Annotated in this window: 99 protein-coding genes and 1 other RNA gene (2 of these 100 running past the window's edge); 49 read left to right on the top strand and 51 right to left on the bottom strand. The window is 67.2% G+C overall.

Annotated features, from left to right (window positions below; genetic code table 11):
• From LF63_RS12715 to LF63_RS15910, 4 genes are all read left to right on the top strand, one after another.
• Positions 1–730, top strand: partial view of a glutaminyl-peptide cyclotransferase gene (locus tag LF63_RS12715; RefSeq protein WP_043103879.1) — the 3' portion only. Its footprint begins 20 nt before the window's first position; only the last 730 of its 750 coding nucleotides appear in the window; its start codon lies beyond the left edge, outside the window; it ends in the stop codon at positions 728–730.
• Positions 731–809: 79 nt separating this feature from the next.
• Positions 810–1,940, top strand: coding sequence for an oxidoreductase (locus LF63_RS12710; protein WP_052395078.1), 1,131 nt, complete (start codon positions 810–812; stop codon positions 1,938–1,940).
• A 97-nt stretch (positions 1,941–2,037) separates the two neighbouring features.
• Positions 2,038–2,925 carry an alpha/beta hydrolase gene (locus LF63_RS12705; protein ID WP_043102345.1) on the top strand — a complete coding sequence of 296 codons (888 nt, stop codon included), beginning with the start codon at positions 2,038–2,040 and terminating at the stop codon, positions 2,923–2,925.
• A gap of 42 nt (positions 2,926–2,967) precedes the next feature.
• On the top strand, positions 2,968–3,447 hold the full coding sequence (locus LF63_RS15910) for a hypothetical protein (RefSeq protein ID WP_152569329.1): 480 nt from the start codon (positions 2,968–2,970) through the stop codon (positions 3,445–3,447).
• Between the two features lie 53 nt (positions 3,448–3,500).
• Here LF63_RS15910 and LF63_RS12695 read toward each other — a convergent pair whose 3' ends face one another.
• The 10 genes from LF63_RS12695 to LF63_RS12650 form a co-directional block, all read right to left on the bottom strand.
• Positions 3,501–4,436 (bottom strand): SPFH domain-containing protein, encoded by a 936-nt coding sequence (locus LF63_RS12695; RefSeq protein ID WP_043102341.1) that lies wholly within the window; start codon positions 4,434–4,436, stop codon positions 3,501–3,503.
• 45 nt (positions 4,437–4,481) lie between these two features.
• A complete protein-coding gene (locus LF63_RS12690) occupies positions 4,482–4,922 on the bottom strand; it encodes an NfeD family protein (protein WP_043102339.1) in 441 nt (146 codons plus the stop codon).
• Between the two features lie 269 nt (positions 4,923–5,191).
• Positions 5,192–6,076 (bottom strand): aldo/keto reductase, encoded by an 885-nt coding sequence (locus tag LF63_RS12685; protein ID WP_043102338.1) that lies wholly within the window; start codon positions 6,074–6,076, stop codon positions 5,192–5,194.
• A 49-nt stretch (positions 6,077–6,125) separates the two neighbouring features.
• Positions 6,126–6,482 carry a DUF1304 domain-containing protein gene (locus LF63_RS12680; RefSeq protein WP_043102336.1) on the bottom strand — a complete coding sequence of 119 codons (357 nt, stop codon included), beginning with the start codon at positions 6,480–6,482 and terminating at the stop codon, positions 6,126–6,128.
• A 40-nt stretch (positions 6,483–6,522) separates the two neighbouring features.
• On the bottom strand, positions 6,523–7,035 hold the full coding sequence (locus LF63_RS12675) for an MAPEG family protein (RefSeq protein WP_235205325.1): 513 nt from the start codon (positions 7,033–7,035) through the stop codon (positions 6,523–6,525).
• 97 nt (positions 7,036–7,132) lie between these two features.
• Entirely contained in the window at positions 7,133–7,894 is a 762-nt protein-coding gene (locus tag LF63_RS12670; RefSeq protein WP_043102333.1) for a siderophore-interacting protein, read from the bottom strand.
• Positions 7,891–8,331: a MarR family winged helix-turn-helix transcriptional regulator gene (locus tag LF63_RS12665; RefSeq protein WP_043102332.1), complete on the bottom strand. Its 441-nt coding sequence runs from the start codon at positions 8,329–8,331 to the stop codon at positions 7,891–7,893. Before LF63_RS12665 ends, LF63_RS12670 begins: the two co-directional genes overlap by 4 nt.
• Positions 8,332–8,425: 94 nt before the next feature.
• Positions 8,426–9,064 (bottom strand): transglycosylase SLT domain-containing protein, encoded by a 639-nt coding sequence (locus LF63_RS12660; RefSeq protein WP_052395077.1) that lies wholly within the window; start codon positions 9,062–9,064, stop codon positions 8,426–8,428.
• A 375-nt stretch (positions 9,065–9,439) separates the two neighbouring features.
• Positions 9,440–9,817, bottom strand: coding sequence for a hypothetical protein (locus LF63_RS12655; RefSeq protein WP_043102328.1), 378 nt, complete (start codon positions 9,815–9,817; stop codon positions 9,440–9,442).
• Positions 9,818–10,118: 301 nt separating this feature from the next.
• Positions 10,119–10,415 (bottom strand): hypothetical protein, encoded by a 297-nt coding sequence (locus LF63_RS12650; protein WP_043102324.1) that lies wholly within the window; start codon positions 10,413–10,415, stop codon positions 10,119–10,121.
• A 169-nt stretch (positions 10,416–10,584) separates the two neighbouring features.
• Between LF63_RS12650 and LF63_RS12645 the strand changes: the two genes are divergently transcribed.
• Complete coding sequence (locus tag LF63_RS12645; RefSeq protein WP_043102318.1) at positions 10,585–11,085, top strand: hypothetical protein; 501 nt, start codon at positions 10,585–10,587, stop codon at positions 11,083–11,085.
• Between the two features lie 86 nt (positions 11,086–11,171).
• Positions 11,172–11,369, top strand: a complete 198-nt coding sequence (locus tag LF63_RS12640; RefSeq protein ID WP_043103873.1) for a hypothetical protein — start codon at positions 11,172–11,174, stop codon at positions 11,367–11,369.
• 252 nt (positions 11,370–11,621) lie between these two features.
• Here the strand turns inward: LF63_RS12640 and LF63_RS15905 are convergent, their stop codons facing one another.
• Entirely contained in the window at positions 11,622–12,044 is a 423-nt protein-coding gene (locus tag LF63_RS15905) for a hypothetical protein (protein WP_043102316.1), read from the bottom strand.
• Between the two features lie 192 nt (positions 12,045–12,236).
• Between LF63_RS15905 and LF63_RS12630 the strand changes: the two genes are divergently transcribed.
• A complete protein-coding gene (locus tag LF63_RS12630; RefSeq protein ID WP_043102314.1) occupies positions 12,237–13,580 on the top strand; it encodes a CotH kinase family protein in 1,344 nt (447 codons plus the stop codon).
• 144 nt (positions 13,581–13,724) lie between these two features.
• Here the strand turns inward: LF63_RS12630 and LF63_RS12625 are convergent, their stop codons facing one another.
• A complete protein-coding gene (locus LF63_RS12625) occupies positions 13,725–14,261 on the bottom strand; it encodes a DUF924 family protein (protein WP_043102312.1) in 537 nt (178 codons plus the stop codon).
• A gap of 315 nt (positions 14,262–14,576) precedes the next feature.
• Between LF63_RS12625 and LF63_RS12620 the strand changes: the two genes are divergently transcribed.
• Positions 14,577–16,244 carry a hypothetical protein gene (locus LF63_RS12620; RefSeq protein ID WP_043102311.1) on the top strand — a complete coding sequence of 556 codons (1,668 nt, stop codon included), beginning with the start codon at positions 14,577–14,579 and terminating at the stop codon, positions 16,242–16,244.
• Positions 16,245–16,305: 61 nt separating this feature from the next.
• On the opposite strand, the gene LF63_RS12615 is transcribed toward LF63_RS12620, so the two are convergent.
• The 3 genes from LF63_RS12615 to LF63_RS16360 all read right to left on the bottom strand — a co-directional run bounded on the left by LF63_RS12615 (position 16,306) and on the right by LF63_RS16360 (position 18,145).
• A complete protein-coding gene (locus LF63_RS12615; protein WP_043102309.1) occupies positions 16,306–17,313 on the bottom strand; it encodes a phytanoyl-CoA dioxygenase family protein in 1,008 nt (335 codons plus the stop codon).
• A gap of 132 nt (positions 17,314–17,445) precedes the next feature.
• Entirely contained in the window at positions 17,446–17,946 is a 501-nt protein-coding gene (locus tag LF63_RS12610; RefSeq protein WP_043102308.1) for a hypothetical protein, read from the bottom strand.
• 73 nt (positions 17,947–18,019) lie between these two features.
• Positions 18,020–18,145, bottom strand: a complete 126-nt coding sequence (locus LF63_RS16360) for a hypothetical protein (protein ID WP_268746047.1) — start codon at positions 18,143–18,145, stop codon at positions 18,020–18,022.
• Positions 18,146–18,417: 272 nt separating this feature from the next.
• Between LF63_RS16360 and LF63_RS12605 the strand changes: the two genes are divergently transcribed.
• Together LF63_RS12605 and LF63_RS15325 are read left to right on the top strand one after the other, a co-directional pair.
• On the top strand, positions 18,418–18,771 hold the full coding sequence (locus LF63_RS12605) for a hypothetical protein (protein WP_043102305.1): 354 nt from the start codon (positions 18,418–18,420) through the stop codon (positions 18,769–18,771).
• Between the two features lie 145 nt (positions 18,772–18,916).
• Positions 18,917–20,002 carry an ATP-grasp domain-containing protein gene (locus tag LF63_RS15325; protein WP_152569327.1) on the top strand — a complete coding sequence of 362 codons (1,086 nt, stop codon included), beginning with the start codon at positions 18,917–18,919 and terminating at the stop codon, positions 20,000–20,002.
• A 130-nt stretch (positions 20,003–20,132) separates the two neighbouring features.
• Here LF63_RS15325 and metK read toward each other — a convergent pair whose 3' ends face one another.
• Positions 20,133–21,380: a methionine adenosyltransferase gene (gene metK / locus LF63_RS12590; protein ID WP_043102299.1), complete on the bottom strand. Its 1,248-nt coding sequence runs from the start codon at positions 21,378–21,380 to the stop codon at positions 20,133–20,135.
• A 358-nt stretch (positions 21,381–21,738) separates the two neighbouring features.
• Between metK and LF63_RS12580 the strand changes: the two genes are divergently transcribed.
• Positions 21,739–22,947, top strand: a complete 1,209-nt coding sequence (locus LF63_RS12580) for a hypothetical protein (protein WP_152569326.1) — start codon at positions 21,739–21,741, stop codon at positions 22,945–22,947.
• 12 nt (positions 22,948–22,959) lie between these two features.
• Here LF63_RS12580 and LF63_RS12575 read toward each other — a convergent pair whose 3' ends face one another.
• The 7 genes from LF63_RS12575 to LF63_RS12545 all read right to left on the bottom strand — a co-directional run bounded on the left by LF63_RS12575 (position 22,960) and on the right by LF63_RS12545 (position 30,728).
• Complete coding sequence (locus tag LF63_RS12575; RefSeq protein ID WP_043102290.1) at positions 22,960–24,081, bottom strand: transporter substrate-binding domain-containing protein; 1,122 nt, start codon at positions 24,079–24,081, stop codon at positions 22,960–22,962.
• 591 nt (positions 24,082–24,672) lie between these two features.
• Positions 24,673–25,659 (bottom strand): tRNA dihydrouridine synthase DusB, encoded by a 987-nt coding sequence (dusB, locus tag LF63_RS12570; RefSeq protein WP_043103871.1) that lies wholly within the window; start codon positions 25,657–25,659, stop codon positions 24,673–24,675.
• A 159-nt stretch (positions 25,660–25,818) separates the two neighbouring features.
• On the bottom strand, positions 25,819–26,880 hold the full coding sequence (locus tag LF63_RS12565; protein ID WP_052395071.1) for a PepSY-associated TM helix domain-containing protein: 1,062 nt from the start codon (positions 26,878–26,880) through the stop codon (positions 25,819–25,821).
• A gap of 185 nt (positions 26,881–27,065) precedes the next feature.
• On the bottom strand, positions 27,066–27,644 hold the full coding sequence (locus LF63_RS12560; RefSeq protein ID WP_200877551.1) for an NUDIX hydrolase: 579 nt from the start codon (positions 27,642–27,644) through the stop codon (positions 27,066–27,068).
• A 45-nt stretch (positions 27,645–27,689) separates the two neighbouring features.
• Positions 27,690–28,655, bottom strand: coding sequence for a ribokinase (locus LF63_RS12555; protein WP_043102287.1), 966 nt, complete (start codon positions 28,653–28,655; stop codon positions 27,690–27,692).
• Positions 28,656–28,661: 6 nt separating this feature from the next.
• A complete protein-coding gene (locus LF63_RS12550; protein WP_081945210.1) occupies positions 28,662–30,017 on the bottom strand; it encodes a nucleoside permease in 1,356 nt (451 codons plus the stop codon).
• A 102-nt stretch (positions 30,018–30,119) separates the two neighbouring features.
• Entirely contained in the window at positions 30,120–30,728 is a 609-nt protein-coding gene (locus tag LF63_RS12545; RefSeq protein ID WP_425477051.1) for a uracil-DNA glycosylase family protein, read from the bottom strand.
• Between the two features lie 361 nt (positions 30,729–31,089).
• Between LF63_RS12545 and LF63_RS12535 the strand changes: the two genes are divergently transcribed.
• On the top strand, positions 31,090–32,373 hold the full coding sequence (locus LF63_RS12535; RefSeq protein WP_235205324.1) for an FAD-dependent oxidoreductase: 1,284 nt from the start codon (positions 31,090–31,092) through the stop codon (positions 32,371–32,373).
• 142 nt (positions 32,374–32,515) lie between these two features.
• On the opposite strand, the gene LF63_RS12530 is transcribed toward LF63_RS12535, so the two are convergent.
• From LF63_RS12530 to LF63_RS12520, 3 genes are read right to left on the bottom strand one after another with little or no spacing between them, the layout of a single operon-like run.
• Positions 32,516–33,886 carry an FAD-binding oxidoreductase gene (locus LF63_RS12530; RefSeq protein WP_043102281.1) on the bottom strand — a complete coding sequence of 457 codons (1,371 nt, stop codon included), beginning with the start codon at positions 33,884–33,886 and terminating at the stop codon, positions 32,516–32,518.
• 1 nt (position 33,887) lies between these two features.
• On the bottom strand, positions 33,888–34,247 hold the full coding sequence (locus tag LF63_RS12525; RefSeq protein WP_043102280.1) for a YraN family protein: 360 nt from the start codon (positions 34,245–34,247) through the stop codon (positions 33,888–33,890).
• On the bottom strand, positions 34,247–36,112 hold the full coding sequence (locus tag LF63_RS12520) for a penicillin-binding protein activator (RefSeq protein ID WP_043102278.1): 1,866 nt from the start codon (positions 36,110–36,112) through the stop codon (positions 34,247–34,249). The genes LF63_RS12525 and LF63_RS12520 overlap by 1 nt, the downstream gene beginning before the upstream one ends.
• 73 nt (positions 36,113–36,185) lie before the next feature.
• On the opposite strand from LF63_RS12520, the gene rsmI reads away from it, so the two are divergent.
• The 18 genes from rsmI to lpxC all read left to right on the top strand — a co-directional run bounded on the left by rsmI (position 36,186) and on the right by lpxC (position 55,766).
• Complete coding sequence (gene rsmI / locus LF63_RS12515) at positions 36,186–37,013, top strand: 16S rRNA (cytidine(1402)-2'-O)-methyltransferase (protein ID WP_043102277.1); 828 nt, start codon at positions 36,186–36,188, stop codon at positions 37,011–37,013.
• Positions 37,014–37,209: 196 nt separating this feature from the next.
• A complete protein-coding gene (locus LF63_RS15320) occupies positions 37,210–38,385 on the top strand; it encodes a GGDEF domain-containing protein (RefSeq protein WP_052395069.1) in 1,176 nt (391 codons plus the stop codon).
• 14 nt (positions 38,386–38,399) lie between these two features.
• Positions 38,400–38,765, top strand: an RNA gene (gene rnpB, locus LF63_RS15355) — RNase P RNA component class A.
• A gap of 299 nt (positions 38,766–39,064) precedes the next feature.
• Positions 39,065–39,511, top strand: a complete 447-nt coding sequence (gene mraZ / locus LF63_RS12505; protein WP_043102274.1) for a division/cell wall cluster transcriptional repressor MraZ — start codon at positions 39,065–39,067, stop codon at positions 39,509–39,511.
• A gap of 42 nt (positions 39,512–39,553) precedes the next feature.
• Entirely contained in the window at positions 39,554–40,480 is a 927-nt protein-coding gene (gene rsmH, locus LF63_RS12500; protein ID WP_043103859.1) for a 16S rRNA (cytosine(1402)-N(4))-methyltransferase RsmH, read from the top strand.
• Entirely contained in the window at positions 40,477–40,749 is a 273-nt protein-coding gene (gene ftsL / locus LF63_RS12495; protein WP_043102271.1) for a cell division protein FtsL, read from the top strand. The genes rsmH and ftsL overlap by 4 nt, the downstream gene beginning before the upstream one ends.
• Entirely contained in the window at positions 40,746–42,518 is a 1,773-nt protein-coding gene (locus LF63_RS12490) for a peptidoglycan D,D-transpeptidase FtsI family protein (protein WP_052395065.1), read from the top strand. Before ftsL ends, LF63_RS12490 begins: the two co-directional genes overlap by 4 nt.
• A complete protein-coding gene (locus LF63_RS12485; protein WP_043102268.1) occupies positions 42,515–43,993 on the top strand; it encodes a UDP-N-acetylmuramoyl-L-alanyl-D-glutamate--2,6-diaminopimelate ligase in 1,479 nt (492 codons plus the stop codon). Before LF63_RS12490 ends, LF63_RS12485 begins: the two co-directional genes overlap by 4 nt.
• Complete coding sequence (locus LF63_RS12480; protein ID WP_043102265.1) at positions 43,987–45,357, top strand: UDP-N-acetylmuramoyl-tripeptide--D-alanyl-D-alanine ligase; 1,371 nt, start codon at positions 43,987–43,989, stop codon at positions 45,355–45,357. Before LF63_RS12485 ends, LF63_RS12480 begins: the two co-directional genes overlap by 7 nt.
• Positions 45,347–46,429 (top strand): phospho-N-acetylmuramoyl-pentapeptide-transferase, encoded by a 1,083-nt coding sequence (mraY, locus tag LF63_RS12475; RefSeq protein WP_043102262.1) that lies wholly within the window; start codon positions 45,347–45,349, stop codon positions 46,427–46,429. Before LF63_RS12480 ends, mraY begins: the two co-directional genes overlap by 11 nt.
• A 13-nt stretch (positions 46,430–46,442) precedes the next feature.
• On the top strand, positions 46,443–47,663 hold the full coding sequence (gene ftsW / locus LF63_RS12470; protein ID WP_184655097.1) for a putative lipid II flippase FtsW: 1,221 nt from the start codon (positions 46,443–46,445) through the stop codon (positions 47,661–47,663).
• Complete coding sequence (murG, locus tag LF63_RS12465) at positions 47,660–48,742, top strand: undecaprenyldiphospho-muramoylpentapeptide beta-N-acetylglucosaminyltransferase (protein ID WP_043102260.1); 1,083 nt, start codon at positions 47,660–47,662, stop codon at positions 48,740–48,742. Before ftsW ends, murG begins: the two co-directional genes overlap by 4 nt.
• Positions 48,739–50,184: a UDP-N-acetylmuramate--L-alanine ligase gene (gene murC / locus LF63_RS12460; RefSeq protein WP_043102258.1), complete on the top strand. Its 1,446-nt coding sequence runs from the start codon at positions 48,739–48,741 to the stop codon at positions 50,182–50,184. Before murG ends, murC begins: the two co-directional genes overlap by 4 nt.
• Positions 50,181–51,161, top strand: a complete 981-nt coding sequence (locus LF63_RS12455; protein WP_081945208.1) for a D-alanine--D-alanine ligase — start codon at positions 50,181–50,183, stop codon at positions 51,159–51,161. The genes murC and LF63_RS12455 overlap by 4 nt, the downstream gene beginning before the upstream one ends.
• Positions 51,158–51,910 (top strand): cell division protein FtsQ/DivIB, encoded by a 753-nt coding sequence (locus LF63_RS12450; RefSeq protein ID WP_043102255.1) that lies wholly within the window; start codon positions 51,158–51,160, stop codon positions 51,908–51,910. The genes LF63_RS12455 and LF63_RS12450 overlap by 4 nt, the downstream gene beginning before the upstream one ends.
• Positions 51,907–53,142, top strand: a complete 1,236-nt coding sequence (gene ftsA, locus LF63_RS12445; RefSeq protein WP_043102253.1) for a cell division protein FtsA — start codon at positions 51,907–51,909, stop codon at positions 53,140–53,142. Before LF63_RS12450 ends, ftsA begins: the two co-directional genes overlap by 4 nt.
• 143 nt (positions 53,143–53,285) lie before the next feature.
• Positions 53,286–54,485 carry a cell division protein FtsZ gene (gene ftsZ, locus LF63_RS12440; RefSeq protein ID WP_043102250.1) on the top strand — a complete coding sequence of 400 codons (1,200 nt, stop codon included), beginning with the start codon at positions 53,286–53,288 and terminating at the stop codon, positions 54,483–54,485.
• Between the two features lie 369 nt (positions 54,486–54,854).
• Positions 54,855–55,766, top strand: a complete 912-nt coding sequence (lpxC, locus tag LF63_RS12435) for a UDP-3-O-acyl-N-acetylglucosamine deacetylase (protein WP_043102245.1) — start codon at positions 54,855–54,857, stop codon at positions 55,764–55,766.
• Positions 55,767–56,012: 246 nt separating this feature from the next.
• Here the strand turns inward: lpxC and LF63_RS12430 are convergent, their stop codons facing one another.
• Positions 56,013–56,435 (bottom strand): DciA family protein, encoded by a 423-nt coding sequence (locus LF63_RS12430; RefSeq protein ID WP_152569325.1) that lies wholly within the window; start codon positions 56,433–56,435, stop codon positions 56,013–56,015.
• A gap of 86 nt (positions 56,436–56,521) precedes the next feature.
• Between LF63_RS12430 and LF63_RS12425 the strand changes: the two genes are divergently transcribed.
• Entirely contained in the window at positions 56,522–57,454 is a 933-nt protein-coding gene (locus tag LF63_RS12425) for a M23 family metallopeptidase (RefSeq protein WP_043102243.1), read from the top strand.
• A gap of 177 nt (positions 57,455–57,631) precedes the next feature.
• Complete coding sequence (gene secA / locus LF63_RS12420) at positions 57,632–60,349, top strand: preprotein translocase subunit SecA (RefSeq protein ID WP_043102240.1); 2,718 nt, start codon at positions 57,632–57,634, stop codon at positions 60,347–60,349.
• An 87-nt stretch (positions 60,350–60,436) separates the two neighbouring features.
• On the opposite strand, the gene LF63_RS12415 is transcribed toward secA, so the two are convergent.
• The 9 genes from LF63_RS12415 to LF63_RS12375 form a co-directional block, all read right to left on the bottom strand.
• Positions 60,437–61,360, bottom strand: coding sequence for a symmetrical bis(5'-nucleosyl)-tetraphosphatase (locus LF63_RS12415; RefSeq protein ID WP_052395061.1), 924 nt, complete (start codon positions 61,358–61,360; stop codon positions 60,437–60,439).
• Positions 61,361–61,388: 28 nt separating this feature from the next.
• The gene (apaG, locus tag LF63_RS12410) at positions 61,389–61,772 is read right to left on the bottom strand and encodes a Co2+/Mg2+ efflux protein ApaG (RefSeq protein ID WP_043103848.1); all 384 of its coding nucleotides are present in this window, start codon (positions 61,770–61,772) and stop codon (positions 61,389–61,391) included.
• 50 nt (positions 61,773–61,822) lie between these two features.
• Positions 61,823–62,602, bottom strand: a complete 780-nt coding sequence (rsmA, locus tag LF63_RS12405; RefSeq protein ID WP_043102239.1) for a 16S rRNA (adenine(1518)-N(6)/adenine(1519)-N(6))-dimethyltransferase RsmA — start codon at positions 62,600–62,602, stop codon at positions 61,823–61,825.
• Complete coding sequence (gene pdxA / locus LF63_RS12400) at positions 62,599–63,624, bottom strand: 4-hydroxythreonine-4-phosphate dehydrogenase PdxA (protein WP_043102237.1); 1,026 nt, start codon at positions 63,622–63,624, stop codon at positions 62,599–62,601. Before pdxA ends, rsmA begins: the two co-directional genes overlap by 4 nt.
• Positions 63,624–64,973, bottom strand: a complete 1,350-nt coding sequence (locus LF63_RS12395; protein WP_043102234.1) for a peptidylprolyl isomerase — start codon at positions 64,971–64,973, stop codon at positions 63,624–63,626. Before LF63_RS12395 ends, pdxA begins: the two co-directional genes overlap by 1 nt.
• A gap of 134 nt (positions 64,974–65,107) precedes the next feature.
• Positions 65,108–67,528 carry an LPS assembly protein LptD gene (lptD, locus tag LF63_RS12390; RefSeq protein WP_043102232.1) on the bottom strand — a complete coding sequence of 807 codons (2,421 nt, stop codon included), beginning with the start codon at positions 67,526–67,528 and terminating at the stop codon, positions 65,108–65,110.
• 169 nt (positions 67,529–67,697) lie between these two features.
• Positions 67,698–68,615: a histone deacetylase family protein gene (locus tag LF63_RS12385; protein WP_200877579.1), complete on the bottom strand. Its 918-nt coding sequence runs from the start codon at positions 68,613–68,615 to the stop codon at positions 67,698–67,700.
• A 7-nt stretch (positions 68,616–68,622) separates the two neighbouring features.
• A complete protein-coding gene (locus tag LF63_RS12380) occupies positions 68,623–69,189 on the bottom strand; it encodes a cob(I)yrinic acid a,c-diamide adenosyltransferase (protein ID WP_043102229.1) in 567 nt (188 codons plus the stop codon).
• Positions 69,190–69,199: 10 nt separating this feature from the next.
• Positions 69,200–69,772 carry a DUF6580 family putative transport protein gene (locus tag LF63_RS12375; RefSeq protein WP_043103846.1) on the bottom strand — a complete coding sequence of 191 codons (573 nt, stop codon included), beginning with the start codon at positions 69,770–69,772 and terminating at the stop codon, positions 69,200–69,202.
• Between the two features lie 97 nt (positions 69,773–69,869).
• Here LF63_RS12375 and ubiH point away from each other — a divergent pair, with 97 nt between their 5' ends.
• From ubiH to LF63_RS12355, 4 genes are read left to right on the top strand one after another with little or no spacing between them, the layout of a single operon-like run.
• Positions 69,870–71,078, top strand: a complete 1,209-nt coding sequence (gene ubiH / locus LF63_RS12370; RefSeq protein WP_043102227.1) for a 2-octaprenyl-6-methoxyphenyl hydroxylase — start codon at positions 69,870–69,872, stop codon at positions 71,076–71,078.
• Entirely contained in the window at positions 71,075–72,301 is a 1,227-nt protein-coding gene (locus LF63_RS12365; RefSeq protein ID WP_043102223.1) for a UbiH/UbiF/VisC/COQ6 family ubiquinone biosynthesis hydroxylase, read from the top strand. Before ubiH ends, LF63_RS12365 begins: the two co-directional genes overlap by 4 nt.
• 43 nt (positions 72,302–72,344) lie before the next feature.
• The gene (locus LF63_RS12360; protein ID WP_043103844.1) at positions 72,345–73,118 is read left to right on the top strand and encodes a dienelactone hydrolase family protein; all 774 of its coding nucleotides are present in this window, start codon (positions 72,345–72,347) and stop codon (positions 73,116–73,118) included.
• Positions 73,119–73,174: 56 nt separating this feature from the next.
• Positions 73,175–74,860 (top strand): tetratricopeptide repeat-containing sulfotransferase family protein, encoded by a 1,686-nt coding sequence (locus LF63_RS12355; protein WP_235205322.1) that lies wholly within the window; start codon positions 73,175–73,177, stop codon positions 74,858–74,860.
• 82 nt (positions 74,861–74,942) lie between these two features.
• Here LF63_RS12355 and LF63_RS12350 read toward each other — a convergent pair whose 3' ends face one another.
• Complete coding sequence (locus LF63_RS12350; RefSeq protein ID WP_043102221.1) at positions 74,943–75,944, bottom strand: polyprenyl synthetase family protein; 1,002 nt, start codon at positions 75,942–75,944, stop codon at positions 74,943–74,945.
• A gap of 124 nt (positions 75,945–76,068) precedes the next feature.
• Here LF63_RS12350 and LF63_RS12345 point away from each other — a divergent pair, with 124 nt between their 5' ends.
• From LF63_RS12345 to LF63_RS12335, 3 genes are all read left to right on the top strand, one after another.
• The gene (locus tag LF63_RS12345; RefSeq protein WP_043102218.1) at positions 76,069–77,274 is read left to right on the top strand and encodes an MFS transporter; all 1,206 of its coding nucleotides are present in this window, start codon (positions 76,069–76,071) and stop codon (positions 77,272–77,274) included.
• A 457-nt stretch (positions 77,275–77,731) separates the two neighbouring features.
• Entirely contained in the window at positions 77,732–78,250 is a 519-nt protein-coding gene (gene ssb / locus LF63_RS12340) for a single-stranded DNA-binding protein (protein WP_043102217.1), read from the top strand.
• Between the two features lie 191 nt (positions 78,251–78,441).
• On the top strand, positions 78,442–78,852 hold the full coding sequence (locus tag LF63_RS12335; protein ID WP_043102213.1) for a VOC family protein: 411 nt from the start codon (positions 78,442–78,444) through the stop codon (positions 78,850–78,852).
• Between the two features lie 15 nt (positions 78,853–78,867).
• Here LF63_RS12335 and LF63_RS12330 read toward each other — a convergent pair whose 3' ends face one another.
• The 6 genes from LF63_RS12330 to pgmB form a co-directional block, all read right to left on the bottom strand.
• Positions 78,868–80,262, bottom strand: a complete 1,395-nt coding sequence (locus tag LF63_RS12330) for a sigma-54-dependent transcriptional regulator (protein WP_043102211.1) — start codon at positions 80,260–80,262, stop codon at positions 78,868–78,870.
• Positions 80,263–80,349: 87 nt separating this feature from the next.
• Entirely contained in the window at positions 80,350–81,408 is a 1,059-nt protein-coding gene (locus tag LF63_RS12325; protein WP_043102208.1) for an alpha/beta hydrolase, read from the bottom strand.
• A 14-nt stretch (positions 81,409–81,422) separates the two neighbouring features.
• Positions 81,423–82,679 carry an MFS transporter gene (locus tag LF63_RS12320; protein WP_052395056.1) on the bottom strand — a complete coding sequence of 419 codons (1,257 nt, stop codon included), beginning with the start codon at positions 82,677–82,679 and terminating at the stop codon, positions 81,423–81,425.
• A 79-nt stretch (positions 82,680–82,758) separates the two neighbouring features.
• A complete protein-coding gene (locus LF63_RS12315) occupies positions 82,759–85,041 on the bottom strand; it encodes a glycosyl hydrolase family 95 catalytic domain-containing protein (RefSeq protein WP_052395054.1) in 2,283 nt (760 codons plus the stop codon).
• Between the two features lie 131 nt (positions 85,042–85,172).
• Positions 85,173–87,698: a TonB-dependent receptor gene (locus tag LF63_RS12310; protein WP_043102206.1), complete on the bottom strand. Its 2,526-nt coding sequence runs from the start codon at positions 87,696–87,698 to the stop codon at positions 85,173–85,175.
• Between the two features lie 75 nt (positions 87,699–87,773).
• The gene (gene pgmB / locus LF63_RS12305; protein ID WP_043102204.1) at positions 87,774–90,794 is read right to left on the bottom strand and encodes a beta-phosphoglucomutase; all 3,021 of its coding nucleotides are present in this window, start codon (positions 90,792–90,794) and stop codon (positions 87,774–87,776) included.
• A gap of 255 nt (positions 90,795–91,049) precedes the next feature.
• Here pgmB and LF63_RS12300 point away from each other — a divergent pair, with 255 nt between their 5' ends.
• Positions 91,050–92,060, top strand: coding sequence for a LacI family DNA-binding transcriptional regulator (locus LF63_RS12300; RefSeq protein ID WP_425477050.1), 1,011 nt, complete (start codon positions 91,050–91,052; stop codon positions 92,058–92,060).
• Positions 92,061–92,069: 9 nt separating this feature from the next.
• On the opposite strand, the gene LF63_RS16415 is transcribed toward LF63_RS12300, so the two are convergent.
• Both LF63_RS16415 and LF63_RS12295 read right to left on the bottom strand, forming a co-directional pair.
• The gene (locus LF63_RS16415) at positions 92,070–92,459 is read right to left on the bottom strand and encodes a sensor histidine kinase (RefSeq protein WP_338047262.1); all 390 of its coding nucleotides are present in this window, start codon (positions 92,457–92,459) and stop codon (positions 92,070–92,072) included.
• Positions 92,432–93,664, bottom strand: coding sequence for a histidine kinase dimerization/phospho-acceptor domain-containing protein (locus tag LF63_RS12295; RefSeq protein ID WP_338047261.1), 1,233 nt, complete (start codon positions 93,662–93,664; stop codon positions 92,432–92,434). Before LF63_RS12295 ends, LF63_RS16415 begins: the two co-directional genes overlap by 28 nt.
• A 238-nt stretch (positions 93,665–93,902) precedes the next feature.
• Between LF63_RS12295 and sucC the strand changes: the two genes are divergently transcribed.
• The 3 genes from sucC to LF63_RS12280 all read left to right on the top strand — a co-directional run bounded on the left by sucC (position 93,903) and on the right by LF63_RS12280 (position 97,727).
• A complete protein-coding gene (gene sucC / locus LF63_RS12290; RefSeq protein WP_268746056.1) occupies positions 93,903–95,111 on the top strand; it encodes an ADP-forming succinate--CoA ligase subunit beta in 1,209 nt (402 codons plus the stop codon).
• A 13-nt stretch (positions 95,112–95,124) separates the two neighbouring features.
• Positions 95,125–95,997 (top strand): succinate--CoA ligase subunit alpha, encoded by an 873-nt coding sequence (sucD, locus tag LF63_RS12285; protein ID WP_043102199.1) that lies wholly within the window; start codon positions 95,125–95,127, stop codon positions 95,995–95,997.
• Between the two features lie 80 nt (positions 95,998–96,077).
• Positions 96,078–97,727 carry an NAD+ synthase gene (locus LF63_RS12280; RefSeq protein ID WP_043102198.1) on the top strand — a complete coding sequence of 550 codons (1,650 nt, stop codon included), beginning with the start codon at positions 96,078–96,080 and terminating at the stop codon, positions 97,725–97,727.
• A gap of 10 nt (positions 97,728–97,737) precedes the next feature.
• Here LF63_RS12280 and LF63_RS12275 read toward each other — a convergent pair whose 3' ends face one another.
• On the bottom strand, positions 97,738–98,553 hold the full coding sequence (locus LF63_RS12275; RefSeq protein WP_052395050.1) for an outer membrane protein assembly factor BamD: 816 nt from the start codon (positions 98,551–98,553) through the stop codon (positions 97,738–97,740).
• Positions 98,554–98,622: 69 nt separating this feature from the next.
• Between LF63_RS12275 and rluD the strand changes: the two genes are divergently transcribed.
• From rluD to clpB, 3 genes are all read left to right on the top strand, one after another.
• Positions 98,623–99,582, top strand: coding sequence for a 23S rRNA pseudouridine(1911/1915/1917) synthase RluD (gene rluD / locus LF63_RS12270; RefSeq protein WP_043102193.1), 960 nt, complete (start codon positions 98,623–98,625; stop codon positions 99,580–99,582).
• 71 nt (positions 99,583–99,653) lie between these two features.
• Positions 99,654–100,412 carry a peptidoglycan editing factor PgeF gene (gene pgeF, locus LF63_RS12265; protein WP_043102191.1) on the top strand — a complete coding sequence of 253 codons (759 nt, stop codon included), beginning with the start codon at positions 99,654–99,656 and terminating at the stop codon, positions 100,410–100,412.
• 76 nt (positions 100,413–100,488) lie between these two features.
• The gene (gene clpB, locus LF63_RS12260; RefSeq protein WP_052395048.1) at positions 100,489–103,092 is read left to right on the top strand and encodes an ATP-dependent chaperone ClpB; all 2,604 of its coding nucleotides are present in this window, start codon (positions 100,489–100,491) and stop codon (positions 103,090–103,092) included.
• A gap of 70 nt (positions 103,093–103,162) precedes the next feature.
• Here clpB and LF63_RS12255 read toward each other — a convergent pair whose 3' ends face one another.
• From LF63_RS12255 to LF63_RS12240, 4 genes are all read right to left on the bottom strand, one after another.
• On the bottom strand, positions 103,163–104,257 hold the full coding sequence (locus LF63_RS12255; RefSeq protein WP_043102189.1) for an NADH:flavin oxidoreductase/NADH oxidase: 1,095 nt from the start codon (positions 104,255–104,257) through the stop codon (positions 103,163–103,165).
• Between the two features lie 99 nt (positions 104,258–104,356).
• The gene (locus LF63_RS12250) at positions 104,357–105,613 is read right to left on the bottom strand and encodes an MFS transporter (RefSeq protein WP_043102187.1); all 1,257 of its coding nucleotides are present in this window, start codon (positions 105,611–105,613) and stop codon (positions 104,357–104,359) included.
• 36 nt (positions 105,614–105,649) lie between these two features.
• Positions 105,650–107,980, bottom strand: a complete 2,331-nt coding sequence (ggpS, locus tag LF63_RS12245; RefSeq protein ID WP_235205321.1) for a glucosylglycerol-phosphate synthase — start codon at positions 107,978–107,980, stop codon at positions 105,650–105,652.
• Positions 107,981–108,333: 353 nt separating this feature from the next.
• The gene (locus tag LF63_RS12240) at positions 108,334–110,766 is read right to left on the bottom strand and encodes a TonB-dependent receptor plug domain-containing protein (protein ID WP_043102183.1); all 2,433 of its coding nucleotides are present in this window, start codon (positions 110,764–110,766) and stop codon (positions 108,334–108,336) included.
• A gap of 279 nt (positions 110,767–111,045) precedes the next feature.
• On the opposite strand from LF63_RS12240, the gene LF63_RS12235 reads away from it, so the two are divergent.
• Positions 111,046–111,330 (top strand): FmdB family zinc ribbon protein, encoded by a 285-nt coding sequence (locus LF63_RS12235; protein ID WP_043103831.1) that lies wholly within the window; start codon positions 111,046–111,048, stop codon positions 111,328–111,330.
• Between the two features lie 6 nt (positions 111,331–111,336).
• Here LF63_RS12235 and LF63_RS12230 read toward each other — a convergent pair whose 3' ends face one another.
• Positions 111,337–112,896: a sodium:solute symporter family transporter gene (locus tag LF63_RS12230; RefSeq protein WP_043102181.1), complete on the bottom strand. Its 1,560-nt coding sequence runs from the start codon at positions 112,894–112,896 to the stop codon at positions 111,337–111,339.
• A 235-nt stretch (positions 112,897–113,131) separates the two neighbouring features.
• Here LF63_RS12230 and LF63_RS12225 point away from each other — a divergent pair, with 235 nt between their 5' ends.
• Both LF63_RS12225 and aspS read left to right on the top strand, forming a co-directional pair.
• Positions 113,132–113,692, top strand: a complete 561-nt coding sequence (locus LF63_RS12225; protein ID WP_235205320.1) for a DUF3011 domain-containing protein — start codon at positions 113,132–113,134, stop codon at positions 113,690–113,692.
• 126 nt (positions 113,693–113,818) lie between these two features.
• Positions 113,819–114,948, top strand: partial view of an aspartate--tRNA ligase gene (aspS, locus tag LF63_RS12220; protein WP_043102180.1) — the 5' portion only. The gene runs 640 nt beyond the window's last position; the window shows 1,130 of its 1,770 coding nt (coding positions 1–1,130); its start codon is at positions 113,819–113,821; its stop codon lies off the right edge, out of view.

The raw sequence follows: 114,948 nt of genomic DNA, 5'->3' as shown, positions 1-114,948 counted from the left end.
TCCACTGCACGCGGCGATTCCGGTCTACGGCTACACCATCGTGCACCGCTATCCGCACGACACCAACGCCTTCACCGAAGGCCTGTTCTACCGGGACGGCTTTCTGTACGAGAGCACCGGCATGGAGGGCGCTTCGTCGGTGCGCAAGGTCGAATTGCGCAGCGGCAAGGTGGTGCAGCAGACGTTGTTGCCGCCGAAGATTTTCGGTGAGGGCATCGTGGCGTGGAAGGATCGCCTGATCCAGCTGACCTGGCGTCAGCACATCGGGTTGGTCTATGACCTCGCCAGTCTGAAACCCATCCGCCTGTTTCGTTATCCGGGCGAGGGCTGGGCGCTGACGAGCCACGAAGACCGGCTGTACATGAGCGACGGCACGCCCGATCTGCGCGTGCTGGACGCCAACACGCTGCAGCAGGTCGGCACGATCCACGTCACCGCCGACGGCAAGCCGGTGCATAACCTCAACGAGTTGGAGTGGGTCGACGGCCAGTTGTTCGCCAACATCTGGCAGGCCAGCCGCATCGCGCGCATCGATCCGGCCACCGGGCATGTGGTGGGCTGGATCGAGTTGAAGGGTCTGCTGGACGTGAGCAAGCTGCCCAATCCCGAGGACGATGTACTCAACGGCATCGCCTGGGATGCCGAGCATCGCCGATTGTTCGTCACCGGCAAGTGCTGGCCGACGCTGTTCGAGATTCGGCTGGTTGCGCCGCGGAAGCAATCGCGATGACCGCTTTCTTGGTGGCCGCGCATGCGACGATGTGCGCCATGCACTCGCCTCGGTGTGCGGAAGCGGGCACGATCAGGCCATGAGTATGGATCGCTCGCATCGCCCGCTGCGCGTGGGCCTGATCGGTTACGGCTACGCCGGCCGCACCTTCCATGCGCCATTGATCGAGGCGGTGGACGGCCTGGAACTTGCCGTGGTGGCGTCCAGTCAGCCGGCGCAGGTGCGGGCCGATCTGCCACAGGCCGATGTCGTGCCCGATGCCGCGAGCCTGATCGCGCGCGCGGATGTCGATCTGGTCGTGATCGCCGCGCCGAACGCGCTGCACGCATCGCTGGCCGAGGCCGCGCTGCGTGCCGGCAAGCATGTGGTCGTGGACAAGCCGTTCGTGCTGGATCTGGCCCAGGCTCGTCACGTCACGCGTTTGGCGCAGGACGCCGGGCGCGTGCTGTCCGTGTTCCAGAACCGTCGCTGGGACAGCGATTTCCTGGCCGTTCGCGCAGCCGTGGCGGCCGGTCGCGTCGGTCGTGTAGTGCATGTCGAGTCGCGCATCGATCGCTTCCGCCCGGAAGTGCGCGTGCGTTGGCGCGAACAGGCGGTGCCGGGCGCGGGTCTGTGGTTCGATCTCGGCCCGCACCTGGCCGATCAGGCGCTGGTGCTGTTCGGTCTGCCCGAGCGGATCACGCTGCATCGGCTGGCGCAGCGCAATGGCAGCGTGGTCGACGACTGGTTCCACGCCGTGCTCGATTACGGTGCGCTGCAGGTCGTGCTGCAGGCCGGCATGCTGGTCGCGGGCGGCACGCCGCGCTATCTCGTGCACGGCGAGCGCGGTGGCCTGCGCAAGCACGGCGCCGACCGGCAGGAGGGCCAACTGCGCGAAGGCATGCGGCCGGGCGCGGCGGGCTGGGGCGACGATCCCGATCCGCTGCGCGTGATCGACGGCAACGGCGAGGAGACGACGCTGCCCGCGCCGGCCGGCGATTACCGCAGCTTTTACGCCGGCGTGCGTGACGCGATACGCGGCCAGGCGCCCAACCCGGTGCCGCCGGCCCAGGCGCTGGCGCTGATGGCCGTGCTCGAAGCCGGCGTCCGCTCCGCGCGTGCCGGGACCAGCGAAGCGCTGGAGTTGCGTTCGGACGAATGGGCGCAGGCCGCGGCGGCCTTCCCGCCGGTGCAGTCGGGGGGCGTGGCCTTGCACAGCGTGCCGAACTGAGCATTGCCGTCCGCGGTGCCCGCTTCGCTTGGATGGAAACGGTTGGCGTGGCCGGTGCGGCATAGCATGATCGAGTCGAGCCACAGAGGGCGATCCGATGACCAACGCACTTCGCGCCGATCCGCTGCCGGGGCCGGAGGGGCAGTTCGATCACGTAAGCATGGCCGACGGCCAGTCGCTGTTCCGGCGTCGCTGGGCGGACCCGTCCGCGCGGCGCGGCGTGCTGCTGGTGCATGGGCTGGGCGAACACAGCGGTCGCTACCGGCACATCGCCGCCTGGTTCGCGGGACGGGGCTGGGACGTGTGCAGCTACGACCAGCGGGGTCACGGTCGCTCGCCAGGGCCGCGCGGGGCGCTGCGTCGCGGCGACGATCTGCTCGACGACCTGACGGCCATGTACGCCGCCTACGCTGCCGAGTTCGACACGCCGTCGCTGCTGTTCGGCCACAGCATGGGGGGACTGATCGTCGCGCGCGCGGTGCTCGAGGGACGATTCAAACCCACCGCGATGGTGCTGTCCTCGCCGGCGTTCCGCAGTCACGAGTCGGTCTTCATGCAGCGTCTGGCGAGCGTGCTCACCGGCATGACGCCGAATTTGCCGCTGCGCAACGGTCTCAAGCGCGCGTATCTGTCGCACGATCCGTCGGTCGCCGCGTTCTACGGTGAGGACCCGAACTGCGACAACCGCATCACGCCGCGTCTGGCCGATTTCATCTTCCGCGCCGGTGCGTACTGTCTTGCCGAAGCGGACGATCTAAGCGTACCGACGCTGCTGATGGCGGCCGGCGACGATCATCTGGTCGACGCCTCCGGCAGCCGCGACTTCATCGCCGCCGCGCCGCCATCGAAGCTGGACGGTCGCATCCTCGGCGGGCTCTATCACGAGATTTTCAACGAGGCCGAGCCGGCGCGCAGCCGCGTGTTCGCACAGCTGGGCGAATGGCTGGACGAACAGTTCGCGGAGGACGCTACGGCGTCCGAGTGAGTCGATGGGCTGCCGCTGCTGGCGTGGTGGAGTTGCAGGTATGTGCACGAAGTGGTGGATGGCGCGCGGTACCATCGCGGTGGCTGCGGTGTTTGGGTCTTTCCCGAGTCGCGTGCGAGCGCACAGGAAAGCCCGAAGCACGCGGCTTCGAGCAACGCAGCCATCGGGGCCGGGTCCATTGAGGACGATGTGGTGGTGTCACCCGCTGCCCAAGGATGCGCAGCCCATCCGGGCATACAAAGACAAAACATGGTCGATTTGCACGAACGTGAACTGCGATCTGTCGCCGGCGCTGATGCGAGGCCTGCGCCAGGCAGCCCGCCTGTATGCGCAGGACATGCCGAAGGTTGCCGAATTCGGAACCGTGACGGGAAATTCCCGCACGGGGAGGCCGAGGTCACGTTGCTTCCGGTCCGCCACGATAAGGTGCTGCTGTTTCCGGTGCGCAGCGATCACATGGGGGTCACCTATATCTTCGATGCCTCCGGTCGAACCTTGAAAAAGCGCATCTACAACCGCTGACGAAAAAGGCGCCCAGTTCGGGCGCCTTTTTCGTGGTGTGCGGGGGAAGGGAATCAGCTCGCCGCACCCTTCGGTTTCACGCCGTCGACGATCTTGAACGCGGTGCCGACGATCTTGGACAGATCGCCCATGTCCGACGGCACGATCATCACGTTGGATTCCTTGGCGATGCCGCCCCACTGGGCGATGAAGTCCTGCGCGACCTGCATCTTCATGGCGTCCTGCGCGCCGGACTGCTGCAGTGCGGCGCCGACCGTCGCCAGCGCGCGGGCGGTGGCGTCGGCGACCGTGGTCACCGCCTGGGCATCGCCCTCGGCCTGCAGGATCTTCGAGCGCTTGGTGCCCTCGGCGCGGTTGATCTGCTGCTGGCGCTCGCCTTCGGATACGTTGATGGCCTGCTGCTTCTCGCCCTCGGACTTGGCGATCAGCGCGCGCTTCTGGCGCTCGGCGGTGATCTGCAGTTCCATCGCGCGGATCACTTCCTGCGGCGGATTGATGTCGCGGATTTCATAGCGCAGCACCTTGACGCCCCAGTTCAGCGCGGCGCGATCGAGTTCGCTGACGATGGACTCGTTCAGTTCGGTGCGCGAGGACAGCACTTCATCCAGCTGTTTCTTGCCGACGTCCGAACGCATGATGGTCTGCGCCAGCTGCTCGACCGAGGCCAGCGGGTCGGAGGTGCCGTAGGCGGCCGCCTTGGGATCGGTGATCTGCAGGTACAGCACGCCGTCGATGGAAATCTGCGTGTTGTCCTTGGTGATGCAGACCTGCTTTTCGACGTCCATCGGCGTTTCGCGAAGATCGAACTTGTAGGCGACGTTGTCGACGATCGGGATCAGCAGGTTGAGGCCGGGTTCCAGCACGCGATGGAAGCGGCCGAGACGTTCGACCACCCAAGCATGTTGCTGCGGCACGATGCGCAGGCCGCGGCTGATGAGGGTAAGCGCGATCACCACCAGAGCGATGGCGAATACAAGACTCACGGACATGGAGCTCTCCTTGTCGAAGATAGATAGTGGAAGGCCGCGCCGCGCTCAGGCGGCGACGGCGGCCAGCACCAGCACGTTGCCCTCGCGGGCGACGATGCGCAGGGTCTGGCCAGGATGCGGCGTGGTGGCGGATGCATCCTGCATGCGCGCATTCCAGGCGGTGCCGCGGTAGGACACGCGCAGGTGGTCTTGATCGAACGCGACGACCTGCACGGTGCGGCCGACATCGTCGTGGGTGACGTGCTCGGACGCGTGATTGCGCAGGCGGCCGCGCATCCAGTGCGCCACCGGCATGCCCAGCACGGCGACCACGGCCGCGACGCCGAGCGTCAACGGCAGACTCGCGCCGGCAAAGGCCACGCCGGCGCCGACGAAACAGGCGACCGCGACGGCAATCAGGTAGATGGTGAGCGTGTGCATCTCGGACACGGCGACGATCGCGCCGACCGCCAGAAGGACGGTGCCGAGGATCTGCGAAGCGTTCATGGAATCCCCTCCTTCGCTCCGATTCTGCGGGCGCGTTCAGAGGGTGCGCTGCTAGGGAATCAGGCAGACCTGCATTTTACCGCAAACCGTGCGCGCATGCTGGATATTCGGAGCGACATCGACGCTGCCCGGGTAGGCGCATGCCGCGTGTTTGCGTGCGTTTTCGACAACGTGTTCTGGCCACGCTGCATGTGCACGGATGACGCTGTTCGCGCAGCGCTCGGGCATCGCATGTGCGTCCATGGCGGGCGCATGTCCCAGCCCTCGGATCAGGGGACCGGGTGTCCGGTGCTGGCCGTCCAGATCGTGTACCAGTCTTCGGCCGACAACGTGACGTCGAGCGCGGCGACGGCCTCGCGCAAACCTTCGATGCGCCCGCTTCCGGTGATCGGATGCGGGCGCGACGGATGGCGCAAGATCCAGGCGTAGGCCAGCGTCGCCAGCGACACGCCGAGACGTTCGGCCATCGGCTGCATCACGCCGCGCACGCGCACGGCTTGTGCATCCTCGCCGGTGAACAGGCGACCGCCCCCGAGCGGCGACCAGATCATCGGCCGGCGGCCGAGTCGCTGGGCCTGGTCCAGGGTGCCGTCGTCGAGCGCGGCAAGGTGCAGCGGCGACAGTTCGACCTGGTTGGTGCGCAGCGCGTGACGCGCATCGAGCAAGGCGAATTGGTCGACGGTGTGGTTGGAAACGCCCCAGTGCGCGACCTTGCCCTCGTCGGTCAGCGCCGCAAAGGTCTCGGCCAGTGCGGTGGCGTCCATCAGATAGTCCGGGCGATGGATCAGCACCAGGTCCAGGCGCTCGACGTGCAGCTTGCGCAGCGAGGCCTCGACCTGGGCACGCACGTGCGCCGGCGAGGTGTCGTAATGCTGCACGGCCACGCCGCGTTGCGCCGACGTCAGCCGGATGCCGCACTTGGTGACGATGCGCATGCGCTCGCGCAGCGAGGGCGCTGCTTTCAGCGCGGCGCCGAATAGGCTTTCGACTTCGTGATTGCCGTAGATGTCGGCGTGATCGAAGGTATGAATCCCCAGCTCCAGCGCCTGCTCGATCCAGCGCACGCGCGCGGCGACGTCGAGGTTCCACTCGGCCATGCGCCACATGCCGGCGACGATGGGGGAAAGCAGCGGTAAAGCGTGTTCTGTATGCATGTGTATTTCTGGGTACGGCGGATGCGATGGAAAGGCGGACTGACGAGGTTCAACCCAGCCAGAGCAGCAGCAGCGCGATCAGGGCCGGCAACGCCTGGACCACGAGAATGCGGCGGCTGACCGTGGCTGCGCCGAAGATGCCCGCGATCATCACGCAGGCAAGAAAGAAAGTCTTGATCGCCAGCCCGTTGGTCGTATCGAGCAGACCCCAGATCAGACCCGCGACGAGGAAGCCGTTGTACAGGCCCTGGTTGGCGGCCAGCGTCTTCGTGGTCTGCGCGCGTTCGGTGCTGAGGCCGAAGACGCGTCGCCCGAGCGGCTCGTCCCAGAGGAACATCTCCAGCACCAGAAACCCGGCGTGCAACAGGGCCACCAGGCCGACCATGAGGTTGGCGACAAGGATCATGCGGCTCTCCTGCGCGGCGCCCGTGAACGTAGGGTCTGCATCATGCCACGAGGTTCCAGATCATGGTCAGCAGGCTGGTCAGCAGCATCAGGGCGGTGGGATAGAACGTCAACGCGAAGCCGAATGCCCGCGCTCCCGCGCCGTGGCGATAGCGCGCGAAGAACAGCAGTCGACCGCCTACGAACGTGAGGGCGGCGAGGGGCACGACCGACAGCCACGAGGCCGGCGCGGCGACGGCCCAGGCGACATAGGCCGCGCTGGCGAGCACGGTTTGTTCGAGCGTGTTTTGCAGCAGGGCCTGCAGCAGGTTTGCGCGTTCGCTGCCTTGGGTCAGGCCGCTGCCGTCGATGTCCCCGGGCGTGCGAAAGCGATGCGCGGCAAGGCGGCCGATGGCGAGCATCAGACACGCGGCGGGCAGCGCGATGGCGCGGGCGGCGACGCCGAGCCGTGTCGGCAGCGACAGCGTGTGCGCATAGCCGAATGGATTCAGCCAGACGCCGAGCCCCACGACCGCCAGTGCGCCGGTCATGCCCAGCGCCATGCCGTGCAGCACGCCGCGTTGCTTTTCGCTGAGGCTCGTCATGCGCAGGTCCGGTGATCGCGAATGCGGTCCATGATGCAGGACATCCGGTTCGCGCGGAAACGCCGGCTCAGGCCGCGCGCGCCTCGTTTGCCTCGGCATCCGCACGCTTCAGCGTCTTGTGCGATTCCTCGTCGCTGCCTTGCTTCCAGTAGCTGGAGATGTACATCTGCTGACGCGTCACGCCGCGCGCGTCGCGGAAATGCTCGCGCAGGGCGCGCATGCTGCTGAACTCGCACGCGGCCCATACCGAGAGCGTGCCGCCCTCGGGCCATGCCAGCGCCTGCACCGCGTCCAGCAGCGGCGTCGACTGGCCGGGGTGCGGCTGGACGATCCATTGCAGCGTGAAGCCTTCGGGCGTCGGCAAGGTCTGGATATCGGCCGCATCCGGCACTTCGACGATCGCGTGACCGCGGGCATGGGCGGGAAGCTGCTCGAGGTTGACGCTGAGCGCGGGCAGGGCGGTCATGTCGCCGACCATCAGAATCCAGTCCGCAGCGGGATCGACCTGCTTTTTGGGGCCGGGGCCGGCCATCTCGATGATGTCGCCCGGCACGCACGTCAGCGCCCAGCCGGAAGCCGGACCGCCGCCGTCGTCGCCGTGCAATGCGAAGTCGATGTCGATGGCATCGGCGCGCTGCGCGCGCACGGTGTAGGTACGCAGCAAGGGGCGCTCGCGCCCGGGCAAGGGCAGCAGCAGTTTCACGTAGGCGCTGGCTTGCTGGGCGGGGAAGCGCTGCATGCCTTCGCCGCCGAGCGTGACGCGCAGCATGTGCGGGGTGATGTGGCGTTTGCCGAGGACGGTGAAGCGGTAGGGGTCGGGACGGTTCATCGGGGAGGCTCCGTGGTATCCAGGTTGGCCGCCATGGTTTCGGCAAGGCGCACGAAAGCCTCGATGGACGTCCGAGGCAGTCCGCGCACCATGCGCGCGCCGGCTTCGCGCTCGGCTTCGGCGATGCGCTCGCGCAGACGCTTTCCCGAGGCGGTCGGGGTCAGAATCTGGCGACGGCCGTCCAGCGGGTCGGGCGTGCGCTTGACCAGTTTCTCGGCGCACAACTCCTGCACCATGCGGGTGATCTGCGATTTGTCGCGCTGCATGCGTTCGGCGATGGCCTGCGCCGTGCATTGCGGCAGGTGACAGATCGCCTTCATGGCGCGCAGATGCGAGGACGGCAGTTCGATGCCGGCCGCGCGGTAGGCCTCGCGCATCGCGCGCTTGTAGGCGTGCAGAAGTCGGTGCAGGGCGTCGCCGGGATGGGGCGCGGTCATGGCGGATATCGTTGATAGTGTCAACGATATGATGTCGACATTGGTTGATGATGTCAACTAGTTGGTCGCGTGCCGTGCAGGCGACGCCGCAGCGTCAATGGCACAGCAGCTGATACCAGTGGCGGCAACGGAATCGCGCGGCGCACTGCCTGAGCTGGGCGCCGTATTCGCGGGCGCGGTAGGCCACGCCGTCGGCCGTGCGCAACAGGGCGCGATTGCGTTTCCAGTGTCCGCTTCGATAACCGCCGATGCCTTCGTGATAGGCGAGGTACAGATGCTTGGGGTCCCACTTGGAGATGCCCAGCGTGCGATGGATGCGGTCGGTGTACCAGCCGATGAAGTCGAGCGCGTCGTCCATGTCGGTGCGGCTCTTGAAGAGACCGCCGTTGGCTTTCTTGTAGTCCTCCCACGCCGGGTCCTGGATCTGCGCATAGCCGTAGGCGCTGGATTTGCGCGGCAGCGGAATGAACAGGAACCACGGTCGGTCGGGGCGGGCGCGCTTGCGGTAGCCGGACTCGCGGTTGATGAAGGCCATCAGCACGTTGATCGGCGTGCCCCAGCGCTTCTGCGCATCGTGCGCGGCGTCGTACCAGTCCGGGTGCTGGTCGAAGACCTTGCACAGGTTGTCGGTATGGCGCGGGGGATTGGAGGCGCAACCGGCGAGGGTGGCCAGCAGGACGGCCGCCGCCAGCATGCCGATCCGGCGGCACGTGGGAATCCAGATTCCAGTCATGAGCCAAGGGTAGCAGTCGACTGCATAGCTCGGGTCCCGGCGGTTCGTTCATCCGCGCCGCATGGTCCAGCGAAGGCGTACACGATGCCACCGCGACAGCAGTGTCTCCGGTGGTGTGAGCCGGAGATTGCTGGCGATGCGGACAGACAAAAAGCAGGAAGCCGACGCGTCCACGCCGGCTTCCTGTGGGTCGGGCTTTGTCCTCCACGGAGCAGGCCCCCCAGCCCGGTCCGTGTCGTCCGCTCCATTCGTCGCAGGCCATCCGTCCTAGGTGCGGCATGCGGCGAGACCTGGAGCGGGTCAAGCATCTCCGATGCGATGGGCGATGTCTGTAGGGGAATGCTGATTGTGGTTGTCGTTGCGCGCCCGCAGCGGCTACGGGTGGCGCGCTGCGGGCGATCGGTTTGCGGTGTGCTGCATGCGACCGGCGACGATCCAGAACACCAGCAGGACCGGCAAGGCATAGACGCCGACGAACAGCAGGCCGATGGCGCTCTGCGGATCGGCATGCCAGTGGAAGATGTCCACATAGACGTAGCCGAACCAAGCGGCATACAACGCCGTCGACATCAGCAGCACACGTTCGGCGCGGCGGTCCGTGAACAGGATTGCCAGAAACAGGGTGATGCACAGCGGGCCCAGCGCGAAGGGCACGAAGAACAGTCCGGCCATCGCCGGCTTGGCCTGTATGCAGATCAGGCCGGTACCCGCCAGGAACGCGAGTGCCGTGACGGTCAGCGCGGCGCGGCGCATGGCGTGTCGTCCAGGACGGTTGGCGTGTCTAGTGGCCGTTGGCGTGCATGGGTCGTGTGTGCGCGGATGTGGTGTTCAGCGCCTCGACATCGTACGGCGGCAGATTGGGCTGCGTCTTCAGCCATGGGGCGATCGTTAACAGCTGCACGATGCTGGCCGAGGACACCGCCGGGTCGCCGTTGCCGGTCGTCGACGCGTTCGCGTCGGCGGAGACCGCATAGCGCTGGGACGAGCAGCCTTCGCAAAGGCCGCTGGTCGTGTCGTCGCCGTGCTGCGTGCAGACCTTGTCCAGGCAGAACGTTCAGGTGGTCGGTTCGGAGCAGGCGACGAAGCTCTTGATCGGAAAGTCGCGCGACAGGATATGGCCCGCGGTCTTCCTCATGCCGAGCTGACCGCAGGTCTGGGCGCCCGCCCACCAGCGGTCCTGCACGGTGCAGGTACCGTTGCTCGGATTGTTTCCCATCGGAGTGGCCTGGATGCATAGGGCGTATGTGGCCTTGCAGACGGTGAACGGTGCGCTGGTATCGGCGCTGGCCGGCAGGTCGCTTGCGTGCGCCTTCGCCGGAGCATGCGGCGCATGGCCGGCGTGGCCGATCATCCAGGTAGCGCGGGTACGACGAATCCGAACGTCTTCATACCGGCCTCCTGCGGGAACCCCTCTCGGACGTATCATGCGCCTACTTTTTGACGGATACCATCGCATGGTTGCGCGCGGTTGAGGCGCGGACGTGAGCAGGCTGTGGGTTGCGTGGGGCGGCAGGAGAAGCGTGGAGATCATGGTCGAACTGCAGCAAGGGAACATCGAGGCCTTTGCCTTCCGCTCCTGGGGGCGCGTGCGTGTGAAACCGGGACGCCACGTGGGATACCGCATACCCGGCGAACGCGCACTGTTCGTCAGCCGCATGATTAATTTCTGCGTACTGCTGTGCGTGATCGGGTTGTTCGTGGTGCAGCGTCCGGAGACAGCCGTCGTCGAGGTCTTGCTGACGGTGCAGGGCGTGCATCTGCTGGTCAAGGCGACATGGTGGTGGAAGCCGGTGTACATGGACGCTACGCGTCCGCTGGTCGTGCGCCCGCCCCGTTTCACCCTGGATGGGGAGTGGATCGGCTATCTCGCCTCCGTGAACGGGCTGCTGGTCTGGCATCTGATCAACATCGAGGGGCCGGCCGACGGCCTGTCGGCGGTGCTGCTGCTGGTCGTGTTCGTGCAGTTCTACACAGGGCCGTTCCGCGGCAAGAAGCTGTTCGGCAGACACGGCGGCCGTTAAGACAGCATGGCTTTCGGCACTGGATATGTCGTGCCGAGGACCCCATGATACATATGACTTTTCTCGTCGAATGCCGGGAGACTGCCGTGCTGACCTTCGTACTGTGGCTGCTGTTGCTCGTATTCTGCTGGCCGCTGGCGCTGCTTGCGCTGGTGCTGTACCCGATCGTCTGGCTGCTGCTGTTGCCGTTCCGGCTGCTCGGTCTGGCGGTCGAGGGTGTGTTCGCCTTCTTGAAGGGTGTGGTGATGCTGCCGGCGCGCATCCTGGGCGTACGGCCGAGCTAGCACGGTCGGTCGTCGGCAGATGCGTCAAGGGCCGCCGAGTGCGGCCCTTTTCTGTGCGTGGCGTTCAATCGCTTGTCGCGGGCATCGGGTCGACGGTCGTGAACGGGCGGACGATCTCGGGAGTCCGATTCATGAAACCGCTCCTGAGCGTGCGCGACGCTTGATCGCCGTCGACGAGGCGGGCCTGGCGGGGTCGGCAACGGGTGCGCCGGAGCTCAGCCGCTCGCGCGGCGAACCGTGCGAGTGCCGCGGTCATGGCTGCGTCGGCATCAGCAGCTGGCCGACCAGCCGCGCGGCCAGCGCCGCCATGCCGATCAACACCAGCGCGGCGACCTGGAACCACATCGGGTGCGGGATCACCGCCAGGTTCGCCAGCGCCGCCAGCAGCACCACGCCGCCGACCAGCAGTGCGTAGAACCCCGACTTGCCGCGCGCGATCACGGTCGCGACCAGCGTGCCGTCGAACACCCCGAACGCCCAGGCCGAGAGCGCGAAACCGAAGGCGCCTGGCGGCAGCGTGCGGATGAAGGCGGCGACGGCGTCATGGTCGGAAAGATCCAGATTCCCTGGCGGTGGATAAAGGCTGTGGCCAACGAACTCGATCACGACGACGGTGACCAGGGCGCTGACGATCCCAGCTGCTCCAGCAAACACGCGACGTGCCTTGGGGGTCATGAATGCCATCCTGATGGGAGGTCTGCCGGGGATTGTACGGTGCCTGCGATGCGTTCGCCCGTGGACTGTGCTACGAATGCGCCACGAGCCGGGCAGCGGCGTCGCGTTCGCCGCGACATCGTGTCGTCCATCTCGCTCCGGGAAGAGCACCTGGCCTCGGCCAGCATTTCATCATCAGGGAAGGGAACGTCCATGACCGGTTCTTCGTTCGATCAATTCTCCAGCCCCGTGGTGCTGGTGGCGCCGCAGGCCTCCGCGTCGGCATCGGCCGCGCACCAGCATCCGACCTACGACATCTACTACGCTGACATCGCGCCGGGCACCACGGTGCAGACGGCCGATCTGGCCGCGCAGCTCACGCACGTGCAGGGCTCGATGCACGTGAGAGGCGAGGCGACGAAGTCGCTGGCCAAGAAACAGTACGGCGTCAGCCTGGACACCGATCCGTCGCCCGAGCATTTCCTGGGCATGGCCAATGGCGGCAAGCACTGGGTCTTCAACGATTGCGGCGCCGTCGATTTCACGCTCCTGCGCAACGTGCTGGCCTTCAGCATGCAACGCTCGCTCGGTCACTATGCACCGCAGCACAAGTTCTTCGAGCTGTTTATTTGCGAAGCGGGCTTCGAGCCGTCGACGATCGATGCGGCGGTGCTGCAGGCGGCCTATCAGGGCGTGTACCTGAATTTCGACAAGATACGCTTCCAGCCCGACCGCATCGAGGCGCCCTACGACGCCAAGCATCCGACGGTCGACTATGCCATCGTGCAGGCCAACCAGGGCAACCCGGAATATCTGGCGCTGGAGCCGCGGCCGCCGCTGACCGGCAATGTCGAGATCTACGAACCGAAGCTGTCCGACATGAGCGCGGACCTGCAGGCTGCCTTCTCGGCCTGGTACATCGACAGCACCCTGACCCAGGGTTGGGCCGGCCAGTTCGCGGCGCTGTATTCGGACTACGTGGCGCAGCAAAAGCCGATTCCGGCCGCGTCCTTCGCGCCGCTGCAGACGACGACCGACTATCCGTCGTTCGCCGCCTACTTCGTGCTCAACGAGATCGCCAAGGACCCGGACGGCTATCACAAGAGCACGTTCATGGTGAAGCGCAAGGGCAGTTGTTACGCCGGGCCGCTGTGGGACAAGAACAAGTCCTACGGCAACGTGGCCTCGTGCTCGCAGTATCCGCAGGGCTACGTGAAGCCGGACGGCTGGCTGTTCTCGATCGCCGGGCAGGCGCCGTGCTGGTGGCACGTGATGATCCGCGATCCCGCGTTCCAGGACGAGGTGCGCGCCTGCTGGCGGGCGCTGGTCGCGATGCTGGCCATCAACCCCAAGCAGGGCGACTGGATCGACGCGCTGATCGACGACAACGTGGCGTACCTGCAGTCGACGGGCGCGCTGGCGCGCAACGCGGCGCGCTGGCCGGCGCAGCACACCGGCGGGTCGTACGCCAGTCAGGTGGCCGAGCTGAAAAGCTATCTCGCGCAGCGCATCGCCTGGATCGACGCGAACCTGGAAACGATGCTGGCGTCCTACTGAGCGCGCGGTCGCCCTGATGTCGAACGCGTGACGGAAAGCGGTGCGTGGCGCGCACCGATCCGAGGCGTGCCACGGGTCGACGCGTCGAGGAAGCGCCTGCGGGCGCGCTGCCCGCAGCCGGTTCGACGTCAGATGGCTTCGACCTCAGAAGCTTGATCCCGGTTGCGCCAGAAAGGCGATTTCCTCGGGCGTCGACGTGCGCCCGAGGATCGCGTTGCGGTGCGGGTAGCGTCCGAAGCGCTCGATGATGTCGCGATGCTTGAGCTCGAAGCGGTAGTTGTCTTCCAGACCGTTGTCGCGGAACAGCGCTTCGGCCCGCGCATGGATGGCGCGCGATTCGCTGTGCATGAAGGGCATGTAGAGGAAATTGCGCTCGATCGGCGTCAGCGCCTCGTGTGCGTCGGCGCGGATCGCTTCCTGCGCCAGCACCAGCGCGATCGGGTCGCGCGCGAAGGACAACCGGGTGTCGCGATGGATGTTGCGCGAGAACTGGTCCAGCACGATCACTTCCGCCAGCCGTCCGCGCGGCGTATCGCGCCAGTCCGACAGCTCGCCGGCGGCGGCCTGCTCCAGCAGATCGCCGAAGCGCGCGCGGATGGTCTGGTCGAAGTCTGCATCCTTGACCCACCATTGCTTGGGCTCGATGTCGTCGAACCAGAACCTTAGGACGGTGTCGTGCATCGTGATTTCCCCGGCGATGATCCTTGCCAGATTCGTGCATAGCTGCGAGTTTGCCAAGCGTATCGTCTGAGTGTGCCGGGCGCTTGCCGCACGGCGCATGGGGACAAGACATTCTCGCGGTATCCGGCCGAATGGGGTGGCCGGCATGTTCGACAACGGATTTCGGTCGGTGCGGTTCGTGTGCGTCGACCGATCATGGCTGTCCGGCCCGCGAGCATGCGGCGGACAGCTCCGAAGGGGAGCGGGTGCGAGCAGGGCGCTTCATGGGACGACGCGCCGGTTCCTCGTGATCGTGGCATCAAGGAGGAGGGGAACATGAACATCGCATCGATGCTTGCGTTGGCAGGCGTGTCCTGCCTGATCTGGACGGCGCCGGCCGCGGCAGCGACCGCTGGCCCGCCGCCCGGTTCCTATCTGCTCAGTTGCACGGGTGCGACCGTGCAGGCCGATGCACTGTCGGCCAGCTGCCAGACCCTGAGCGGAAGTTTCAAGAGCACCACGCTGGCGCAGTTGGGCGCGTGCCAGAACGAGGTGATGAAGGGCGGCGACATCGCCAACATCAACGGCAATCTGGTTTGCGTGCCGAATCTGCCGAATGCGACCGGCGAGCCGTACCCGCAGTCCGAAACCACCATCAACGACTGGGTCTACTCGGACAACCAGGCGGCGCTGGTCCGGCACAGCTGGTCGATCTGGGCCGGGCTGACGCAGTTCACCGGCAAGGTCGACGGTACGCCGGTGCGAGCCTTCGAGACCTGGACCACGCCCTCGAACATGATCTACCGCATCCAGTCCGGCATCGGCATCGATGTGGAGAAGGGCAAGGTACTGCTGCGCAAGGCGCAACTGCTGCGTCCGGGCAGCCGGTTCAAGCTGGAGATGCCGCATCAGTTCCGTATCCTGCGGCCGATGCTGAAGTCGGCGCAGACGATTCCGGACGGCGACACCAACATCTTCGTCACGGTCGCCTACAACCCGGCCGCCGCGGAGCACGCCATCCGCAACAAGCTGTTCCTGCAGAGCACGCTCAACGGGTATCTGAAGCAGGGATACACGCAGATTCCGGTGTTTCCGACCAGCGCCATCACCATCAAACCGGTCTACAAGATCATCCAGAAGAACGAGACCGGCGGCAACGTGAAGGACGGCATCTACACCATGCCCGGTTGGCCCGGCACGCCGTCGCCGGCCAAGACCTTCCCTGAATCGTTGTGGGGCGCCTGCGTGTACGTCGACGTCGCCCACGACGGCCCCAGCGGATCGTCCATCGACACCGGCTGCACCGGCCGCACGCCGGCCACGACCTTCCACGTGGGCGACTTCATCCATCACGTCATCACCGCGGAGGAAGCGCCGGCCATCGCGTCGCAGACCAAGATGAAGGTGTCGGCGGGCGATATCGCGATCCTGGTCGGCATGCACGTGACCACGCGCGAGACCACGCGCTGGGCCTGGCAGACCTTCTGGTGGTCGGCCAACCCGAGCAGTCCGTATCTGCCCAGCAGCAGCACGATCGCCTCGGCGCGTCCGCAGCAGGACATGGATGCGGCCTCCAGCCACTACGCGATGGCGCTGGCCTACCAGATGGTCGCGCCGGCGCAGCCGATCAACGGCGGCAAGAGCGTGGGCTATTCGGTTCCGGCCTACAACCCGCACCTGGAGGCGGGTTTCTCGCCGGAGGTGTTCCAGGCCAAGGGCACCATCACCGAGCCGAACGGCACCGTGGTCGACAACGAGTACGGCGTGCAGACCAACTGCATGACCTGCCACGGGCAGGCGCAGTACCAGGCAACGCCGGGCTATTACAGGAACGTGGATCACCGCGAGGACCCGTACGCGGCGAACTTCTACTTCGGCCTGAACGATCCGTCGTTCCAGGGCAAGCTGCAGCTCGACTTCGCCTGGTCGATCCTCGGCAATCTGGTGCTGGACGATGACGGCGGCCATGGCATGGCCAAGAGCAAGGAGTCCATGCAGAAGTAAGTCTGCGCTCGTCCGCGCAGGAGAACGGGATGCCGCGCGGCATCCCGTTCTTTTTTGACGGTCAGGCCGAGACGCTGATCGAGCGGTTGATGTACTGCACCAGGCGCGGACGCTCGCCGAGGTTCGGGCGACTGCCGTGCGGCAGCCAGGCGTGCCAGATCACCAGATCGCCGGCGCGGCCGGCAACGGGCTCCGAGCCCAGTGCGTGCAGGTCCTGGTCCTGCGGGTCGAGACCGGGTTCGAGCGCGGCCAGCCAATCGGGCAGCTTGCGTTGGAAACCGGGCACCACGGTCAGCGCGCCCTGTTCGGCCGGCGTGTCGGTGAGGTAGAGGATGCCCTGGGTGTCGAACTCCAGGGGCGCGCCGAGATCGAGATCCCAGTGCAGATCCGGCCCCGGGAACGGGTAGCCCGCACGCTGCGGCGGGTGAAAGCCGCAGCGGTCCGCCGTCGGCCACAGGTCGGCGGTGTCCCACAGCTGCGCGAAGGCCTTGTGGATGCGCGGCGAGTGCCGTGCCGCGTTCAGCGCCGCATGCTGGATCAGTTCGACCATGATGCCGTGGCGACCGTCGCCGCGATACCACGATTCGCGGTCGTTCGGATCGGCATGCACGTGCGCGTAGACCGCCTGCTCGGCCGCTTCGCGCTCGCTCTCGGTGATCGCATCGTGCAGCACGACGTAGCCGTGTTCGTGCCAGTGCGCGAGATCGGTTTCGTCGAGTACGGGCGGGCTGGCCTCGATGGCGTCCAGCCGCGCGCGCACGGTGTCGGAAAGCGGCTGGCGATGAATCGTCGCGCGCAGGCGTTCGCGGTCCAGCGGGTCGGGCGCGCCGGCGGTGTCCACGATCCAGTGCTCGAAACGCTCGAACGTCGGCGCGGTATGCATCAGGTAGGCCCAGGTCTGCTGCAGGCCGAGGCCGAGAGCGTTCAGTACCTGGTGGTCCAGCCGTCCTTCGTTCGGTCGCGCAGACTGGGCGCCCGAGCGTGCGGCATGCGCCGCCGCCCACATCCGCTTGAGATGCGGAACGCCGAGTGTGCCGGTCTCGGTCGAGGCGGGAAGGAGGTCGGACATGGCGGTTCCCTGTAGTGTCGTTGGCTTCGTGCCGAGCCCGAATCTAGCAGAAGTTTTTCCATGCAAGCGGCCGTTGCGCGGTTGTCCGCAGGGCATCGCCGGAATCCGTGGCCGGTCGGCTGCTTGTTCGGGTCATCGGCACTGCACCCTATCCTCGCTGCCCGTGGTCGAGAATCCGGACAGATGCAACGCGGCGATCGGATAGGGCCAGTGTTCGATCGCCAACCGTTTCGAGAGGATGTCGCAGACGCTCGTGGCTTCGTACACATAGCTGCCGCTGCGTCGCATCGTGGCGTGATAGCGCAGCGTCGATGGCAGCGGGTTGTGCAGGGTCAGATACATGTCATCGGTGCCCGGTTCGTTCCAGAACCGGATGATCAGCGTGCGCTTGGGATCGGCGGTGGTCACGATACGCACCGGTTCCACGCGCGTGCCGTCGACATGCAGGTCTACGCAGAGTGTCTGTCCGGGTTCGATGATGAGCGCGCCGTCCGCAAGCGCATTCTCGTGCCCGGCCTGACAAGACGGCGTAGGCGATGCAACGGTTCGCAGGCCGACCTGTTCCATGGTCGGTTTCGGCGCGGCGGCGCAGCCGGCGGCAAGCAGAGCCATACAGACGATGAGGTACTTCATGCCCATGCCTCGTCGAGGAAGAATGCGTGGAGGTCGGAGTTACGCATGTCGCCATGCGTTGGCGGTTGGCGTCCTACTTCGCAGCAGCACGCGGCCCCATTCTGGTGAAGTAGTGCGTATGCATGATCGGATGGCCGTCCTTGTCGTAGTACACGGCGGTTTCGGTCATGTGCTGGCCGTCGGCGGCGATGACGTCCATTGCCAGTTATATCGAGTCACTCGGACGAAACGCAGTGACGACCTTTTTCGGCCGTTGTGCTGGCGGCATTGGCAGGTGTGATCGGACGACGGCCCAGCGGTTGAGCAACGGAGAATCGTGCGAAGACTTGGACAGAACCGGGGTGCTGATCGTCGCGGCGACGAGCACGAAACAGGAAAAGGCGGTTTTATGCTGGTTTTCCAGGAGAAAATAATCATCTACCTTGCGTCAATTCCATATATTCGGCAAATGCCGTACGCCGAGCGGGCGTCATGGCCAGTATGGTCTGGGTGCTGTTTGCTGCCGATGTAAGGTTCGTGCGTGATTTTTCACATTTTTTTATGGTGATGGTTCTAGAATCGGTAGACGGTGCCCTGCAGTTATTCGGGGCACTTGAGGGGCGTGTGTTATTCGCGCGCCTCATTCATCGTGTTCAACAAGGAGATTGCATCATGGAGATCAACAAGGTGACCGGCTGCACCATTCGCCCGTTCGGGCGCGTCGTGGCCAGCGAGATCAGCCGTAAGCAAACGGAAGAGCTGAAGAAGGGGTGCTACCACTCCGTAACGTCCGGCTCGGTCTCAAACGATATACCGGATGCGAGTGATCCGGGCTTCCTGCCTTAGTCGTCGCGATAGCAAATTGCTGCACCGGATGACAGGAGTGGCGAATTGCTTACCGGTCGGCCGTTGCCTACTCGGTCTTGCGACGGTCGGCCATTGATATGAAGGCGCGCTCGATATCGTGTGTGCTTATTGAATGGAGATATACATGGACAAGGCTGTCCTGATTCTGGCCAAGTGGAATGAGCCGCACACGGCCGCCTTGCGCTGGTCCCTGGACCGCATGGGTGTTCCGACCCGGATTGCTCCGGACTTCAGTAGTGTGGGACGGCGTATCTCGATTCACGCCGACGATCACGGCATGCGCTGGTGGTCGGATGCCTGTCCGGAAACGCCCCGTTCAATCTGGTTCCGGCGGCCGGAGACGCCCAAGCCCGAGCAGTGCATGGAGTCGGATCGTGAATTCCTCAGGGTCCAGTGGAAGTTCTTCCAGAAGAATCTCTTCGATCTGGGGGGGAAGGTTCTGGATACACTCTGGATCAATGATCCGGTCGCGGCCTATGTGGCCGAGAGCAAGCTCGTGCAGCTGCAGGCAGCGGTCGAGCTGGATATTCCGTTTCCCGACATGGTGGTGACCAATCATGCCGAGGATGTTGCACGGTTGATCCAGCGCTGGGGGCAGGTGATCTACAAAACGTTCTACCCTCACAGTTGGCTGAGCCGTTCCGAGGGCAAGTTGTATGACCTGGGTGTGACCCTGCTCAATGTGAATTCGGAACTGCCCGAAGCGTCCATTGCCATGTGCCCGGGCATCTTCCAGCGTTACATCGACAAGACCGAGGACATTCGCGTGACCGTGATCGGCGACCGGATTTTTGCGGTGCGCGTGCTCAAGCAGACCGGGGGCGCCTATCTGGACTGGCGTCAGCAGGTCCTCGCAGGCGAGACCCGCATGGAGACCGTGCAACTGCCAGCCATATGGGAGGAGCGCATCCGTAGGCTCATGAAGAAGCTGGGTATCGTTGTCGGCTGTGCCGATCTGGTTGTCGATCCGCAGGGGAACATGTATTTCCTGGAGATCAATCAGGCGGGTCAGTTTCTGTTCGTGGAGGAAAAGCTCCCCGAGGTGCCTCTGCTCAGGGCGATGACGGCAATGCTGATCCAGGGCCGCTGCGATTATTCGCTCGATGCCTGTGGCCCGGTGCATTTCGGAGACTTCAAGCAATCGGACGAGCACCAGCGCGTCATGGACTCATATGGTGAGACCGCACTGGTCGCATCCGAGGAACCCTGACTGTGCGGCAACTCGATTTCATGGGGTGGTGGTGCAGCATGTTCCGCATCGCCTGCCGGTGAAATCGGCATAAAGAAACGGGCGGCTTGGAGCCGCCCGTTTCCGTTCTTATTGTACGTTCGCTGCGACGTTACTTCAGCTTCGCCGCCTTGCGCAGTTCTTCGGCACGGTCCGTCTTTTCCCATGGGAACGCCTCGAACGGGCCGGCCTTGTGCTTCACCTTGCGGCCCTTGTCGTCCAGGGACTCGTAGCTGTAGCCGGCCTTCGCCGTCGAACGGCGGCCGAAGTGGCCGTAGCTGGCGGTGCGCTGGTACATCGGATGGATCAGGTCGAGCATCTTGATGATGCCGTACGGGCGCAGGTCGAAGTGGCGCGCGATCAGCGCCTCGATCTGCTCGTCCGGAATCTTGCCGGTGCCGAAGGTGGTGACCGAGATCGACGTCGGGCGCGCCACGCCGATGGCGTAGCTGACCTGCACTTCGCAGCGGTCGGCGATGCCGGCGGCGACGATGTTCTTGGCCACGTAACGCGCGGCGTAGGCGGCCGACCGGTCGACCTTCGACGGGTCCTTGCCGGAGAACGCGCCGCCGCCGTGGCGGGCCATGCCGCCGTAGGTGTCGACGATGATCTTGCGACCGGTCAGACCGCAGTCGCCCACCGGGCCGCCAATGATGAACTGGCCGGTCGGGTTGATGTGGATCTTCGACTGCGGCAGCGAATCCAGCCAGCCCTTGGGCAGCACCGGCTTCAGGATGTGCTCGCGCACGCCCTCGATGATGTCCTTGTGCTTCAGGCCCGGGTCGTGCTGCGTGGACAGCACCACGGCGTCGATACCGGCGATCTCGCCGTCGGCGTAGCGCAGCGTGACCTGGCTCTTGGCGTCCGGACGCAGCCACGGCAGCGGGCTGTTCTTCTGCTTGCGGATCTTGGCCTGCTGCTCGACCAGACGGTGCGAGTAGTAGATCGGCGCGGGCATCAGTTCGCGCGTTTCGTTGCAGGCGTAGCCGAACATCAGGCCCTGGTCGCCAGCGCCCTGTTCCTCGGGCTTCTTGCGGTCGACGCCACGGTTGATGTCGGGCGACTGCTTGCCGATCAGGTTCATCACGCCGCAGGTGGCGCCGTCGAAACCGACCTCGGACGAGTCGTAGCCGATGTCGAGGATGACCTTGCGGGTCAGCTCCTCGATGTCGACCCAGGCGTCGGTGGTGATCTCGCCGGAGACGATGGCCACGCCGGTCTTGACCATGGTTTCGCAGGCCACGCGCGCACGCGGGTCCTGCGCCAGGATGGCGTCGAGGACGGCGTCGGAGATCTGGTCGGCGATCTTGTCCGGATGGCCTTCGGAGACCGACTCGGAGGTGAAGAGGTAGCTGCTCATCGAGGTCTATATCCTTCCTTGCGGATAGAGAGATAAATGAAAGGCGGCATCATACAACCGCTGTCCCGCAAATGCATGGTGCGGTGCGACGCGGCCTGCCTTTCCGTTCAGCCGAGCCTGCCCGAAAACCGCCCGCATGCGCGCCGCGGGCTGCCCGGACAGCGCCCCGCGGTCGCCGGGTATCGGCCCCAGTCTGGACACGTCCGTCCTGGGGAGCAAGTCGATGAAGTGGATGTGGGTGATGGTGCTGGGGCTTGGCGCGCTGGGCATCGCTCCGGCGGCTCGCGCCGGGGCATCGTGTGCGAAGCCGCGGCTTGAGGTCCAGCGTGTGTTGTGCGCGGATGCCGCGCTGCGTCGCATGAACGTTGTGTTGCACTGGCTGGAGTCGTCGGTTTCCGCGCAAGGGCGTCGCCGGCAGGCTGTCCGCGATGCGACGCTCTGGCGCGGACATCGGGACGATGTGCTGTGGACCATGTTGCGGCGTGGCTCGACGCGCGAGGACGTGCTGCGAGAGGCCTGGACGCTGGCGCGTTCGCGGATGGACTACCTGTTGGGTCGCCGTGGCGAGGGCGCGTTGCCGGACGAGCCGCTGCAGCGTTTGGCGCGAGTCATGCGGACGCGTGCGGCGAGGTCCGACACGGATGTCCTCGACGCTTGGCGGCAGGCCGATGACGCGGTGCAGTCGGCGCGCATTCTCTCCGCCGACAAGACACCATTCGAGCACGTCTTCTCGGCGGCCGGGCTGAAGATGTCGCCCGCGTTGCGTGCGCAGGTGGGGCGGCTCGGCGAGGCGTCGCCGAACCTGACGCTGCACTGGCTTGCATCCTCGCGCATGGGGGCGGTGGAGAGCGTGCAGGGTACGGCGGACTGCGCGTATCGCGTGTGGTTCCGAGCCGACGCCGACGGGCTTGCCCATCCCGTCGCCGCGCCGATGCTGGACCAGTCGCCATGCAGCGCCAACGGCGAGCGCATGGCCCTGCTGCGCGTCGGCAACGACACCTATGCGGCGCTGGAGCGCGCCGTGGGCGTCGATGGCGTGGACGTATCGCTGCAATGGTGGACCGGCGAGCGCTGGGCCAGTCCGCAGCGGTTGCGCGTGCGTTTCGATCACACCCTGTCGCTGACGCGGCTGCGCTGCGGCGAGGCCGATTGCGCACTCTATCGCGAGGCGATCATGCGCGCGGTCGCGCGTTACGACGGCAGCCCGCAGGCCGGTCGTCTTCCGCGGGTGCGGGACGCGGATGCGGCGACGGCACGGCGCATGCTGAAGCGGGCGCACAGCATGCCGCGCGAGGTCATGAACACGGCGCCGTTCGCGGACGGGCTGGCGCTGGACCACTTCTGCAACGAGGCCACTTATTTCACGCTGCGCGTGCATGGTCGGTTGTTGCTGGGCCGGATCGGGCACGGCCATCTCGGATGGCGCGCCGATCGCGGCTGGCTGGTCGGGCTGTGGGTCGAGCGAGGCGGTCGTCTGCAGCCGGTGGCCGGCGCCGTGGTCGCGCGACCGCGGGGGCGCGTACTCGGCATGGCGCCGATGCCGCCGGCCGTGGTGCCGACGCATTGACGCGCGCGCCGGTCAGTTGCGGTCGCCGAAGTACTTCTGCAGGCGCTGGTCCCAGTCCGGCGCGTTGATCCGCTGCAGCAGCGAGGTGTCGATCTGCTCGCGCAGCGGGCTGCGGTCCGGCAGGGCGAAGGCGTAATCCTGCCGTTCCAGCCGGATCGGCAGCACGCGCAGTCGGCCGTCGTAGTCCTGATTGATCTGCCAGCGCAGCAGCGGCGCGTCGTAGACCACCGCGTCGACCTTGCCGGCTGCGAGCTGCTGCAGCGCGTCGTCCAGCGAATCGGCGTGCACGTAGTTGTCGTCGTTGCGCTGCAGCCAGTTGCCGCTGGTGCTGCCGGCGATGCTGGCCACACGCACGTGGCCGAGGTCGTCGGCGTTGCGGATGCGGTTGCTGAGCTGGCCGACGGTCAGCGCGCTGGTGATCGATGCGGTGAAGAACGACACCACCATCAATGCCGCCAGCATCCACACCATGCCGAGCAGGCGGCCGGGCACGGTGCGTGGCGCGGTGTCGCCGTAGCCGACCGTGGTCATGGTCACCATCGCCCACCAGAAGCCGGAGAAGATGCCCTGCGCGCGCGTGCCGCCGAACTGTTCGGGGTTGTGCTTGTGTTCGAGGCTCCACACCAGCACGCCGACCGCGAGCAACAACAGCACCAGGGTGCCGATGACGCTGAGGAAGGCCGGCGATACCAGCGCCTGCGCCACGGCCAGCCAGCCCGAGCCGCTCTCGCTGCGCACCGCGACGCCGAGGCCGGAACTGGTGATCGGATGGGCGAAGTCCATGCGTTGTTCGCGTTGCGCGGTGGCGGTGATCGCGCCCAGACCGACGTCGACCTGATGCTGCTGCACGGCGTCGAGCAGGCCTTCGAGATCGTACGGTTTGTAGGTGTAGCGCCAGCCGTGATCGGCGGCGACTTCTTCCCACAGGTCGATGGCCAGGCCGCGATAGTGGTCGCCGTCGCGGATCACGAAGGGCGGCGCGACCTTCACGCCGACCGTCAGCGTTTTGGCCGGGGAGGCGCTGGATACGGCGGATGCCGGGGAAGTAGCGGCAGGCGTCTGCTGCGCGCCTGCGGCGGTGGACAGAAGGGCAAGAACGAAAGGCAGGATCGTGCGCAGGCAACGCGTGGTCATCCGGGACTCCAGGGTTCGGTATCCAGCACATCGCGCACGCGATGCGCGTCGATCAGCTTAGCGCGATGCGCGATCGGCTTCAGGGCGCGAACGAGCTCCGGGCCGTGGCTGCCGCTTTCGCGTGAAAGCGTGCCGCCTCACGAGGGCGCTCGGCATGTCGTTACGCGCCGATGCATGACGTCGCTGCGCCCTACCTGATGACACCTCGCGGCGACGTGCGTCGTTCCTACCCGCGATTCGCAGCGATGAGTCCATCTCACGGCGTTCCATCATGTATGCAGGCATGGCGCACGGGCATGGCGCGCACGGGGGCGCACAGGGTGACCTCGACAATCCATACCTGTACGTCATCCCGGCGAACGCCGGGACCCAGCGACGCTCAAGCCGCTGAACAAGGCAAAGGCCCTGGGTTCCTGCTTTCGCAGGCATGACCCGCGGCGAAAAGACCCGTGGTGCGACCGCAGAAGTGCCCATGGTGCGGGCGAGGGAAGCGCCGAGGTAGGCGGTGGGAAGTGTCCGTGGCGCGAGCGAATGAAGTCTCAGCGTTGGGATCGCAGGAAACGCTCGTGGTGCGGATGCTTGCCGCGGGATTCAGGCCGCCAGCGCGGCGTCGTCGGCCAGACGGGCGAAGTAGTCGCGGGTCAGGCGCAGCTGTTCGGCGGCGGATTCGGCGCGATTGACCACGGCGCGGAAGGCCGCGTTCTCGGGACGGTCCTTGGCGTACCAGCCCAGGTGCTTGCGCGCGATGCGCACGCCCTGATGCTCGCCGTAGAAGTCGTGCAGGTGTTCGAGGTGCTCGCAGAGGATGGCGCAGACTTCGTCCGGCGTCGGCTCGGGCAGCTTCTCGCCGGTGGCGAGGTAGTGCGCGATCTCGCGGAAGATCCACGGCCGGCCCTGTGCGCCGCGGCCGACCATCACGGCGTCCGCGCCGGTGACGTCGAGCACGTGGCGGGCGCGTTCGGGCGTGGTGACGTCGCCGTTGGCGAGCAGTGGTATCGAGATCGCGCGCTTGACCGCGGCGATGGTCTCGTACTCGGCTTCGCCCTGGTACTTGTCGGCGCGGGTGCGGCCGTGCACGGCCAGCGCGGCGATGCCGGCGTCCTCGGCGATGCGCGCGATGTTCAGCGCGTTCTTGTTCTCGCGGTTCCAGCCGGTGCGGATCTTCAGCGTCACCGGCACGTCGACCGCCTCGACCACGGCACGGCAGATGCGCGCGACCAGCGGCTCGTCCTGCAGCAGCGCGGAGCCGGACCACACGTTGCACACCTTCTTCGCCGGGCAGCCCATGTTGATGTCGATGATCTGCGCGCCGTGATCGACGTTGAAGCGCGCGGCCTCGGCCAGCATCTGCGGATCGTAGCCGGCGATCTGCACGGCGATGGGGTCGGGTTCGCCCAGGTGGTCCATGCGCTTGCGCGACTTGGTGGTGTGCCACAGACGCGGGTCGGCGGTGGTCATCTCGGACACGGCCAAGCCGGCCCCCATGCGCTTGCACAGGAGTCGGAACGGCTTGTCGGTGACGCCGGCCATCGGGGCCAGCACCACCGGCGGATCGATCAGGTGGGAGCCGATGCGCATGGCGCGCATTGTACGGCAGTCGGTGGCGGCGATCCGGTTCGGCGGTCGGGCCGGGCCAGAGCCAGTCTGGATTCGGGGATCGCGCTTGATGCCAGCGCGATCCTGCGCAGGTTTCGACTGGCCGCGCCACGCGGGCTATGCGCGGCTGCTTGGCCTGACTCAGTCCGCCGTGCGCGGCGCGGTTCGATACTTGCGGCGCGTCCACCAGAACAGGAAGCCGGTGACCACGAAGAACGGCGGCAGCAGACCCGCGAATGCCGTCAGCACTTCCCACCATGTCCCGCCGAGCCGACCCGCATGCAATCCGTGGACGACGCTCATCACGCTGCGCGTGCCGCGCTGGCGCGGGTTGACCTGCAGGCGCGCGGGCTGTGTCGAGGCGGTGTCGACCTGCAGCGTCAGTCGACCCTTGCCGGGCTGACTGGCGCGCACGTCCACGATGGAACGACCGCGCGCGGGCAGGCTGACCATCGACAGCGTGGCGTCCGGTGCAGCCGCATGGGCGCGTTGCAGCACCGAACTCCAGTCGATCGCGACCGTTGCCGTCGTCTGTGCCGGGACGCGTTTCGCAGCCGGCGCACGCTGCGGCGGACGCGGACGCTCGCCGCGGAACGTCAGCCAGGTGCCCGTGACCGTGAGGACCAGCAGCAGCGGCAAGGTGAGCACGCCGACGCTGCGGTGCCAGCTGACCCAGCGTCGCGTCGGCGGCTGCGTATACGGGCGCAGGCTCTGCCGCAGATGGCCCTTGCGCGGCCACCACAGCACGATGCCGGAGAACAGCAGGAACAGCGCGCAGAAGCCCAGGATGCGCACGAGCAGGTTGCCTGTCGATCCAGCGAGCAGGTTGGCGTGGAAGCGGTGCAGCAGGCCAAGGACATCGCGACCGCGCTGGCGGGTCAGGATCACCTTGTCGCCCTGTGCGTCGAGGTAGATGCGCGTGCCGTCGGTGGTCATCAACTGCCAGTAGGGCGCGTCGGGCGAGGGCAGGCCGATGGCGCGCAACTGGTCGCGCTTGGCGTCGTCGGCCGTCAGTCGGTCGAGGATCTGCGCCTGCTGCGCCCGGTCCGGCACATGCGCGTCGTGCGCCTGCAACTGCGGATACAGCCAGGCCTGCAGCGGGTGTTCGTACACCAGCGCGGTGCCCGACAGGGCGATCAGGGCGAAGACCAGTCCGACGCTGAGGCCGAACCACAGGTGCAGGCGTCGCAGCCAGTGGCGCATGTGAGGAGCTTCCCGGGGAAAGCTTGGATATTATTGAGAAGCATTATCATTTGTAAAGTTTCGCCTTGCACGCACAAGCATCCGCAGATGCGCCGGTTAAGCCGTGCTTACGTGGGGCTTGCCTGTGCACGAAGCGGTTGCCTCGGTGATACAGCCAGCGCTCCGGAAGGGTTGAGGTCACTGCATTAATCGCAGGAGTGACCTGCACTCAGCTTGGCGATGAAGCGGCGCATGTGCGGATCGCTACGGGCGAAAGGCACCTCGTCGAAGGCGAACCAGCGCACCGAGTGGAATTCGCTGGCGTCGAAGCTGACGGGTCGGGTGCGATCCGCGTGCACGACGTACCAGAGCGATACGTCGGTGTGCCCGGCGGTGAGTCCCACGGTGGACGTGCACGTGACCATCAGGGGCGCTGCGATGGGGTGGGGTGCGACGAGGCCGAGCTCTTCTTTCAGCTCGCGCAGTACGGTCCGTCTTGGATGCTCCCCCGGCTCGACATGGCCGCCGGTGGGCAGCCAGCGCTGTGCGTTCCTGTGATCGACCAGCAGGATGTGATCGCCATCGACGACCGCGAAGTAGGCAACGAGGTGCTTGGCCGGCGTGGCTGGTTTGGCGATGCGGCACAGGGGTGCGCCCGAATCGATCCACGCGAATGCGTCGCTCAGATGCGTGTGTTCCAGTGCGTCCAGAGGCCGGATCGACTGGAATTCGGCGCGTATGCGGGTGCGCTCCGCATGGTCGGGTGGAGCCGTGGATTGCCTCACCGTAGGCACCGTTTCACGCAATCAGGCCGACGACGGCGCGAATCCTCAACCGAATCGCGCGACGACTTCGTCGCGGCGCGGCATCGCGGTGGCGGCGCCGGCGCGTTCGGTGGACAGGGCGGCGACGCGGCCGGCGTGGCGCACGGCGTCGGCGAAGCGCGTGACGCGCTCGTCGGCGAGGCCGGCGACCAGCGCACCGCAGAAGGCGTCGCCAGCGCCGGTGGTGTCGATGGCCTTCACGGTTTCGGCGGCGACGCGATAGCAGGCGGCTTCGTCGCCGCGGCGCGCATCGCCGTGGGACACGAAGCTGCCGTGACGGCCAAGGGTGACGACCACGCTGCCGCCGCACAGCTGTCGGCACAACGCGTGCAGTCGCTCGTCGTCGAGCGTGGCGACGTCGTCGGTGGCGACTTCGGTGTCGAGAAAGCGCGCGCACAGCTGCGCAAACTCGCTCTCGTTCGGCGTCAGCACATCGGCCAGGCCTAGCAGGTCGGCGTCCAGATCGGGATGCACCGGTGCGGGATTGAGCACGCGGATCAGCTCGTGCTCGCCGCCCAGTTGCAGCGCCGTGCGCGTGGCGTCGAGGTTGTTTTCCAGCTGCGCCAGCAGCACGCGGGCGTCGGCGAACAGCGCCGATTGCGTGCACAGGAAGTCGGGGTCGAGCCGTTCGTTGGCGGCCAGGTCGACGATGATCTGGTTCTGCCCGCTGGCTTCGACCAGGATCGCGGCGGTGCCGGTCGGCACGTCTTCGCGGACCTGCCAGCAGCCGGTCAGGCCTTCGGCTTCGGCCAGCGCGGCGGCGCCGTCGCCCAGCGCGTCATGACCGCGTGCGCCGACAAAGGCCGTCGTCACGTCCTGGCGCACGCAGGCGATGGCCTGGTTGAAGCCCTTGCCGCCGGGGCCGGTGCGGAAGCCGCCGCCGCGCCGGGTCTCGCCCGGCTGCGGGAAACGATCCACCTGCCACACGTGGTCCTGGTTGTAGCTGCCGACGACGACGACCTTGCATGCCATCGTCGATCAGACCTCGCCGTGCGCCTGGCGCGGCAGGCGTTGCTCTTCGCGCACGTGCTTGTGCTTGAACAGCGGCACGAACAGCAGCGCCATGATCAGCGCGTAGCCGGCGAACGCCATCCAGATGCCCGGCCAGTCCTTGCATACGGCGACGGTGTCGTTGCAGGTGTGGTCGGTGAAGAAGGTGTCGATGGCCCAGCCGGCAATCAGGCTGCCGAGCACCGCGCCGACGCCGTTGGTCATGAACATGAAAAGACCCTGCGCGCTGGCGCGGATCTTCGGGTCGGCCTGGCTCTCGACGAACAGCGAGCCGGAGATGTTGAAGAAGTCGAACGCCATGCCGTAGATGATGCACGACAGCACGATCATCCACAGACCGCCGCCCGGATTGCCCAGACCGAACAGGCCGAAACGCAGCACCCAGGCCAGCATGCTCATGGTCATCACCGCCTTGATGCCGAAGCGCTTGAGGAAGAACGGGATGGTGAGGATGAACGCGGTTTCGGAGAACTGCGAGATCGAGATGATGATCGCCGGATGCGCGACCGCCAGACGCGTCGCCAGATCGGAGAACGAATGCCAGTTCAGCGAGGCGAAGAAGGTGTGCCAGTCCAGCGGCGCCATGTCCTTGTACGGCGCGATCTTGTTGAAGTCGTGCAGGAAGGTGTCGCCGTAGGCGTTGGTCAGCTGCAGCGCCGCGCCCAGCAGCATGGCGAAGATCAGGAACACCGCCATGTTCTTGTTCTTGAACAGCACGAACGAGGTCAGGCCCAGGCGGTCGGCCAGCGACACGCTGTGCGCGGCGTCCAGCTTGGGTGGGCACTTGGGCAGGGTGAAGGCGTACAGGCCCAGCAGCAGCGAGGCCGCGGCGGCGATGCGGAACTGCAGCGGCGAGGTCTCGAAGTGCATCAGGCTCACCGTCCAGGTCGCGGCGATGAAGCCGATGGTGCCCCACACGCGGATCGGCGGATACACCGTGACCACGTCGTGGCCCTCGTTCTTCAGCGCGTTATAGGCGACGGTGATGGCCAGCGCGATGGTCGGCATGTAGAAGACCATGTTCAGCAGCATCACCCAGAACATCAGTTCGGGGTCGTGCACGAACGGCACGCAGAACAGCACCACGGCGCCGCAGATCTGCAGGATGCCGTACAGGCGCTCGGCGTTGATCCACTTGTCGGCGATGATGCCGGCGATCGAGGGCATGAACAGCGAGGCGATGCCCATGGTCGAGAAGATTGCGCCGAAGCTGGTGCCCGACCAGTGTCGCGTCTGGAACCACCATGCGCCGATGGTCAGCAGCCATGCTCCCCAGATGTAGAACTGCAGGAAGTTCATGACGGTCAGGCGAAATTTGAGCATGGTGCGCGTCCCCCGCGTGTCGGCCGCGGGAACCGCCCCAAGGCCATCAAACTTTCGCAGAGTAGAGGAAGGCTTGCGAGAACGGCAAGCCGCGGGCCGGCCTCAGGCCAGGGCGTCGGCGACGCGCTGACGCAGCACCGGAAGCAGTTCGTCGGCGAACCACGGGTTCTGTTTCAGCCAGCGGTTGTTGCGGGGGCTGGGATGCGGCAGCGGCAGGCGGTCGTGTTCGAGATGCGTGCGCCAGTCCTGCACGGTGGCGGTGAGGTTGGCGCCGCGCGCGTCGCCGAGCAGGGCGGTCTGCGCGTACTGGCCGATGACCAAGGTCAGGCGGATCGCGCCCAGCAGCGGCAGCACGCGCGGGTGCCAGGTCGGCGCGCATTCCGGACGCGGCGGCAGATCGCCGCTGCGGCCGGTGCCGGGGTAGCAGAAGCCCATCGGCACGATGGCGACGCGATGCGGGTCGTAGAACGCATCGCGGTCGATGCCCAGCCAGTCGCGCAGGCGCTCGCCGCTTGGATCGTCGAACGGCACGCCGCTCTCGTGCACGCGCCGCCCCGGCGCCTGGCCGACGATCAGCAGGCGCGCATCTGCCGCCGCTTGCAGCACGGGGCGAGGCCCCATCGGCAGGTGTGCTTCGCACAGGCGGCAGGCACGGATGTCGTTGAGCAGGACGTCCATGCGATTCGCGATGTCGTTCGATGTTCGGCTCATGGTGCGGTCCGTGCGGGTACGGCATGGCAAGCCTAACTCCGATGCGGGCGGTTGTGCGCAATGCCATGAATCGAGGCGGACCTCGATGCGCGAACGCGTTCGGGCCGAGGCGCCATGCATCGACGGTCGGGCGCGATGCGCAAGTGTCGCTCGTCCACGCGCACGAGGTCTGCCGGCAGGTCGGGCCTTGCGTCATCGATGCGATGCATGCCTTGGTCGACGAAAGGTATCGCGCGGCCACGACAAGGACTGCGCAGTCGGCCGGACGAGCAATGGGCGAAAAGAGGCGGGCCGTTGCGCACGTGTCCGGTGTTGTTTGCCTCGATGCCATGATCTAGGCTTGATTCGGTCGCGAAAAACGATGACGGCGACGGCCTTTTGCGGCGAACCCGTCATCGCGCATACGTCGGACATGCGTTCTGCATGCTTCGGCCAGCGTCTCCCTCATGACTCTCCGGCACCTGCCGGACCGATGCCGTCGTCAGCGCTTGTGCGTGCTGGCGCGGCGAAAGGAGCGCTGAACATGCAACACACCATCACCATCGTCGGTGCCGGACTGGGCGGACTCACGCTGGCTCGCATCCTGGCCATGCACGGCATGCGCGTGACGATCTACGAAGCGGAAGCTTCGCCCGACGCGAGATCGCAGGGCGGCCTGCTCGACATCCACGAACACAGCGGCCAGGCCGCGCTCAGGGAGGCCGGACTGTTCGAGGCCTTCCGCGGACTCGTGCGTCCCGGCGAAGATGCCAAGCGCGTCGTCGACAAGCACGGCCGGATACTGCTCGACATGCCGGACGGGCATGCCGTCAAGCGTCCCGAGGTCGATCGCGGCGCGTTGCGGCAATTGTTGATCGACGCCCTTCCGTCCGGTGTGATCGAGTGGGGCCGCAAGGCGGTGTCCGTCGCGGCTGCCGGCCACGGTCGGCATGAAATCACCTTCGCCGACGGGTCGACGCGTGTCGTCGACGTCCTGGTCGGCGCCGACGGGGCGTGGTCGAAGGTCCGCCCCATGGTTTCGCAGGCGAAGCCGGTCTACAGCGGTACCTGCTTCATCGAAACCATGCTTTTCGATGTACCGATTCGCCACAAGGCCAGCGCGGACATCGTCGGCGAGGGCACGCTCATGGCGGTTGCGCCCGGGCAAGGCATTCTGGCGCACCGATACGCGGAAGGCTCGTTGCACGTCTATGCGGCGCTGAACCGGGCCGAGGCATGGTTCGAGTCGATCGATGTCAGCGGAGCGAAGGACGGCATGGCGACCGTGGCCCGGGCCTTCGCGGACTGGGCGCCCGCTCTGGTATCCCTGATCGCGGACGGCGAGGTCGATCCCGTCCTGCGGCCGATCCATGCGCTTCCCGTCGAACATCGTTGGCCGCGGGTGCCGGGCGTGACCCTGCTGGGCGACGCAGCGCACCTGATGTCGCCGTTTGCCGGCGAAGGCGCCAACCTTGCCATGCACGACGGCGCGGAACTCGCGCGGGCGATGTGCATGCATCGCGGCGATGTCGAAGCGGCTTTCCGGGCGTATGAAGCGCGTCTTTTCCCGCGCAGCGCCGAGGTTGCCCGTCGGAGTGCGCGCAATCTGGAGCGGTTCTTCGATGCGACCGCGCCGTGGGGCGTGGTCGCGCTTTTCCGTGAGTGAAGGACGGCGTCTGTCTGCTCACGATCGAATGACCCTCGCTGCGTGAGGGCGCCGAACTCCGCGTTCGATGCAGCGAACATGCCGGAAACGTTAGATTCGCGACGAGGGGGCACGCCGTTTCGATCATGCTTGCGGGTGACGTTCAGGGCAGCAGCTTGCCCGGATTCATGATGCCGTCCGGATCGAAGCTGCGCTGGATGCCGCGCATCAGTTCGAGCGTCTGCGCGCCGAGCGCCATCGGCATGAAGTCGCGCTTGGCCAGGCCGATGCCGTGTTCGCCGGACAGCGTGCCGTCGAGGGCGATGACGGTCTCGAACAGCTTGCGCAGGCACGGCTCGGCGCGCTTGAGTTCGGCGTCGTCGCGCGGCAGCAGGTTGACGTGCAGGTTGCCGTTGCCGGCGTGACCGAAGCTGACGATGGGCAGCTCGTGCTCGCGCGCCAGCGCCTCGACGGCGGCGACCAGCGCGGGCAGGCGGCTGACCGGCACCACCACGTCCTCGTTGATCTTGTGCGGCGACAGCTTGCGCTGCGCGGGCGACAGCGCCTTGCGCGCGGCCCACAGCGTCTTCGCTTCCTCGGCGTCAGCGGCGGCATGCAGGTCGAGCAGGCCGTCGCCGCGGGCGGCGCGCGACACGGCTTCGACCGCGCCGGGCAGGGCATCGGGTTCGCCGTCGACCTCGATCATCAGCAGCGCGCCGGCGGCGGGCACGCTGTCGCCGGCATGGTCGCGCGCCAGCTTCAGCGCGGTGCCGTCCATGAATTCCAGCGCGCAGGGCGTGACCGGCTGCGCCATGATCCGCGCCACCGCGCGCGCGGCGCTGGCGACATCGGCGTAGGTGGCGCGCAGCGTGCGCAGGGCGGACGGTTTCGGCGTCAGTTTCAGCGTGGCTTCGGTGATCAGCGCCAACGTGCCCTCGGAGCCGATCAGCAAACGCGTGAGGTCGTAGCCGGTCGCGCCCTTGCTGGTCTGCACGCCGCAGCGGAAGGCCTCGCCGGTGCCAGCCACGGCGCGCAGTCCGAGGGTGTTCTCGCGCGGGCTGCCGTACTTCACCGTGCGCGGCCCGGCGGCGTTGCAGGCGAGGTTGCCGCCGATCGAGCAGAACGGCGACGAGGTCGGATCGGGCGGCCAGAAGAAGCCGTGCGGCGCCAGTGCGGTTTGCAGGTCGCCGTTGAGCACGCCGGGTTCGACCACCGCCAGGCGGTTGTCCGGATCGATGCGCAGGATGCGGTTCATGCGCTCGAAGCTGGCCACCACGCCGCCGGCGACCGGCACCGTGGCGCCGGTGGTGTTGGTGCCGCGACCGCGCGCGATCAGCGGCACGCGGTGCGCGCGGCACCGTTGCACCAGCCGGACGGCCTGCTCGTGCGTGTCGAGGAAAGCCACGGCGTCGGGCATCGCCTGGCGGCGGGAGTTGTCGTAGCCGTAGGTCAGGCGCTCGGCCGGGTCGGTGCGCAGGTTGGCTTCGCCCAGGTCGGCACGCAGTTCGCTCAGGAAGGTGTCGCTCAGCGCCATGTCACGTCCCGGCGTCGAAGGCGGCGCGATGCCAGGCGGTGTCGGGGCGTTCGGCGTCGCCCTCGAAGGCGATCACGTCGAAGCGGCAGTCGCGCTCGGCGTGTTCGGGATGGGCGGCGAGGAAGCCTTCGGCGGCGCGCACCAGCCGCTCGCGCTTGCGTGCGGTGACCGACATCGCGGCGCCGCCGTAGCCGCGGCTGCGGCGGTAGCGCACCTCGACGAACACCAGTGTCGCGCCGTCGCGCATGATCAGGTCGAGTTCGCCGAAGCGGGTGTGGAAGTTGCGTGCGACCGCTTTCAGACCGGCACGTTCGAGGTGCGCCAGGGCGCGGTCCTCGAACGCGTCGCCGGTCGCGCGCATCAGTGGCTGGCAGCGGCCGGCGTCACGCTGGCCGACGGCGTCTGGTCGGTGGGCGAGCCGAGGTCGAGGCTGCCCGACAGCGGTCGAGCGAGGCCGTTGTCGAAACGGGCCCAGGTCAGCACGCGCTGGATGCGGCCGAAGTCGTCTTCGACCAGCTGACCGGTCGCGCCCGGCACGTAACTGCCCGGGTGCGAGCGCAGGAAGTCCAGATACGGCGTCAGCGACCAGGCGTCCATGCCGAACGCGAACAGGCGCGCGCCGCTGGCGCTGGTCGCCGGCAGCAGGTTGGCGATGGCGCTGCGCGAGGGCAGGCCCGGCTGGGCGTCGAACAGCCACGGCGCATCGCAGAAGGTCACGCCGTCGAGGTCGCGGTCGGCGTCGGGATTGTCGTAGCCGCCGTACACGTGCGAGGTGGCGAACACCGGCTGCCGCATTTGCGCCAGGCGCAGCTGCGGCATCACCAGGCGCGCCTGCTCCGGACGCATGCTGATGAAGATGCCGCTGCCGTTCTCCAGCTGGGCGACGCGCTGGTTGTAGGCGTCGGCGGCCTGCTTGTCGGTGCTGGCGCGCGCCGATGCGGCGGGCGGCGCGATGGTCGCCAGCTGCTGGCTGACGTTGATGGTCTTGGGGTCCAGCGACAGCTGGCCGACGATCTGACCGCCCTGGGCGGTGAATTCGCGGGCGAAGGCCTGGCCGGCACGTTGCGCGAAGTCCTCGGTCGACACCACGACATAGGCGCGCTTCAGTCCCTGCGTCAGCATGTGGTCGGCGACGCTGGCGCCTTCGGTTTCCGGCAGCAGGCCGAATTCGTTCACGCCCGGCGGCGGCACCCGGGTGGTGTCGGGGTGATTCAGCGCCAGCACCGGCACCGGCAGCGAGGCCTGGCCGACGACGGCGGCGACGTCCTCGCGGGTCAGCGGCCCGATGATCTGCTGCGCGCCGTCCTGCACGGCCTGCTGGTAGGCGGCCACGGACTGCGCCGGCGTGCCGCCGCTGTCGTAGACCTTGACCTGCGGGCGGTGCTGGCCGCCGACGCTGTCGTTGAAGTAGGCGGTGAAGAAGCCCTCGCGGATCAGCGTCGCCGCGCGCGCCAGCGAGCCGGTCAGCGGCAGCAGCAGGGCGACCTTGCCCGGATTGCGGTAGCCCTGACCTTGCGGCTGGCCCGGCATCACCGTGCCAACCGGCTGGTTGGCGTCCAGCGCGCCGTTGGACATGCCGGCGCCGAGCTGGTGGAGGGCCTGGTCGATCCAGGTCTGCATCGGGCTGCCGTCGGCCAGGGTCTGGCGACGCTGCTTCAGCGCGTCGGCGCCGAGACTGCCGAGCAGGCGCACGATCTCGCGTTCGTTCTGGGCCTGGTCCAGCCCTTGCAGCTGCGCGTCCATCTGCACCCGGATGCGCGCGGCCTGGTACGGCTTGCCGGCGGCTTCCAGCGCCTGCGCGCGCAGTTCCAGCGTGCGCTGCTGCAGATCGGCGGGCAGGTGGTGGACCGGCGCGGCGGTCAGCGAAAGCGCACGTTGGGTGTCGCCGTTCTTCAGCGCGAGTTGGGCCTGCAGCAAATCGTAGCGCTGCTGATCGTTGGCGGAGAGCTGGCCGCGGGTGACGCCATCCAGTGCGCGCTGGACGTTGTCCAGGTCGCCTTCCTGGCGCCAGTCTTCGGCGGCGCGCAGGCGGAAGTAACTGCCCGAGCCGGCGTTCTGCGCCGCCAACTGCATGTAGGCCTGCGCGGCCTGCGCGTACTGGCCCTGGCGTTCCAGTCGCATCACCTGCGCGGACTGCGCCTGCTGTTGTTGGGTCGGGCCGCTGACCGTAGCGCAACCGGCGAGCGTCAGAAGGCCGAGCAGGCCCAGGGCACGGATTGTGCGCATGCGTGTTCCTCAGAAATTCATTGCACAGCGATTTGCGCGATCATAGCGGATGACTCCGTACCCAGTCTTGAACATGGATCAAGCTACGCCCGGCACCCTGCACGTCGTCGCCACCCCCATCGGCAACCGCGACGACATCTCCGCGCGCGCCGTTCAGGTGCTGCGCTCGGTCGCGCTGATCGCGGCCGAGGACACCCGGCACAGCAGGCCGCTGCTTGCGCACCTGGGCGTCGACACGCCGTTGAAGGCCCTGCACGAGCACAACGAGGACGCCATCGCGCAGGCGCTGGTGGAGCGCCTGTTGCAGGGCGAGGACGTGGCGCTGATCTCCGATGCCGGCACGCCGCTGGTCAGCGATCCGGGCTACCGGCTGGTACGCGCGGCGCGCGCGGCCGGCGTGCGTGTGTCGCCCGTGCCCGGCGCGTGCGCGGCGATCGCGGCGCTGTCCGCCGCCGGGCTGCCCAGCGACCGCTTCGTGTTCGAGGGCTTCCTGCCGGCCAAGCGCGGTGCGCGCAGAAGTCGGTTGGAGGCGCTGGCGGCCGAGACGCGCACACTGATCTTCTACGAATCCCCGCATCGCGTGGCCGAGACGCTGGACGACATGCGCGCCGCCTTCGGCGATGAGCGCGAGGCCGTGCTGGCGCGCGAGCTGACCAAGCTGTTCGAGACCGTGCTTGGCGAACCGCTGGCCGCCCTCGCCGCGCGCGTGGCGGCTGACTCCGATCAGCAGCGCGGCGAATGCGTGCTGCTGGTGGCCGGTTGTGCCGACGCCGCCGAAGCGCAATTGGCCGAGGGACGGCGCCTGTTCGCCCTGCTGCGCGAGGAGTTGCCGCCGTCGAAGGCGGCCAGGTTGGCGTCCTCGATCAGCGGCGCGCCGCGCAAGGCGCTCTACGGCGATTGACCCCGAGGGGTGCCGTCGGCGGGCGCGGGCGCTAAGATCGAACGCTTTCCGGTGGCGTCAGGATGCGGGCCGGTGCGGAGCGCGATGCTGCGTTCCCGATTCGTGGGCGAAGGTCGGTGAGGATGCCCGACGGCATGGGCCGGTTTCTCCCCGGCGCATGCGGCGCCCGGTGCCGTCTCTTTTTTGTTGCCCGCCCATGACCGGATTGTCCAGCCGCGCGCTGACCTATCGTTACCTCATCGCCCTCGGCCTGATTGCCGTGTGCACGGTGTTCTCGCATCTGATCCTCGGCCGCGTCCTGCGCGAAGACGACGGTTCGGCCGCGGTGGCCGCCATGAGTACGCGTCAGGTGGTGCTGGCCGAGCGCATCGCCGAGATGGCCGATGAATACGCCGACGGTTCGGCGCAGGCGCACGCGGTTCTGCACGTCAGCCTGGCGCAGTTCGAGAAGGAATACCGGCTGCTGTCGAGCGACGAAGGCAGCGCGTCGTTCATGGCCTACGGCAAGCCGCGCGCGCTGGCGCTGTACCGCGACGGTCTGGGGCAGGACATCGAGCGTTTCATCGCCCTGGCCAAGCGCATCGACACGGGCGCGCCGGGCGATCCGCAGTTCGTCGGCGCGCTGGATGCCTTGCGCTCGCTGGCGCGCGAGCAATTGCCCGACGGGCTGGATGCGGTCGCCACGGTGCACGTCAAGGCGGGCGAGGTGCATCTGCAGCGGATGGAGATGCTGCAGCACGCGATTCTCGCCATCGTTCTGCTGGTGTTGCTGTTCGAGGCGCTGGGCATCTTCCGGCCGATGATCCGGCGCATCGTGCGCTACGCCCGTCAGCTGCAGGATCTGGCCACGCGCGACGTGCTCACCGGGCTTTGCAACCGGCGCGAATTCCAGGATCGCGTGGCGGCCGTGCGCGAAGCGCCCGTGTCGACGTCGGAAGTCGCGGTGTTGATGCTCGACGTCGATCATTTCAAAAGCATCAACGACCGCTACGGGCATGCGGTCGGCGACATCGTGCTGACGCGCCTGGGCGCGCATCTGCAGGGCATCCTGCGCGGCGGCGACATCGCCGGTCGCATCGGCGGCGAGGAATTCGCGCTGGCGCTGCCGGCCACGTCGCGCGATGGCGCGCTGAAGATGGCCGAGCGCTTGCGCGTGGAGGTCGCGGCGATGGCGCCGCCGGACGAAGCGCCGGATCTGAAGGTCACGGTATCCATCGGCGTGGCCGCCCTCGGGCCGGGCGCCGAGGCGACGCTGGACGAGGCGCTGCGCATGGCCGATGGGGCGCTGTACCGGGCCAAGCGCAATGGCCGCAATCGGATCGAATGCGCCGATGCGTCGGACGCCGTGGCGACCGCGAGGACGGGCGGATGAAGTACACTGGCGTCGGAGTCGGCCGGACAGTCGCGTCGCACCTTGTGTGCGTCGAGGAAAGTCCGGGCTCCGCAGGGCAGGGTGCCAGGTAACGCCTGGGCAGCGCGAGCTGACGGCCAGTGCAACAGAGAGCAGACCGCCGATGGCCCCGCAAGGGGATCAGGTAAGGGTGAAACGGTGCGGTAAGAGCGCACCGCGCGCGGGGACAACGCCGCGTGGCACGGTAAACCCCACCCGGAGCAAGACCGAATAGGGGAACGATAACGCGGCCCGCGTTGTTCCCGGGTAGGTTGCTGGAGCCTGGCGGTGACGCCAGGCCGAGAGGAATGACTGTCGCGCCGCAAGGCGAACAGAACCCGGCTTACAGGCCGACTCCATCTCTTTCCGCGAACGACAGCGATGTCGGTGAACGCCCTCTCCCTCGTGGGGAGGGCGTTCACGTTCGTGCGGTCGTATGGGCTCGGTGCGGATGCCGTTGCGCTTGGCGAGCAGAGCGCGGAAAAGCAAAAAATCCACCGATTTCAAGGGCCTCAGAACAGTTCCTGAGAAACTGCATAAAAATTCAGCAACCGTTGTCTTTGTCCTTGATCTGCAAGCGAAAATTCCTTGACAGTCTCAGGGGCTGAGACTATTGTGGGTTCCAGTGTGAATTCGTGGGAATTCGTGGAAGTCCCTAGCCATGTTCCAGGGTGAAACCGCCATCACCGTCGACGACAAGGGCCGACTGGCCATCCCGACCGCGTATCGGGAGCTGGTCGTTCGCGAGTGCGGCAATTGCCTGGTGGTGGCGTACAACCCGTTCGAGGCCGGCTGTCTGTGGATTTTCCCGCAAAGCGAGTGGGAGCGGGTGCGCGATCAGGTCAATGCGCTTCCCAGCGTCAAGGCCGTGCATCGCGACCTGCAGCGCAAGCTGGTCGGCGCCGCGGCCCACGTCGAACCCGACAGCGCCTCGCGCATCCTGCTTCCGGCCAGCCAGCGGGCGTCGGCCGGGATCGAGAAGAAGGCGGTGCTGCTGGGCATGGACACCAAGTTCGAGTTGTGGAGCGAGCAGGCGCATCTGAGTCGCATCCGCCAGACCATCGGCGAGGACCAGATCAGCGACGACATGGCGGAACTGAGGTTGTAGCGAGACAAGAAGAACAGGACACGAAGTAACGGGATGGGTGCCATGGGAAGTCAATCGATGCACATCCCGGTGATGCTGGAGGAAGCGCTGGAGGGGCTCGCCGTGAAGGCAAGCGGGCGATATCTCGATGGCACGTTCGGTCGCGGCGGCCACGCCCGCGCGATCCTCGAACGCCTCGGCCCCGACGGCAGCCTGCTGCTGATGGATCGCGATCCGCAGGCCATTGCCGCGGCCGAAGCGACCTTCGCCGGCGATGCGCGGGTGACGATCCGGCGCGGCAACTTCGCCGAACTGGCGCAGTGGCCGGCGACGGAGGACGGGCTGGACGGGATTCTGCTCGACATCGGCGTGTCCTCGCCGCAGCTCGACGAAGCCGAGCGCGGCTTCAGCTTCATGGCCGATGCGCCGCTGGACATGCGCATGGACCCGGACAGCGGCGAGAGCGCCGCGGCATTCCTGGCCCAGGCCGAGGAAAAGGACATCGCCGACGTGCTGTGGCGCTTCGGCGAAGAGCGGTTCAGCCGCCGCATCGCGCGCGCCATCGTGGCGCAGCGCGAAGAGCAGCCGATCCGCCGCACCGGCGAACTGGCGCAGCTGCTGGAACGGTTGCTGGGCCGGCGCGAGAAAGGCAAGCACCCGGCCACGCGCACCTTCCAGGCGCTGCGCATCCGGGTGAACGGCGAGCTGGACGCGTTGGAACAGGGATTGGAGGGGGCGCTCGCGCGGCTCAAGCCGGGTGGACGCCTGGTGGTCATCAGTTTCCATTCGCTGGAGGACCGGGTGGTCAAGCAGTTCATCCGCAGCCAGTCGGGCATTCGTCCGGCCGGTCGCCGCAATCTGCCCCCGCCGGACGCGCCGCCGGCGATGCTGCGCGCGGTGGGCAAGGCCCATTTCCCGTCCGCCGCCGAACTGGACGCCAACCCACGCGCCCGCTCGGCGGTGCTGCGCGTGGCCGAGCGACTGCCATGAGTATCCGTCTCGTGCTGCTCCTGCCGATGCTGCTGGCGCTGGTCCTGATCAGCGCCATCGCCGTGGTTTGGGCGCGGCATGAGAACCGCGTGCTGTTCGTGCAGCTGACCAAGCTGCAGACGCAGCGCGACGCGCTGAATGTGGAATTCGGTCGCCTGGAGCTGGAGAAAGCCACCTGGGCCGATCCGAGCCGTATCGAAACCATCGCCCGCGGCCAGATGGGCATGGTCAATCCCACCGCTGCCGACACCCGACTGATCCGCCGATGAGACGCGACCGCGCCAAACCGGAACTGCAGCTGCCCGAACGCGCGCCCGGACCGAGCGCGCGTCGGCGCATGACGCTGGTCGTCGTGCTGCTGTCGCTGGCGGCGCTGGGCCTGCTGGCGCAGGCGGTGAAGCTGCAGGTGGTGGACAAGAGCTTCTACCAGGCGCAGGGCAATGCGCGTTTCCTGCGCGAAGTGCCGATCCCGGTTTCGCGCGGCAGCATCTTCGACCGCAACGGGGTGCCGCTGGCGGTGTCGACGCCGGTCGAGTCGATCTGGGCCAATCCGCAGGAGCTGCTCGATCACACCGACCAGATGCCGGCGCTGGCGCGTGCGCTGGGCATTGCGCCGGACGATCTGGAGCAGTACCTGGAGCAGCGTGCGAACCGCGAATTCGTGTACCTGAAGCGGCGCATGAGTCCGGAGGCGGCGCAGGCCGTGCTCGACCTCAAGGTGCCGGGCGTCAACGAGCAGCGCGAATTCCGTCGCTACTATCCGCTCGGCGCGGTCACCGCGCACGTGCTCGGCTTCACCAATATCGACGATCACGGCCAGGAAGGCCTGGAGCGCGCCTACGATCAGTGGCTCAGCGGCGCGGCCGGCAGCAAGCGCGTGATCCGCGACCGCCTCGGGCACACCGTGGAGACGGTGGACATGGTGCGCGCGCCCAAGCCGGGCCACGACCTGACCCTGAGCATCGACCGTCGCATCCAGTACCTGGCCTACCGTCAGCTCGACGAGACGGTGAAGAAGTTCAAGGCGTCCTCGGCGTCGATGGTCATCATGGACCCGCGCACCGGCGAAGTGCTGGCGATGGTCAATCTGCCGTCGTACAACCCCAACGCCGTCGGCAACAGCGATCCGTCGCAGCGCCGCAACCGCGCCGTGACCGACGTGGTCGAGCCCGGTTCCACCGCCAAGGCCTTCACCGTGGCCGCGGCGCTGGAAAGCGGCAAGTGGACGCCAAGCACCAAGATCGACACGTCGCCGGGCTGGATCCAGCTGTACGGCCACACCATCAAGGACGACGAGGACAATGGCGTGCTCGACGTCACCGGCGTCATCACGCGTTCCAGCAACATCGGCGCGGCGAAGATGGCGCTGAGCCTGTCGCCGGACGCCATGTACAAGGTGTTCCGCGATTTCGGCTTCGGCGCCAGCACCGGCAGCGGCTTTCCCGGCGAGTCCTCGGGTTTGCTGCCGATCGGTGGCGACTGGCGGCCGATCCGTCAGGCCACCATCGGCTACGGCTACGGTTTCAGCGTGACCGCGCTGCAGTTGGCGCAGGCCTATTGCGCGCTGGCCGACGGCGGTCAGCTGCGCGCACCGAGCTTCGTCAAGGGGCAGGACAACGCGCCCAAGCAGGTGCTGAGCCCCGAAGTGGCGCAGGAAGTGGTCAACATGCTGAAGACGGTGGTCGAGCCGGGCGGCACGGCCTACCGCACCGCAGCCATCGCCAATTACACCGTCGCCGGCAAGACCGGCACCTCGCATATCGCCGAGGCGGGTGGCTACTCGAACTCCAACTACAACTCGTTGTTCGCCGGCATGGTGCCGGCCAGCAATCCGCGTCTGGTCGGCGTAGTCATCGTGCGTGGCGCGCAGGGCGGTTACTTCGGCACCACGGTCGCGGCGCCGGTGTTCAGTTCGGTGATGAAGGGCGCGCTACGCCTGCTCGACATCCCGCCCGACAACGTGCCGCAGCTGTACGCCTCGCGCGGTGGTGCGGCCGCCATGCAGGGTGGCCGTTCGCGGCAGGAGGGCGCGCGATGACGACGAGCATGCGCCTGCGCGACCTGCTGGCCGGTGTGGCCGAAGCGCCCGCCAGCGGCGACATCGTGGTTTCGGGTCTGCAGATCGATTCGCGCCGCGTGCGCCCCGGCAACGCCTTCGTGGCGCTGGCCGGCCGTCGCGCGCACGGCATCACGTTTGCCCCTGCGGCCGTCGCACAGGGCGCTTCGGTGATTCTGGCCGAAGGCCCTGTGCGCGCCGCTCCCGAGATCGATGCGCCGGTGGTCTGGATCGACGGTCTGCGCGACTGCGCCGGTCCGCTGGCTGCGCGCTTCCACGGCGATCCGTCGCGGGCGATGACGGTCATCGGCGTCACCGGCACCAACGGCAAGACGTCCTGTGTGCAGATGCTGGCGCAGGCGCTGACGTTGCTGGGCCATCGCGCGGCGACCATCGGCACGCTGGGCAGCGGCATGCACGGCGCGATCGAGGCCGGCGAGCGCACCACGCCGGACGCGCTCAGCATGCAGGCGCTGCTGGCCGATTTCCGCGCGCAGGGCGCCAGTCACGTGGCGATGGAAGTGTCCTCGCATGCGCTGGATCAAGGCCGCGTCGAAGGCGTGGCCTTCGATCTGGCCGCCTTCACCAATCTGACGCGCGATCATCTGGACTACCACGGCACCATGCAGGCCTACGGCGAGGCCAAGGCGCGCCTGTTCGCGTGGCCGGGGCTGAAGGCCGCCGTGGTCAACGTCGACGACGGTTTCGGGCGTAGCTTGTCCGAGCGTCTGCCCGAGGGCGTGACGCGCCTGCGCGTCAGCGTCGGCGGCACGCAGGCCGAAGTGACCGCGACGGACGTCGAGGCGCACGGCGACGGTTTGCATTTCACGCTGCACACGCCCTGGGGCGAGACGCCGGTGCACAGCCCGCTGCTGGGGCGCTTCAACGTCGCCAATCTGCTGCTGGTCGCGGCCTGTCTCGGCGCGCTGGGCGAGGACTTCGCGCGTGTCGGCGCGGTACTCGCGCAGCTGCAGCCGGTGCGCGGACGCATGAGCCGGCTCGGCGGCGAAGGCGGGCAGCCGCTGCTGGTGGTCGATTATTCGCACACCCCCGATGCGCTGGAACAGGCCTTGAACAGTCTGCGCGGCCACACGCGCGGCGCGCTGATCTGCGTGTTCGGCTGCGGCGGCGAGCGCGATGCGGGCAAGCGCCCGCACATGGGCGCCATCGCCGAGCGACTGGCCGACCGCGTCATCGTCACCGACGACAACCCGCGCGGCGAAGACGGCGACGTCATCGTCGCGCAGATCCTCGCCGGCATGGACCGGCCCGAAGCGGCCGCCGTCCAGCGCGATCGTGCGGCGGCGATCCACGAGGCGCTGCGCCTGGCGCACGCCGACGACGTGGTGCTGGTGGCCGGCAAGGGACACGAGGACTACCAGGAAGTGAACGGCGAGAAACATCCTTTCGACGATCTCGAAGTGGCGCGCGCCGCGATGGAGGTGCACGCATGCTGAAGGTGCATCTGCAGCAGATCGCCGCGTGGACGCAGGGTCGCGTGCACGGCGACGACGTGTTGATCCGCGGCGTGACCACGGACAGCCGCAAGGTCCTGCTCGGGCAGTTGTTCGTGGCCCTGGTCGGCGAGCGCCATGACGGTCACGAGCACGTGGCGATGGCGATGGAGAAGGGCGCGTCCGCCGCGCTGGTCTCGCGCGTGCAGGATGCGGCGGTCCCGCAGGTCGTGGTCTCCGACACCCTGAAGGCGCTGGGCGACATGGCCGCCGCGCGCCGCGAGGCTTCTTCCGCGCGGGTGGTCGGCATCACCGGCTCCAACGGCAAGACCACGGTGAAGACGCTGACCGCGGCGATCCTCGCGCGGCACGGTCGCACGCACGTCAACGCGGGCAACTTCAACAACGAGATCGGCATGCCGCTGACGCTGCTGGCGATGCCGGACGACGCCGAGTACGCGGTGCTGGAGATGGGCGCGGGCAAGCCGGGCGACATCGACTACCTGGCTGCCATCGCGCGGCCCGATATCGGCCTCGTGAACAACATCGCCACGGCGCATCTTGAGCGCATGGGCAGCGTCGAGAACATCGCCGAGACCAAGGGCGCCATGTATCGCGCCCTGCCCGACGACGGCGTCGGCATCGTCAACGCCGACGACGCGTTCGCCGACTATTTCGCCGGCCTGCTCGGCACGCGCCGCATGCTGCGTTTCGGCCTCGACCGCGAAGCCGACGTTGGTGCCGAGATTCTGGATATGAACCCGGGCGGCAGCCGCTTCGTGCTGAGCACGCCGCAGGGCGACGCCGAGATCGCATTGCCGCTGCCGGGTCGCCACAACGTCGCCAATGCACTGGCGGCGTCCGCGATCGCCTGCGCGCTCGATGTGCCGCTGGAGCACATCAGCCACGGCCTGCACCACGCCGGCAGCGTGCCGGGACGCCTGCGCAGCCGCGCCATGCCGGGCGGCTGGAAGCTGATCGACGACAGCTACAACGCCAATCCGGCCTCGACCCGCGCCGGCATCGACACCCTCGGCCTGGCCGAGGGCGAAGCCTGGCTGGTGCTGGGCGACATGGCCGAGCTGGGACCGGAGGGCCGCGAGCTGCATGCGCGGATCGGCGCCTATGCCCGCGAACACGGCGTGACGCGGTTGCTCGGCGTCGGCCTGCTCACGCGCGCTGCCTGCGAGGCTTTCGGCAGCGGCGGCGAGCATTTCAGCGAGCAGTCCGAACTGATCGAAGTCCTGCGCAGGGAATTGCGCGCAGGCGTTACCTGCCTGATCAAGGGCTCGCGCAGCGCCGGCATGGATCGCGTGGTCGCGGCGCTGGAAGCGGACGAGCAACAGGGGGGAACGCATGCTTCTTGAACTGGCCAAATGGCTGTCGGCGTACCTGGGTGCGCTGCGCCTGTTCGAATACATCACCTTCCGCACCATCATGAGCGCGCTGACCGCGCTGGCCGTGTGCCTGCTGATGGGGCCGGGCATGATCCGCAAGCTGGCGGCGATGAAGGCCGGCCAGGTGGTGCGCGACGACGGTCCGCAATCGCACTTGAGCAAGGCCGGCACGCCGACCATGGGCGGTCTGCTGATCCTGGTGGCCATCGTCATCGGCACGCTGCTGTGGGCCGACCTGCACAACCGCTACGTGTGGGTGGTGCTGTCGGTCACGCTGGCGTTCGGCGCGATCGGCTTCTACGACGACTACCGCAAGCTGGTGCTGAAGGACAGCCGCGGTCTGCCGGCGCGCTGGAAGTACCTGCTGCAGTCGGCCTTCGGTCTGGCTGCCGCGCTGTTCCTGTACTTCACCGCGAAGACACCGCCGGAAACCGCGCTGTTCGTGCCGCTGTTCAAGCACGTCGCGCTGCCGCTGGGCGGGCTGTTCGTGCTGATCGGCTATCTGATGGTGGTCGGCTTCTCCAACGCCGTGAACCTGACCGATGGTCTGGATGGCCTGGCGATCATGCCGAGCGTGCTGGTGGCCGGCGCACTGGGCATCTTCGCCTACCTGGCCGGCAATGCGGTGTTCTCGCAGTACCTGGGCATTCCGTCGATTCCGGGGGCGGGCGAACTGGCGATCTTCTGCGGCGCGCTGGCTGGCGCGGGACTGGGATTCCTCTGGTTCAACACCTATCCGGCGCAGGTCTTCATGGGCGACATCGGCGCGTTGTCGATCGGCGCCGCGCTGGGCCTGATCGCGGTGATCGTGCGGCAGGAAATCGTGCTGCTGGTAATGGGCGGCGTGTTCGTGATCGAGACCGCCTCGGTGATGCTGCAGGTGGCCAGCTTCAAGCTGACCGGCAAGCGGCTGTTCCGCATGGCGCCGATCCATCATCACTTCGAACTGAAAGGCTGGCCGGAACCGCGCGTGATCGTGCGCTTCTGGATCATTTCCGTGGTGCTGGTCCTGATCGGACTGGCGACGTTGAAGGTGCGTTGATCCGATGCTGCTGATGTTTCCATCGTCGCAACAGGCCAAGCGCCGGGAGGGGCCTCGCGGCCGCTATGACCCGGTATTGCTGCTGGCCATCGTGGCGCTGGTCAGCATCGGCATCGTCATGGTGGCGTCGGCGTCGATCGCGGTCGCCGACGGCAAGCACATCGGCGCGTTCTACTACCTCAAGCGGCATCTGCTGTTCCTCGGCCTCGGTACTGTGCTGGCGGTGATCGCCATGCGCGTGGAGCTGAAGTTCGTGGAGAAATTCAGCATGCCGCTGATGCTGCTCGGCATGGCGACCATGCTGGCGGTGTTCCTGCCCGGCATCGGCATGCGCATCAACGGCGCGCGGCGCTGGCTGAATCTGGGCGTGACCAGCTTCCAGCCGGTGGAGGCGATCAAGCTGATCATGATCGTGTACCTGGCCAGCTATCTGGTGCGCCACAAGCAGGCGGTCGAGCGCAAGCTGTTCGGCACCGTCAATCCACTGGTGGTGGCGGGGTTGCTGGTCATCAGTCTGCTGCTGCAGCCGGACTTCGGTTCCTCGGCGCTGATCATCGCGGTGACCGTGGGCATGATCTGGCTCGGCGGCGCGCGCATGCGCTACCTGTTCGGCATGGCCGCGGCGGCCGCGCCGCTGCTGGCGGCCGCGGCACTCAGCGAAAACTACCGTGTGCGTCGTCTGATGACCTTCCTCGATCCGTGGAAGGATCCGTTCAACGACGGCTTCCAGCTGACCCAGGCGCTGATCGCCATCGGTCGCGGCGAGTGGACCGGCGTCGGTCTGGGCGAGAGCGTGCAGAAGCTGTTCTACCTGCCCGAGGCGCACACCGATTTCATTCTCGCCGTGATCGGCGAGGAGCTCGGCCTGTTCGGCATCGTGCTGGTGCTGGCGCTGTTCGCGCTGCTGGTCGGGCGCGGGTTGATGCTGGGCCTGCGCGGCGTGGAGCTGGGTCAGCATTTCGCCGGCTACGTGGCTTTTGGCGTGTCCTTGATGATCGGCCTGCAGGCCATCGTCTCGGCCGGCGTCAATCTCGGCGTGCTGCCGACCAAGGGTTTGACGCTGCCGCTGATCAGCTCCGGCGGATCGAGCGTGATGATGACCTGCGCCATGCTCGGCGTGCTGCTGCGCGCCGGTTACGAGATCCATCGCGCGGGCGACGCCCGGCGCATGGCAGTGCGCAACGAAAGCGCGCGCGTGGCCGAGGCCGACCTGCCCGAGGAGGCGCACGCATGAGCGCGCAGCGTCCCGTGCTGATCATGGCCGGCGGCACCGGCGGCCACATCTTCCCCGGCCTGGCCGTGGCCGCCGAGCTGCGCGAGCGCGGTGTACCGGTGGTGTGGCTGGGCGCGGAAGGCGGTCTGGAAACCACGCTGGTGCCGGCGCATCGCATCGACATGGATACCGTGCGCATCGGCGGCCTGCGCGGCAAGGGCTGGCGCACGCGCCTGACCGCGCCGTTCGTACTCGCCCGCGCCGTGCTCGGCGCGTTGCGCATCCTGCGCCGCTACCGTCCGCGCAGTGTGTTGTCGATGGGCGGCTACGTGGCCGGGCCGGGCGGTCTGGCGGCGTGGCTGCTGCGCACGCCGCTGCTGGTGCACGAGCAGAATCGCGTGCCCGGCGTGACCAATCGCGTGCTGGCGAAGCTGGCGCGCACGGTGCTGGTCGGATTCGCCGACGCGTTCCCGCCGTCCACGCAGGCCGAATGGGTCGGTAACCCGGTGCGCGCGGATATTGCTGCGCTGCCGTCGCCGAGCGAGCGTTTCGCCAAGCGTAGCGGCAAGCCGCGCCTGCTGGTGCTGGGCGGCAGCCAGGGCGCGCGCACGCTCAATCGACGGGTGCCGGCGGCGCTCGGTCGCATGCCCTCCGAAGCGCGCCCCGAGGTGCTGCATCAGTGCGGCAAGCGCGATCTGGACGTCGCGCGCCAGGCCTACGCCGAGGCCGGCGTCGAGGCCCGGGTCGAAGCCTTCATCGAAGACATGGGCAGCACCTACGCGTGGGCCGATCTGGCCGTGTGCCGGGCCGGCGCACTGACGCTGGCGGAACTGGCCGCCGCGGGACTGGGTTCGATTCTGGTGCCGTTCCCGTACGCGGTCGACGACCACCAGACCAAGAATGCCGAGGCGCTGTGCGAAGCCGGCGCCGCCACCCTGATACAGGAGCGCGACTTGCGCGAAGACGAACTGGAAGCGCGCCTGCATCGCCTGCTCGGCGACCGCGCGCAGCTGCTGAAGATGGCCGAGGCGGCGCGCGCGCTGGCCCGCGCCGACACCGCCGCGCGCATCGCCGACCGCTGTCTGGAGGTGGCCGCATGAGCGTGCGTCGACTGCGCCCCCACGACGACATCATGACCGTGTTCCGCCGCGTGCATTTCATCGGCATCGGCGGCGTGGGCATGAGCGGCATCGCCGAGGTGCTGCACAACCTGGGCTACACCGTGTCCGGTTCCGACCGCGCGAACTCGCCGGTGACCGAGCGCCTGCGCGCGCTGGGTGTCATCGTGCACGAGGGCCACGCCGCGGCGCACGTGACCGACGTCGACGTCGTGGTCACGTCGAGCGCGATCCAGGATGACAACGAAGAACTGAAGGCCGCCCGTGAGCGCCGCATCCCGGTGGTGCCGCGCGCGGAGATGCTGGGTGAGCTGATGCGCTTCCGCCGCGGCATCGCCATCGCCGGCACGCACGGCAAGACCACCACCACCAGCCTGACCGCCAGCGTGCTGGCCGAGGCCGGCTACGACCCGACCTTCGTCATCGGCGGTCAGTTGAACTCCGCCGGCGCCAATGCGCGACTGGGCACGGGCGAGTACCTGGTGGCCGAGGCCGACGAATCCGACGGCTCGTTCCTGCTGCTGTCGCCGATCCTCGCCGTGATCACCAATATCGACGCCGATCATCTGGAGAACTACGGCGGCGACTTCGCCAACGTGCGCCAGGCCTTCGCCGACTTCCTGCACCGGCTGCCGTTCTACGGGCTGGCCGTGCTGTGCGTCGACGACCAGGAAGTCGAGCAGCTGTCGCACGAGATCGCGCGCGGCGTGGTCACCTACGGCATCGACAACGAGGATGCCGACGTGCGCGCGCTGAACGTGCGCCAGCGCGGCTTCGAGATGCACTTCGACCTGCAGCTGCCGGGCCGCAAGGCGCCGCTGCAGGTGGCGCTGAATCTGCCGGGTCGGCACAACGTGCTGAACGCGCTGGCGGCGGTGGCCGTCGGTTGGCAGCTGGGCGTGGACGAGACGGCGCTGGTCGGCGCGCTGGCGAGCTTCCAGGGTGTCGGTCGCCGCTTCCATCGGCGCGGCGAGCTGGCGCTGGACGAAGGCCGCGTGATGCTGATCGACGACTACGGCCATCATCCGAGCGAACTGGCGGCGGTGTTCGACGCGGTGCGCGGCGGCTGGCCGGACAAGCGCCTGGTCGTGGCCTTCCAGCCGCATCGCTACAGCCGCACGCGCGACCAGATGGACGACTTCGCGCGCGTGCTGTGCGAGGCCGACGTGCTGGTGCTGACCGAGGTCTATCCGGCCGGCGAGAAACCCATTCCCGGCGCCGACGGTCGCGCCCTGGCGCGGGCCGTGCGTGCGCGCGGCAAGGTCGCGCCGGTGCTGGTCGAGCATCCGCGCGAATTCGCCGAGGCCTTGCCGGCCCTGCTGCGCGACGGCGATCTGCTGTTGCTGCTGGGCGCCGGCGACATCGGCAGCACGGCCGCGGCGCTGGCCGCGAGCGGACACCTGAAGAGCGGAGGCGCGGCATGACGCGGACGACCAACGACATGCCGCTGCGCACGCCCGGCGAGTTCGGCCGCGTGGCCGTGGTCATGGGCGGCAACTCGGCAGAGCGCGAAGTCTCGCTCGACTCCGGCCGCAACGTGCTGGAGGCACTGAAGGCGCGCGGCATCGACGCGCACGCCATCGACGGCATCCCGGCCTTGCTCGACGCCCTGCGCGCCGGCCATTTCGCGCGCGTGTTCAACATCCTGCACGGCCAGCACGGCGGCGGCGAGGACGGCGTGCTGCAAGGCGCGCTGGAGTCGCTGAACATTCCCTACACCGGCTCGGGCGTGCTTGGTTCGGCGCTGTCGATGGACAAGGTTCGCGCCAAGCAGGTGTGGCAGGCGATCGGGCTGCCGACGCCGCGCTACGTGGCTCTGCGCCGCGGCGGCGACGTGCATGCGGCGGCCGCGGAGCTGGGACTTCCGGTGATCGTGAAGCCGGCCTGCGAGGGGTCCAGCGTGGGCATCACGCGCGTGTTCGAGGCCTCGGATCTGGCGGCGGCGGTGGCCTTGGCCGAACGCTATCCGGGCGACCTGATCGTCGAGCAGCTGATCGAGGGCGACGAGCTGACGGTGTCGATCCTCGGCGACCGCGTGCTGCCGTCGATCCGCATCGTGCCCAAGGGCGCGTACTACGACTATCACGCCAAATACGTCGCCGAGGACACGCAGTACATCTGCCCGGGCCTGGACGACGCCGAGGCCGAGGCCGAACTGCGTGCGCTGGCGCGAGCCGCCTTCGATGCGCTGGCCTGCGGCGGCTGGGGCCGCGTCGACGTGATGCGCGACCGCCAGGGCCGCAACTGGCTGCTGGAGGTCAACACCGCCCCCGGCATGACCACGCATTCGCTGGTGCCCAAGGCGGCGGCCACGGTCGGCATTCCGTTCGACGAACTGTGCCAGCGCGTTCTCGAAACCAGTTTCGACAGCACGCCGGCGCGTGCGGGAGGCGACGCATGAAGAGCGTGATCTCCCTGCGTGGCGCGGCCTGGCTGATCGCCGTGGCGCTGGTGATTCTGCCCGTGGTCGGTCTGGTGCGCGGCTGGTTCGCCTCCGACCGCTGGCCGATCCGCACGTTGCAGGTGCAGGCGCCGTACCAGCACGTCAGCGCGGACAAGATTCGCGCCACGGTCGCGCCGTATCTCGGCAAGGGCTTCTTCGCCACGCGGCTCGACCGCGTGCAGCAGGCCGTGCAGGCGCTGCCGTGGGTAGCCACGGTCGAGGCGCGCAAGGTGTGGCCGGACACGCTGATGCTGCGCGTGCAGGAGCGCCAGCCGGTGGCGCACTGGAACGGCGATCGCCTGATCGGCCGCGACGGCGAGGTGTTCGCCGCGCCGGGCGCGGCGGACATCGGCGGTCTGCCCGAACTGAGCGGGCCGGACGCGCGCGAAGGCGACGTGGTGGCGTTCTATCAAAAGGTGTCCGAATCCTTCGCCCGCGTCGGCCTGCGCGTCGACGGCGTGGATCTGAGCGGTCGCGCCAGCTGGCGCCTGAAGCTCGGCAACGGCGCCGAACTGGTCATCGGCAGCGACGACGTGCAGTCGCGACTGCAGCGTTTCCTCGACGTCTATCCGCGTCTGGCCCAGGACGGCCAGGGCCAACCCTTTACCCGCGTGGATCTGCGCTATGCCAACGGCTTCGCCGTGCGCTGGCCGCAAACCGCGGCGAATGCGCCACCCGAAGCGAACGGGGGAGTTCCGCACACATGAACCGCAAGAACGAAAAGCAGCTGGTCGTGGGGCTGGATATCGGCACCTCCAAGGTGGTCGCGATCGTCGGTGAGTACGAACCCGGCGAACCGGTCGAGGTGATCGGCGTCGGCTCGCACGTCTCGCGCGGGCTCAAGCGCGGTTCGGTGGTCGACATCGAATCCACCGTGCACTCGATCCAGCGCGCCGTCGAGGAAGCCGAGCTGATGGCCGGCTGCGACATCCGCTCGGTGTACGCCTCGATCTCCGGCAGCCACCTGGAAACCAAGAACTCGCACGGCACCGCCGCGATCCGTGACCGCGAAGTGACCGCGAGCGATCTTGAGCAGGTGCTGGAAGCCGCGCGCGCGGTGGCGATCCCGGCTGACCGCAAGGTGCTCTACAAGGAGCCGCAGGAATACCGCATCGACGGTCAGGACGGCATCCGTCACCCGGTCGGCATGAGCGGCGTGCGCCTGGAGGCCAGCGTGCATCTGGTCACCGGCGCGGCGCCGGCGGTGCACAACATCACCAAGTGCATCAGTCGTTGCGGCCTGTCGGTCGACGAGCTGGTGCCTTCGGCCGTGGCCAGCGCCAAGGCGGTGCTGACCGACGACGAGCGCGAACTGGGCGTGTGCCTGGTCGACATCGGCGCGGGCACCACCGACATCGCCATCTACACCCAGGGCGCGATCCGCTACACCAAGGCGCTGCCGGTGGGCGGCGATCAGGTCACCAACGACATCGCCTACGGCGTGCACACGCCGACCGCGCATGCCGAGGAAATCAAGATCAAGTACGCCTGCGCGTTGGCGCAGCTGGCGCGCGCCGAGGAAACCATCCAGGTGCCCAGCGTCGGCGACCGCCCGCCGCGGCGGCTGGCGCGGCAGGCGCTAGCGCAGTCGGTGCAGGCCCGTTACGAGGAGATCTTCGAGATGGTGCAGGACGAACTGCGCCGCTCGGGCTTCGAGAGCATGGTCGCGGCCGGCGTGGTGCTGACCGGCGGTGCGTCGCGGATGGAAGGCGCGCTGGAACTGGCCGAGGAGGTCTTCCACAAGATGGTGCGCCTGGGTCATCCGACGCAGGTGTCCGGTTTCGGCGACGTGGTCGGCAACCCGATCAACGCCAGCGGCGTGGGCCTGCTTCTGCATGGCGCGCGCAGCGGCGGATCGCGCCTGGCCGGGGGTCCGATCGGACCGGGCATGGGCGGTGTGGTCGACAAGGTGCGCGATTGGCTGACACGGAATTTCTGATCGCGCTCCGGCGCGACAGGGCAAGGAACAGGACGCGCACGGAGGCGCGACCCGGCAGGAGAACGTCCTGCCAAACCCGGACCGCGACAGGTGTGGCGGCCGGGCAACAACGACAAAAGTGAAACACTGACGGAGGACGGGAAATGTTTGAATTGGTCGAAAAACTGGCACCCAATGCGGTGATCAAGGTGATCGGCGTGGGCGGAGGCGGCGGCAACGCCGTGGCCCACATGGTCAATGCCAACATCGAGGGCGTGGAGTTCATCTGCGCCAATACCGACGCCCAGGCGATGAAGAACTGCGGCGCCAAGATCGCGCTGCAGCTGGGCGCGAACGTGACGAAGGGCCTGGGCGCGGGCGCCAATCCGGAAGTCGGCCGTCAGGCCGCGCTGGAGGATCGCGAGCGTCTGGAAGAAATGCTGGAAGGCACCGACATGGTGTTCATCACCGCTGGCATGGGCGGCGGCACCGGCACCGGCGCGGCGCCGGTGGTGGCGCAGCTGGCCAAGGAGAAGGGCATCCTGACGGTGGCCGTGGTCACCAAGCCGTTCCCCTTCGAGGGCAGCCGCCGCATGCAGGTGGCGATGAAGGGCATCGAGGACCTCTCGCAGCACGTGGATTCGCTGATCACCGTGCCCAACGAGAAACTGCTGACCGTGCTTGGCCGCGAGGTCACGCTGCTCAGCGCCTTCAAGGCCGCCAACGACGTGCTGCAGGGTGCGGTGCAGGGCATCGCCGACCTGATCACGGCGCCGGGCCTGATCAACGTCGACTTCGCCGACGTGCGCACCGTGATGTCCGAAATGGGCATGGCGATGATGGGTTCGGGCACCGCCAAGGGCGACGACCGGGCTCAGGCCGCGGCCGAGGCGGCGATCAACAACCCGCTGCTGGAGGACGTGAACCTGTCCGGCGCCTGCGGCATCCTGGTCAACGTCACCGCCGGTCCCAACCTGACCATGCGCGAGTTCGACGAGATCGGCCGCATCGTGCACGACTTCGCCAGCGAAGACGCCACCGTGGTGCTCGGCACCTCGCTGGATCCGGAGCTGAAGGACGAAGTGCGCGTGACCGTGGTCGCCACCGGCCTGAACCGTTCGGCCGCCGTGCGCCAGCCGCTGCGTCAGGGCATGCGCGACGACGCCCGTGCGACCAAGCCGGCCGCTTCGCGTCAGCCGCCGCGTCCGGTGGTGCTGCGCACGGGCACCGGCAACGAAGTGGTCGACTACGCGGAACCGCAGCCGAAGGTGCAGGCCAGGACCGAACCGGCCGCGGCTGCCGACAGCGATCCGGGCATGAACTATCTGGATATCCCGGCCTTCCTGCGTCGTCAGGCCGATTGATCGCGCCGGCGGAGGCGATGGACGCCTCTGCCGCACGATCGCTGAACGCCCGCGCCGGAACTCCCGTCCTCCGGCGCGGGTCCTATGCTTCCGTGCGGGTTCGCTCTGCGCGTCAGCGCGCGGGCGAAACCGCACGGCGTTTTTCGCTGCGGTCGACGAAAGTCATCCGCATAGGAGGGTCGATTCGGCCAGTGCATCGCACCGATGGCCAGCTCGCATGGGAATTCGCACATACGCAGCCGTACTGAGTGCTGTACGAAAGTGATAGCTTGCTCACATTTGAACGCACCGGTACACTATCTCGGTAGTTAAAACTGTGTTAGCCTTTCTCCCACTTTGGGCTGCTGTCCCATAAAAAAGGTTGCAGGCATGATCAAGCAGCGCACTCTAAAAAACATCATTCGTGCCACCGGCGTCGGCCTGCATACGGGCGACAAGGTCTATATGACCCTGCGTCCGGCCCCCGTGAATACCGGCATCATCTTCCGTCGCACCGATCTGGCCGAACCGGTCGAGATCCCGTCGCGTTGCGAGAATGTCGGCGACACCCGCCTTTCCAGCACCCTGATGAAGGACGGCGTGCGCGTGGGCACCGTCGAGCATCTGATGTCGGCGATGGCCGGCCTCGGCATCGACAATGCCTATGTCGACCTGTCCGCACCGGAAGTGCCGATCATGGACGGCAGTGCCGGCCCCTTCGTGTTCCTGCTGCAGTCGGCAGGCATCGAAGAGCAGGAGGCGCCGAAGCGCTTCATCCGCATCAAGAAGCCAATCAAGGTCGAAGACGGCGACAAGTGGGCCCGCTTCGAGCCGTTCGACGGTTTCAAGGTCGGTTTCTCGATCGATTTCAACCATCCCATCTTCACGCAGCGCACCTCCAGCGCCGAGATCGATTTCTCCACGACCTCGTTCGTGAAGGAAGTCTCGCGTGCGCGTACCTTCGGTTTCATGCGCGACATCGAGATGCTGCGCGAGCGCAACCTGGGCCTCGGCGGCTCGATGGACAACGCCGTGGTGCTGGACGATTACCGTGTTCTGAACGAAGACGGCCTGCGCTACGAAGACGAATTCGTGAAGCACAAGATTCTCGACGCCATCGGCGACCTGTACATGCTGGGTCACAGCCTGATCGGCGCGTTCTACGGCCACAAGTCCGGCCATGAACTCAACAACAAGCTGCTGCGTGCGCTGGAAGCCAATGCCGACGCCTGGGAAGAGGTGATCTTCGACGATCCCGCCAAGGCGCCGATTTCCTACGTGCATCCCGCGCAAGCCGTGTAACAGCGGCGCACCCGCACCTAGGGGTGAATCCGACGCCCCCGGCTCTGCCGGGGGCGTTTTTGCATGTAGAGTGCGCAAACGACAGGGCATGGAAAGGCGATGTCTCGCTCAATTCTGAGACCTATGCCTTTCCAAATAAGCTGAACGTGCTATAACCCTGAGACGTCGGTCGCAGTCATGCGCGACGAATTCGAAAACAATGCGAGACGCAGCGGGGGAGGGCAGTTCAGCCGCTGCGGGGAGTCGTTACGACTCTGAAGGGGAAGACGATTGTTCGGCGACGGACGCCAAATTCAGGAACAGGGCCTTCAATTCGTGGTCCGACAGGGACTGCGCTGCCTTGCGGAGGTGTTCCGCAGCAGCGTGCGGGAGGGGTTTCGTCACGACCGGTTCTTCCGGTTCGGGTAGGAGCGGAGCCACTTTCACGACGACGGAACTGGCCTGAGCGCCCAGTTTGTGTGCCGCGGCGAGAAGTTCGCCCTGACAGGTGCGCAAGCGCGACGCCCAGGCCGGAGTCGGCGCCAGAAAGACGATGCGGCCATCGCGCAGGTCGGCAAGACGGACCTGTTCCCGGAGGGGAGATGGAAGTGTCTGGCGCAACCGCTCGTCCAGTGCGATCAGGGCTTGGGCACGCTCACGTAGCGCGGCCACGGGCTTGCAGTCGCCCACGACCTTGGCGGTCGTCGGGTGCCTGCCGTGAGTCGAGCGCTGGCGAGGGGGTTGCACGGAGTCGAACCTAACTAATCGTTGAAGTAATGCAGATCATACTCGTTCCCCGAAACAAGCAGGCCCCGAAGACCTACGACACCGGCCATGTCGGACTGCGTGCACGCGTATTGGCGATCGCCGTCGGCGCGGTGCTTGTCGTGGCGAGTATCGGTGCGGCCGCGGCCCTTGCCGTGGTGCGCCCCCGCGACAGCGCGGTGCGCGAGATTCAGGCCATGCGCCAGACCATCCAGCAACAGCAGCAGCAACTCGCGCAGGTGCATGCGGACGCACAACGCGACGTCAATGCGCTGGCGGTGAAGCTGGGCGAACTGCAGGCCCAATCGGTACGCCTGGACGCTCTCGGCGAGCGACTGGCCAAGGCCGGCAAGCTGAAGGACGGGGAATTCGACTTCGATCAGCCGCCTGCCATCGGCGGCGCCGAAGACAGCGGCGAGGCGACCTATGCCTTGCCGCAGACGCTCAATACCAGCATCGGCAGCCTTTCCAGCCGTTTCGATCGCCAGCAGGTGCAGCTGAAGGCGCTGGAGGATCTGCTGCTGGATCGTCGCGTGGCATCCAGTCTGCGCCCGACCGGCATGCCGATCTCCGATGGCTACATTTCGTCCTATTTCGGCTACCGCACCGATCCGTTCAACGGCCATCGCGAATTCCATTCCGGTCTCGACATGGCCACCCCGATCGGCACGCCGGTGCATGCGGTGGCCGAGGGCATCGTCACCTATGCCGGTACGCGCAGCGGCTACGGCAACGTGGTCGAGGTCGATCATGGCAACGGCTACATGACCCGCTATGCGCACAACAGCAAGTTGCTGGTGCATGTCGGCGAGCGCGTGCGCGTGGGCCAGAAGCTGTCGCTGACCGGCTCCACGGGTCGTTCCACCGGACCGCATCTGCACTTCGAGGTCTGGTACAAGGGGCGCGCGATCAATCCGCTGGCCTTCGTGCGCAGCCACCGCTGAACCCGTTCCAGAGAGATTTTCCGTGCCTTGGCGCGGGGTTGCCCCGTGCCGCTCGGCTGGGTGCTTGAAACCGGCCGGCTGTGCCACCATTGGCAGGGCAGGGAGCCAGCGAGCGTAGTATGATTGCGGATTCGACCGCGCGCGCTGCGGCCATTCGTTAATCAAATCGGACTTTCGATGTTCAATCGACTACTGACGAGCGTATTCGGCAGCCGCAACGAGCGTGTGCTGCGCCAGCTATCCAAGATCGTGGCGCGCATCAATGCGCTGGAGCCCGACTTCGAGCAGCTTTCCGACGACGCGCTGCGCGCCAAGACCGACGAATTCCGCACGCGTCTCGCCGACGGCGCGACGCTGGACCAACTGTTGCCGGAAGCTTTCGCCACGGTTCGCGAGGCGTCCAAGCGCGTGCTCGGCATGCGCCACTACGACGTGCAGCTGATCGGCGGCATGGTGCTGCACCAAGGCAAGATCGCCGAGATGCGCACCGGCGAAGGCAAGACCCTGGTGGCGACCCTGCCGGTGTACCTGAATGCCCTGGAAGGCAAGGGTGTGCACGTGGTCACCGTCAACGACTACCTGGCGCGCCGCGATGCCGCGCAGATGGGCAAGGTCTACGGGTTCCTCGGTCTGACCACCGGCGTGGTCTGGCCGGACATGAACCACGAGGACAAGCACGCCGCCTATGCCGCCGACATTACCTACGGCACCAACAACGAATTCGGCTTCGACTACCTGCGCGACAACATGGCGCTGTCGTCGGAGCAGCGCTACCAGCGCAGCCTGCACTACGCGATCGTCGACGAGGTCGACTCGATCCTGATCGACGAAGCGCGTACCCCGCTGATCATCTCCGGTCCGGCCGAGGATTCCCCGCAGCTGTACGTGGCGGTGAACAAGATCGTCCCGCACATGACTCGGCAGGAGAACGAGGAAGCCGAGGGCGACTACTGGGCCGACGAAAAGCAGAAGCAGGTGCACCTGTCCGAAGAGGGCATGGAACACGCCGAGCAGTTGCTGCGTCAGGCCGGCGTGATCGAGCAGGACAGCACGCTGTACGACTCGGCCAACCTGGCCGTGGTGCATCACCTGAATGCCGCCCTGCGCGCCCATGCGCTGTATCAGCGCGATACCGACTACATCGTGCGCGACGGCGAAGTCATCATCGTCGACGAGTTCACCGGCCGTACGCTGGCCGGTCGCCGCTGGTCGGAAGGCCTGCATCAGGCCGTCGAGGCGAAGGAAGGCGTGCCGATCCAGCGCGAGAACCAGACGCTGGCGACGGTCACCTTCCAGAACCTGTTCCGCATGTACAAAAAGCTGTCGGGCATGACCGGCACGGCGGACACCGAGGCTTACGAGTTCCAGTCGATCTACGGTCTGGAAGTGGTGGTGATTCCCACCAACGAGCCGATGATCCGCAAAGACCATTCGGACATCGTCTTCCTCAGCCAGGAATACAAGTTCAAGGCCATCGTCGAGGACATCCGCGACTGCCAGCAGCGCAAGCAGCCGGTACTGGTCGGCACCACCTCGATCGAGGTATCGGAACTGCTGGCCAACGAGTTGCGCAAACAGGGCATCAAGCACGAAGTGCTGAACGCCAAGCAGCACGAGCGCGAGGCGCACATCGTGGCGCAGGCCGGCGCGCCGGGTTCGGTGACGATCGCCACCAACATGGCCGGCCGCGGTACCGATATCGTTCTCGGCGGCAGCCTGGAAGCCGATATGTCCGCGTTGCCCGAGGACGCTACCGATGTCGACCGCGCGCGCGTGAAGAGCGAGTGGCAGAAGCGTCACGACGCCGTGCTGGCGTCCGGCGGTCTGCACATCATCGGCACCGAGCGCCATGAGTCCCGCCGTATCGACAACCAGCTGCGCGGCCGTTCCGGCCGTCAGGGCGATCCGGGTTCGTCGCGCTTCTACCTTTCGCTGCAGGACAACCTGGTCCGCATCTTCGCTGGCGAGCGCGTCGGACGCTGGATGCGCGCCTTCGGCATGAAGGAAGAAGACGCGCTCGAAGACCGCATGATCAGCCGCCAGATCGAGAAGGCGCAGCGCAAGGTCGAGCAGCACAACTTCGACATCCGCAAGCACCTGCTCGAGTTCGACGATACTGCCAACGACCAGCGCAAGGTGATCTACAACCAGCGCCGCGAGCTGCTCGAATCTGATGACGTCTCCGACACCGTGCGCGACATCCGCGACGACGTGTTCACTTCGTTGGTGAGCGCCTATGTGCCGCCGGAAAGTATTGACGATCAGTGGGATATCGCCGGTCTCGACCGCACGCTGCAGAGCGAGTACGACCTGCATCTGGACCTGCAGCGCTGGATCGAGAGCCAGCACGAGATCGATGCCGAAATGATCCTCGAGCACGTGCGCGAGGCGGCCGAGAAGATGTTCGCCGACAAGGAAGCGCAGATCGGCGCCGAGACCATGCGCCAGCTCGAGAAGCACATCATGCTCTCGGTGCTCGACAACGCGTGGAAGGAACATCTGGCGAGCATGGACTACCTGCGTCAGAGCATCCATCTGCGCAGCTATGCCCAGCAGCAGCCCAAGCAGGAGTTCAAGCGCGAGTCGTTCCTGCTGTTCTCGAAGATGCTCGACCGCATCAAGAGCGAAGTGACGCAGATGCTCGCGCGCGTGCGCATCCGCAGCGAGGAGGAAGTCGCTGCGCTGGAAGCCGAGCAGCGTCGTCAGGCGCAGGCCAAGCAGCTGCAGTACCAGCATGCCGAGGCGCGCGCCATCGGCGACGAGGAAGACGGTGGCGAGGGCGCGCCGCATCCGGAGACTCCGGTGGTGCGGGACGGGCCCAAGGTCGGCCGCAACGATCCATGCCCGTGCGGCTCGGGGCGCAAGTACAAGCATTGCCACGGTCGTTTGGATTGACCGTCGTGTGCCTTGGCCGCTTGCCTCGGCACGCATGAAAAAACCCCGCTTCGGCGGGGTTTTTTCATGGCCAGTTGGGCACGATCTTCAGCTTTCGTCGTCCTCGGAGGCGTCCTCGGACTTCTTGCCGCGCTTGCGGTTCTTGCTCTTGCCGTTCTTTTCGACGCGAGGCGGCGCCGGGCGCACACGTTCGGGTTCCGCGTCCACGCTGATGACCTGCGGTTCTTCCCGATCCAGACGCAGCGCGGTGAGCTTGCCGCCCCATACGCAACCGGTATCGATGGCGTGCACGCCGAGTCCGGCGAACAGGCCGAGCGCGGACCAGTGGCCGCAGACGATACGGGTCTCGCGACGGCGCATGCCGGGAACCTCGAACCACGGATAGAGGCCGGCCTTCTGCGTGCCGGGAATGTCCTTGGCGTTGAAGTCGATGCGTCCGCGCACGTCGCAGTAGCGCATGCGCGTGAACACGTTGATGGCGGCGCGCAGGCGTTCCTCCAGCGGCAGCTTCGGCGACCACGAAGCCGGCGTGTTGCCGAACATCTTCGACAGCAGACGCGCGTGCCGGTCGCCGGAGAGCTCGCGCTCGACCTCGTGTGCCGCACGCTTGGCCTGGCGCAGACTCCAGCGTGGCGCCAGGCCGGCATGGACCATGGTCCAGCCCAGCTCCTTGTCGCAATGCAGCAGAGGCTGCTTGCGCAGCCAATCGAGCAGCACCGGAGCGTCGTCGGCGAACAGCACCTCGCGCAGCTCCGGATTGACGCGGCGCTGCGCATCGCGCTTGCGCTGCGCGATGGCGAGCAGGCTCAGATCGTGATTGCCGAGGGTAATGACGACATGCTCGCGCAGCTCGTGCAGCAGGCGCAGGACTTCCAGCGACTGCCCGCCGCGGTTGACCAGATCGCCGCAGAACCACAGGCGGTCCGCGGCCGGGTCGAAGGCCAGTTTGTCGAGTAGGCGTTGCAGTTCCGGATAGCATCCCTGCACGTCGCCGATTGCATAGACGGCCATCAGGCGTCTCGCTCCATGGTCGGGATGCTCAATGCAGGGTGCGCGGGATCGACAGGGTGAACTGCGGAATGTCGGCCTCGAAATGGGTGCCGTCGTCGGCTACCAGCTGGTAGCTGCCGCGCATGGTGCCGACATCGGTCTTCAGCACCGCGCCGGAGGTGTACTCGAAGTCGTCGCCTGGACGCATCCACGGCTGCTCGCCGACCACGCCCTCGCCCTGCACTTCCTCGGTACTGCCGTTGGCGTCGGTGATCAACCAGTGGCGTTTGAGCAGTTGCACCGGAATCTGGCCAGTGTTGTGCAGCGTGACGGTGTAGATGAATACGTAGTGATCGTCCTCGGGGCGCGACTTGTCCGCATCGAAGCGGGTCTGGATCTCGACAGCGAGGGCGTACGGATTGATTTGGTTCATGGTGCGATTGTCCGGCACCGGCCGTGCACGGGGCAAGCCCGGCGCCGGAATCAGCGGCCTAGCGCACGCGCCAGATCGACGAATGCGGACGGCGGCAGCGTCTCGGCGCGCGCTTTGGGATCGATGCCGCAGGCGGCGATGGTGTCGGCGTCGAGCAGGCCCTTGAGGCCGTTGGCGAGCGTCTTTCGGCGTTGCGCGAAGGCGGCGCGGACCACAGCTTGCAAGTGTTTAGGGTCCACGTCCGGACGTTGCTCCGGCGGCCGCGGCCGCAGGCGCACGACGGCCGAATCGACCTTCGGTGGCGGCTGGAACGCACCGGGCGGTACCACGAACAGCGATACCACCTCGCACACCAGTTGCAGCATCACGCTGAGGCGTCCGTAGATCTTGCTGCCCGGCGCGGCGGCCATGCGGTCGACGACTTCCTTCTGCAGCATGAAGTGCATGTCGACGATGGCGTCGATGTGTTCGAGGCAGTGGAACAGAATCGGGCTGGAAATGTAGTACGGCAGGTTGCCGACCACGCGCAGCGGCTGGCCGGCGGTCGTGGCGAGGGACGTGAAGTCCACCGTCAGCACGTCGGCCTGGACGATCTCCAGCGTCCCCAGGTCGGCGGCACGCTCGCGCAATCGGGGAATCAGGTCGGTATCGAGTTCGATGGCCGTCAGCGTGCCGGCGGCCTTGAGCAGGGGGAACGTCATCGCTCCTTCGCCGGGGCCGATCTCCACGAGGCGGTCGCTCGGGCGGGCGGCGATGGACGCGACGATGCGGTCCAGGTAGGTGCGGTCGTGCAGGAAGTGCTGCCCGAAATGCTTCTTGGCGCGGCTCATGCCTTCGATGTCCGCTCGTGGGCGATGAGGCGCAGCGCCATGCGCGCCGCAGCGATCAGGCTGGATGGATCCGCGCGGCCGCTGCCGGCCAGCTCCAGCGCGGTGCCGTGATCGACCGATGTGCGCACGAAGGGCAGACCCAGGGTCAGGTTGACGGTGCGATCGAAGGCTTCGCTCTTGAGTACCGGCAGCGCCTGATCGTGGTACATCGCCAGCACGGCGTCCATGCGCGTACGCATGGCGGGGATGAAAGCGGTGTCCGCGGGCAGGGGGCCGATCAGTTGCATGCCTTCGGCGCGCAGTGGTTGCAGGGCGGGTTCGATGACCTCGATTTCCTCGCGTCCCATGTGTCCGCTTTCGCCGGCGTGGGGATTGAGACCGAGCACGCCGATGCGCGGCGCATCGATGCCGAACTGCCGCTGCAGCGCGGTGTGGACGATGCGCAGCTTGGCGCACAGCATGTCGATGCCGATGGCATCCGGCACGGCGCGCAGGGGCAGGTGGGTAGTGGCCAGCGCCACGCGCAGCGGCGGTCGTGTCGCGTCGCCTTCGCTGGCCAGCATCATCACGACCGAGGCTTGGGCGCGTTGCGCGAAGAATTCCGTGTGACCGCTGAACGGTTCGCCGGCTTCGTTGATGACCGACTTCTGCACCGGTGCCGTGACCACCGCATCGAAGCGTCCGTCCAGGCAGCCGTCCGCGGCGTCGGCGAGGGTGTTGAGGACCTGGAAGGCGTTGCGCGGGTCGAGAATTCCGGGGCGCTCCTGCGCACGCAGCGGGTGGTGCGCGACGCGAATCTGTCCCGGCGCGCGGGTCGCAATCCGGGTGCCGTCATCCTCGCGGATGTCCAGCGTGACGTCGCAGCGCGCGGCGGCGCGACGAAGCTGGTCGACATCGCCGATCGCGATCAGATCGGCGAGCAGGGGCTGCATGGCCAGTCGTGCGACCAGTTCGGGTCCGATGCCGGCCGGCTCGCCGGCGGTGACGGCGAGCCGCGGCAGAAGGGCCGCGGCGGATGACATCAGGTGCTGCCGTTGTCGCTGTCGCTCTTCGGTTCGCGCAGCGACGGAACGCGGATATTCACGTACCCGGTCGAGCGCAGCTGGCGCAGGAAGTTCTCGTAGGCGTCCTGCGCCTTGCGGTTGCCGATGGCCTGACGGGCCTGATCGCGACGCTCTTCCTCGGTGCGATCCTTCTGCCGCACGCCGAGGCGCTGAATGATGTCCCACACGCCCTTCTGCACCTCGAACGGCTTGGAGACCTGGCCGTCCTTCATCGCGTCCAGCTGCTGCTGGATGGCCGTGCCCCAGGCGTCGGACGGGAACCAGTCCATGTTGCCGCCGGCGTTGGCGGTGGTGTCGTCATCCGAGTTCTCCTTGGCCAGCTTGGCGAAGTCCTCGTGCTTGTCGACGATGCGGTGGTAGAGATCGTTGATCTTCTTGCGGGCTTGGGCCTCGCTGACCAGCTCGGACGGCTTGATGATGATCTGGCGGGCGTGATACTCGGTGACCACCTTGGCCTGCGGGGCGCGACGGCCGATCAGCTTGAGAATCTGGAAGCCGTTCGGGCCGCGCAGCGGCGGGGTGATCTGGCCGGGCTTCATCTTCGAGACGATGTCGACGAAGCCGGGCGGAATTTCGTCCAGCCCGCGCCAGCCGAGATCACCGCCCTTCAGCGCGTCGTCGGCGTCGGAATAGCGGATCGCGGCCGCATTGAAGTCCATGCCGCCCTGGATCGCCTTGATGGCGGCCTCGGCCTTGTTCTCGGCGGCCTGCAGGTCGCTGGCCGAACCGCCCGAGGGCATGCTGACGCGGATGTGCGCGAGGTGCACCTCGCCGCCGGAGTACACCGGGTTCTTCAGCATGTTGTCGACTTCGGCGTCGGTGATCGACACGTTGTTGCGGACGACCGAGTCGCGCAGATGCTGGACCATGATCTGTTCGGCCAGCTGCTGCTGGAACTGGGCGAAGCTGCCGCCCTGCTGGGCGATGGCCGCACGCAGCTGGTCGACGGTCATCTTGTTCTGCTGGGCCACATTCTGGGTGGCCTGGCTGACTTCGTCGTTGGATACGCGAACGCCCTGCTCGCTGGCCTTCTGCACCTGCAGCTTCATCAGGATCAGGCGCTGCAGTACCTGGCGCTCGAGGATCTGGTGCGGCGGCAGCTGGTCGGTGTGGCCGGCGTACTGCTGCATCACCGTTTGCACGGCCTGATCCAGGTCGCTTTGCAGGATGACGCCATCGTTCACCACGGCGACGATGCGGTCGATCATCTGCGGCTGTGAGCTCTGTGCCTGCGGCAGAAGCTGCGCATGCAGCGGTGCCGCGATCAGCGCCAGAAGGAACAGGAAGGACGTGACAATCTGCTTCATCTCAATCGTGCCCTGAGGGGTCCGTGGGGCACCGTGCCGGTGCCGGTTTGCACCGGGCGGTCGAAGAGCGGGCCCGGTCCGGATGGTAGGTGGCTGCGGCTTGCGAGGGACTCGCACCCCTGGAGCGCGGCCGCTTATTGATAGCCAAGAATAGCACGCTGCAGGAAGCTCTCGGTCTGCGGGGTGGTGCTGCCCAGGCCCTTGAATTCGATCTCCAGCATGACCGCGTTGTTGGTATTGCCGTAGTTGTCGCGTACGTAATGGTGGCCGACCAGCCGGATCGCGACGCAGCAGCTGTCGTACTCGACGCCGGCCACGGCATCGAGCGTCTTGGGGTGGCCACGATTCCAGTTCGGGTTGCCGACAAGCGAATCACGCAGCGAAACGTTCCAGCGACCCAGTACACGCCAGCGGGCCGATATGGGATAGACCGCGGAAGCGTCCAACTGTTCCAGGAAGCGGTTGCGATAGCGGTAGCTGAAGTTGAACACGCCGTCCGCGCCGATCCGGCGTTGCACGCCGAGGGTCGCGACCTGGTTGTGGCGCGTGTTGGGACTCCACTGGTAAGCGCTGTTCAGGCGCCAATCGTCGGACAGCTTCAGCGAGAACTGACTGACGTAGGCGGAGCCGCTGTAGTCGATTTCCGGTGCGTTCGGAGTCAGCTGCACGCGCTGCGGCTGCAGATAGCGGATCTGGCCGAAGCTGATCGATGCGCGCTCGTCGCCGTTGGCGTCGAGCAGGCGCGAAGTGATGGCGCCGGTCAGGTTGTTGGCGTCCATCTGGCGGTCGGCGCCGGAGAAGCGGTTGGTGCTGAACAGCTGCCAGTAATCGAAGGTCATCAGGCGCGTGTCGAACAGCGGCAGATCGTCCTGGTTGCGGTACGGCACATACAGGTAGTACAGCCTCGGCTCCAGGGTCTGCGTGTATTCCTCGCCGAACAGACTGGTTTGCCGCTCGAAGTACAGGCCGCTGTCGACGCTATAGATGGGCATTGAGCGCGAGGGGGTGCGGTTCGGATAGGTGTAGCTGCCGGCGTACTGGTTGAAGTCGCCGATCAGGTCGTAGCGCGTGTAGCGGTAAGCCACCCGCGGCTTCACGTACCAGGCCGAGCCGCCCAGCGACCAGGAGACGTAAGGCTGCAGATCCAGACGATTGCCTTGTACGGACTCGTCGCGACGGAACGCCACGGCCTCCGTGTTCAGGCCGAAGTCGATGTAGCGCGACAGCGGGATGTCCATGTTGAAGACGCCGCGCGGCCAGCGACGGTATTGCAACCTGTTGTCGGGCAGCGCCGGATCGACGCTCTCGTAGCGATCGACACCGATGGCGGCATTCCACCAGTTGCCGTGTCCGCTGATATAGGCATTGGACGGCAGCACGGTTGTCGCGCTGCGCACGATGTCGTTGCTGAAATCCTTGAAGTAATAAGGGTCGGACACGTGCCTGTAGCGCACGGAGAAGTTCCACTGCCGTCCGATGGGCGTGACGTTGCTGAAGTCGATGAAGTAGCGGTTCGCGCCGTCCTTCAGGTCGGGGCGCGTATTGCCGCTGTGGTCGCTGCCTGCCTTGCTGTCGTTGGGCAGGTAGTCGACGTTCAGTACGCCGCGGCCGAGATCGGTCAGGTAACGGAACTGGGTGCCCAGCATCAACCCGCGTTCGCTGTAGAGATTCGGCGTCAGCGTGGCGTCGTAGTTCGGCGCCAGATTCAGGTAGTACGGCTGGCTGTATGTGAAGCCAGCGTTGGAGCTGTTGCCGAACGTCGGGTACAGGAAACCGCTCTTGCGCCGGTTGTCGATCGGGAAACTCATGTACGGCAGGTACAGGATCGGCACGTGGTGATAGCGCAACGTGGCGTGATGGGCGACGCCGACGCCGGTCTGCTTGTTCAGGTCGATCTGCTTGGCGCGGAATTCCCACACCCGGTCGCCCGGATCGCAGGTCGAGTAGGTCGCCTGCTGCAGCTTGCTGTGCTGCGGGTCGAACAATTGCGCGGTGCCGGCGATGCCGTTGCCATGCGATTCGAGCAGCTGGTACTGCACCGTGTTCGCGGTGCTGCGGTCCGGCATGGTGGTGCCTTGGATGTGCTGCGCCGACAGCAGCATGGTGCTGTCCTGGTAGCGCACATCGCCGTGGGCGTCGTAGGCCGTGGTGACGTCGTTGTAGTCCACATGGTCGGCGCGCAGCAGCTGGTCGTAGCGCTGCAGCCGCACCTGTCCGTCGAGACGGTAGACCGAGCGGTTGGAACTGTCGACGTGCGCGGCGCGGACGTCGGTGTCGGCCAGGTCGCGTCCGTCCGTGTCTTGCGGCAGGCCGGGCTGGTAGAACGCCAACAGCGCATTGGGGCGGCACAGTGCATAGCTGACCGGGCGCGGGGGGCAAAACAGGGACCCCAGCGGACACGGTGCAGGCGGCGCTTTGGCGCCGCGCACGGCCGGAATCGGCGCGACGGTGGTCGTGGCGTCCTGGGCGGCATGCGCGGCGGTGCCGCTGACGGCCAAAGCCACGGCCAGGGCGAGCAGGCGTCTGCGGGGCGGGGCGGGCTGGCGGGTCGACAAGGCCCGGTCTCCTCAAGTCGTTATCGGTTCAGGCCACGTCCGGCCACGGCTGGGTGAGCACGCAGCGCCGGGCATGCGGCAGCACAACGCACGTACGCTAGCAGAAACGGGGGCGGACGGCAGCGCGCATCTGCGTCGAGGTCGGTCGCGATGGGCTGCGTTCGGCGCGTCAAGCCATCAGTTCGCGCACGTGTGCAGCGGAGGCGGCGGCCAGCGCAGCCAGGTCGTAGCCCCCTTCCAGGCTCGACACCAGACGGCCGTGGGCGTGGGCATCGGCCAGATGCATCAGGCGATCGGTCAGCCAGGCGTAGTCCTCGGTTTCCAGCTGCAGCTGCGCCAGCGGGTCGAGGCGATGGGCGTCGAAACCGGCCGAGATCAGCACCAGTTGCGGGCGGAAGTCGTGCAGGCGGGGCAGCAGCAGACCGTCCCAGATCTGTCGGAATTCCTGCGAGCGCGTGTCCGGCGGCAGCGGCGCATTCACGATGTTGCCGACGCCGGTCTCGATGGCATCGCCGGTGCCTGGATACAACGGCGCCTGATGGCTGGAGACATACAAGACTTTCGGCTCGCGCGCGAAGATGTCCTGCGTGCCGTTGCCGTGGTGCACGTCGAAGTCGACGATGGCGACGCGCTTGAGGCGATGCTCGGCGATCGCGTGCGCGGCGGCCACCGCCACGCTGTTGAACAGACAGAAGCCCATCGCGGTGTCCGCCGTGGCGTGGTGCCCGGGCGGGCGCACGGCGCAGAACGCGCGTTCGCAGGCGCCCGTCATCACGGCGTCGACGGCGGCCACGACCGCGCCGGCCGCACGCAGCGCGGCTTCGGCCGATCCCGGCGACATCACCGTGTCTTCGTCCAGACGCAGGCCGTTTTCGTCGGGGCGCGCCTCGAGAATGCGCGCCACATGCTCGAGCGTGTGCGTTCGCAGCAGCTGCAGACGGCTGGCGCGCGGCGCCTCGACCCGGTCCAGGGCGGCGAAGCTGTCGTGATCGAGCGCGTCCAGCACGGCGCGCAGGCGGGCGGGCGATTCGGGATGGCCCGGCCCCGGATCGTGCTGCAGGCATGCGGGATGGGTGTAGAGCCGGATCAAGGCGTCAGGACACCGGCTTCTTGCGCCGCTCGTGCTGCCACAGCACCTCGCCATGACCGCTGGCGCGCGCCAGCACGCGGGCGATCACGAACAGCAGGTCGGACAGGCGGTTGAGGTAATGGATCGCCTGCGGCCGCACGTCTTCGTCGCGCGCCAGCGTCACCACCATGCGCTCGGCGCGACGGCACACCGTGCGCGCCAGATGGCATTGCGCGGCCGCCATGCCGCCGCCGGGCAGGATGAATTCCTTCAGCGCGGGCAGGTCGGCGTTGAAGCCGTCGAGCTGGCGTTCCAGGCGCTCGATGTCGGCGTCGTGGATCATCGCCATGCCGGGAATGCACAGCTCGCCGCCCAGGTCGAACAGATCGTGCTGCACCTGCGTAAGCGTTTCGCGCACCGTATCGGGCACGCCGTCGCAGGCCAGCACCATGCCGACGGTGGCGTTCAGCTCGTCGGTGGTGCCGTACGCGGCCACGCGCGGCGCATCCTTGGCGATGCGCGAACCGTCGCCGAGGCCGGTGCTGCCGTCGTCGCCCGTGCGCGTGTAGATTTTCGACAGGCGCTTGCCCACGGCGCTGGACTCAGCGGGCCGGCTGCGGGATCGCGTTCAGCGCCTTGAAGCGCAGCGACAGCAGGGCGAAGCCGCCGAACAGCACGCCGCTCCACAGCAGCGTGCCCGGCAGCGAGCCGTACTGGTAGAACGGCAGGCCAGCGACATAGCACGCGGCCAGGCCGGACGCGGTCATGGCGTACATGCCCGAGGTCAGCCAGACGAAGAAGTTGGTGATCAGATAGAAACCGGTGGCGCCGCCCACGGCCGCGGCGATCACGCGTCCGGCGCTGCGCTTGCGGCGCAGCAGGCCCGAGCCGAGCAGCACGCCCAGCGCCATGCAGCCGTAGATCACCGGGATCAGCACATGCAGGCCGATCACCAGATCGGAGACGAACATCGCCAGTAGCGGCACCAGCAGGGCCAGACGACGGTCGCTGAACAGCGCGCCGCCGAAGATCGCGATGGCCATGACCGGCGAGAAATTGAGCGGCAGCGCCGCGGGCTGGAAATAGGCCAGCAGGCGAACGGCGACGGCGAAGACGATCATGCCGCTGAGCACCAGGCTGCGCGGCGTGATCAGGCGAGGCGAATTGGGCTGCATCGAGAACACCATGTTCGGGGCGACGAATATCCATGCAAGGATACTGCATCTGCCGGATTTCGACAGGATCGGGCGCGCAGCGAGTATCCTTGGCGGCATGACTGAACGCACCGATATCCTGGTGATCGGCGGCGGCCTGGTGGGCGCCAGTCTGGCCATTGCGCTGGATGCCGCCGGTTGCGACGCGACCCTGGTCGAGGCCGCCGCGCCGAAACGCGAGCCGCCGCCGCGCTACAGCGAGCGCAATCTGGCGCTGGCGCGGGCGACCGTGAATGGCCTGCGCAGTCTGGGCGTCTGGCCGCATGCCGAAGCCGCGGCCACGCCGATCCGCCGCATCCACGTCAGCCGCGTCGGCGAGTTCGGCAGCGCGCGCCTGGATGCCGCCGAAGCCGGCGTCGACGCGGTCGGCTGGACGCTGCCCGCGCGCGAACTCGGCCATGCCCTGCAGTTGCGTCTGGATGCCTGCACCGCCTTGCGCCGAAGGGCGCCGGCGACGGTGCGCGCGTTGCAGCCGGTCGAGGACGGCTGGCTGGCCCGCATCGACGATGCTGACGGCGAGCGCGAGCTGCATGCGCGTCTGCTGGTCGGCGCGGACGGCACCGCATCGATGGTGCGCGACGCGCTCGGCATCGAGGCCGATACCCACGATTACGCGCAGACCCTGTTCGTCTGCACGGTGACGCCCGAGCGTCCTCTGCGCGGCTGTGCCTACGAGCGTTTCAGCGATGACGGTCCCGTCGCCTTGCTGCCGTTGACCGACGACCGCGCCGGTCTAGTGATGACGGTGGCGGCCGACGAAGCCGAGCGCGTGTCGGCGCTGGACGACGAGGCCTATATTGCTCTGGCGCAGCAGCGCTTCGGCTGGCGCGCCGGTCGCCTGCGGCAGCCCGGCATGCGTTTCGCGCATCCGATCCGCCGCGCCGCCGCGCGCCGGGTGGTCGGGCCGCGCGCCGTGCTGGTCGGCAATGCCGCGCAGACCATCCACCCGATCGGCGCACAGGGTTTCAATCTGGGCCTGCGCGATGCGCTGACGCTGGCCGAATGCGTGATCGGCGCCGCCGATCCGGGCGATGCCGATCTGCTGCATGCCTACGCCGAGCGCCGTGCGCCGGATCGCGAAGGCGTGATGGCGATGAGCCATGGACTGATCCGACTGGCCTGCCTGCCGCAGCCGTGGCTGGGGCCGCTGCGCTCGCTGGGCCTGCTGTCCGGCGCGCTGGTTCCGCCGTTGCGCGACGCGCTGGTGCGGCACGGCATGGGTTTCCGCGGTCAGCCGCCGCGCGCCGTACTGGAGCAGGTGCCATGAGCGGTTCCTTGGAGCGCACGCGCCGTCGGCGGCGCGAGGGTCTGGATGTGGTCGTGGTCGGCGGCGGCATGGCCGGCGCGGCGGCGGCGCTGGCGCTGGCCGACGAAGGCTGCGAGGTGGCGCTGGTCGAAGCGCGCGAGCCTGAGCCGTGGCGAGCCGAGGACGAAGTCGATCTGCGCGTGGTCGCGCTGGCGGCCTCGTCCGCGCAGTTGCTGGACCGGCTCGGCGTGTGGGACGACATCCTCGCCGCTCGCGCCTGCGGTTATCGGCACATGCATGTATGGGACGCCGAGAACGGCGCCGTGCTGGATTTCGACGCCGCCGATCTGCAGCGTCGGGATCTGGGTTGGATTGTCGAGAATCGGTTGATCCAGCAGTGCCTGTGGCAGGCCCTGGATGCCGCAGATGTGCGCCGCCACTGCCCGGCGAGCGTGGAGCGTTACACCGCCGATGCGGACGGCGTGCGCGTACATCTGGACGACGAACGCGTGCTGGACGCGCGACTGCTGGTCGCGGCCGACGGCGCGCGATCGCCGCTACGTGCGCAGGCCGGCATCGCCACGCGCGGTCGCGATTACCAGCAACGCGGCGTGGTCGCGCACGTGCGCACCGAGCGCGAGCATGGGTACACCGCCTGGCAGCGGTTCCTGCCCGAAGGGCCGATCGCGCTACTGCCGCTGGCCGACGGTCGTTGTTCGATCGTGTGGACGCTGCCCGAGGCGCGCGCCCGCGAAGTGCTGGCGCTGGACGACAAGGCATTCCGCGACGCCGTCGGCGTGGCGACCGACTTTCGCCTTGGACCGATCCTCGAGACCACCGCGCGCGCCGGTTTCCCGCTGCGTCTGCAACTGGCCGAGCGTTATGCCGATGCGCGTCTGGTGCTGCTGGGCGATGCCGCGCATGCGGTGCACCCGCTGGCCGGACAGGGCGTGAACCTGGGGCTGCGCGATGTGGTGGAACTGCGCGATACGATCCGGGACGCGCGTGCGGCCGATCGCGATATCGGCAGCGCCGCGGTCTTGCGCAGGTATGCCCGTCGCCGTCGCAGTGCGGACACCTTCGATGCCCGCGCCTTCGACGGCGTCGAGCGCCTGTTCGGCGTGCAGTGGTCGCCGTTCGTGACGGCGCGAGGCGTGGGCATGCGGATGCTCAATCGCATGGGCTTCGCCAAGCGGCTGCTCGCCGGTCACGCCGCCGGCACGCTGGAGCCGAACCCGAAGTAGACTGGTCGCTCCACGATGCGGGAGAGCGATCATGAAGCGTTTCATGGTGTTGACGGGTCTGTGGGTGGTGCTGGCGCTGTGCGCGTTCGCCGCGCGGGCCGGCATGCAGGTGCGCACGGTGCAGTGGCAACTGGATGGCCGCACCTATCAGGGGGCGTTGATCTACGACGATGCCGTCGCAGGCAAGCGACCGGGCCTGCTGATGGTGCCGAACTGGTACGGCGTCAACGCCGACGCCATCGCCAAGGCGAAACGCATCGCTGGCCGCAAGTACGTGATCCTGCTCGGCGACCTGTACGGTCGCGGTCTGCGGCCCGCGAACGCGGCGCAGGCGCGCGCTGCGGTCGGCCCGCTCTATGGCGACCGCAAGGAGATGCGCAAGCGCGTGACCAAGGCGCTGGACGTGCTGCGCGCACAGGCGGCCTCGGCGCCCATCGACCTGCGCCATCTGGCCGCGATCGGTTTCTGCTTCGGCGGTTCGGCGGTGCTGGATCTGGCCCGCAGCGGCGCGGACATCGCCGCGGTGGTGTCGTTCCACGGCGGCTTGTCGACGGACGATCCCGCCCTGGCCAGGCAGATCAAGGCGCACGTGCTGGTCATGAACGGCGCCGACGACAAGGGCACGATGGGCGACGCCGACGCGTTCATGGACGAGATGCGTGCAAGCCCCGCCGACTGGCAGTTCGTGGTGCTGGGCCACGCCGTGCATTGCTTCACCGAGGTCGGCGAGGATTCGCCCGGTTGCCGCTACGACGCGCGCGCGGCGCGGCGCAGCTACCGTTTGATGGACATGTGGCTGAATGATGCATTCCGTTGAACGACTGTTTTATGGTCAGGATGCCAGTTCGTGCCGGCTGATGCCGTGAAGTGGCCATGCATGAACTGCAAAAGTGCGGATGCGTTCTGGCACATATCCATGACGCCAGACAAGCACTAGCCTGCAGCGTTCTGTCTTTTTATACGGTGTACTCGATGACGATGCCAACGACTCCTGCGGTTATGGACCGCTTGAACCGACGTGCGGACCAATACCTTGCTAGCGGGCAACTGGTAGCCGCGCAGACCACGTTGGAATCGCTTCTCCAGCGTGTGCCCGAGAGTCTTCCGACTCGGTTACGGTTGATCGATGTGCTTTGGGAGCGCGGTCGGTTTCGTGGCGCGGCAGCGGAGGCTTTGCGTGCAGCTTCGTTCTCGCCTGTTGCTCCAGAAATGCTGATACAGATTGCTCAAAGGTTGTCCCGTTGCGGTGAGACTGTCGCAGCGCGGCGTTGTCTGTCGCGGCTTGAGGAACAACACGATCTCGATTCGGCCGTGCTGGTGGAGGCGGCGAGATTGCGTCTGGCGCTCGGGGAAATTCCCGAAGCCCTCCAGTCGATCGAGAAGGCTGCAGCGGAGGGGCTTGATGATCCGGATGCGTGCTACCTGCATGCCAGCCTTGCGCAATTTTCCGGTGATATCGAGGGCGCGGGCCGGATACTGGAGCAGTGCCTCGATCGATGGCCCATGTTCAGCGGTGCGTCCATGGCACAGGCGCGTCTGCGCAAACAGGAGGCATCCACAAATCACGTAGAGTCCCTGCAGGCAAAGCTTGGCCGCATACCGGTCGACAGCGGAGTGGCTGGGGATCGTCTGGTTCGAGCTGAATTCGAATCCGCGCTATTTAATGAACTTGACGATCTGGGTCAGCATGCACAGGCCTGGGAGGCGCTGGCGTCCTCCAATGCCATTATGCACGAGCTCTTTCCCTATCACCGTGAAGGCGAAGAGGCCGTGACGGAGGCCATCATCGGGCGCGCGCTCAAGCCGGTCTCGAAAGGCGGGGCAGTGACTTCGGGGCCGGTTCCGATATTCATCATCGGTCTTCCTCGATCCGGAACGACCTTGTTGGACCGCATGCTTTCAAATCATTCTGGTGTGGTTTCCGCTGGTGAAATCAATGACTTCCTGTTGCAGATGTGCTGGTCTTGCGACATCGTCGAGCGAGACTTGGCCAGTCGCCTTGATTATCTAAAGAAAAGCGCTCATGTGGATTTTCGCGAACTCGGCGAGCGCTATTTGCAGCAAACCATATGGCGTGCAAGAGAGCATGCGTTTTTCATCGACAAGCTACCGACCAACTTCCAGTTGGTCGATCTGATCCATCGCGCGCTTCCTGATGCGCGGATTCTGCATATGGTTCGCGATCCGATGGATGTGTGTTTCTCCAATCTAAAGGCGATGTTCGGGGGCACCTCGACGTACAGCTACGCTTTCGGCGCCATGGCTCACTATCATCGGCAATACCGGCGGATCATGCGGCACTGGCACGAGACGTTGCCGGGCGTCGTCATGGATGTTGACTATGACGCGTTGGTGAAGCGGCCGGAGGTGGTCATGCCTCAAGTACTTGCATACTGTGGACTGGATATGCAGGTTGATTGCCTGAGCCCGGAACGCAATGTCGCACCTGTGTCCACGCCTAGCAGCGTTCAGGTGCGTCAACCGATCCACACTCGCAGTGTCGCGCAATGGCGACATTACGAGCAGCAGTTGCAACCGTTGTTGGACATGCTGCGATAAAACGGATGATTCGCTGTGAGGTGGCCGGTCGGGCGCGCAGAGTAGCGGATGAAGGGTGCCGTTCTAAAACACTGATGCTTTCTCAGAACGTGCGTTCGACCGCGTAGTCGGCCAGCGTCAGCAGCGCCTGGCGATGTTCGGAGTCGGGCAGGGTGTCCAGCGCTTCGCGCGCGGCCGCCGCGTGCTGCTGGGCGCGGCGGCGGGTGCGTTCCAGTGCCCCGGACTCGCGGATCGAGGCGACGATCTGCTCCAGCCCGTCGAGGCCGCCGTGACGGATGGCCTCGCGCAGCGCCTCGGCTTGCTCCGCCGGCGCGTTCTGCAGGGCGTAGATCAACGGCAGCGTCGGCTTGCCTTCGGCCAGGTCGTCGCCGATGTTCTTGCCGATGGTGTCGGCGTCGGAGACGTAGTCCAGCAGGTCGTCGGCGATCTGGAAGGCGTAACCCAGCTCCATGCCGTAGCGACGCAGCGCCGCGCACTGCGCCGGCGGCAGGTCGGCCAGCACGCCGCCCAGCTCGGTGGCGGCGGCGAACAGCACCGCGGTCTTGCGCTCGATCACCTGCAGGTAGTCGTGCTCGGTGACGTCGGCGTTGCCGATGTTGAGCAGCTGCATCACCTCGCCGGCGGCGATGGTGTTGGTGGTGTCGGCGAGGATGCGCAGGATCGGCAGCCGCTCCAGTTCCACCATCAGCTGGAACGAGCGCGAGTACAGGAAATCGCCGACCAGCACGCTGGCCGCGTTGCCCCACACCGCGTTGGCGGTGCTGCGGCCGCGGCGCAGGTCCGATTCGTCCACCACATCGTCGTGCAGCAGCGTGGAGGTGTGGATGAACTCGATCACCGCCGCCAGCTTGATGTGCGCCTGACCGGCATAGCCGCCGGCACGCGCCGCCAGCGTGTGCAGCATCGGCCGCAGGCGCTTGCCGCCGCCGCCGATGATGTGTTCGGCGACCTGGTTGATCAGCACCACGTCCGAGCTGAGCCGGTCGCGGATCAACGCATCGACGGCCGCCATGTCGGGCGCGGCGAGGTCGCGCACGGAGGCGAAGTCGACGGAACGCGGGCGGGCGTCGGCGGATACGGACATGGACACGGCTGACCTGGATACCGGGAAGAAGTGCCCAATTATAGGGTGCGACGCCTTGCCGGGGGCGGGTCGCTATGATCGATGTCTATAATGACCGATTACTCGACGTGAGGATGCCGCTTCCGTGAGCAAGCTCAGCAGACAGGAAATTCGCAGCGCCTCGGCGCTGGCCAGCGTGGTCGGCATGCGCATGTTCGGCCTGTTCCTGATCATGCCGGTATTCACCGCCTATGCGCGGCATCTGCCCGGCGCGACCGCGTTCCTGGTCGGACTGGCGATGGGCATCTACGGTTTCGGCCAGGCCCTGCTGCAGGTGCCGATGGGCATGCTCTCCGACCGCATCGGGCGGCGCCTCACGATCACGCTGGGCCTGCTCGTGTTCATCGCCGGCAGCCTGATCGCGGCCTTCGCGCACGGCATCGTCGGCATCATCGTCGGTCGCGCGATGCAGGGCATCGGTGCGGTGTCCGGCGCCAGCCAGGCGCTGGCCGCGGATCTTTCGGAGCCGGAGAACCGCAGCAAGGTGATGGCGATCATCGGCATCAGCGTGGGCATGGCGTTCATCCTGGCGATCATCCTCAGTGCGCCGCTGGCCGCCGCGGGCGGACTGGAAGGCCTGTTCGGCACCACCGCGGTGCTGGCGCTGGGCGCGATGATTCTGCTGTGGGTGCTGGTGCCCAAGCCGGAGCTGCATCGCGCGCCGGCCGCGGCCGGTTTCGACGATGTGCTGCACATGCTGGTGAAGCCGCGACTGCTGGTGCTCAACGCCTCGGTGTTCGTCATGCATGCCATGCTGACGGCCAGCTTCGTGGTGCTGCCGCTGGTGCTGGCGCGCGAGACCGGCATGCCGTTGCAGCACCAGTGGGAGCTCTATCTGCCGGTGATGCTGCTGTCGGTGGTCGTGATGGGCGGCGTGCTGCGCCGCGTGCGCACCGTGTCCGGCAGCCTGAAGCTGGTGCTGGTATGCGCGCTGGGGCTGGCGCTGGCGTTGTGCGGTTTTGCCGCCGCCGGCGAGAGTCACGTGTGGCTGTGGATCGGCGCCTGCCTGTTCTTCAGCTGCTTCAATCTGCTGGAGGCGACTCTGCCCAGCCTGGTTTCGCGGCTGGCGCCGCAGCACATGCGCGGGGCGGCGCTCGGCGCTTATGCGACCTGCCAGTTCCTCGGCGCTTTCGTCGGCGGCCTGCTCGGCGGCATCGGCATGGGCCAGTGGAGCTACGCCAGCGTGTTCCTGATGTCCGCCGTGCTGGCGCTGCCCTGGGCGGCGCTGGTGCTCTGGGGCATGCGCAACGCCGATATCCAGGGCGCGCTGTCCGAGTCGTCGCCCGCCTGAGTGGCGGGCCGGGACCGGTTCCAGGCGGACAAGCGCGCGCTCGGGTTCGGGAACGGCCTTGGCCGATGCGCATCGCGCGTCAGGGAAGCCTCCGTCGACTCGGCCGCCAGGCGTGCCGTTTCATCCGGGCCTGGCCTTGGCGCTTCGTCGGACCGCTCGCCGCCGCGCGGGCGCTCGCTGCTGTCCGGGCCGGTCGATCGTGAAGCAAGGGCTGGCGTGGTGCGATGATCCCTGCATCGCCCCGGGGCTTGCGACTACGCGCCGCATGGCACACATTGCAGGTCCGGCTGCGGCGTTCACGAAGCGGAATACGGCCTCGTGACGGTATCCAAGCCCGGCCGCAGCCCGGTACTATGGACGGGTCGCAGGCGTACTCTGCGGCAATCGCGAACAGCCGCGGGTTGCCGGGACGAAGCCCTGCAAGAACACCGATTATCCAGATAAAAGGCGAAAGAATATGGCGAGCAGAGGAGTCAACAAGGTCATCGTGGTCGGCAATCTCGGCGCGGACCCGGAGACGCGCTATACCGCCAGCGGCACGCCGATCACCTCGCTGAGCGTGGCCACCAGCGAACAGTGGACCGACAAGCAATCCGGCCAGAAGCAGGAACGCACCGAGTGGCACCGCGTGAAGATGTTCGGTCGTCTGGCCGAGATCGCCGGCGAGTACCTGCGCAAGGGCCGTCAGGTCTACATCGAGGGTTCGCTGCGCACCGACAAGTACACCGGCAAGGACGGCATCGAGCGCTACTCGACCGAGATCATCGCCAACGAGATGCAGATGCTCGGCGGCGGCAGCGAGATGGGCGGCGGCGGTGCTGGCGGCGGTAGCGGCGGTTACCGCAACGCGCCTCAGCAGCGCTCGGGTGGCGGCGGCGGTGGTGGTCGTCCCGCACCGTCGCAGCAGTACGGCGGTGGTGGCGCGCCTGCGCAGGGCGGCGGTGGCGATTTCGTCGACGACGACGTGCCGTTCTGATCCCGTCGTCGTTGCGACGTCATGCGATGAAAAAGCCCGCGGCGACGCGGGCTTTTTCGTGTCCGGACGCCGCGCAGTTCGCACGCATGGATGCGTCTGCTGACACCACGCTGTCAGTGGGGGGCGACTAGCTTCTGCGGCACGCGATGCGGCACGGGTGCCGCGTGCGTCCACTCACCGAGGAGCAACGCATGGACTTTGTCTCGATTCGCCTGATCACCGACGACATCACGTGTCTGGTGGATTTCTACGCGCACGTCACCGGCGTCTCGCCCACGTGGTACACCGAAGACTTTGCGGAGCTGAGGATGCCGTCCTGCACGCTGGCCATCGGCAGCACGCGGACGCTGGCGCTATTCGACGATGAAGATGCAGCGCGCGCCGCCGACAACCGCTCGGCGATCCTCGAGTTCCGCGTCGAGGACGTCGATGCCGCCTTCGAGCGCTTGCACGACACCTTGCGCGACGTCGTGCAGAAACCGAAGACGATGCCGTGGGGCAACCGCTCGCTGCTGGTACGCGATCCGGACGGCAACCTGGTCAACCTGTTCGCGCCGGTCACGGACGCGGCCCGCGAGCGGCTCGACGGCGTGACGGTGTAGGCGAGGCCAGCGGTCTCAGTCGATGTCGAGCTTCTTCAGCTTGTAGCGCAGCGCGCGGAAGGTGATGCCCAGCTTCCGCGCCGCGGCGGTCTTGTTGTAGCGCGTTTCCTCCAGCGCCTTCATGATCGCCTCGCGCTCCAGGTTGGAGATGTAGTCGTCCAGCGGCTGGTCGCTGTTGTGCGGCGGCGGCGCGGCTTCGGCACTCGTGCTCGCGGCGGCCGGTGCGCCGGGCGCGCTCTGGGTGCGCGGCGCGTGGTCGGGCAGCATCAGATCGTCCGGCTGCACGGTGTCGCCTTCGCACATGGCCAGGGCGCGTTCGAGAATGTTCTCCAGTTCGCGCACGTTGCCGGGGAAGGTGTAGCTGCGCAGGGCGGCATAGGCCTCGTCGCTCAGCGACACGCGCGACTCGCCGTTCTCGCGCGACAGGCGTTCGAGGATCACATCGGCCAGTTCGCGCACGTCGTCACCGCGGTCGCGCAGCGGCGGAATCTGCAGTTCGATCACGTTGATGCGGTAGAACAGGTCCTGGCGGAAATGGCCATGCTCGACCAGTTCGGCCAGATTTTTGTGCGTGGCCGAGAGAATGCGCACGTCCACGCTGACCTCGCCGCGGCCGCCGATCGGGCGCACGGCTTTCTCCTGGATCACGCGCAGCAGCTTGACCTGCATGTGCAGCGGCAGTTCGGCGACCTCGTCGAGGAACAGCGTGCCGCCGTGGGCGGTCTGGAACAGGCCTTCCTTGTCGGCGTGCGCGCCGGTGAAGCTGCCTTTCTTGTGACCGAAGAACTCGCTTTCCATCAGCTCGGACGGAATGGCGCCGCAATTGACCGGCACGAACGGCGCGCCGGCACGCGGGCCCTGCTCGTGGATCAGGCGTGCGGCCAGTTCCTTGCCGGTGCCGGACTCGCCGCTGATGTAGACCGGCGCCTGACTGCGCGCCAGCTTGCCGATGGTGGTGCGTACCTGTTGCATCGCTGTGGACGAACCGATCAGGCGGCTGCCGATGGGCGTGCTTTCCGATTCCTCGCTGTTGCGGCGCTCCTCGGACAGGCGCAGCGCGGTCTGCACCAGGTTGCGCAGCACCTTGATGTCGACCGGCTTGGAGACGAAATCGAAGGCACCGGCCTTGAGCGCGTTCACCGCGGCGTCGACGTTGCCGTAGGCGGTGATCATCGCCACCGGCATGTCCGGATGTTCCTCGGCGATCAGCTCGATCAGGTCCTGACCGGAGCCGTCCGGCAGACGCATGTCGGTGAAGCAAAGGTCATAGGCGTTCTCGCCCAGCAGTTGCCGTGCTTCGGCGACGTTGCTGGCGGCGTCGACCTCGAGATCCATGCGGCCGAGGGTGATGGTCAGCAGTTCACGGATGTCGCGTTCGTCGTCGACGACCAGGACGCTCTGTTTGCTCATGGCATCTGCGTGGAAAAGGGGCGGATAGAAGCATACCCGCAGTGTTCAACGGCGGCAAAGGCGTTTCGCCGCCCGATTTGACTGCGGTCAATGGCCCAGATGGCGATTGAAGAAGCGCACCATGACGGCGTAGGCCTGCTGCGATTCGGGCATGTCGGCATCGGAGAAGAAGGCGTGCCACATGCCGTTCCAGATGTGCAGCTCGGCGTCCACGCCTTCGCGTTCGAGCAGGTTGGCGCTGTAGACCATCGAGCTCATGGTGAAGTCGCGAGTGCCGGTGATCAGCAAGGTGGGCGGGAAGCGGGCGATCAGCTTCGGGTCGTCGGCCGGGAACGCCAGCGGGTCGTCGGCCTGTGCGCCGCGGAAGTAGGGCAGGTCGATCAGCTTCAGCGGATGCGTCACCGGGTCCCCGCCGCTGAGCATCGGCGCCAGGTAGGCCGAGTCGCCGCCGAGGTCGGTCAGCGAGCCGCAATAGGTGCCGATGGCGCCGGGCGCGGGCAGCTTGTGCACGAGGATGCGCGCGGTGGCTTCGGCGGTGAGGACGCCGCCGGCCGAGCAGCCGTAGATGCCGATGTCGGCGGCCTTGTAGCGTTTCAGGAGCGCACGGTACACCGCCTCGACGTCCTTGCTGGCGGCGGGGAACACGTGTTCCGGTCCCTGCCGGTAGTCCACGCTGACGACGCGGAAGCCGCCCACGCCGGCCAGCGGAATCGACTCCACCAGGCCGCCGTACTGCGCGCCCCACAGGAACGCGCCGCCGTGCAGGTTGACCAGCACGCGGTGGCGCTGCACCGGCGCGACGCCTTGGGCCGGGGTCACGATCTGCACCGGCACGCCGCCCAGCTTCGTGCGCTCGATGCGCACCGACCAGCGCTGGCGCATGTCCTGTGCGCGGGCGCGGTTGATCTTGGCGTAGTAGGCGCGGCTAGCCTGGATCGGTCCGTCCAGCGGCGGCGCGTGCCGACCCTGTTCGAGCATGCGTCGGAACACCGCGCGCGAGGCGGGCGAGGCGAAGCTGGAATACGGCACGGTGCTCGTCTGCAGCTTCACGGCATCGGCCTGCGGTGCGGACGATGGCGGGGTAGCGCTGGCGCTGGCGGCGGCGAACGCGAACGCGGCGAAGGCGGCGAGGGTGTGCATGCGCATGGCGAGCGTCTCCGTCAGGCCTGAGCCGGCACCAGCCGCGTTTCGCGGCGGAACACCACCAGACAGCCCAGGATCAGCACCATCGGCACCAGCGTCAGGTAGAACGCGGTCTGGCCGCTGAACAGGCGGAATACGGTGCCGGTGATGAACGAGCCCAGCGTGCCGCCGAGCGCGGAGAACACCACGATCAGACCAGTCATCGCCGCGTGGCGGTCCTTGGGCAGGGCGCTCAGCATCACCGAATTGACCACCGGATAGATCGGCGCCATCAGCAGACCGATCAGCGGGAAGGCGTAGGTCACCAGCGGCGCGTTGAACCAGTTCACGTCCGGGTTATGCGGCACGTGCGCGGCCAGCGGCAGGGTCAGGATGACCAGCGCGGCCATGCCCACCAGGCAGATTGTGATCAGCGTGAACCAGTGGATGCGCCGCAGCAGCAGGCCGGCGCTGAGACGGCCGATCGCCAGCGAGCCGGCGTAGATGCTGGCCGCCTGCACGCTCATCGCCGCCGGCAGTTGCAGGATCTCGCGGTTGAAGGTGGGCAGCCACGTGCCCACGCCCTGTTCGATCAGCTCGTACAGGAAGATCAGCGCGATGAAGGTGTAGATCATGCGCTTGACCAGCAGGCGCAGCATGTCCATGAACGCCGCAGGGCGGCCGGCTTCGTCGCCGTGCGCGGCCGATTCGTCCATGCGCGAGAACGCCAGCAGCACCGCCACCGCCAAGCTGATCGCGGCCAGCACCCAGTACACGTTGACCCACACTAGGTTGCCGGGATCGGCATCGTCGATGAAGGCGCCGAACAGCCAGTAGCCGCTGAGCATGCCGGCCATGAACAGGCCTTCGAGGATGTTCATCATGCTGGCGTGGCGCTGGCGGTCGGGCGTCAGCAGGCCGATGGACGAATACACCGCGACCTTGATCAGGGCAAAGGTGCTGCCGATGATCGCGAAGGTGACCTCGGTCATGCCGAACACCGGATGCATCGCCATCGCCACGCAGGCGCCGGCCACCAGCACGTGGCCCAGGATCATCGCGCGCCGATAGCCCAGCTTGGGCAGGTACGAGGCGGTGACGAAGGACACCGTGGCGATGGACAGGTCCTTGAACGCCTCCAGCACGCTGCCGGTTTCCTTGCTGATGGCGAAGCTGGCGATGGACTGCGCGATCACCGTGCCGACGCTGTTGAGCAGCACGGCGTAGACCATGTAGCTCAGTCCGATGGACAGGAAGATGAGGTATCGGGACGAAGTCGAGGTCGTGGTGGGCATCGGCGCTACCGGTCGTCGGAAAGGAAGGGGAACACCGGCGTACCGGCGCAGTATGTCGGGAGGCGGCGCGCAGCGCACATCATGGTTGCGCCCCGGTCGCGGCGTGGACGACGCTCGGCGGCAGGCCGCGCAGGCGCACGTGTCCCGAGGCATCGCGGTCGACGACGATGTCGTAGCGCTGACCGCGATAGTCGACGTTGCGCAGCGTCATGGACGTCCACGACGGCGGCAGCACCGGCGGATAGGCGGCGCGCAATCCGCCGTGCTCCAGACGCAGGCCGCTGAGTCCGTAGACCAGGCTCTGCACGAAGCCGGCCGAGGTTGCCAGGATGTAGCCGGCGTTGTTGGCGCGGGTCTCGGTGCGCACGTTGAACGGCGGCTTCAGGAAGCCGTGCAGGTTGTGATCGATCCAGTAGCCGGTGCGCGGGGCGTCGCCTAGTTCGGCCTCGGCCACGGCCAGCATCACCATCATCATTTCGTTGGGATCGTCGCCGTGCGTCTTCAGTTGTTCGAGCTGCCAGGTCAGGTCGTTGCGGCGCACCGCCGGCGTCATCGGCAAGTCCAGATTGGGATACATCAGCCAGGCCAGCGACGAACCCATCCAGGTGATCTTGTCGTGCGGTGCGGACGGGTCGAAGTCGTAGTGACGCTGCGCGCGCGCGTCGAACGGCACGTACATCGCGTCGGCAATCGTCGTCCAGCGCGGATCGGGCTTCGCGCCGACAAGCTTCGCAGCGCGCACGGCGATGCGCAGCGCCTTGCGTGCGGCGGCGTTGGTGAAGCTGTCGTTGGGCACGTCGTCATAGGCCTCGTCGGGCGAGGTGACGTGCAGGATCTCGAAGCGCTTCGCGGCCTTGTTCCAGGTCACGCGGCTGGCCCAGAAACGGGCCACGTCGCGGATCACCGGCCAGCCGGTGTGTTTCAGCCAGGCGCGGTCGCCGGTGGCGAGGTAGTACTGCCACTGGGCGATGGCAACGTCGGCGTTGACGTGGATTTCGCGCCAGGCCTCGTGGGCGAAGTGGGGCGTGTTGTCGATGCCGGTCTGCGGGTCGGCTTCCCACGGATACATCGCGCCCTTCACGCCGAATTGCCTGGCGCGATCGAGCGCCTGCGGCAGCGTGCGGTGGCGGAACATGACGATGGGCTTGGCGCGCTCGGGATGCAGCAGGAGCAGGGCCGGGAACACCCACGAGTCGCTGTCCCAGAAGGCGTGGCCGGCGTAGTTCGGCGTCAGCGCGCACGCGCCCATCGGCCAGGCGGTGTCGGTGGTGGTGTTGGACAGCAGGTAGTAGAGGTCCGAATGCACGGCCTTCTGCGCGCGCGGATCGCCATCGATGACGATGTCGCTTTGCCACAGCCGGTGCCAGGCGGCGCGATGCTCGGCCAGCAGTGCGTCGAGGCCGCGTGCGCGCGCGGCCTGCGCCAGGGCCCGGTCGGCCTGTGCGTCGCCGCCCCAGTCTTGCCGCGAGGCGGCCACGTATTTGACGAAGGTGTAGGTGTGGCCGGCTTCGACCTCGGCCGTCAGGTCCAGCGACAGGCGATGCGGTCCCTGGTGCAGCTTCAGCGAGCGCAGCGCAAGTCCGTCGGGCAGGTCCAGCGCCGCCGCCATTGCCATGCGCAGGCCCTGCACGGCCCGGCCGTCCACGCGCAGCGTGCGCGCTTTCGTGTCGCCGCGCGCATCGAGCATGCGCGTGTAGCCGGGATACCAGATCGGCGCGCGGTCGGCGGTGGGTACCGGCTTGTTGCCGAGGTTCTGGCCGCTGGCGATCACGGCGTCGGTCAGTTGCTGGTAATCCAGCTTGCCGATGGCGAAACGTGGCGCGTGCTGCGACCACAGCCGCAGCGGGAAGCGCAGTTGTACGGTGCCGTTGAATTGCGGGGTGATCGTGAAGCGCGTCGCCGCGAGGTGCTTGTCGGCCTGGCTGACGAAGGTGGTCACGCGCACGTCGGTGGCGCGGTGCGCGTAGTCGAAGCGGTAGCGCGTGCGCAGCGTGCCGTCGCGCATGTTCAGCGTCTGCGCGTAGTCGGCGAAGTGCGTGGCATCCAGACGCACGGCGTTGAGCCAGCCACCGCCCGGGTTGTAGTCGACCTCGCTCCAGCCGGGAATGGCGGCCGGGCGCGAGATGTCATCCCGGGTGTAGTCCATGAACGCGGCCATGTAGGCGCGCGCCGGGCCGGTGCCGCGCGGCGTGCTCATGGTCGAGAAGTAGCCGTTGGCCAGATAGGTCGGGAAGTAGTGGCCGAAGTCGTGCGACGTGGCGGTCAGCAGGAAGCTGTCCGGCGTGGCGGCCGACGCCGAGGCGCAGGCGCAGGTCAGCGCCAGCAGGCTCGACAGCAGGCGTGCGGTGAAACGAGGTCGCATGAAGACTCCGGCTGGCGTGCACGTCGTCCGTGGCGTGCCGCGGGAGAGGGCAGGCGGCCGCGGCCACCTGAAGAGGAAGCCCCGGACGCGTTCGGGGACGCGTCCGGGGAAAGTGCGGGGGAGACCCGCGATCAGAGCTTGTACTTGGCCTGCAGGAACACTTCGCGACCGAAGATCGGACGCACCATTTCCAGGCCGTTGCTGACGCCCGAATCGGTGACGCGGGCGTTGCCCTCGGTCAGGCCGATCTGGTTGGTCAGGTTGCTGCCCTGCAGACGGAACTGCAGGTGCTGGCCGACGTTGGCGACCACGCCGGCGCCGAGCGTGTAGTACGACGGCAGCGGCTGGGTGTTGCCGATATCGGAGTAGCGGAAGCCGACATGGGTGTAGGTCACGAACATGTTCAGGTCGCCCCAGCTGGTCGGCATGTCGTAGTCCGGCGTGAAGCGGAACTGCAGGCGCGGCTGGCGCTGCAGCACGTTGCCGTTGTAGTCGAAGCCCGGCGAGGAGCCGACCGCGGCCGAGTAGTAGTGCGTGTACACGCTGTCCTGCCAGTTGCCGGTCAGGTCGAACGACAGGTTGCGCGTCGGGCTGTAGCGGGCGGTGAAGTTCAGGCCGTGCGAGCTGGCGCCGTAGATGCTGGTGACGTTGTCGCCGTTGGCGGTGAACTGCTGGAATGGCACGCCGTCGAAGATGCGGCGGAACGCGGTCAGGCTGGTGTAGAACTGGCGGTTCTGGAACTTGAAGCCGGCCTCGAAGTTCTTGATCCGCTGCACGTTGGCCTGGCCGCTGCGCAGGTCGTCGAAGCCGGGGAAGTGCACGCCTTCGTTGACGCGGCCGTACACGCTCATGTTCGGCGTGATCTCGTAGTTCGCGCCGACGGTCCACGAGCCGTGCGTGTGCGAGTAGCTGATCGGGGTGAACGAGCCGTTCTCCACGGCGGTGTTGTTGTTGTAGGCCGTCAGCGGATTGCCGTCGAGGTCCATGCTGGTGTCGTTGGACACCGTGCCGTCGGCCTTCTGGTGCTCGACGCGCCAGCCGGCGTCCAGGGTCCAGGCGCCGAGCGTGATCTGGTCGGAGATGTAGCCGGCGATGTTGCGGCCGGTCCAGTTCTCGGTCAGGGCATAGAACGGACCGCTGATGACGCCGTTGCGCGACAGCTGCACGCCGTTGTCGAGCGTGGCGTCGATCAGACGCGCGTTGTTCTCGGCCGTGACCAGCATGTTGTTGCCCAGATACCAGTGGTCGTCGGACGAGTAGCTGGCCAGGTAGGTGCCCATGGTCAGGGTGTTGTTGTCCGACAGCTGCGCGCTGAGGCGGAATTCGTCGGAGAACGAGCGGATCTTCTTGTCGACCACCCAGAAGCCCAGCGAGGCCACGGCCTGGTTCGGGTCGACCGTGCCGCCGCCGTTGACGTAGGTGCCGGTGCCGGTGGTGGCCATGCCGCCGGCGGCGGTGACGATGTCCGGGTTGCCGTTGGCATTGGCGACTTCGCCGTCGATGTACTGACTGAACGATTCCGGCGAGAAGTTGTTGAACAGCGCGTTGGTCGGCATGTGGCCGGCGGTGACGTGGAACTTGTTGCTCAGCGTCCAGCCGTTGTCGAAGTACATGTTCAGGTTGGAGCCGAACATGTGGATGTCGCTGCCGCGACCCTTGGCCAGATCGGCGTTGATGGAGCCGGGCGGGTTGCCGGGCGAGACCTGGAAGTTGGCCGAGCGCAGCTCGTTGCCGGCGAAGGTGCCGGTCAGCGGGTCGAAGTTCTGGAACTGCGACACGCTCTTGCCGTCGGCGCTGACGCGCACCGGCACGTCGGTGATGAACAGGTTCTTGTCGTTCAGCGAACGCGCGTAGAACATGATGTCGCCGTTGTCGAAATCGCGCGACAGCGTGGCGGTCAGCTGGCCGCCCTCGTCGGCGGGGAACTGCGGCGAGCGCACGCCGTCGGAGGTGCGGTAGAAGCCGCCGACGCTGAAGAACCAGTTGTCCGACAGCTTGCCGCCATAGAAACCGTCGAGGCGGTACAGACCTTCCGAACCGTAGGTCACGCCGATGTCACCGCTCGGCTTGGCCGTGCCCTGGCGCAGGATGAAGTTGGCGGTGGCGCCGATCTGGCCGTTGCCGTAGACCGTGGCCGGACCGCCCTGCAGCACTTCCACGCGCTCGATGGTGTCGTCGATGCGGAACAGCGAGCCGTTGGCCATGAACGACAGCGTCGGCGTCGGATACACCGGCGAGCCGTCCAGCGCGAAGGTCACGAACGGGGCGTCGCCGCCGCCGGGGAAGCCGGCCAGCTCGATGTTGGCGCCGGTCTGGCCGCCGCTGGATTCGGCCCAGATGCCGGGCACGATCTTCAGCAGGTCGGCCGAACTGGACGGGTTGGCCTTCTTGATCTCGGTCTGGTTGGCGGTGGTGATGGAGAAGCTGGCATCGATCTTCTTGACGCCGGCGTAAGTGGCCGCGCCGGTGACCACGACCTGGTCGAGGGTCTGCGTGGTCTTGGCGTTGGCGTCCTGCGCCTTCTTCTGCGTGGTGGCGGTGCCGGCCGCGTTCTGGCCGGCCGGGCTGCCGTCGGCCGCGAAGGCGGGCGACGCCACCAGTGCGGCGACGATGGCCGCCGTCAGCGTCAGTCGGGTCAAGCGAGTTTGGCGTTGCATGGTGCTACCTCCCCAATACGTTCTGTTGTTTGCTGTGGTTGTTGGTGGTGCGAATCCGGTTCGGACGACGCTTCGCTAGGGCGTCGCAAAAGCTCCCAGGTCGAATGCGGCGATGTCCGGCAGCACGGCCTCGGCCGCGCCGAGTGCTTCGTGCGAGCCGATGCCCACGGCGCACATGCCGGCGGCGTGGATGCTGGCGATGCCCGCGGCGGCGTCCTCCACGCCGAGACAGGCGGAGGGTTCGACGCCCAGCCCGGCGGCCGCGGCGAGAAAGATTTCCGGGTCGGGCTTGGAGTGGCGGATGCCGTTGGCGTCGACGACGTAGTCGAACAGCTCGGCGATGCCGAGGCGTTCCAGCAGCAGCGGCGCGTTGCGGCTGGCCGAGGCCAGCGCGGTCTTGAGGCCGGCGGCGCGCACCGAGGCGACCGCTTCGCGCGCGCCGGGCAGCAGGTCCTGCGGGCCGAACTGCTCGATGCGTTCGCGGTAGTAGCTGTTCTTGCGCGCGGCCAGCGCGTCGCGCTCGGCTTCGTCGAAGCGGCGCGTGGCCTGTTCCAGCACGATGTCCAGCGAGGCGCGACGGTCCACGCCCTTGAGGCGCTCGCCGATGTCGTCGGCCAGCGGTGCGTCGATCTCGGCGGCAAGGCGGCGCCAGGCGGCTTCGTGCACGCCGGCGGTGTCGGCGATGACGCCGTCGAGGTCGAACACCACGGCCTCGAAGCGGCGCGGAAACGGCGAGGCCTGCGCGGTGCGCAGCGGACGCGTCAGCGTCTGGCCGGTCTGCAGTTCCAGGCGCTCGCCGTCGTGCTCGATGGTCAGGCGCGCGCCTTCGGTCAGGGTGTAGTGCGCGCCGTCGGCATCGACGGTCACGCGCAGATGCGCGTCGCGCCAACGCAGGCCGAAGCGGTAGCCGCGCCACGCGGCGGGCAGCGTCGGCGCCAGCACTGGATGGTCGGCGTGCAGGCGCAGGCCGCCGAAACCCCAGGCCAGTGCCTGCCAGCTGCCGGCCATGGCCGCCAGGTGCACGCCGTGCGCGGCGTTGCCGTGCGAGTCGTCCAGATCGACGCGCAGCGTGTCGAGGAAGTAGCGGTAGGCTTTCTCGACGTCGCCGACGTCGGCGGCCAGCACGCTGAAGGTCGAGGCCGATAGCGTCGAGTCGTGCACGGTGACGGCTTCGTAGTATTCGAGGTTGCGACGCTTGGCGACACGGTCGACCTGTTCGCCGGCCAGCACCAGCGCCAGCACCACGTCGGCCTGCTTGCAGACCTGGTGGCGGTACAGGGTGAGCGGGTGCATGCGCAGCAACAGCGGGCGCTTTTCGCCGTCGTCCGCGTCGTCGCGCGGCAGGCGCGGTTTATCGAGGAAGGTATCGTCCTGCGGGAACACGCCGGTGGCGGGATCGACCGGGAGGTACATGGCGTCCGCGGCCTGTCGCCACTGGGTGGCCTCGTCGTCGCGCAGGTCGATGCGCGCGGCCAGCGCCGCATGCGCTTCGGGGTGGCGTTCGGCGAGCCAGGCGGCGACGTCGGCGGCGTAGCGCAGATGCCGCTGCGCCATGCGGTTGGTGTAGTGGTTGTTGTCGACCAGTGCGGTGTATTCGTCCGGACCGGTGATCGCGGCGATGCAGAAGGCGCCGTTGCGGCGCGGATCGAAGTGACCGACATCGCGCCACACGCGTGCGGTCTCAAACAGGATCTCGGCGCCCTTGGCGAGCAGGAAATGCTCGTCGCCGCTGGCTTCGACGTAGGCGCGGATCGCCCACGCCACCGCCGCGTTGATGTGGTACTGCGCCGAGCCGCTGGGGAAGTAGGCCGAGCATTCGTCGCCGCTGATGGTGCGCCAGGCGAACAGCGCGCCGCGGGCGTGATTCATCTCGCGGGCGTGGCGGCGCGCCGGCTCCAGCACGCGGTAGCGGTATTCGAGCATGCTGCGCGCGAGTGCCGGATCGGTCGCCAGCATGGCCGGCAGCATGAAGACCTCGGCGTCCCAGAAGTAGTGGCCTTCGTAGCCTTCGCCGGTCAGGCCCTTGGCCGCGGCGCTGGCGTCGCCGTCGCGGCAGGTCGATTGGAAGACGTGGAACAGATTCAGGCGCAGCGCCTGCTCGGTCGCCGGGTCGCCGTCGATGGCGAGATCGGCGCTGTCCCAGAAGCGCTGCAGCAGTGCGGACTGGCGCTCGGCGAGCGCGTCGTAGCCTTGCGCAGCGGCGGCATCGAGTTCGGCCAGGGCGCGGTCGGCCAGCACGCCGGCTTCGACGGCGTCGCCCGGCGGCGTCCAGGCGTAGGCGACGTATTTTTCCAGCGTCACCGTCTGTCCGGGCGCCAGTTGCTGGGTGAAGGTCTGGGTGACGCTCTCCTCCGTCTGCGCATGCGCGCCGGCCGAGGCCGAAGTGCGCTGGCGTTGCGCGCAGGCGAGACGAACGTCGCTGTGCGTGGTCCGCTGGGTCAGCCAGGCGGCTTCGCCGTGCACGCCGCGACCGGTGACGCGCAGACCGCCCTGCACGCGCGTGCCGATGCGCGGATCGTCGCCCTGCGCGGCGGCGTGGCCGGCGCTCTTCAACTGCGAGTGCAGGCTGAGTTCGCCGTCGGCGTCGATCGAACGCACGCGGTAGCGGATCGCCAGCACGGCCTTGCGGTCGAGCGGGATCAGGCGTTCGGACTCGATTTCCAGCGTCGCCCCCTGCGGCGAGCGCCAGCGCAGGCGGCGCTGGTAGCGGCCGTGGCGAAGGTCGAGGCAGCGCTCGAAATCCAGCCATTCGCCCTGGTCCAGATCCAGCGGTTTGCCATCGAGCTGCAGTGCGATGCCGATGCCGTCGGCGATGGGCAGGCGCGTGTCGGTGGTGCGGGCGAAGCCGGGGAAGCGCTCGTGGTACTCGATCGGGGTGCGTTCCCAGATACCGCTGAGGAAGCTGCCGTGGCTCGGGCTGCGGTCTTCCTCCAGGCCGGCGCGGACGCCCAGGTGACCGTTGGCGAGTGCGAAAAGACTCTCATCCTGGGCGAAACCCGCACGCGCGGTGCGACGTCGGACGAAGCGCCATGGGTCGATCGATGCCTGTGCGTCGGTCCTGGCATCGTGGGCGTCAGTCGTCGTTGCCTCGTGCATGCTGCGATGTGCTCCCCGGTTCGATGAGTCGTCGGTTCGGGGTGGCTGCGTGCCGCGTCGGCCGCCCCCGGTCCGTGATGGTCGGCGAGGATACGTCCGAATGATATCGATATCAAGTTATCGATATCATTGTTTGCCGGAGCGGCCGTGAAATGTCCCGAGCGCATGTGCCGGAAGGCATGGACGGCGGCGGTATGAGTGGACATACTGGTTCGGAGGCCGTCCGGCCGTGGACCGGGCATCCGGGGTAGACCGTTGACGAAACCGAAGAAAAAGCAGCCCAGCGCACCGCGTCCCGGCCTGACCATGGCCGATCTCGCCGATCTGGCCGGGGTGTCGAAGATCACCGTGTCGCGCGCGCTCGCCGACAGTCCGCTGGTCAACATCCGCACGCGCACGCGGGTGCAGGAGCTGGCGCGAGAACACGGTTACAAGCTCAATGTCAGCGCGCGCAATCTGCGTTTGCGGCGTAGCCACACCATCGCGGTCATCGTCGAGATGAAGCCCAGCAGCGACCGCACCATGTGGGATCCGTATCCGCTGACCCTGCTCGGCGGCATCTCGCAGGAACTGACTTCGGCCGGCTACAGCGTGCTGCTGACCACGCGGCAAGGGTCGAGCGCGGCGGCGGTGCAGGCGGCCGATGGCGTGATCCTGCTGGGTCAGGGCGTGCGCCAGGATGCCGTGCGGCTGTACGACAAGCTGGGCCTGCCAATGGTGGTGTGGGGCGCGAAGTCGGTCGGCGACAGCCATGTGGTGGTGGGCAGCGACAACCGCCACGGCGGCATTTCCGTGGCCGAGCGCTTCGTGTCCATCGGTCGGCGCCACCCGGTGTTCATCGGCAACCCGGATCACCCCGAGATCGCCGAGCGTCTGCACGGCTTCGTCGACGAGTTGGCGCGGCACAACGTCAAGCCGCTGCTGATGCGGCGCGACGAGTTCACGCTGTCGTCCGGCGTCGATGCGGTGCATTCGCTGTCGCGGCGCAAGGCGCGTTTCGACAGCATCTTCGCCTGCAGCGACTTGCTGGCGATGGGCGCGATCCGCGCGCTGGTCGAGCTGGGGCATCAGGTGCCCAGCGACGTGTCGGTGGTCGGTTACGACGATTCGCCGCTGGGCGCGAGCTTCCTGCCGCCGCTCAGTTCGGTGCGGCAGAACTGGCAGGAGGGCGGCATGCTGCTGGCGCGCAAGGTGCTGGCGCTGGTGGAAGGTCAGCCGGCCGAGTCGGAAATGCTGCCGACCACGCTGGTGGTGCGCGCGACCTGACGATCCGGATCAGGCGTCGCTCTGCGCCGGTGCCTGCGCGGGGGGCGCCAGGGTGATGCGGAAGCAACTGCCGCCGCCGGCCACCGGCACGTATTCCAGTTCCGCCTGATTGGCGTCGCACATCTGCTTGCACAGGTACAGGCCCAGGCCGGTGCCGTATTCGTGCGTGGTGTAGAACGGCTCGAAGATCTGCGCGGCGACCTTGGTCGGGATGCCCGGACCGCGGTCGACGACTTCGAGCAGCGGCGGACCGGCGTCGCTGGCCGCGCGCGAGATCAGCATCACGCGCGCCGGCTCGCCGGGCATGCGGCCGTAGCGCAGGGCGTTCTGCACGAGGTTCCAGATCACTTGCTGCAGATGCTGCGGGTCGATCACCGCTTCGACCGCATTGGATTGCACGATGGCGCGCAGCGAATCGCTGCCGAGGTCGTTGCTTTCGCTGTATTCGTCGACGAATCCAGCGCCCAGGCGTTGAGGTCGAGCGTCTCCGGTCGCGAGCGCTCGCGTCGCGAGAGCTGCAGGATGTTCTCGATGATCTCGTTGAGCCGGCTGCAGTGATTGTTGATGATCTCGACCATGCGCTGGTCGGCGTCGACCAGGTCTTCCGATTCGGCCAGCAGCTGGGCCGAGTAGCGGATCGCCGCCAGCGGGTTGCGGATCTCGTGCGCGATGGAGGCGGACAGGCGTCCCAGCGAGGCCAGCGTGAGTTCCTCGGCACGGCGCGATACCAGCGAGGTGTCGTCGAGGAAGATCAGGATGTTGGAGTCGTCGTTGGCGGCCAGCCGGGTGAAGCGCGGCACGATCTCGGGTACGCCCTCGGCCAGCGCGATGGCGGTTTCGTCGAGCTTGCCGTAGTGCCGCCAGTGGAACAGGCGACGCGACAGCTCCGGCGCCAGCGTGCCGAGGTCGCGCTGGCTCATCGGCGGGCTGCCCAGCAGCATCCAGGCCGATTCGTTGAACTGGTGCACCTGGTTGCCGTCGTCAACCAGCAGCACGCCGGTCTTCATGCGACGGATGATGAGTTCGTTGACCTGGGCCAGATTGGCCAGGTCGAGGCCGCGCCGCTGTGCCAGCTCCTCGGACGCGCGCATCTGTCGGCCGAGGATGTTGCACATGCCGGCGGCGGCCATGTAGACGATGCCGAACAGCGCGCTTTCCAGCAGTTCGCCGTCGAAGCCGTTGAACTTGGGCGTCAGGAAGACCTGGCCGAGCAGGCCCAGCGCCGCCAGCGCGGCGAAGAACAGCGCCAGGCGCATCGGCAGCACCAGCGCGGCGCCGGCCAGGTTGACCATCAGCATCATGGCGATGCCGATGCGCGCGTTGTGCATGGCCATCACCGCGGCGATCGCGATGACGATGTCCAGGGTGATCGCGATCGCGGTGTACAGCGCGGGACGGCTCAGCCAGGCGCGGGTGCGCAGCAGGGCGATGACGGCATAGATCATGGCCGCGATCGCCACGGCCTGGGCCAATGCGGGGCGATCGGGATTGAGCCACTTGTTGCTCAGCGTGCCGTAGGCCAGCACGCCGTAGACCACGGCCTGTGCGAATCGGAACCAGTTGAGGAAGTAGAGTTCGCGGCGGGCCATGCTGGCGCTGGACATAGGATTCCCGTGGCGTGAGTCGGTCGCGTGGATGCCGTCGGAGAGCGGTCCGAAGTTGCCGGAAGTATAGCCGCGCCGGGCGTTTCCGCGTGTGTCCGGGGGCATGACGGCGCAAGCGCCCCTTTCCATCGGGCGGCGGTTCTAGGACAATAGCGGGCTGTCGCGTGCGGATTCGCTGGGGACGCCTCGTCCATATCCCGCCGCCGTGCATCCATCGCCGTCGCCGTGCCCGCGCTTCCTGCGCCCGCTCCCCGACTGCGCGTTCCACGTACGTTCGAGGTATCGAATGAACTTTCACGAGTATCAGGCAAAAGAGCTGTTCGCGCAGTACGGGATCACCGTGCCGCCGGGCAAGGTGGCCGATTCGGCCGACGCTGCCGTGGAGGCCGCCAAGGCCCTGGGCGGCAGCCAGTGGATGGTCAAGGCGCAGATCCACGCGGGCGGTCGCGGCAAGGCCGGCGGCGTCAAGTTCTGCAAGAGCCTGGACGAGGTCAAGGCCGCCGCGGCAGGCATGCTCGGCACCAATATGGCCACCTACCAGTCGGGCGGCCGCGCGCTGCCGGTGAATCTGGTGCTGGTCACCGACGCGACCGACATCGCGCGCGAGCTGTACCTGTCGATCCTAGTCGACCGCGACACCAAGTCGATCTCCTTCATCGCCTCCAAGCACGGCGGCGTGGACATCGAGCAGGTCGCCAAGGACACGCCCGAAGACATCCACACCATCGCCATCGACTACGTCGAGGATCTGCAGCCGTACCAGTGCCGCCAGATCGGTTTCGCGATGGATCTGAACGCCAAGCAGGTGCGTCAGCTGACCGGCATCATGCTGGGCCTGTACAAGCTGTTCAACGAGAAGGACCTGTCGCTGGTCGAGCTGAACCCGCTGGCGGTGCTCGAGGACGGCAGCCTGGCCGCGCTGGACGGCAAGGTGAACTCCGACGACAACGCCGAGTTCCGCCACAAGGATCTGGCCGCCATGCGCGACCTGACCCAGGAAGACCAGGCCGAAGCGGCCGCGGTCGAGCACAACCTGAACTACGTGACCATGGACGGCACCATCGGCTGCATGGTCAACGGCGCGGGTCTGGCGATGGCCACCATGGACGTGATCAAGCTGGCGGGCGGCGAGCCGGCCAACTTCCTCGACGTCGGCGGCGGCGCCACCAAGGAGCGCGTGACCGAGGCCTTCAAGCTGATCCTGTCCTCGGACAAGGTCAAGGCCATCCTGGTCAACATTTTCGGCGGCATCGTGCGCTGCGACCTGATCGCCGAGGGCATCATCGCCGCGGTCAAGGAAGTGGGCCTTCAGATCCCCGTGATCGTGCGCCTGCAGGGCACCAACGTCGAGAAGGGCCGCGAGCTGCTGGCCAACTCCGGCCTGGCGATCACGCCGGCCGACGATCTCAACGACGCGGCGCAGAAAGCCGTCGCCGCGGCGAAGTGAGGAGCATCAAGGCATGAGCGTACTTGTCAACAAGAACACCAAGGTGATCGTGCAGGGCTTCACCGGCCAGCAGGGCACCTTCCACGCCGAGCAGGCGATCGACTACGGCACCCAGATCGTCGGCGGCGTCACGCCGGGCAAGGGTGGCGAAACGCATCTGGATCGTCCGGTCTTCAACAGCGTCAGCGAAGCCGTCGAAGACACCGGCGCCAACGCCTCCGTGATCTTCGTGCCGCCGCCGTTCGCGGCCGACTCGATCCTGGAAGCCATCGACGCCGGCATCGAAGTCATCGTCGCCATCACCGAAGGCATCCCGGTGCTGGACATGCTGCGCGTGCGCAACGTGCTGGACGCGCATCCGGAGACCGTGCTGATCGGCCCCAACTGCCCCGGCATCATCACCCCGGGCGAGTGCAAGATCGGCATCATGCCGGGCCACATCCACACGCCGGGCAACGTCGGCATCGTGTCGCGTTCGGGCACGCTGACCTATGAAGCCGTGTTCCAGACCACTAACGAAGGCCTGGGCCAGTCGACCTGCATCGGCATCGGCGGCGATCCGATCCAGGGCATGAACTTCATCGACTGCCTGAAGCTGTTCCAGGACGATCCGCAGACCCAGGGCATCATCATGGTCGGCGAGATCGGCGGCAGCGCCGAGGAAGACGCGGCGGAGTTCATCGCCGAGTACGTGACCAAGCCGGTGGTGTCGTTCATCGCCGGTGCGTCCGCGCCTCCGGGCAAGCGCATGGGCCACGCCGGCGCCATCATCTCCGGCGGCAAGGGCACGGCCGAGGCCAAGTTCGCCGCGCTGGAGAAGGCGGGCGTGACCACGGTCAAGTCGCCGGCCGATCTGGGCAAGGCGCTGGCCGAGCGCATGAAGTAGGCTCATCGTCCGGCCTACGGATGAAGTCGAAGGCCGCGGCATGTCCGCGGCCTTCGCGTATCGAGACAAAGGAACCAAGCATGGCAGTTTTGCGGTTCGCCCTGGCGCAGCATGACTTCGCCGTCGGCGCGGTCGACGCCAACGCCGCGCGGGCGATCGATCTGGCGCAGCGCGCGCGCGCCGGCGGCGCCGATCTGGTGGTCTTCCCCGAGCTGACCGTCAGCGGTTATCCGCCGGACGACCTGCTGCGGCGCCCCAGCTTCATCGCCGCCTGCGACGCGGCCGTGGCGCGCGTGGCGGGCGAGACGTCCGGCATCGACGTGCTGCTCGGCCATCCCGCCGAGGCCCGTGCCGTGGCGCACACCGCCGACGAGCACGCCTTCCAGCGTCCGCTGCTCAACGCCGTGAGCCTGCTGCGCGACGGCCGCGAGCACACGCGCTACGCCAAGCATGCGCTGCCCAACTACGGCGTGTTCGACGAGAAGCGCTATTTCACGCCCGGCACCGACCCGCACGTGGTCGAGATCGCCGGCGTGCGCGTCGGTCTGCTGATCTGCGAAGACGTGTGGATCGACGCGCCGGTCGACGCCGCCTGCGCGGCCGGCGCGCAACTGCTGGTGGTGCCCAACGCCTCGCCCTACGACACCGGCAAGCAGGCCGAGCGCCTGACGGTGCTGCAGCGACAGGCCAAGCGGCACGGCGTGGGCATCGCCTACGTCAACGTGGTCGGCGGGCAGGACGATGTGATCTTCGACGGCGCGTCGCTGCTGATCGACGCCGACGGCCGCGTGGCCGCACGCGCGCCGGCCTTCCGCGAACATCTTTTGCATGCAAGCTTCGATGCCGCGAGCGGTCGCTTCACGGCGGAGGCGTGGCCCGAAGTCGCCGATGATGCCGAGCAGGTGCTGTACGACGGTCTGGTCTGCGGCATCCGCGATTACGTGACCAAGAACGGCTTCCCCGGCGTGCTGCTGGGGTTGTCGGGCGGCATCGATTCAGCGCTGACGCTGGCGCTCGCGGTCGACGCGCTGGGCGCGGATCGCGTGCAGGCGGTGATGCTGCCCTCGCGCTACACCTCGCAGCTGTCGCTGGACGGCGCGCGCGCGCAGGCCGAGACGCTGGGCGTGAACTACGAGATCGTGCCGATCGAGTCGAGCTTCGAGGCCATGACCGGGGCGCTGGAACCGGCATTCCACGGCAAGCCGGCGGATCTGACCGAAGAAAATCTGCAGGCGCGCATCCGCGGCGCCATGCTGATGGCGCTGTCCAACAAGCACGGCCGTCTGCTGCTGGCGACGGGCAACAAGAGCGAGATGGCGGTCGGGTATTCCACGCTGTACGGCGACATGTGCGGCGCCTACGCGCCCATCAAGGATGTCTACAAGACCCAGGTCTATCGCCTGGCGCGCTGGCGCAATCGCGCGGGCGTGACCATTCCCGAGGCGGTGATCGAACGTCCGCCGTCGGCCGAACTGCGCGCCGATCAGACCGATCAGGATTCCCTGCCGGCCTATGACGAGCTGGATGCGATTCTGGAACGCTTCGTCGAACGCGAGCAGTCGCGCGCGGACATCGTGGCTGCGGGCTTCGACGCCGAGACCGTGGAACGTGTCGCGACGCTGGTGCTGCGCAACGAATTCAAGCGCCGGCAGTCGGCGCCGGGACCAAAAATAACGCCGCGCGCGTTCGGTCGCGAGCGGCGTTATCCGATCACCTCGGGATGGAAGTGATCCGTATCCGTCAGTGGTGATTGACGAAGGGCACCATGCGCCGCCACACGGAAGCGAAGTGCGGCCAGTTCGGGTCCTTCAGGTACGGATGATTCGGGAAGTTCAGCTTCAGGACCTGGACGGCCTGGTCGGCCAGCTTGTCGCGACCCAGACCCTTGTAGCTGCGCGCCAGGATGGCCAGGGCGTCGCCGGCCTCCGGCGCGCGCTGGTAGTGCTCGATCACGTACTGGGCGCGGTGCGCGGAGGCCACGTACATCTTGTGCTTGAGATAGAACGTGGCGACGTTGATCTCGAACTGGGCCAGACCGTTGCGCAGAAAGATCATGCGCTGGCGCGCGTCGGCGGCGTACTTGCTGCCCGGGAAGCGGCGGGTCAGCTGGCTGAAGTCGTCGAAGGCCTGCAGGCGGTAGCCCTGGTCGCGACGCGACTGGTCCTGCTCGACGAAGCGTTCGACGATGCCGGTGGTGCGGTTGAAGTTGATCAGACCGCGCAGGTAGTAGGCATAGTCGATATGCTTGTGCGTCGGGAAGGTCTTGATGAACCGGTTGATCGTCGAGTAGGCGTCGTCCGGCTTGTTGTCCTTGTACTGCGCGTAGGCCAGTTCCACCTGCGACTGCTCGTTGTACTTGCCCGACGGGAAGCGTGCGATCAGCCGTTCGTAGGCCTTCTCCGCCGCGGCGTAGTCGCCTTTTTCCAGCGAAGTGTGGGCGTTCTGGAAGAGCTGTTCGACCGGCATGGTATTGATGTCGGCCTTGTTGCGGAACATCGCGCAGGACGCCACGGACAGAACCAGGACGAGAATGCTGAGTTGCTTGATAACGCGCATAGAGGACATTCGGGTGCTTGAGCGAAGGGCCATGATAGCGGAAACCGGACGATCGCCGGGGGATGGGGCATGAGCACGGTCGAGCACCGCGCGCAGGTCCCCCTGGACGAGGCGGGTCGGCGTTTGGACCAGGCGCTGGCGGCAATGTTCCCGCAGTATTCACGCTCGCGTCTGGGCAGCTGGATCCGCGATGGCGCCGTGACCGTCGACGGCGCGACGATGGCGCCCAAACAGCGCGTGCAGGGCGGCGAGTGGGTCGCCATCGAGGCGGTGCTGGAGGATGAGGTGCCGCTGGCGCCGCAGGCCATCGCGCTGGACATCCGCTACGAGGACGACGACCTGCTGGTGCTGAACAAGCCGGCCGGACTGGTCGTCCACCCTGGCGCGGGCAACGCCGACGGCACCCTGCAGAATGCCCTGCTGCACCACGATCCGCGTCTGGTCGAGCTGCCGCGCGCGGGCATCGTGCACCGGCTCGACAAGGACACTTCCGGACTGATGGTGGTGGCCAAGTCGCTGCCGGCGCATACGGCCCTGGTGGCCATGCTGTCGCGTCACGACGTGCAGCGACAGTACGCTGCGGTGGTGCGCGGTGCGCTGGTGGCCGGCGGCACGGTCGACGCGCCGCTGGGACGGCATTCGGTCGACCGCTTGCGCCAGGCGGTGCGCAACGAGGACAACGGCAAGCATGCGGTGACGCATTACCGCCTGCGCGAGCGCTTTCGCGCGCACAGCCTGATCCAGTGCAACCTGGAAACCGGCCGTACGCATCAGATCCGCGTGCACATGGCGCATGTGCAGCATCCGCTGGTCGGCGATCCGCTGTATGGCGGTCACCTGCACCTGCCCAAGGGCGCCAGCGAACGACTGGTCGAGACGCTGCGCGCATTCCGTCGTCAGGCGCTGCACGCCGAGCGGCTGGTTTTCGTGCATCCGATCCTCGGTAAGGAACTGGCGTTCGAGGCCGATGCGCCGCGGGACATGCAGTTGCTGATCGAAGCGCTGCGCGAGGATGCCGCGCAGGCATGAGCCGCGCTCCCCGGTGATCGACCGGAGACGGTATCCTCGGCACTTGCGTTCCACGGGTGCCTCATCGCCGCATGCACGATTCCTGGATTCTTCCCGACTGGCCCGCGCCCGCCGGCGTGCGCGCGGCGGTGAGCACCCGCATCGGTCCCGGTCTGTCGTCCCCGCCGTACGACCGCTTCAACCTGGGCACGCGTTGCGGCGACGATGCCGAGGCGGTGCTGAGCAATCGGCGCGCGCTGATGCAGGCGCTGGGGTTGCCGTCGGCGCCGCGCTGGCTGCGGCAGGTCCACGGCACCACCGTGGCCGAACTGGGGCCGCTGGCCGACGGCGAAGAGCCGAAGGCCGATGCGGCGGTGTCGCGGGTGCCGGGCACGGTGCTGGCCATCCTTACCGCGGATTGCCTGCCGGTGCTGCTGTGCAGCGACGACGGCGGCGAGATCGGCGCCGCGCATGCGGGTTGGCGCGGTCTGGCGGCCGGCGTGATCGAGGCCACCGTGCAGTCGATGACCGTGCGACCGGAGCATCTGCTGGCGTGGCTGGGGCCGTGCATCGGTCCACGGCACTACGAGATCGATGCGGCCGTGCGCGACGCGTTCCTTGCGGTCGACGCGCAGGCCGAGGCCGCATTTCAGTCGACCCGCGCGGGACATTGGCAGTGCGACCTCGCGCTGCTGGCGCGGCAACGTCTACATCGGCTGGGTGTGACGCGCATCCACGGCGGCGGCTTCGACACCTTCGGCGACGCACGCCTGTACTCCTATCGCCGCGACGGCGCGGCCAGCGGCCGCTTCGCCAGCCTGATCTGGACCCGGACGCGCAGCGCGACTTGAAGCCCGTCCGGGCGACCGCATTTCGGAATGCAGAGCGACGGCACCGCCGTCCAACCCTTTGCAGGAGAACCCCGAAATGCGCATGGACAAACTGACCTCGCGTTTCCAGCAGGCGCTGGCCGATGCCCAGTCGCTGGCCGTGGGACGCGATCACAACATGCTCGAACCCGTGCACGTGATGACGGCCTTGCTGGACCAGCAGGGCGGTTCGACCGCGCCGCTGCTGTCGCAGGCGGGCGTCAACGTGCCGCTGCTGCGCGAGCGCCTGGGCGAGATGCTCAACGGGCTGCCGCAGGTCAGCGGACAGGCCGGCGACATCAACGTCGGCAACGCGCTCAACCGCGCGCTGAACCTCACTGACAAGCTGGCGCAGCAGCGCGGCGATCAGTTCATCGCCAGCGAGCTGTTCGTGCTGGCGGCGCTGGAGAGCGGCGGCGAGCTGGGCAAGGCGCTGAAGGCGGCCGGCGCGGAGAAGTCGCGCATTGAGACCGCCATCGACAAGATCCGCGGCGGCGAGAAGGTCGCCAGCGAGAACGCCGAGGACCAGCGCCAGGCGCTGCAGAAGTACACCATCGACCTCACCGAGCGCGCCGAGTCCGGCAAGCTGGATCCGGTGATCGGGCGCGACGAAGAGATTCGCCGCGTGGTGCAGGTGCTGCAGCGGCGCACCAAGAACAACCCGGTGCTGATCGGCGAACCCGGCGTGGGCAAGACCGCCATCGTCGAGGGCCTGGCTCAGCGCATCATCAAGAACGAAGTGCCCGAGGGCCTGCGCGGCAAGCGCGTGCTGAGTCTGGACATGGGCGCGCTGATCGCCGGCGCGAAGTTCCGCGGCGAGTTCGAGGAGCGCCTGAAGGCGGTGCTCAACGACCTGTCCAAGAACGAAGGCCAGATCATCCTGTTCATCGACGAGCTGCATACCATGGTCGGTGCCGGCAAGGCCGACGGCGCGATGGACGCCGGCAACATGCTCAAGCCAGCGCTGGCGCGCGGCGAGCTGCACTGCATCGGCGCCACCACGCTGGACGAGTACCGCCAGTACATCGAGAAGGATGCCGCGCTGGAACGCCGCTTCCAGAAGGTGTTCGTGGGCGAACCGACGGTGGAGGACACCATCGCCATCCTGCGCGGCCTGAAGGAGCGCTACGCGGTGCATCACGGCGTGGAGATCACCGACCCGGCCATCGTTGCCGCGGCCACGCTGTCCAACCGCTACATCACCGATCGCCAGCTGCCGGACAAGGCCATCGACCTGATGGACGAAGCTGCCTCGCGCATCCGCATGGAGATCGACTCCAAGCCGGAGGAACTGGATCGTCTGGAGCGTCGCCTGACGCAGCTGAAGATCCAGCGCGAGATGCTGAAGAAGGAAACCGACGACGCGTCCAAGCAGCGCCTGGCCGATCTGGAAACCGAGATCGACAAGCTGGAGCGCGAGTTCTCCGATCTCAACGAAATCTGGAAGTCGGAAAAGGCCGCGCTGCAGGGCGCGACCAAGGTCAAGGAGCAGATCGAGGCCGCGCGCCTGGAACTGGAAGCCGCGCAGCGCCATCAGGACTACACCAAGATGAGCGAGATCCAGTACGGCACGCTGCCGGCGCTGGAGAAGCAGTTGGCCGCGGCGCAGGCCGCCGAACAGCAGGACTTCAAGCTGGTGCAGGACCGCGTCACCGACGAGGAGATCGCCGAGGTGGTGTCGCGCTGGACCGGCATTCCGGTGTCGAAGATGCTGGAAGGCGAGCGCGAGAAGCTGCTGAAGATGGAGGAAGCGCTGCACGAGCGCGTGGTCGGTCAGGACGAGGCCGTGAAGGCCGTGTCCGACGCCATCCGCCGCGCCCGCGCGGGCCTGTCCGATCCCCACCGTCCGTACGGTTCGTTCCTGTTCCTGGGCCCGACCGGCGTCGGCAAGACCGAGCTGTGCAAGGCGCTGGCCGGCTTCCTGTTCGACACCCAGGAAGCGATGATCCGCATCGACATGAGCGAGTTCATGGAGAAGCACTCCGTGGCCCGCCTGATCGGCGCGCCGCCGGGCTACGTCGGCTATGAGGAAGGCGGTTACCTGACCGAGGCCGTGCGGCGGCGTCCGTACAGCGTGATTCTGCTGGACGAGGTGGAGAAGGCGCATCCGGACGTGTTCAATATCCTGCTGCAGGTGCTCGACGACGGTCGCCTGACCGACGGCCAGGGCCGCACGGTGGACTTCCGCAACACCGTCATCGTGATGACCTCCAACCTCGGCAGCCAGATGATCCAGGACGTGTCCGAAGAAGGCGGGGACGACGGCGACAGCGAGCAGGAATACACCAAGATGAAGGCCGCGGTGATGGGCGTGGTGCAGGGGCATTTCCGGCCCGAGTTCATCAACCGTCTGGACGAGATCGTGGTGTTCCGACCGCTGGAGAAGGCGCAGATCCGCGCCATCGCCAAGATCCAGCTGCAGCAGCTGGAGAAGCGGCTGGAGGAGCGTCAGCTCAAGCTGTCCATCGGCGACAAGGCGCTGGATCTGCTGGCCAACGTCGGTTTCGATCCGGTGTACGGCGCGCGTCCGCTCAAGCGCGCGATCCAGCAGCAACTGGAGAACCCGCTGGCGCAGAAGATCCTCAGCGGCGCCTTCGCGCCCGGCGACACCATTCGCGTCGAGGCCGAGGGCGGGCATCTGGTGTTCAGCGCCGGCGGTTGATCCGCTCTGGGTGTTGCACGAAAAAGGCCGCGGTGTTTGCCGCGGCCTTTTTCGTGGCGGATCGGCCGGATCAGCCGAACAGCTTTTTCAGCCCGTGCGGCTGGCAGCGCAGATACTGCGGCGGCGCGTGCGCGGTGGCGCCCAGTTCGGCGGCGGCGTGCCACGGCCAGCGCGGGTCGTAGAGCATGCCGCGCGCCAGGGCCACGGCGTCGGCCTTGCCTTCGGCGACGATGGCTTCGGCCTGCGCGGCTTCGGTGATCATGCCCACGGCGATGACCGGCATCGCCACTTCGGCCTTGATGGCCTCGGCGAAGTGCACCTGGTAGCCGGGGCCGACATCGATCTGCTGACGCGGATCGAGACCGCCGCTGGAGACGTGGATGAACTGGCAGCCTCGGGCGTCCAGCGCCTTCGCCAGCTCGATGCTCTGCACCAGGTCCCAGCCGCCCTCGACCCAGTCGCTGGCGGAAATGCGGATGCCTACGGTCATGCGCTCGGGCACGGCGGCGCGCACGGCGTCGAAGACCTGCAGGGGCAGGCGCATGCGGTTTTCCAGGCTGCCGCCATAGTTATCGTCGCGTGCGTTGCTCAGCGGCGACAGGAACTGGTGCAGCAGGTAGCCGTGCGCGGCGTGGATCTCGATCAGGTCCAGGCCCAGGCGGTCCGCGCGATGCGCGGCGTCGACGAAGGCCTGCACGACCTCGTCGATGTCCGCCTGCGTCATCGCGCGCGGCGCCGGGTCGCCGTCGTAGAAGGGGCGGTCCGAGGCGCTGAGGACCTGCCAGCCGTGCACGTCGTCGGGCGCAATCGCGGCGCCGCCGTCCCAGGGCACGTGCGTGGAGGCCTTGCGGCCGGCGTGCGCGAGCTGGATGCCGAGCGCCGTCGGCGCATGCTGGCGCAGTGCGCCGACGACCTTGCGCAGCGCCTGCTCGTTGCCGTCGCTGTACAGACCCAGGTCGGCCCAGGTGATGCGGCCACGCGCCTCGACGGCGCTGGCCTCGAAGATCAGCAGGCCGGCGCCGGACAGCGCCAGATTGCCCAGGTGCATCATGTGCCAGTCGGTGGCGCTGCCGTCCTCGGCCGAGTACTGGCACATGGGGGCGACGACGATGCGGTTGGCCAGCTTCAGCGGTCCGAGTTCGAGCGGCGAGAACAGGTGGCTCACGGGAAATTCCTTGTGCGGCGGAAAAAGACTGTCCGGCGCGCGGGCCGGACGGAGGGCTTCGTTGCAGTGTGGTCGGATGCGTGGTGATGCAAGCGGAACTCAGCGTTCGCCTTCGTGGACGCTGCCGGTCTCGGTTTCGGCGTCCACGGCCGGATGCATCTCCATCGCCGCCGGCGTGGTGCGCAGCATCGGCATGAAGGCGGGGGCCTCGGCCTGGTCGCGGTGGAAGGTCAACAGGCGGAAGGCAACGTACAGCGCCGTGCCGCCCATGCACAGCACCACCCAGCCGAACAGCCATGATGCGCCCATCGCGCTCATCAGCACGCCGGCCAGCAGCGGTCCGGCCGCCGAGCCGATGCCGTTGACCAGCAGCACGCTGCTACTGGCGGGCAGCAGTTCCTCGCTCGGCACGTGGTCGAGCAGATGCGCGACCACGATCGGATACACCGCGAAGGCCATGCCGCCGAACACGAACAGCAGCACGTCGGCCATGATCGGTACCCCGGCCAGCATCGGCAGCAGGGCCGCGGCGATGGCGCCGAGCGCGCTGACCACGATCAGCATGATGCGTCGGTCGTGGCGGTCCGACAGGCGGCCCATCGGCCACTGCAGGGCCGCGCCGCCGAGAATGAACACGCTCATCCAGGTGCCGATGCCCGCTGCATTCAGGCCGACGGAGGCGGCATAGACCGGCGCCAGACCCCACATCGCGCCCATGGTCAGCCCCGACAGCAGCGCGCCGACGGCGGCGCTGGGCGCGAGCTGGAACAGTCGTCGCGTGCGCAGGCGGGGCATCGGCTGCACTTCGGGCTGACGCATGCGCGTGGCCAGCACCGGCAGCGTCGAGGCGCACACCAGCAGCGCCACCAGCACGAACAGCACCGCGTTCTGCGACGGCTGGAACTGCAGGAACTGCTGCGCCAGCGCCAGCGAGCCGAGGTTCACCACCATGTAGGTCGCGAACACGCTGCTGCGCTGACGCGGCTCGGCCTGGCTGTTGAGCCAGCTTTCGATCACGGTGTACAGACCGACCACGACCAGGCCGATGCCGAAACGCAGCAGCAGCCACAGCAGCGGCTGCGTGGTCAGCGACAGCAGCAGGATCAGGCAGGCGCAGGCGGTGGCGCAGAAGGCGAACGCGCGGATGTGGCCCATTCGCCGTACCAGCGCGCTGATGATGAAGGTGCCGCCGAGGAAGCCGGCGAAATAGGCCGAGGTCATCGCGCCGAGCAGGGTGCTGGAGAAGCCGAGACGGCCGCCCAGCACGGGGATCAGGGTGTTGAGCAGGCCGTTGCCGAGCAGCAGCAGGGCAACGCCGGTCAGCAGCGAGGCAAGCTGTCGGGCCGTGCGTAGCATGAAGGTCCTTCGTGGCGGTGCGTGGTGGCGGTGAAGTCAGGCCGAGGCCGGCACCGAGGTGCCCGGACTGTCGCCGGTCTCGGCGACGGCATCGAGAAAGCCCTGGCCCCAGCGGCTTAGGTTGTGATGCTCGACGATATCGAACAACCCCTGCAAGCGGCTGCCGGCTTCCTTGGCGTCCATGCGGATCGCACGCAGGCAGACCTCGGCCAGATCCTCGATGTCGTGCGGGTTGGTCAGCAAGGCGCCCTTGAGCTCGGCCGCCGCGCCGGCGAATTCGGATAGCACCAGCACGCCCGCATGCGGGTGGCCGACGATGCCCTGCACGGCCACGTATTCCTTGGCCACCAGATTCAGGCCGTCGCGCAGCGGCGTGATCCACATGACGTCGGCGACGCCGTAGTAGGACAGCAGCTCCTCGAACGGCAGCGCGCGGAAGAAGAACTGCACCGGCGTCCAGCCCAGTTGCGAGAAGCGACCGTTGATGCGGCCCACCGCCTGCTCGATCTGCGTCTGCAACTGCCGGTAGACGGTCATCTCCTTGGCCGCCGGCACGCACACGCAGAACAGCGTGATTTCGCCGACCAGGTCGGGATTGCGCTCCAGCATGCGCTCGTAGGCCTGCAGCTTCTGCAACGTGCCCTTGGTGTAGTCGAGGCGCTCGACCGAGAGGATCAGCTTGCGGCCGTCCAGCTCGCTGCTCAGATGGCGGCGGCGCAGGCGCGAGTCGTCCGATTCCAGCAGTCGGCGCACACGATCGACGTCGAGTCCGACCGGGTGCGCACCCACGTGCACGCGGCGGCGGCCGACGTCGATGATGCGACTGACGCGGTCGAGTCCGGCGGCGCAGCCGTAGGTGAGGAAGCGCGGCGCGCAGTTCTCGCGCTTGATCACTTTCACCGGCGCCACGCCGCGCACCACGTCGACGAAGTTCTCGACCTGGCGCGGAATGTGGAAGCCCACGTAGTCGCACTGCAGCAGGCTGCCGATGATGTCGCGTCGCCACGGCACCACGTTGAACACGTCGGCGGACGGGAAGTGGGTGTGGTGGAAGAACGCGATGCGCACGTCGGGGCGCAGTTCGCGCAAGTAGGCTGGCACCATCCACAGGTTGTAGTCGTGGATCCACACCGTCGCGCCGGAAGCGGCCTCAGCGGCGGCGCGTTCGGCGAAGGCGCGGTTGACGCGGCAGAACACCTGCCAGTGCTTCTCGCGGAAGCGCGCGCGCTCCCAGAAGGTGTGCAGCAGTGGCCAGAAGGCTTCCTTGGAGAAGGACTTGTAGAAGATGTCGACGTCCTTCTTGGTCAGCGCCACGCGCGCGGCGGTGAGGTCGGGGTAGCGCTGGGCGTCGACCGCCGTGTGCACCTCGAAATCCTCATCGACGGCCGGATCGTGGATGGACCAGGCGATCCACGATCCCTTGCGTCCGTCGGCGAAGAACGACAGCAGGGTCGGGATGATGCCGTTGGGCGACTTCGGTCGGCGGCGCTGGATCTGGCCGTCCTCGACGACTTCCTCGTAGGGCAGCCGGTGATAGACCATGACCAGCTCGGCCTTGCCGGTGTCCGGCACGATGTCCGTGGTGTCGAGGTGCTCGGCGTCGAGCAGCTCGAAATGCGCCAACGCTTCGAGGATGCCGCCGCAGCCCGGCTTCTCGGCGTGCAGGGTCTGCCCGATGTCGCGCGTCGCCTCGATCAGGCCGGGTTCGGAGCGGCCCACGCAGACGCCGGCGAAGCCCTTGCCGTACATCGAACGGTCGTTGAGCGTGTCGCCGGCCACCAGCACGCGTTCGTCGGGGATGCCCAGGTGGTCGATCAGGCCGCGCAGGGTCGCGCCCTTGTTGACGCCGAACGGCAGGATGTCGAGATAGCGCTCGGCCGAATGCAGCAGTTCGCAACCCAGTTCGCGCACCTGCTGTTCGAGCTTGTCGCTGATCGCGTCGCTGGAGCAGAAGTAGGACACGCGGCGCTCCTGCGGCACATCCTGGCGGATCAGGCCCTCGTGCTCGCCGATGTGGCGCACCACGGCCTGTTCGCCGGGCCAGCGCGCGGCGATGCGGCCCTGCAGCGGTTCGACCGCGTGGATGTCGTGGCCGTCGACCACGGTCGCGCCGACGTCGCAGATGATGTAGTCCGGATGCGGCAGCGTGGGATCGGCCAGCAGCGGCAGCACGGCTTCCAGTCCGCGGCCGGTGACGTAGACCAGCAGCATGTCCTCGCGGCGGCTGATCAGCTGGTACAGGCGCAGGCGCTGCTCCGGCGAACCGGCGAGGAACGTGCCGTCCAGATCGGTGGCCAGCAGGCAGCGCACGTCATCGTGCATGATGGCGGGTTCGGGGCGCTGATCGCTTCGTGCAGTCGGGTTCACGCGTGCTCCTCGTCGACATGGCGAGCTTCGCGGAACCGGTGGCCGGATGAATGGTGCGGTGGCGGTCGTTCGACCGGCAGCGTGCACTGCATGGCGTGAGCCGCTGACTGGCGCGTTGCCCTCCGTGACCGGAGAGCATCGCGCGACCACCTCCGGGCCGTTGTCGGCTAGCCGCGAAGTGTGCGGTATGCGCAGTGACAATTTCATCCTAGCAGGTTCGCCGGGCCCGCCGATGAATCGACCCTGCATGCAGGTGATGCAGCAATCGGACGTCTGGACGTCCATACATCATGCGCCAAAAAAAACGGCCCCGCGGGTGCGGGGCCGAGTCGAGGGTCGAAAGGCGGCGCGCGTTACCAGTCGTACGCCACGCTGCCATAGTAGTACGCACCGCTGAAACCGTAGGGCGAGGTCAGCGGATAGGTCAGGATGCCGTGGTAGTTGTTGTTGGCATCGTTCTTTTCCGGGTACACGTTGGTGACGTTGTTGCCGCCCAGCGTGAAGGTCCAGCCCGATTGCGCGTAGCTCACCGACAGGTCCAGCAGCACCTTGGCGCTGTAGGTCTGGTCCGAGCTGGCGCTGCTGCCGCGCGAGGTCCAGGTGCCGTAGCGCGTGGCCTGGGAGTGGAAGGTCCAGTGATTGACGGACCAGTCGGCGCCGACGAAGGCCTTGGTGCGCGGTGTGCCGACGGTGATGCGGCCCTGCTCCTGGCGGTCGATGATCGGCAGGGTCAGACCGGCCAGGCCCAGCTGCGGCGGGTTGTCGGCGATCTTGCGGATATCGGTCTTGTTGTAGTTCATGCCGCCGGTGAACTTCAGCGTCGAGCCGTCCTGCAGGTACCAGGGATAGGTCGCCACCAGGTCTGCGCCGCGGGTGCGCGTGTCGACCGCGTTGGTGAAGAAGCGACCGCCGCCGACGTCGGTGAAACCGGCCGACAGCAGGTAGGCCTGCACCGCGCTGCCGGTCAGGTTGCCGGACAGAATGATGCGGTTGTCGATGTCGATCTGGTAGGCATCGAGGGTCGCGTACAGGCCGTTGGCCGGCGTGAACACCAGGCCGAAGCTGTAGTTGTGCGACTTCTCCGGCTTCAGCGGCTGCGCGCCGAGCGCCTGCGCGGCCGGGTCGTCGACCGGGAAGGTGCGGATTTGTACCGGCACCAGACCGCTACCCGTGTTGACGAAGTTGGTCGCGGTGCTGGAGTAGTACTCCTGCTGCAGCGATGGGGCCCGGAAGCCGGTCGACACCGTGGCGCGCGCGGCCACCGTGTCGGTGAACGCATAGCGACCGGAGGCCTTCCACGAAGTAGTGCTGCCGAAGTCGCTGTAGTGTTCGTTGCGCACGGCCAGGCCGGCGGTCAGCTTGTAGGTCAGATCGCTTTCCAGGTCCAGGTAGGCCGAACGGTTATGACGCGAATGCGAGCCGGCGTCGGTCGGCGTGTAGCCGGAGAACACCTGGCCGCCGCAGCTCGGGTAGCCGCTGGCGCCGAGCACCGGACCGCAGGCGTAGGACGCGCCGTCGCCCTGCTTGATCTCGAACTGCTCGTGGCGGTACTCCAGGCCCCAGGCCACGGTCACGGGAGCATCCATGCCGGGGAAATGCACGTCACGGCTGAAGTCGGCGTTGAACAGGTTCTCGCGGTTGGTCAGCGTGCCGATCTGGAACACGGTCGGCGAATCCGCGCCGAGCGAGTAGTTCCAGGTGTTGCTGGTGTGCATCTTCCAGTGGTTGCCGCCGGTGTTGTAGCTGACGTCGTAGTTCCAGCCGCCGATCTTGCCGCGCACGCCGAGCACTTCGGAGTCGTCGCGGATGGCACTGTTCTCGACCGGCAGGTAGCCGGCCGGATACTGCGCCACGGCGTTCGGGTACTGCGAGGCGTAGGTCGACAGCGAGCGGAAGAAGCCCTGCGAGGACACGTTGCGCTTGTTGAACAGGCTGAAGCCGTACAGCTGCGCGTTCGGGGTCAGGTCGTACTGCAGGTTGATCGCGGCCTGTTTGGCCTTGGTCTGCGGCAGGCCGTAATGGAAGGTGACGGTGTTGAAGGTCGGATCGGCCGGATAGCGCGGGTCGGGGCCGGCGCGATTGGTCGGATCCTGATGCATGTAGTTGGCGCTCAGGTGGACCCAGCCGCCGTCGCCCAGTTTGAAGCCGCCGTCGGCGCCGCCGTGCCAGGTGTCGCCGTCGCCGGTGTCGTACTGGCCGCCGGTGATGCTGGCCGAGCCGTGCTTGGCGCCGCCCTTGAGGATGACGTTGATGACGCCGGCGATGGCGTCGGAACCGTACTGCGCCGCCGCGCCGTCGCGCAGCACCTCGATATGGTCGATGGCGTTGATCGGGATCGCATTGAGGTCGACCGGCGACGAACCGCGACCGAGCGAGCCGTTGACGTTGAGCACCGCCGTCGAATGCTGGCGCTTGCCGTTGATCAGCACCAGGGTCTGGTCCGGGCTCAGGCCGCGCAGCTGCGCCGGCTGGGTGGCGTCGGTGGCGTCGGTCACCGACGGCTGCGGGAAGTTCAATGACGGCAGCAGGGTGCGCAGGGCGGTGGCGAGGTTGGTCGCGCCGGTGTTCTTCAGGTCCTGCGGCGACAGCACGTCGATCGGCGCCATCGAATCGGCTTCGGTGCGGTCGTAGCTGCGGGTGCCGGTGACCACCACGGTCTGCAGTTCGGTGGCCTTCTTGTTCTTGGCGGCGTCGGTGTTCGTGGATTGCGCCTGTGCGGCGGGTGCGAGCGCGCAGGCGATGCAGGTCGCCAACAGGCTGTACGTCAGCGTTCTGGATATAGCCATCGATGTACTCCCCAAAAAAGTTCGAGCAAATGCTTCGATGCGCAGAGGTTGCCTCAGAGCCTCCGCGCGCCAGATATGGACGTCCGTTTCTGTCTCGAACCTAGGCGCATTGTTACAAAAATGTCAACGAATATTTCCTCATGGTGTGGTTTTGTGCGGTATCGTGCACAACTAACGACGCGTTGCCCGTATCCCGGGCTGGCGCGATAATCGCGCGTCCGCACGCTGCGCCATCGAGTCGATGGTGCGCCTGCGATTCCGTAGAGAGTGACGTTTCCGATGCCGATTTACGCGTTCCAATGCCAGGCCTGCGGCCATACCTTCGACCGCCTGCAGAAGCTGTCCGATGCCGATCCCGAAATCTGTCCCGCGTGCGGCGAGCCGCGCGTGCAGCGCCAATTGACCGCGCCGTCGTTCCGGCTGGCCGGCAGCGGCTGGTACGAGACGGACTTCAAGAAGGACGGCGACACCAAGCGCAATCTGGCCGACAAGGGCGACAAGCCTGCCGCCGCGCCTGCACCCGCACCCGCCGCCGCGCCGTCGCCCGCGCCTTCGACGGACTGAATCGGGCTACCAGAACACGCCGAGGATGACGGCCGTGGCGGCGAGCACGCCGGCGGCCGCCCAGAGCACGTCGTTGGGTACGCGCTGAAGTCCCTGTCGCGCGATGACCGCGATGCGGCGGTCGTCGTCCGCGGGTCGGTCGCGGGCGGCCAGCACGCGCATCCACATCCACGTGAACAGCGCTGTCGCCACGAACACCACGCCGGCGATGATGGTGAAGTGCAGATGGATCCAGCCGAGCTCGCGCGCGACGAAGAACAGCGCGCTGAATGCGTGCCCGCAGATCAGGCCGCGCAGGGCGGCCGACGCGCCCAGCCGCTTCGACCACAGGCCGAACAGGAAGGTCGCCACCAGCGGCGAGGCGACGAACGCGAACACCTGCTGCAGATAGGCCCACAGCCCCTGGAAGTGCTGGATCATCGGTGCCCACAGCGCGGCCAGCAGGGTGATGACGATGGTGGTGATGCGGCCGGCGCGCGCCAGTCGCGCCGGGCTCATGTCGGGGCGACGTGGCTGGATGAAGTCCATGGTCACCAGCGTCGCGGCCGAATTCAGCGTGGCCGAGCAAGTCGACATCAGCGCCGCGATCAGTCCGGCGACGATCAATCCGGTGAGGCCGGCGGGAATGAACGTCGCCACCATCGTCGGGAACACCTGATCGGGGTGATCGAGGCCGGGCAGCAGCACGCTGGCCATGGCGCCGGGAATCGTCATCAGGAACAGCGGCAACAGCTTCAGGCTGGCGGCGATGACCGAGGCGCGCCCGGCCGCGCGGAGGTCGCGCGCGCCGAGGATGCGCTGCACCACGTACTGGTTCATGGTCCAGTAGTAGAAGCCGACGATGGGCAGGCCGGTCAGCAGGCCCAGCCACGGCACGCCGGGATCGTCCAGCGGCCGGATCAGCGACAGTTTGTCCGGATGCACCGCGGCCACGACGTTGTGCCACGAGTAGTCGAACTTGCCGAACACGATGGTCGCCAGCACCGCCGAGCCGACCAGCAGCACGATGGCCTGCATGACGTCGGTGTAGACCACCGCGCGCAGACCGCCGGCGGCGGTGTAGATGCCGGTGAACACGGCCACGATCAGGCAGGTCTCCCACAGCGTCAGACCGGGAATGAAGGTGGTGATGATCAGCGCGCCGGCGTACAGGCTGCCGGCGGTGTCCAGCACGATGGACAGGAACAGCGTCACCGCCGACAGGTACTTGCGCATGCGCGCGTCGAAGCGGCGCTCCATCAGCTCCGGCATGGTGGTGACGCGGGCGCGCATCAGCACCGGCAGCACGAACAGCGCGGTGAAGATCAGTACCACGCCGGCCATCCATTCGTAGTTGGCGGCGGAAATGCCGGTGCGATAGGCCGCGCCGGGCAGGCCGATCAGCGTGTCGGAGGAGACGTTGGCGGCGAACAGCGAGAAGCCGACGGCCAGCGGTCCGAGCGAGCGGCCGGCGAGAAACAGGTCATCGGAGGTGGTCCTGCCGCGTGCCACGAACACGCCGATCAGCGCGGTGACGAGGAAATAGGCGGCAATGGCCGCATAGTCGAGTGCGCCCAGGTGGACCATGTCTCCGGTGTGCGATCGATCCCGGATTCAGGGAAACACGCGCCTGCGGACGATGCAAATCGGCGCTGACGGCGTCTTCCCGGGGCGGCCGTTCAAATGGCGGATGCTCCGGTTGCGTGTGCGGTGATAGGGTCTTCTCGGTCGCCGAGCCTTGCGGGCGGTCATTCGCACGCACGCGTCGCGAGGGGCGTGCGCGTCGAGGCACACGGGTGTCATGTCGCCAGAGGAGATCGTTATGTTCACAGCCATGCGAACGCTGTTCACCGCCGCAACCGCCGTCGCGCTCGGCGCGGGTCTGCTGGCGGCTTCGGCGCCGGTGCACGCGCAGGTCCAGTCGCAGGACACCGTGTACTGTGCCAGCAACAGCAACAAATACACTGAGTGCGCCATACCGTGGCGCGATGCGCGCCTGGTGCGGCAGGAGTCCAAGTCCGGCTGCGTTCACAACAAGGACTGGGGCGTGAACGCTCGGGGACTGTGGGTGAAGAACGGTTGTCGCGGCCGGTTCGCGGCAGCAGGGTATGGGCGTCACGACGGGTACCGGCGCGCGGGGTCGCATCACGGCGAGCATCGTCATGGTCGCGGCTGGGATCGACGGATCGAGCTGCAGTGCGACAGCAACAAGAAGCGCTATCAGATGTGCCGCGTCGACGTCGGCCGTCACGGTTCCGTTCGCCTGATCCATCAGATGTCGGATACGCGTTGCACACAGGGCTACAGCTGGGGCTGGAACCGCGCCGGGGTGTGGGTGAACCACGGCTGCCGCGCGAAGTTCATCGTCGATCGTCGCTGGTAGCGCGCGCGGCTGCCCGCGCCAGACGCGCCCTGCCTGGCGTCCGGTCCCGGGCCGGGCGCCGGCAATGGTAGAATTCCGGGTCTTTTTCATCTGCACCGCCGCTCTGCGGCCCGGAGTTCCAAGCGCATGCGCACGCATTATTGCGGCCTCGTCGACGAGGCGCTGATCGACCAGACCATCACTCTCTGCGGCTGGGTGGACGGCCGTCGCGATCACGGTGGCGTGGTGTTCCTGGATCTGCGCGATCACGAGGGCATCGTGCAGGTGGTGGTCGATCCGGACACCGAAGCGGCGTTCGCCACGGCGGTCGAGGTCGGTTACGAGTTCTGCCTGCGCGTGCAGGGCAAAGTGCGGGCGCGCGTGTCGGTCAACGACAAGATGAAGACCGGCCGCGTGGAAGTGCTGGCCAGCGAGGTCGAAGTGCTGAACGCGGCGCGCGACCTGCCGTTCGCGCTGCACGAGAACCCCAACGAGGACATGCGCCTCACCTACCGCTATCTGGACCTGCGCCGTCCGGAGATGCAGCGCATGATGCGCACCCGCATCCGTCTGGTGCAGGCGCTGCGCCGCCGTCTGGACGCGGCCGGTTTCCAGGACATCGAGACACCGATCCTGACCAAGGCCACTCCGGAGGGCGCGCGCGACTACCTGGTGCCCAGTCGCGTGCACGAGGGCGAGTTCTACGCGCTGCCGCAGTCGCCGCAGCTGTTCAAGCAGATCCTGATGATGGCCGGCTTCGACCGCTACTACCAGATCGCGCGCTGCTTCCGCGACGAGGACCTGCGCGCCGACCGCCAGCCGGAATTCACCCAGCTCGACATGGAGTTCGCCTTCGTCGAGGAAGCCGACGTGCAGAACTACGTCGAGACCATGATCCGCGACGTGTTCGCCGAGGTCGTCGACGCCAAGCTGGAAGCGCCGTTCCCGCGCATGACCTGGCACGAGGCGATGCGTCGCTTCGGTTCGGACAAGCCGGACTTGCGCATCGCGCTGGAGCTGGTCGACATCGCCGAGGCGGTCAAGCACGTCGAGTTCAAGGTCTTCGCCGGTCCGGCCAACGACCCGAACGGCCGCGTGGCCGCGCTGTGCGTGCCCGGCGGCGCGGAGCTGTCGCGCAAGCAGATCGACGAGCTGGCCGCGCATGCCGCCAAGCACGGCGCCAAGGGGCTGGCGTGGATGAAGGTCGACAACGCGCAGGGCGGTCTGGAAGGCGTCAGTTCGCCGGTCGCCAAGTTCCTCGACGACAAGGCCCTGGC

Origin of the sequence: Oleiagrimonas soli (genome assembly GCF_000761445.1) — a bacterium.
Taxonomy (GTDB): domain Bacteria; phylum Pseudomonadota; class Gammaproteobacteria; order Xanthomonadales; family Rhodanobacteraceae; genus Oleiagrimonas; species Oleiagrimonas soli.
This window is presented reverse-complemented; position numbering and strand designations above follow the sequence as displayed.

Bases quoted from the DNA above. Each gene is read 5' to 3' on its own strand.
- LF63_RS12710 (WP_052395078.1), top strand. From the start codon at position 810: ATGAGTATGGATCGCTCGCATCGCCCGCTGCGCGTGGGCCTGATCGGT.
- LF63_RS12705 (WP_043102345.1), top strand. From the start codon at position 2,038: ATGACCAACGCACTTCGCGCCGATCCGCTGCCGGGGCCGGAGGGGCAG.
- LF63_RS12695 (WP_043102341.1), bottom strand. From the start codon at position 4,436: ATGTCCGTGAGTCTTGTATTCGCCATCGCTCTGGTGGTGATCGCGCTT.
- LF63_RS12690 (WP_043102339.1), bottom strand. From the start codon at position 4,922: ATGAACGCTTCGCAGATCCTCGGCACCGTCCTTCTGGCGGTCGGCGCG.
- LF63_RS12685 (WP_043102338.1), bottom strand. From the start codon at position 6,076: ATGCATACAGAACACGCTTTACCGCTGCTTTCCCCCATCGTCGCCGGC.
- LF63_RS12680 (WP_043102336.1), bottom strand. From the start codon at position 6,482: ATGATCCTTGTCGCCAACCTCATGGTCGGCCTGGTGGCCCTGTTGCAC.
- LF63_RS12670 (WP_043102333.1), bottom strand. From the start codon at position 7,894: ATGAACCGTCCCGACCCCTACCGCTTCACCGTCCTCGGCAAACGCCAC.
- LF63_RS12665 (WP_043102332.1), bottom strand. From the start codon at position 8,331: ATGACCGCGCCCCATCCCGGCGACGCCCTGCACCGACTTCTGCACGCC.
- LF63_RS12660 (WP_052395077.1), bottom strand. From the start codon at position 9,064: ATGACTGGAATCTGGATTCCCACGTGCCGCCGGATCGGCATGCTGGCG.
- LF63_RS12655 (WP_043102328.1), bottom strand. From the start codon at position 9,817: ATGCGCCGCGCCGCGCTGACCGTCACGGCACTCGCGTTCCTGGCGGGT.
- LF63_RS12650 (WP_043102324.1), bottom strand. From the start codon at position 10,415: ATGATCGGCCACGCCGGCCATGCGCCGCATGCTCCGGCGAAGGCGCAC.
- LF63_RS15905 (WP_043102316.1), bottom strand. From the start codon at position 12,044: ATGACCCCCAAGGCACGTCGCGTGTTTGCTGGAGCAGCTGGGATCGTC.
- LF63_RS12630 (WP_043102314.1), top strand. From the start codon at position 12,237: ATGACCGGTTCTTCGTTCGATCAATTCTCCAGCCCCGTGGTGCTGGTG.
- LF63_RS12625 (WP_043102312.1), bottom strand. From the start codon at position 14,261: ATGCACGACACCGTCCTAAGGTTCTGGTTCGACGACATCGAGCCCAAG.
- LF63_RS12620 (WP_043102311.1), top strand. From the start codon at position 14,577: ATGAACATCGCATCGATGCTTGCGTTGGCAGGCGTGTCCTGCCTGATC.
- LF63_RS12615 (WP_043102309.1), bottom strand. From the start codon at position 17,313: ATGTCCGACCTCCTTCCCGCCTCGACCGAGACCGGCACACTCGGCGTT.
- LF63_RS12610 (WP_043102308.1), bottom strand. From the start codon at position 17,946: ATGAAGTACCTCATCGTCTGTATGGCTCTGCTTGCCGCCGGCTGCGCC.
- LF63_RS16360 (WP_268746047.1), bottom strand. From the start codon at position 18,145: ATGGACGTCATCGCCGCCGACGGCCAGCACATGACCGAAACCGCCGTG.
- LF63_RS12605 (WP_043102305.1), top strand. From the start codon at position 18,418: ATGGCCAGTATGGTCTGGGTGCTGTTTGCTGCCGATGTAAGGTTCGTG.
- LF63_RS15325 (WP_152569327.1), top strand. From the start codon at position 18,917: ATGGACAAGGCTGTCCTGATTCTGGCCAAGTGGAATGAGCCGCACACG.
- metK (WP_043102299.1), bottom strand. From the start codon at position 21,380: ATGAGCAGCTACCTCTTCACCTCCGAGTCGGTCTCCGAAGGCCATCCG.
- LF63_RS12580 (WP_152569326.1), top strand. From the start codon at position 21,739: ATGAACGTTGTGTTGCACTGGCTGGAGTCGTCGGTTTCCGCGCAAGGG.
- LF63_RS12575 (WP_043102290.1), bottom strand. From the start codon at position 24,081: ATGACCACGCGTTGCCTGCGCACGATCCTGCCTTTCGTTCTTGCCCTT.
- dusB (WP_043103871.1), bottom strand. From the start codon at position 25,659: ATGCGCATCGGCTCCCACCTGATCGATCCGCCGGTGGTGCTGGCCCCG.
- LF63_RS12565 (WP_052395071.1), bottom strand. From the start codon at position 26,880: ATGCGCCACTGGCTGCGACGCCTGCACCTGTGGTTCGGCCTCAGCGTC.
- LF63_RS12555 (WP_043102287.1), bottom strand. From the start codon at position 28,655: ATGGCATGCAAGGTCGTCGTCGTCGGCAGCTACAACCAGGACCACGTG.
- LF63_RS12550 (WP_081945210.1), bottom strand. From the start codon at position 30,017: ATGCTCAAATTTCGCCTGACCGTCATGAACTTCCTGCAGTTCTACATC.
- LF63_RS12545 (WP_425477051.1), bottom strand. From the start codon at position 30,728: ATGAGCCGAACATCGAACGACATCGCGAATCGCATGGACGTCCTGCTC.
- LF63_RS12535 (WP_235205324.1), top strand. From the start codon at position 31,090: ATGACGGCGACGGCCTTTTGCGGCGAACCCGTCATCGCGCATACGTCG.
- LF63_RS12530 (WP_043102281.1), bottom strand. From the start codon at position 33,886: ATGGCGCTGAGCGACACCTTCCTGAGCGAACTGCGTGCCGACCTGGGC.
- LF63_RS12525 (WP_043102280.1), bottom strand. From the start codon at position 34,247: ATGCGCGCGACCGGCGACGCGTTCGAGGACCGCGCCCTGGCGCACCTC.
- LF63_RS12520 (WP_043102278.1), bottom strand. From the start codon at position 36,112: ATGCGCACAATCCGTGCCCTGGGCCTGCTCGGCCTTCTGACGCTCGCC.
- rsmI (WP_043102277.1), top strand. From the start codon at position 36,186: ATGGATCAAGCTACGCCCGGCACCCTGCACGTCGTCGCCACCCCCATC.
- LF63_RS15320 (WP_052395069.1), top strand. From the start codon at position 37,210: ATGACCGGATTGTCCAGCCGCGCGCTGACCTATCGTTACCTCATCGCC.
- mraZ (WP_043102274.1), top strand. From the start codon at position 39,065: ATGTTCCAGGGTGAAACCGCCATCACCGTCGACGACAAGGGCCGACTG.
- rsmH (WP_043103859.1), top strand. From the start codon at position 39,554: ATGGGAAGTCAATCGATGCACATCCCGGTGATGCTGGAGGAAGCGCTG.
- ftsL (WP_043102271.1), top strand. From the start codon at position 40,477: ATGAGTATCCGTCTCGTGCTGCTCCTGCCGATGCTGCTGGCGCTGGTC.
- LF63_RS12490 (WP_052395065.1), top strand. From the start codon at position 40,746: ATGAGACGCGACCGCGCCAAACCGGAACTGCAGCTGCCCGAACGCGCG.
- LF63_RS12485 (WP_043102268.1), top strand. From the start codon at position 42,515: ATGACGACGAGCATGCGCCTGCGCGACCTGCTGGCCGGTGTGGCCGAA.
- LF63_RS12480 (WP_043102265.1), top strand. From the start codon at position 43,987: ATGCTGAAGGTGCATCTGCAGCAGATCGCCGCGTGGACGCAGGGTCGC.
- mraY (WP_043102262.1), top strand. From the start codon at position 45,347: ATGCTTCTTGAACTGGCCAAATGGCTGTCGGCGTACCTGGGTGCGCTG.
- ftsW (WP_184655097.1), top strand. From the start codon at position 46,443: ATGTTTCCATCGTCGCAACAGGCCAAGCGCCGGGAGGGGCCTCGCGGC.
- murG (WP_043102260.1), top strand. From the start codon at position 47,660: ATGAGCGCGCAGCGTCCCGTGCTGATCATGGCCGGCGGCACCGGCGGC.
- murC (WP_043102258.1), top strand. From the start codon at position 48,739: ATGAGCGTGCGTCGACTGCGCCCCCACGACGACATCATGACCGTGTTC.
- LF63_RS12455 (WP_081945208.1), top strand. From the start codon at position 50,181: ATGACGCGGACGACCAACGACATGCCGCTGCGCACGCCCGGCGAGTTC.
- LF63_RS12450 (WP_043102255.1), top strand. From the start codon at position 51,158: ATGAAGAGCGTGATCTCCCTGCGTGGCGCGGCCTGGCTGATCGCCGTG.
- ftsA (WP_043102253.1), top strand. From the start codon at position 51,907: ATGAACCGCAAGAACGAAAAGCAGCTGGTCGTGGGGCTGGATATCGGC.
- ftsZ (WP_043102250.1), top strand. From the start codon at position 53,286: ATGTTTGAATTGGTCGAAAAACTGGCACCCAATGCGGTGATCAAGGTG.
- lpxC (WP_043102245.1), top strand. From the start codon at position 54,855: ATGATCAAGCAGCGCACTCTAAAAAACATCATTCGTGCCACCGGCGTC.
- LF63_RS12425 (WP_043102243.1), top strand. From the start codon at position 56,522: ATGCAGATCATACTCGTTCCCCGAAACAAGCAGGCCCCGAAGACCTAC.
- secA (WP_043102240.1), top strand. From the start codon at position 57,632: ATGTTCAATCGACTACTGACGAGCGTATTCGGCAGCCGCAACGAGCGT.
- LF63_RS12415 (WP_052395061.1), bottom strand. From the start codon at position 61,360: ATGGCCGTCTATGCAATCGGCGACGTGCAGGGATGCTATCCGGAACTG.
- apaG (WP_043103848.1), bottom strand. From the start codon at position 61,772: ATGAACCAAATCAATCCGTACGCCCTCGCTGTCGAGATCCAGACCCGC.
- rsmA (WP_043102239.1), bottom strand. From the start codon at position 62,602: ATGAGCCGCGCCAAGAAGCATTTCGGGCAGCACTTCCTGCACGACCGC.
- pdxA (WP_043102237.1), bottom strand. From the start codon at position 63,624: ATGTCATCCGCCGCGGCCCTTCTGCCGCGGCTCGCCGTCACCGCCGGC.
- LF63_RS12395 (WP_043102234.1), bottom strand. From the start codon at position 64,973: ATGAAGCAGATTGTCACGTCCTTCCTGTTCCTTCTGGCGCTGATCGCG.
- LF63_RS12375 (WP_043103846.1), bottom strand. From the start codon at position 69,772: ATGCAGCCCAATTCGCCTCGCCTGATCACGCCGCGCAGCCTGGTGCTC.
- ubiH (WP_043102227.1), top strand. From the start codon at position 69,870: ATGACTGAACGCACCGATATCCTGGTGATCGGCGGCGGCCTGGTGGGC.
- LF63_RS12365 (WP_043102223.1), top strand. From the start codon at position 71,075: ATGAGCGGTTCCTTGGAGCGCACGCGCCGTCGGCGGCGCGAGGGTCTG.
- LF63_RS12360 (WP_043103844.1), top strand. From the start codon at position 72,345: ATGGTGTTGACGGGTCTGTGGGTGGTGCTGGCGCTGTGCGCGTTCGCC.
- LF63_RS12355 (WP_235205322.1), top strand. From the start codon at position 73,175: ATGCATGAACTGCAAAAGTGCGGATGCGTTCTGGCACATATCCATGAC.
- LF63_RS12350 (WP_043102221.1), bottom strand. From the start codon at position 75,944: ATGTCCGTATCCGCCGACGCCCGCCCGCGTTCCGTCGACTTCGCCTCC.
- ssb (WP_043102217.1), top strand. From the start codon at position 77,732: ATGGCGAGCAGAGGAGTCAACAAGGTCATCGTGGTCGGCAATCTCGGC.
- LF63_RS12335 (WP_043102213.1), top strand. From the start codon at position 78,442: ATGGACTTTGTCTCGATTCGCCTGATCACCGACGACATCACGTGTCTG.
- LF63_RS12330 (WP_043102211.1), bottom strand. From the start codon at position 80,262: ATGAGCAAACAGAGCGTCCTGGTCGTCGACGACGAACGCGACATCCGT.
- LF63_RS12325 (WP_043102208.1), bottom strand. From the start codon at position 81,408: ATGCGCATGCACACCCTCGCCGCCTTCGCCGCGTTCGCGTTCGCCGCC.
- LF63_RS12320 (WP_052395056.1), bottom strand. From the start codon at position 82,679: ATGCCCACCACGACCTCGACTTCGTCCCGATACCTCATCTTCCTGTCC.
- LF63_RS12315 (WP_052395054.1), bottom strand. From the start codon at position 85,041: ATGCGACCTCGTTTCACCGCACGCCTGCTGTCGAGCCTGCTGGCGCTG.
- LF63_RS12310 (WP_043102206.1), bottom strand. From the start codon at position 87,698: ATGCAACGCCAAACTCGCTTGACCCGACTGACGCTGACGGCGGCCATC.
- pgmB (WP_043102204.1), bottom strand. From the start codon at position 90,794: ATGCACGAGGCAACGACGACTGACGCCCACGATGCCAGGACCGACGCA.
- LF63_RS12295 (WP_338047261.1), bottom strand. From the start codon at position 93,664: ATGTCCAGCGCCAGCATGGCCCGCCGCGAACTCTACTTCCTCAACTGG.
- sucD (WP_043102199.1), top strand. From the start codon at position 95,125: ATGAGCGTACTTGTCAACAAGAACACCAAGGTGATCGTGCAGGGCTTC.
- LF63_RS12280 (WP_043102198.1), top strand. From the start codon at position 96,078: ATGGCAGTTTTGCGGTTCGCCCTGGCGCAGCATGACTTCGCCGTCGGC.
- LF63_RS12275 (WP_052395050.1), bottom strand. From the start codon at position 98,553: ATGCGCGTTATCAAGCAACTCAGCATTCTCGTCCTGGTTCTGTCCGTG.
- rluD (WP_043102193.1), top strand. From the start codon at position 98,623: ATGAGCACGGTCGAGCACCGCGCGCAGGTCCCCCTGGACGAGGCGGGT.
- pgeF (WP_043102191.1), top strand. From the start codon at position 99,654: ATGCACGATTCCTGGATTCTTCCCGACTGGCCCGCGCCCGCCGGCGTG.
- clpB (WP_052395048.1), top strand. From the start codon at position 100,489: ATGCGCATGGACAAACTGACCTCGCGTTTCCAGCAGGCGCTGGCCGAT.
- LF63_RS12250 (WP_043102187.1), bottom strand. From the start codon at position 105,613: ATGCTACGCACGGCCCGACAGCTTGCCTCGCTGCTGACCGGCGTTGCC.
- LF63_RS12240 (WP_043102183.1), bottom strand. From the start codon at position 110,766: ATGGCTATATCCAGAACGCTGACGTACAGCCTGTTGGCGACCTGCATC.
- LF63_RS12235 (WP_043103831.1), top strand. From the start codon at position 111,046: ATGCCGATTTACGCGTTCCAATGCCAGGCCTGCGGCCATACCTTCGAC.
- LF63_RS12230 (WP_043102181.1), bottom strand. From the start codon at position 112,896: ATGGTCCACCTGGGCGCACTCGACTATGCGGCCATTGCCGCCTATTTC.
- LF63_RS12225 (WP_235205320.1), top strand. From the start codon at position 113,132: ATGTTCACAGCCATGCGAACGCTGTTCACCGCCGCAACCGCCGTCGCG.